The organism is Propionicimonas sp. (assembly GCF_049840635.1).
In the GTDB taxonomy this organism is placed as follows: Bacteria; Actinomycetota; Actinomycetes; order Propionibacteriales; family Propionibacteriaceae; genus Propionicimonas.
Window position 1 is genome coordinate 172,250 of sequence record NZ_JASGKL010000004.1, and the last position, 114,297, is coordinate 286,546.

The following is a 114,297-nucleotide window of genomic DNA, read 5'->3' on the forward strand; positions in this document are numbered from 1 at the left end:
GGTTCGGCGGCCACCGCGGCCGAGACCCGGTCCGCCAGCTGCCCGGAGCCGGCGAAGAGCACCTCCCGCTTGTCGGGGAAGTGCCGGTAGAAGGTGCGCTCGGTGACCCCCGCGCGCTCCGCGATCTCCGCGACCGTGGTCTGGTCGTAGCCGTGCTCCTCGAACAGCTCGAGCGCGGCAACGCTCAGCCGCTCCGTCGCGCCCGGCTGCCATCGAACCATGGGTCGTATCCTAGGTGATGACAGAACCTGACGTCGCGGGTATTCTGATGTCAGATTCTGACATCAGGAGGAACGATGGACGTCTTCATGACCGGGGCATCGGGCTGGATCGGCTCGGCGGTCGTCCCCGAACTCATCGCCGCAGGTCACGCCGTGCGGGGCATCGCCCGGTCCGACCGCTCTGCCGCGGCCCTGCGGGACGCGGGGGTCGAGCCGGTCGCCGGTGACCTCGACCAGCTGGACGTGCTGCGCGAACAGGCCCTCGCCGCGGACGCCGTCGTCCACCTCGCCAACAAGCACGACTGGTCCGACCAGGCCGGCACCAACCGCGCCGAGCGCGCGGCCGTGCAGACCTTCGTCACCGCCCTGGAGGGCACGGGCAAGCCGTTTCTGCTCGCCTCCGGCACCGCGATCCCGGTGGGGCGGACGCTCACCGAGCTCGACGCCAACCCCACCAGCGGCCCGGACGCCCCGCGCGGTGGCACCGAGGCCCTGGCCATGGACTACGCCGCCCGCGGGGTGCGCAGCATCGCGGCCCGGTTCGCCCCGACCGTGCACGGCCCGCACGACCACGGCTTCATGGCGATCCTCGTCCAGGCTGCCCGCGACCACGGCTTCTCCGGCTACCCGGGGGACGGGGCCAATCGCTGGACGGCGGTGAACCGGCTGGACGCCGGTCGCCTCGTCGCGCTCGCGCTGGACGCGGCGCCCGCGGGCACGGCCGTCCACGCCGTCGCGGAGGTCGTGACCACGCGCCAGATCGCCGAGGCCATCGGGGCAGCCCTCGACCTGCCGGTGGCCCCGGTCGAGCCCGATCACGTGCGGGAGCACTTCGGCTGGCTGGGTGCCTTCTTCGCGATGGACCTGCCGGCCTCGGCCGACCTCACCCGGCAGCGCTTCGGCTGGGAGCCCACCCACGCCACCCTGGCCGAGGACCTCGCCGCCGGCGCGTACACGTCCTGAACTGCGGATGTCCGTGGGCGCTGGCAGCATGAGCACTGATCATGTACAAGCTCAGACCTCCACGGATGCGGCGGACCCGCCACCGCCGTCTGCTGTACCTCGTCCTCGCGCTGGTGCTCGTGGTGCTCGGAGTGCTGGTCATGCGGGGGTGGCCGCCCGCAGCGGGTACCGGCGCCGGTGCGGACCAGAGCGCGCAGCCGGCGGGGAACACGCTGCTGACCAGCTCCGCCGCCGAGGTCACGACGGCACGGACGCAACTGGACGGGCTGGTCGTCGGGCCCCGTCCCGCGCTGTCGACGGACTACCGCAGGGCCGCCTTCGGCGACGCCTGGACCGACACCGACGGCAACGGCTGCAACCAGCGTGACGACGTGCTCCTGCGCGACCGCGTCGCGTCCGCGCCGTACCGGGTGGGGCAGCAGGGGAGCTGTGACCACGACGTGCTGGCCGGGACGTGGGTCGACCCCTACACCGGGGCGACGATCGTCCTCACCGACGCCAAGGACCAGAAGCAGGCGCAGTCGGTCCAGATCGACCACGTCGTCGCGCTCAGCGTCGCCTGGCGCTACGGCGCGTCCACCTGGACGGACGAGCGGCGGCTGGCGTTCGCCAACGACCTGCGCAACCTCGTCGCGGCCGGCGGGGCGGCCAACCAGGCCAAGGGCGGCTCGGACGCGTCGGAGTGGCAGCCGGTGCGTGGAGCCCGGTGCGGCTACGCCGTCCGGTACGTGACGGTGAAGGCGGCCTACTCGCTGCCGACGGACGCGACCGAGAAGGAGGCACTCGCAGCGATGCTGGACACCTGCGGCCCCTCGTGACGCGGTCGCTCGCCCCTCACGCCCGCTCCCCAGGGACCGTTGACGAGGCGAGGACCCGGGACGCGGCGTGGAGCAGGCCGGGGGAGTCGGCGAGGTGGAACCGCCCGCCGCGATAGGGGGAGGCATCGTCCTCCCTGGCGATCGACCACCACGCGGCGTCAAGGTCGTGCACGCGGTCCGGGGCCAGCGTGGCGGCGAGGGCCGCCGCGGCGGACACGCCGAGTTCGGACTCCATCATCGAACCGACCATCACGCCGAGACCGGCGGCCTGCGCCTCGCGCCCGATCGCGAGCCCGGCGACGGGGCCGCCGCACTTGGCCAGCTTGATGTTCACGATGTCGGCAGCCTGGGCGTCGATCGCCCTGCGCAGGTCGTGGATGGTGAACACCGACTCGTCGAGCACGATCGGGACGTCGAAGCGGCGGCGCAGTTCGGCGTGCCCCGCGACGTCCCACGCGGGCAGCGGCTGCTCGAGGAACTCCAGCGGGACGCCGGCGGCGCGCAGGCCCTCGACGACCTCCGAGGCCCGGTCGAGGTCCCAGGCCTGGTTGGCGTCCAGTCGCAGCGGAACGCCGGGGGCCGCCTCGTGGATCCGGACCACCCGCTCGACGTCGGCCGCCTCCACGCCCACCTTGATCTTCACCCGGTCGAAGCCCGCTGCAGCCAGGGTCTGCGGCGTCCACGCGCCACCGTCGGCGGCGATGGTGACGTCGGTCGCCACCGCGTCCGCCGCCCCGCCGAGGAGGCCGGCCAGCGTCCGTCCCTCACCCTGCGCGAGCAGGTCGAGGACGGCCATCTCGCAGGCGGCCCTGGCGCCGCCGTTGCCGACGACCGTGCGCTCGAGCAGCGCTCCCAGGCCGGCGAGGTCGGCAGAAGCCGGGTCGACACCGACCAGCGCGTCCGACAGCGGCCCCCGCACGCACGCCTCGATGCCCTCCAGCGACTCCCCGGTCACCCGCCAGACCTGCGGCGCCTCGCCGTGGCCGGCGCGTCCCTCCGCGTCGGTGACCCGGACCGCGACACTCACCACCTGCGTGGTGCGGCGCAGCGCGGTCACGAACGGGGTGTGCAGGTCTCTCACGAGTCGCGTGGTCGTGACTCCGGTCAGGCGTGCCATGTCATCCAGTGCTCCCAGGTGGTGCGGCTGAGCCGGGCGACCAGCGCCTGACCCTGCTCGTGGTCGAGGTGGTGGGTCGTGCAGACAGCGAGGACGTAGGGCGGCGCCGCGTCCGGCCGGACGAACGCCACGTCGTGGTTCACGCCAGGCACCCAGCCGCCCTTGCTCGCGCTGGCCGTGCTCTCCGGCAGGCCGGCGGGGATCATGCCCCGGTGCTGCTGCCGGCCCAGGATCGCCAGCGCGTGGTCGGCCTGCGGGCGGGGCAGGACGGACGCGTCCGCCAACCCGGCCATCAATGCCGCCAGTCCGGCGGCGGTGACGGTGTTGGTCGTCCGTGCCGCCTCGGCGGACGCGTCCCCGATCAGCCGGCGCAAGAGGATCGCGCGGCCGAGCCCGACCCGGTCGAGGAAGTCCCGCACCGCGGCGAGACCGATCCGCTCGACGAGCAGGTCCATCGCGATGTTGCTGGAAACGGTGATCATCCGCTCCGCGAGCTCGCCGACGGCGACCTCGGACCCCAGCCGCGCCCACGTCGCGTCGTCCTGGTCGTCGGACTGACGCAGCGTGAACGAGCCCCCCGCCGCGCTCTCGAAGGTGTCGTGGACGCGGAGCGTCGAGCCCTCGTCGACCCCTCGGGAGAGGAGCGCGCAGAGGACGGCGAGCTTCACCGTGCTGGCCGCGTAGTGGGGGGCGTCCGGACGCCGCTGCGCCACGACACCGGCGCCGTTGCGCAGCAGGAGCGAGGCCTCGGCGTCCACCCCGGCCAGTGCAGCGTCCCACGCGTTGAGGACTTCCGTGGTCAGGTCGGCGGACACGTCAGACAACGTACTCACCGTGGCCGTCCCGCTGCGGTAGCGTCCGGCGCAGGACCAGCGAGATGAGGCGGGGATGCCCGGATCCGGCCCGGCGATCGACCGGCGCAACCTGTGGACGTTCGGCGTCGGCACGACCGGCCGCGACATGGTCTACACGCTGGTCAGCATCTACCTGGTCTACTTCCTCAGCGACGTGCTGCGGCCACCCACCGCCGAGTTCCTGTGGGCGAGTTCGCTGATCCTGGCCGCGCGACTGTTCGATGCGGTCGCCGACATCGTGATGGGCGCGGTGGTCGACAACACCCGTTCGCGGTGGGGCCACTACAAGCCGTGGATCGCCGGCGGCGTGGTCGCGTCCGCACTGTTCACCGTCCTGCTGTTCGCCGACCTCGGCCTGAGCGGGGGCTGGTTTGTCGTCGGGTTCGCGCTGATCTACCTGTTCTGGAGCCTGTCGTGGACGGCGAACGACATCCCGTACTGGTCGCTGCTGCCCGCCCTCACGCTCGACCAGACGCAGCGCGAGCGGTTCGGGGCGGTGTCGAAGATCTTCGCCACGATCGGGCTGTTCGTCGTGGTGGTCGCCGTGATCCCCGTGACGGAAGCGCTGGCCGGTACCTTCGGTACGGTGCGGGCGTGGACCGTCTTCGCTGCCGCGCTGGTGGTGATCATGCTGGCCAGCCAGTCGGTGACGCTGTTCGGCGTGCGGGAGCCGGGGTTCGTGGTCGAGCAGGAGCGCACGAGCGTCCGTGAGCTCGCCAAGGTGGTGTTCGGCAACGACCAGCTGTTGTGGACGGCGATTGCGATGGTGCTGTTCATGACCGGCTACCTGACCACGACCACGTTCGGCACCTACTACTTCAAGTACGTGTACGGGGACGAGGGGATGTACTCGCCGTTCGCCGCGGTGCTGGTGGCCAGCCAGTTGCTGGGCTTCGCGGTCTTCCCCGCGCTCTCGAAGAGGTTCTCGCGGCGGTGGCTGTACACGATGGCGACGGTGCTGATCCTGGTCGGCTACGTCATCTTCTTTTTCGCCCCGACCCACATCGCCTTCATCGCGGTCTCGGGACTGCTGCTGTTCATCGGGGACGCATTCATCACGCTGCTGATGCTGGTGTTCCTCACCGACACGATCGAGTACGGCCAGTGGAAGCTGGGCCGCCGCAACGGGGCGGTCACGTTCGCGCTGCAGCCGTTCATCAACAAGGTCGGCGCCGCGCTGTCCACGCAGATCGTCGCGGTGGCGATCGTGATCGCGGGCGTGAACCCCGACCGGCCGGCGGACACGTCCGCGTCCGGGCTGCTCACGATCAAGGTCGGGATGTTGGTGGTGCCGCCGATCCTGGTGCTGGTCGGCTACCTGATCTACCGGGCGAAGTACCGCATCGACGAGGACTTCTACGCCCGGATCGTCGCCGACCTGAAGGCCCGCGGCCAGCTCCAGTAGCTCCCCCGTGGAACGACAGGAACCGTCCCCATCGTGCCGGGAACGGTTCCTTCGGGCGTCAGTCGCCCTTGTGGTCTTCCTTCTTGCGCTTCTTGCGCTTCTTGCGGTCCTTCGCCCAGGCGAGCACCTTCGTCTCGTCCCACAGCGGGGTGCGGCCGTCGGCCCACTCGTCGCGCGGGGCATGGAACTCCTTGCCGTTCTTGCGCTCCTTGGACATCGCCGAGCGGAACTGCTCTTTCGGGAGGCCGGCGGCGGCGGCGGCCTGCGACGTCGTCAAGTACACAGACCGCACCCTACTGTCTCCCGGTGAACGGGCTCGGGCTTATGGACGCCTCTGCTCGAGGACGTCGAGGACGGTGACGACGTGACTCGTCACATCCTCCTGAAGAACCCAGTCCGCGGTGAACAAGTGGAAGAACCCCTTGATCGCGCCGATTGCCATAGCCATGTCTGCCTCCCCTCTCATGCTGGAGTTGTCCTGACCTTGGCGAGCTTAGCATCGCTAGGGATGCCAATCAAGCATCCCTAGCGATGCTAAGCGTGTCGCGGGCCGGGCGCGGACGCGCAGAATGCCCCGAAAGCGTCGAGCGCGACGCCTTCGGAGCACTCTGCGAAGGGGCGGGCAGGTCAGGCGGTGACCACCACGGTGCCGACGCTGGAGTAGCCGGCGGACGCGTAACGCGCGTCACCGGTGTACTTCACGGCGGCCTTCCACGTGCCGACGGGGAGCTTGCGGACGGCGAGCACCGCCGCGCCGTCGACCAGCTTGCCGGTGACCGTGTACGACTTCGAGCCCTTGCTGACCCGCAGCGTGACCTTCCCCGTGGGGACGGTCGCGCCCTCGGCGCCGCTGAGGGTCACGGTGGCCTGACCGGCCGCGGCCGGGGTCGGCACCGTGTCGACCACGGCCGCGAGCTTGGCCGCGGCCTTCTTCACGGTCAGGGTCGCCTTGTCGGAGGAGCCGGTGTGGTTGGCGTCCGGGACGTAGGTCGCCTTCAGCGTCCGCTTGCCCGGCTTGAGGTCGGCCGGCAGCGTGACCGTGGCCAGGCCGTCGACGACGTCCGCGGTGATGGCGGCGCCGGCACCAGTGAGCTTCACCTGGCCCGACGCCGACTTGCTCACCTTCACCGTGACCACCGGCGCCGTGCCGTAGGCGGTCGTCCTCGTCTTCAGCGTGGTGGACGTGGACGCCTTCTTCACCGTCAGGGTGACGGTCTTCGACACGCTCGCCCGCACGTCGTCACCGGAGTAGGCGACGGTGAGCACGTTCTTGCCCGCGGGGAGCCCGGCCGGGACGGTGAACGTCGCCTTGCCCTTCTTCAGGGTGGCGGTGAGGTCGTCACCCGCACCGGACAGCACGACCGTGCCGGTGGCCGAGGACGGGCTGACGCCGACCGAGACCTTGGCGGTCCTGCCGAAGGTCACCGAGGGTGCGCTCAGCGACAGCTTGCTGACCGAGCGGTCGTAGAACGTGATCGGCGTGTAGTGCTCCCAGCCCGCCTTCACCGCGCCGCCGCCGGGGTAGGTGTAGACGCCGTAGTTCACGAGGCTCGGGTCGGTGGCGACGGCGTCGATCTCGGCCTTGCTCACGGTGAGCTCGGCGGTGAACGTCCCGTCCGCCTTCAGCTCGACGGCGCCGGCCGCCGGGCCGCCGATGGTGGCCATGTCGGCGGCCAGCACCGCCCACCTGACCGAGGAGTTCTTGCGGGTGGCCGACGTGGCGCCGGCAGAGGGCGCCCACGCGTCGGCGAACTTGCCGAAGGCGACGTACAAGCCGCTCGACTTCCCCGCCAGCGGCGGACGGGCCGCGATCGAGTCGCCCGGGAAGAAGCCCGAGCCGGTGACGGTGACGGTGGCGGTCTCGTCCGTGCCGACGCTGACCTTCGAGACCGTGATCGAGGTCTGGGCGACGGTGAGGGTGGCGTCGACGGCGTCGAGGACGGTGCCGGCGGCGTACATCGGGTGACCGCTGTAGGTGAACACTGCAGAGCCGGCCTCGGTGAGCGTGGCCGGGGCGTCGCTGATCGTGACGGTCGCGCCGCTCCTGGTCAGCGCGGACGTCAGGTCCAGCGTGGCGATAGCCAGGTCGGTGTAGGTGTTCCCATCGCTGTCCGTGGCGTCCACCACGAGTTCGGCGCCCTCGGCGTCGAGGGTGACCTCCGGATCCGAGATCGTCAGGTTCAGGACGCCGGCGTGGCCGGTGAAGGTGACGGCACCCTCACCGGTGGCGGAGCCGGTCGTCGTGCCCCAGCTGCCGCCGTCGACGGGGAAGGTTGTCTGGGTGCCGTCGTCGGTGGCCGGATCGGCCGCGGTGACCGAGCCTGCGGCGAAGCCGGTCAGGTAGCCGCGGAACGATGCCTTGAGCCCCCACGAGATGCTCCCCGAAAGGATCGTGGTCGTGGGCGTCGTGTCGTCTGCGGCCCGGGCTTCCGGTGCGGCGAGGACGAGCGAGCCGGCGGCGAGGGCCGCGGCGAGCCCCAGGCCGAGCAGGCGGCGTCCGCCCCTCGGTGTGGGTTCAGCGATGGACATGGGTTCCCCTCCAGGATGAGTGACCACGGGTCGGTCATTTTGGACAGTGTCGAATACCCTAAATCGGTTAGGTGAGGCTAACCTAAACCATCGTTCCGGTCTGTGGACGCGGCGTTCAGGGGGGGGTTTCTGGTGCAGGTGAAGCGGGGGCTGCGGCGTGCCCTGAGAGGGGCGGCGGCCGGGTTCGCGATGCTCCTGCTGGTGGCGGTCACGACGATGCCGGGAGCCACTGCCCGCGCGGCGGGGGAGGCCGCTGAGGTCACCGGTGGCACCCTCACCTGGGGGGTGAAGAGTTCCTTCTGGAGCTACATCACAGGGCCGATCGCGCACGGAACCGTCGAGGCGGGCGGCGCGGCCAGCCTGGACGGCAACCAGGCCCGGTTCGCCGACGGCAGCGGAACCTGGGCCGACGACGGCGGGACGCTGTCGACGCGCGGCTCCGTCCGGTTCACCGGCCACGACGGCGAGCTGGACCTCACGATCGCGAACCCGCGGCTCGTCGCGGACGGGGACGACGGCACCCTGGTCGTGGACGTGACCGACAGCGAGGGTGGGACGTCCGACGACCTCGCGATCGCCGACGTCGACCTGTCCGGCGCGGTCACCATCGACGGCGACACCGTGGTCGTCTCCGGGGCGAAGGCGACGCTGACGAAGGCCGGGACCGCCGTGTTCGCCTACCACGGCACCCCGATGTATGCCGCGGGCACCGCCTTGGCCGACCTGTCGGCCCGCTTCACGATCGCCGTCGCGGAGCCGACCGCCACACCGACGTCCACACCCACGGACGAACCCACCTCGACCGCGACGCCCACGGTGACTGCGACGCCTACCGCGACCACGACCAGCACCGGCACGCCCACCGCGACCAGCAGTCCGACCGCCACGTCGACCGCCACCGCGAGCGGCAAAGCCGGCTCGCTGACCTGGGGGGTGAAGAGCTCGTTCCGCAGCTACATCACCGGTCCGATCGCCCACGGCTCGATCTCGGTCGCCCGCGGCGCGAAGGCGGTCGGGGGCGGGTACCGCTTCGGGCAGTCCGCCACCTCCGCCGACCCTCCGGACGCCGCCGGCACCACCACCTACCGCGGCACCGTCCGGTTCACCGGCCACGACGGCGTGCTGGACCTCTCCTTCACCGACCCGGCGATCACGGTGACGTCGTCCGGCTCGGCGCGGCTGTCCGCGTCCGTCACCGGCCACGGGCGGGTCGTGCTGGCCAACCTCTCCCTGTCGTCGGGGTCGCGCGGGACCGCGTCCGGCTCGGTGACGTACACCGGCGTCGACGCCACGCTGACTGCCGCCGGCGCGAAGGTGTTCTCCTACCACGGCTCGGCCTTCTACCCCGCGGGGACGGCGCTGGACCCGGTCACCTTCGTCGTCGGCACGAAGGCCGCGGCCAGCAATTCCTCCGGCACCGTCGCGACCGCGTCCACGGCGTCCGCGTCCGCCACGGCCACCGCCACGGCGTCCGCCACGACCGGCACCGCCGCAGCGACCCTCGGCTGCCGGCTCAGCGACGCCGAGCTGGTCTGGGGCTTCAAGGAGTCCTTCCGCGCCTACATCTCCGGCACCATCGCCAACGGCGACTGGACGACCGGGGGCGGCGCGACCTACGCGACCCCGGTGTTCACGTGGCACGCCGGAGCCGGCTCGGGCGACGCGGAGGCGGGCACGGGGGAGATCGCCTTCTCCGGCACCGTGCGGTTCACCGGCCACGACGGAGCCCTCGACACCACGATCGCCGACCCGGTCGTCGCCTTCACCGGGCCCGGCGCCGCCGTACTCCGGCTCGACTACGCGGGCACCACGATGGACGCGGCGCTGGCCGGCAAGGACGCGAGGCAGGAGACCCCCGACGTCCCCTTCGTCCAGCTCGCGGTCGGCGAGGGGACGCTCACCCGCGCCGGCGACAGGGTGACGATCAGCGACATCCCCGCCTCGCTCACCGGCGAGGGCAGTGCCGCGTTCCCGAACTACCAGGCCGGCTCGGCTTTCGACCCGGTGACGCTCAGCTACACCGCCACCGACTGCGCGACAGCCGCCACGCCCTCCCCGGCCGGGCAGTCCTCGGCCGTCGCTCCCGGCGCCACCGGCTCCCCGGCCGCGGCCGGCACCGACGGCGGCGTCCCGGACTGGGTCGGCTGGGTCGCCAGCGGCACGGTCGGAGCCGTCCTGGGCTCCGCGCTGACCCTGCTGGTCGCCCGCCGCTGGCTGGTGCGCGCGTGAGGCGCCCTGTGGCCACGGGCCTGGCCCTGGCGTTGGCCGTCCTGCTCACCGCCTGCGGTTCGGCGGAGGCCGCGGGGCCGGCCGCGTCCGCGTCCTCGTCCGCCCCCGTCCCGCTGGCCAGCCTCAGCCCCGCCGCCGACCCCCGCTCCCTCACCGGCCCGGCGACCGCGGCCCTCACCGACCGCACGGTCGAGCCGGTGGGCGGCGACGAGCAGGCGTCCCTCCCGGCCACGGTCGTGTCGAAGTTCCGCGCCGGCGACCGCGAGGTGACGGTCAGCGACACGTCCCGGATCGTCGCGTTCGACCTGTCCGGTTCGATCGCCGCCACGCTGTGGGCGCTCGGGCTGGGCGACCGGCTGGTGGCCAGGGACGTCTCGACGACCTTCCCCGGCACGGAGTCGCTCCCCGTCATCACCAGGGAGGGCCACGCCGTGAACGCAGAGGCGGTGCTCAGCACCTCGCCGACCCTGATCATCACCGACGGCTCGATGGGGCCCAGGGACGTGGTCGAGCAGCTCGCCGACACCGGCGTCCCGGTCGTGTTCGTCGACAACGGCGCCAGCTACGACGGCGCGGCCACCCTCGCCCGCGAGGTCGCGGCGGCTGTCGGCCTGCCGGACACCGGCGAGCGGCTCGCCGAACGGATCACCGCAGAGGTGGACGCCGTCCGCGCGCAGATCGCCCGGCTGGCGCCCACGGACGCCGACGACCGGCTGCGGATCGTGTTCCTGTACGTCCGGGCGAACTCCGGCGTGTACTACCTGCTCGGCAAGGACTCCGGAGCGGGCGCGCTGATCGACGCGCTCGGGGGCACCGACGTCGGCGCGGAGCTCGGCTGGGCGGAGGCGCAGCCGCTCACCGACGAGGCGGTGGTCGCCGCGAAACCCGACGTGATCCTGATGATGACCGACGGCCTGGCCTCGGCCGGCGGGGTGGACGGGCTGCTGGCGGCCAAGCCCGCGCTCTCGCTCACGCCGGCGGGGGAGCGGCGGCGGTTCGTCGACATGGCCGACGGCGACATCCTGTCGTTCGGCCCGCGCTCGGCCGCCGTCCTCGCGGCGGTCGCACGCGCGGTCTACGGCGAGGCGGGCCGGTGACGTCAGCCCGTCGCCTCCTCGTCCCGCTGGGCTTCGCCGTCCTCCTGGTCGCCGGCATCGTCGTCTCGGCGCGGGTCGGCCAGCTCCCCGTCAGCGGCAGCGACGTGCTCGGGGCCGCCCTGCACGGGCTGGGCATCGCGAACCCGTGGACGCCGGCCGACCACGTGGTCGAGCAGACCCTGCTGCAGATCCGGTTCCCGCGGCTGGCGATGAGCATCCTGGTCGGCGCCCTGCTGGCCGTCGCCGGCACCGTGATGCAGGCGGTGTTCGGCAACCCGCTCGCCGAGCCCGGCGTGGTCGGTGTCTCGTCCGGGGCCGCGCTCGGCGCCGCCGCGGCGATCGCCTTCGCCGGTGGCCTGCTGGGCGGCTGGGGCGTCGCGGTGTTCGCCTTCGCGGGCGGCCTGGTCACCACGCTGCTGGTCTACACGACCGCCCGGTCCGGCGGACGCACGGAGGTCGTCACGCTGCTGCTCACCGGCATCGCCGTGAACGCGTTCGCCGGCGCGGGACTCGCCCTGGTCATGTTCCTGTCCGACACCGGCTCCCGCGAGCAGATCGTGTTCTGGCAGCTGGGGTCGATGAACGCCTCCCGCTGGTCGGAGGTCGCGGTCGTCGCCGGCTTCGGCGTCCCCGCCGCCGTGGTCGCGCTCGTGCTCGCCCGCCGCTACGACCTGCTCGCCCTCGGGGAACGGACGGCCGCGCACCTGGGCCTGCGGGTCGAGCGGCTGCGGGTCGGCTCGATCGTGCTGGTCGCGCTGCTCACCGGGGTCGCGGTCGCGTTCACCGGGATCATCCAGTTCGTCGGGCTCGTCGTGCCGCACCTGACCCGGATGCTGCTCGGGCCCGCGCACCGTCCGCTGCTGGGCGTCTCGCTGCTCGGCGGCGCCGCGCTGATGGTGTGGGCGGACCTGCTCGCCCGCACCCTCGTCGCCGGCGCCGACCTGCCGATCGGCATGCTGACCGCCCTCGTCGGCGGCCCCTTCTTTTTCTGGCTGGTCCGCTCGACCAGGGCGCGCGCCGGAGGCTGGGCATGAAGATCACCCCACCCGTGGCCCCCACCGCCCTGCGCGCGCTCGCGGTCAGCTGCCGGCTGGGCGGCGCCGACATCGTCCGCGAGGTCGACCTGGCGGTCGCGCACGGCGAGGTGGTGGCGCTGGTCGGCCCCAACGGCGCTGGCAAGTCCACCCTGCTGGCCGCGCTCGCCGGCGACCTGGCTCCGGTCTCCGGCGCCGTGGAGGTCGCGGGACGCCCGCTGGGGGAGTGGACGCCCCGGCAGCTCGCGCGGCGCAGGGCCGTCCTGCCCCAGGCCAACCGGGTCAGCTTCCCTTTCACCGTCCGCGAGGTCGTCGCGATGGGACGCGCGCCGTGGTCGCGGCGGGCGAGCGCGGAGGAGGACGAGGCGTCGGTCCTGGCGGCGATGCGGGCCACCGACGTGGTCGACCTGGCCGACCGGACGTTCCCGACGCTGTCGGGCGGCGAGCAGGCGCGGGTCTCGCTGGCCCGCGTCCTCGCCCAGGAGACGCCGGTGGTCCTGCTCGACGAGCCCACGGCCGCCCTCGACCTGCGCCACCAGGAGGACGTGATGGCGGTCGCCCGGGCGCTGGCGAGCGCCGGACGCGCCGTCGTCGTGGTCGTGCACGACCTCTCGCTCGCCGCGGCCTGGGCCGACCGGATCGCCATCCTGCACGCCGGACGCCTCGTCGCCGCGGGCACGCCGGACGAGGTGCTCACCCCCGGGCAGCTCGCCGACGTCTACGGCATCGGCGTGCACGTGCTCACAGACACCCCGGACGGGCACCGCATCGTCGTGCCCCGTCGCCACCCGGCCGGGGGTTCGCCCCGGACGGATCACGACCCACCGAGGAAGGGAACGACCGATGACCGTACTGGCCACCGCCACGCTCTCGACGCTGATGCGCGAGGGCTCCCAGGCCGAGCACCGCAGGGCGGAGAGCGCGGGGTTCGTCACCGCTCTACTCGACGCTCGCGTCACCGAGGCCGGCTACGCCACCTACCTGGCGCGGCTGCGTCCGGTGTACGCGGCGCTGGAGGCGGTGGGCGCCGACCTGGCCCGCCACCCCGTCGCCGGGCAGCTCGTCGACCCGGCGCTGGACCGGTTGGCCGCGATCGAGGCCGACCTCGCGCACTGGACCGCCGCGTCCGCCCCGACGGCGGTCGACGCGTCCCCGACCGCAGCGGTGACCGCCTACGTCGGGCGGATCGAGGCGACCCGGGCAGACCCCGTGCTGTACGTCGCGCACCACTACACCCGCTACCTCGGCGACCTGTCCGGCGGGCAGGCGATCGGCCGCGTCCTCGCCCGCGCCCACGGCGTCACCGACGGCGCGGGGCTGTCGTTCTACCGGTTCGACGCGATCGAGAAGGTGAAGCCGTACAAGGACGGCTACCGCGCGCGTCTCGACGCCCTGCCGCTGGCGGACGCCGACCGGCGGCGGGTCGCCGACGAGGTGCGGGTGGCGTTCGCGCTGAACGAGGACCTGTTCGCCGAGCTGACGGCGGGGCTGGACGCCTGGCTGCGCTGAGGGCGGTTCCGCGTCCGTCGGGCCGGGGTGGGACGATGGGCGCGCCATGCGACTCACCGAGCTGATCCCTGCCGATCCGACCGACGCCGACGCGCTGTACGACGCCTTCACGGGCTGGGCGGTGGCGGACGGGATCACGCTGTACCCGCACCAGGACGAGGCCGTCATCGACATCCTCACCGGGGCGAACGTGATCGTCACCACGCCGACCGGCTCGGGGAAGTCGCTGATCGCCACCGCCGCGCACTTCGCCGCCCTGGCCGCAGGTGGACGCAGCTACTACACGGCGCCGATCAAAGCGCTGGTGAGCGAGAAGTTCTTCGCGCTGTGCGCGGTGTTCGGGGCGGTCAACGTCGGCATGGTGACCGGCGACGCCGCGGTGAACGCCGAGGCGCCGATCGTGTGTTGCACGGCCGAGATCCTGGCCAACATCGCCCTGCGCGAGGGGCGGGCGGCGCGGGTCGACCAGGTGGTGATGGACGAGTTCCACTTCCTCGCCGACCGCGACCGCGGCTGGGCCTGGCAGGTGCCACTGGTCGAGTTGCCGCAGGCGCAGTTCGTGATCATGTCGGCCACGCTCGGCGACATGAGCGAGGTCGCCGCCGGCCTGGAGCGGCGGACGGGGCGGCCCGCCACGATCGTCGGCGGCGCCGTCCGTCCCGTCCCGCTCGTGTACTCGTGGGCGACCACGCCCGTGCACGAGACGATCCAGGGGCTGATCGACGACCGGCAGGCTCCGGTCTACATCGTCCACGCCACGCAGGGCGGCGCGGTCGACCGGGCGCAGGCGCTGCTCAGCTCCGGCATCGTCGACCGCAGCCACCGCTCCGCGCTGGTGGACGCGCTGCGCGGCTTCCGGTTCTCCGGAGGGTTCGGCAAGACCCTTTCGACGCTGCTGCACGCCGGGATCGCCGTCCACCACGCCGGCATGCTGCCGCGGTACCGGCGGCTGGTCGAGACGCTCGCCCAGCGCGGCCTGCTGACCGTGATCTGCGGCACCGACACCCTCGGCGTGGGCATCAACGTGCCGATCCGGACGGTGCTGTTCGCGGCGCTGACCAAGTTCGACGGGCGGCGCAGCCGCGTCCTGCGCAGCCGCGAGTTCCACCAGATCGCCGGACGCGCCGGGCGTCCCGGCTTCGACACCGTCGGCTACGTGGCGGCCCAGGCGCCCGAGCACGAGGTGGAGAACACCCGGATCCTGGCCAAGTTCGCCGGCGACGAGAAGAAGCTGCGCTCGGTGCGGCGCAAGAAGCCGCCCGAGGGCGTCGTGAACTACACCGAGGCCACGTTCACGAAGCTGATCGACTCCGAGCCGGAGCCGCTGCACGCCCGGATGCGGGTCACCCACGCCATGCTGCTGAACCTGCTGCAGCGCGACGAGGACACCGGCGCCGCGCTGGTGTCGCTGATCGACTCGTGCACGAGCGAGCGTCCGGTGCGGCAGAAGCTGCTGCGCAGGGCCGCGGCGATGGGCCGCTCGCTGCTGCGCGCGGGGGTGGTGGTGCGGCTGGACGAGCCGACGCCGGGCGGACGCCGCTACGCGCTGGCCGTCGACCTGCAGCACAACTTCGCGCTCAACCAGCCGCTGAGCGCCCTCGCGCTGGCGGCGATGGCGAGGCTGGACGTCGAGGTGCCCGGCTACGCGTTGGACGTGGTCAGCGTGATCGAGGCGACGCTGGAGGACCCGATGGTGATCCTGCTCGCCCAGCAGTTCCGCGAGCGCGGCGAGGCGGTCGCGGAGCTGAAGGCGGACGGCTACGACTACGAGGAGCGGATGGAGATCCTCGACGAGGTGACGTGGCCGCGTCCGCTGGCCGAACTGCTGGACGCCGTGTACACCGGGGAGCTGGCCGCGCACCCGTGGCTGTCGGAGAGCCCTGTGAAGCCGAAGTCGGTGGTGCGGGACCTGTTCGAGCGGGCGATGACGTTCGGCGAGTACGTGGGCTTCTACAAGCTGCAGCGCAGCGAGGGCCTGCTGCTGCGCTACCTGTCGGACGCCTACCGGGCGCTGCGCCAGACCGTCCCGGAGAGCCTGCGCACCGAGGACCTGGAGGACATCATCGAGTGGCTGGGCGAGGTCACCCGGCTCACCGACTCCTCGCTGCTGGACGAGTGGGAGGAGCTGGCCGGGTTGTCCGCTGCCGGCCCGGACGAGGTGGTCGAGGTGCGTCCGCCGCAGACGGTGACCAGCAACGTCCGGGCGTTCCGGGTGCTCGTCCGCAACGCGATGTTCCGGCGGGTGGAGCTGGCCGCGTCCGACGACGTGGAGGGCCTGGCCGCGCTCGAGCCCGGTGGCGCGATGACGCGGACGCGCTGGGACGAGGCGCTGGGGGAGTACTGGGACGAGCACGAGGTGCTGCCCACCGACGCGGACGCCCGCGGTCCCGCGCTGCTGGTGGTCACCGAGCGGGGCCGGACGTGGGACGTCCGCCAGGTCATCGACGACCCCGAGGGCAACCACGACTGGTCGATCACCGCCCGCATCGACCTCGACGAGTGCGACGCCGCCGGCGAGCTGGTCGTCCACACGCTCAACTTCGCCCGCCTCGACTAGCGTCCAGCCGCCCCCACTCCCACGCGGCCCTCGGCGCCACCCTCACGCCCGCACCACTCGCGTTTGCTCCCGAAAGGCGGCCTTGCTCCCCGAATTCGGGGAGCACGGCCGCCTTTCGGGAGCAAGAACGACGGGGCGTTCACGAGCATGGCTAGAGTGCTAGAATTCTAGCTATGGGTGCGGAGAACGGAGCGGCGAAGGTGCAGTTCAACGTGTACCTGCCGGCGGAACTGGTGCGCGAGGTCAAGCACTTCGCGATCGACGAGGGGCGCAGCCTGTCGGCGGTGGTCGAGACGGCGCTGCGGAGCTATCTGGAAGGGCGGGGATCGAGATGAGCGTGGACTGCCGGGTGCTGCCGATGCGGTTCACCACGAAGGTCGCGGCGATGGCCGACTTCCTCGCCGTCATCGGTCTGAGCCGGGTGCGGGAGAGTACGAACGGGGAGTACGCCGTGCTGGACGGTGCGGCAGGGAGCGTCGCCGTGCACGTCGCGGGGCCGGACGGCGCTGGCGCGGGCCTCACGACGTTGAACCTCCTTGTGGCCGACGTGCCGGACGGGGTGGCCGCGCTCGCCGACGCCGGGCTCGACGCCACCACCTGGGACGAGGCGTACGGCACGCAGGGTGCGGTGTGGCTGCCCGGCGTCGGCGCGGTCGGCCTCAACGAGGCGCACCCGGCCGACCTCTACGGCTACCACCCCCACCATCCGCGTTTGCTCCCGAAAGACGGCCGTGCTCCCCGAATTCCGGGAGCAAGGCCGCTTTTCGGGAGCAAGGACGACGGTGGCTGCCCGGAATCGCCGATCCGGGTCCTCGCCGTGCGGTACACCGACGACTTCAGCGGGGACGCGGCGCTGTTCGCGTGTCTCGGCTTCCGTCCGGTCGGCCCGCTCGACGATCCCTGGTGGTGCGCACTGCTGGCCGGCACGGAAGCGGGAGTCGTCGGCCTCCACGCCGGACGGCAGGAAGCTCTCGCGCCCGCGGAGCCGCCCGGCGGCGACTGGCTCGACCACCCCGCCCTGGTCGGGCTCGGGTTCGAGACCTCCGAGCCGCTGGACTCCCTCGTGGCACGCCTGCGGGCGAGAGGGCTCAACGCGCGCCTCGAGACCGACGAGGCCGGGCCGAAGTTGGTCGTGACAGACCCCGACGGTCAGGTCCTCGAGGTCCACCCGTCGGTCAGCGGGCCGTAGGTGTCCGGACGCCGGGTCGCGGGGAAGGGGAACAGGTCCAGCCAGTCCCGGCACTGGGCGAGGTCGAGGGACGCGACCAGTGCGGCGTCGCCCTCGCGGGGCGCCTGCACGAGGACGCGGCCGTACGGGTCGGAGATGAACGACGACCCGTAGAACCGGACCAGGCCCTCGTCGCCCCACCGGTTCGGCACGACCATGAACAGCCCGCCGGTGATGCCGTTGGCCACGATCACCTGGCGCCACAGCGGCTCGGTGTCGAACCCGGGGTGGTCGGGCTCCGACCCGATCGCCGTCGGGTAGGCCAGCACCTCCGCCCCGGCGAGGCTGTACGCGCGCGCGACCTCGGGGAACCACTCGTCCCAGCACGTCGGCAGGCCCACCCGGGCGCCGGAGGAGTGGGGGAGTGTCGTCACCGGGTACGGGTCCTCGGCCGGCCCGGGGCGGAAATAGCGGTCCTCGTAGTAGCCGGCGGTCACCGGGATGTGCAGCTTGCGGGTGCGGGCGAGCAGCGTCCCGTCGGGTGCGACCAGGACGGCGGTGTTGAAACCGCGTCCGTCCGGGCCGTCGGCGCGCTCGTACAGCGAGGCGTGCACCAGCACGCTGTGCGCGGCGGCCATCGCCCTGGCGAAGCTCGTGGTCGGCCCGGACGCCAGGTCCTCGGCCAGGTCGGCCGGCACCCCGTCCGGCCTGGTGTCGGCTGGGTAGCGCAGCAGGGTCAGCTCGGGGAGGAACAAGACCTGTGCCCCGGCCGACGCCGCGGACGCAATGCCGTCGGCGAGCACAGCCCTGTGCTCGTCCGCGTCCTCGTGCCAGCGGGTCTGGACGAGACCGACGACCAGCGGCGGCCGGCCCGTGTCGTGCACGCGGGCGGGGGAGTCGAGGACGGGTGCGACGACGGTCTTCATGGGCGGTTCCCCTGGTCGGTGGTGAGATCCCGGGTCAAGCCCGGGATGACAGTGGGGGCGGGGATGACGGTGGGGGTGGGGGTGCCGGTGGTGGTGGGGGCGGTTGCCGCCGGCTGCTGCTGGGTGATGCAGTGGACGCCGCCGCCGCGGCGGAACAGCGGCCGGGCGTCGACGGCCACGATCCGGCGTCCAGGGTAGGCGGCGGCGAGGATCTCAGCCGCCTCGGCGTCGGCAGGATCGTCGAACGTCCCCATCACCACGGCGCCGTTGAGCACGAAGTGGTTCACGTAGCTGTGGTCGACCCAGCCCTCGGCGTCGCGCGTCACGCGGGGAGCGGGCAGGCGCACCGTCGTGAGCGTCCGCCCGGCCGCGTCGGTCGACCCGCCGAGGGTCTCCACGAGTTCCCTGCTCACCGCGTGGTCGGGGTGCGCGGGGTCGCGCTGGTCGTGGACGAGCACGGTGCCGGGCGAGGCGAAGGTGGCGAGCAGGTCGACGTGCCCTCGGGTGCCGAAGGCCGCGGAGTCCCTGGCCAGCCCACGGTCCAGCCAGATCACCTTCCGGATGCCGAGGGTGCGGGCGAACTCCGCCTCGACGGCCGCCTCCGTCCAGCCCGGGTTGCGGCCGGGGTCGAGCTGGACGGTCCTGGTCACCAGCAGCGTCCCCTCGCCGTCGGTGTGGATCCCGCCGCCCTCGTTCACCAGCGCCGAGTCGATCCGCAGCGCGCCACTCGCCGACGTGGCCACCAGGCTCGCGTCCGCGTCGAGGCCCCAGCGCGCCCACGACTGGCCGCCCCAGCCGTTGAACACCCAGTTCACCGCGCCCAGCCGACCCTCGTCGTCGAGGACGAACGTCGGTCCGCTGTCCCGGTACCAGGCGTCGTCCAGCGACCGCTCGACCAGGTCGACCTCCGACGACAGCCACCGGCGGGCGTCCGCGACCGCGTCCGGAGGGACGAGCATCGTCAGCGGCTCGTGCTCGACGATCGCGTTCGCCACCCCAGCCCACGCCTGCCGGGCCGATTCCGCCTCCGCCGCCGTGTCGCCGAGGGTGTACCCGCCGGCGGGCCAGGCCATCCAGGCGCGATCGTGCGGCTCCGTCTCCGCCGGCATCCGCCAGGTCATCCGGGCCTCCCGAGTTCGCACATGGACCGCGGCCGGAGAATACCGGACGGCCACGACGCGGTTCGGGGCCGCTGTCTAGAGTGGTGGCTCCGCGAGCCACGAGGAGGGTCGATGCTCCGCCAGTTCGGTCCCAGCACCTGGGTCGCGCTGCTCGTGGGCGGCCTGCTCGCTGCCGTCGCATTCGTCCCGGTCGCGGTGCTGCTCTACCGCAGGGCCGGACGGCTTCGGGTGCTCGACCTGCTGATCCTGCTCGCTGTCGCGGTCTACGCGGTCGCGCTGTGGAGCTACACCCTGGTGCCGCTGCCGGAGTCGGAGTCGTTCACGTGCGTGCGCGCCAACCTGAGGCTGTTCCGGTTCATCGAGGACATCCGCGCCGACGGGCACCTGTTCCTGCACAACCGCGCGCTGCTGCAGGTGGTGTTCAACGTCGTCTTCTTCCTCCCGCTCGGCTTCCTCCTCCGAATCCTGCTCCGGCGCGGCGTGGTCGTGGCGACGCTGGCCGGCCTCATCCTCTCGCTCGCGATCGAGTTCACCCAGAAGACCGGCATCTGGGGGCTGTACCACTGCGCGTACCGCGTGTTCGACGTCGACGACCTGCTGCTGAACACCGTCGGGGCGCTGCTCGGCTCCCTGTTCGCGCTGCCGTTCGCCGCCCTGATCCAGCGGCGGCGCGCGGCGCCGGTAGCGGCAGGGGTCACCGTGGGACGCCGGCTCGTCGGCATCCTCGCCGACCTCGCGGTGGTCACCGTCGTCGGCTACTCGCTCGCGATCGGGTGGCGGGCGTTCGCACTCTACGTCCTGGAGTGGCCGCTGGACGCGCTCCCAGGGTGGGTCGACGGCGCGCTCGCCTCCGGCGTTCCCGCGCTCCTGGAGGGCTACTGGGTGTTGGCCAGGGGACGGACGCTGGGCGAGGCGGCCGTCCAGCTGGAGCCGTTGGCGAAACCGGGACACGAGGTGCGCAGCCGCGTGCTGAAGTTCGCCTTCGGCGTCGGCGGCTACCTGGCCCTGTCCAGTCCGCTGGTGGAACTCCCGGCGGCGGGACTCGCGTTCGCCGTCGCCACCCTCGTGGTGCTGGTCCGATCGCGGAACCACCGCGGGCTGAGCCACGTCGTCGCCGACATGGAGCTGGTCCTCGAGACCGGGCCCGCAGAGCCCGGGGCGCCGGCTCCGACCGGCGACGCCTGAGGCCTCAGCTCGCCCAGCTGGGGGCGACCTGCTGCAGCACGATGTCCACCCGCCGCCAGTGCGCCTCGACGGACGTGTAGGAGCCGGCCTCGTCCCCGTCGCGGTCGACCCAGACGTCGAACAAGTCGACGACCTCGCCGCCGGGGCGGGAGAGCTTGAGCACGTCGTGGGACGTCGCGACGGCGGTCGCGGTGGACGCCCCGGTCGGGCTGACCGACACGATCCGCCAGTTGGCGGGCGCGAGGTAGGCGGCGGCCCAGTCGCTGGTGCCGTTGACCTCGGTGTGGTCGGGGTCGCGCTCCCTGGCGTGCAGGGACACCCGTGAGGTGATCCGGTCCGGCTGCACGGACAGCTCGCCGCCCACCTGCACGTCCGTGGGCTCGTCGTCGTCGGTGTCGAAGTCGGCGTCACCCCCGACGCGGGGCGGGGTGTACCTCGTCGAGCCGAGGTCCTTCTGCAGGATCGTCTGCTGCGGGGGGTTCCACGGCACGACGACGGCCTCGGGGTAGCCCGCGGCGGACCCGTTCCATGCGACGGCGATCTTGGTGATGCCCTGCTGGTAGAGCTGCGGGGCGAGCGAACCGAGGTTCACGGTGACCTGGTAGTGGGTGGTCCGGCCGATCCGGCTCTCCGGCAGTGCCGTGCTCTGGCCGTTCGCGGTGACCAGGGACACCGTGAACAGGTTGCCGGACACGTCGGCGTGGTCGAGGTCGTAGCCGTAGAGCATCAGCGTCGACCACTTGCCCGGGTCGACGTTGAGGTCGATCGCGGCCGGATCGGCCTGGCAGAAGCCCGGCGGCAGGACCGCGGGGTTCTGGCCGAGGAGCTTCGCCTTCAGGGCCTCCAGGGACTGGATCGCCCGATGGCCGAGGAAGTCGACGTTGCACCGGAACTCCACCCCCGCGGTGGCGATGCTGCGGTTGACGAGGCTCTGGGCGTCCACCCGGATGGTCTCCGAGATGTCCTCGGGCAGGTCGTCGGCGACCTTCTGCAGGATGGCCCGCCAGGCGGAGGAGTTCGCGTTCAGGCTGCGGATGCCGTCGTCGATCACCTGCGTGGCCTGGTCGATCGAGCTGGAGATGTTCTCGAAACAGCCCGTGGTGAGGCTGAGCGCCAGCGCGGTGACCGTGGCGGACAACCCGCGGCGCCAGCGGGAGGGACGGGAACGGACGGGCATGGCTGCTCCTCGGGACGGCCGGATCGGGACGGGTCCGACACCGATGGGAGCGCGGCGGCACGGCCCTGATACGGGCGCGCGGCGCGTCCTGCCGGGACGGGCCGTGGGCAGGCGCGACGATGGGGACGTGGCAGACCATGTGCAGAAGGTGGGGCGGCGGCCCGCGGCGAGGCGGTGGGGGAGCGCGTGCGCCGTGGTCCTCGGGACCGGGCTGGCGGTGACCCTGGCGGCGTGCGCGACCCCGGCGAGTTCGAGCTTCACACCCAAGCCGATCGAGACGATCACCCCCTCCGCTCCACCGACCGTGTCGGCGACGCCGTCAGAGGCGCCGACGTCCGCGTCCGCGACCCCCACAGCGACGCAGGCCAAGGCGGTGAAGGCGACTGGCACCCTGGCCATCTACATGACGGTGACCAAGAAGCTGGCCGGCACCTGCAGGACAGTGTCCGGCGCCCCGACGATCACGCTCGCCGACCACGACAACGAGTGGTACGGGACCGTGGACCTCACCGTGGTGCTCGACTCCTCCCGGTCCTCGGTGGCATCGATCGACGGCGCCTTCGGGGAGGACTCCGAGGGCTTCACCTGGAAGCTCGGCTACTCCGCGTCCGACGCGGCCAAGGGGACATCGGCCGCCCTGACCACGTCGGGCTCCTCGTTCACCGTCTCGGGCAAGCTCACGGCCAAGGAGACCAGGGACGGCAAGACGACCACCGAACTCCTGCCCTACAAGATCACCGCGAAGTGTGCGGCCGGCGCCTGGTGAGTGCCCCGGTCAGGTCGTGACCTTGCGGGTCTGGGCGGACTTCTTGGCCACGGTCGAGTACCCGTCGAGGGTGCCGGTGACCACGACCGTCATCCGCTTGCCCTTGTCGGACTTGGTGAGCTTGTAGCTGGCCTTCGTCGCACCGCTGATCGCCTTGGCGTCCCGGTACCACTGGTAGGTCAGCGTGACGCCGGTCGGTCCCCAGGTCCCGGCCACGGCCTTGAGCGTCCTGCCCACGTCCCTGGTGCCGGAGATCGTCGGGGTATTCGCGGTGAGCGTCCCCTTGGCGACCGCGCCCGTGGCCGTCGAGGCCTTGGTGGTCGTGGTGTATCCGTCGCGGGTCGCCGTCACCGAGACGCTGAGCTTCGCGCCCGCGTCCTCAGCCCTGGCGGTGTAGGACGCCTTGGTCGCGCCGTCGATCGCCTTGCCGTCCCGGAGCCACTGGTAGGCCAGTGAGCCGGGCGTGGGCTTCCAGGTTCCCGCGGTCGCGGTGAGCGTCTTGCCGACCTTGGCCGTGCCGGTCACGGTCGGGACCGGGGAGGCGGAGAACGTGCCGTTGTCGACGGTGCTGGTGGCGGCCGAGCTGCGGGCCGTCAGCGTGTAGCCCGTCCGCAGGCCGGTCACGACGACGCTCAGGGTCGAGCCGGCGTCGTCACCCTGCACGGCGTACGTCGTGGCGGACGCCCCGCTGATCGCGCTCTTGCCGCGGTACCACTGGTAGGAGAGCGCCACCGTCCCCGGTCCCCACGAACCGGCGGTCGCGGTGAGCGTCTGGCCCACCCTGGCTGTGCCGGCGACCGTCGGCTGGGCGGAGTCGAGCGCCATGAACAGCGCAGCCCACGTGTTGTTGTCGGTGGTGCCGCTCGCGCTGCGTCCCGCCGTGCTCTGGAAGGACTTCAGGGACGCGAGGGTTGCGCTCCCGAAGCTGCTGCCGGAGGTGGTGCTGTAGCCCAGCCCGGAGAGCAGGGCGTTCAGCGCGCTCACCCTGGTGCCGGAGTCGCCGGAGGCCAGCGTGGCGAACAGCCCGTCGAGGGTGTACTGGCCGGCCTGGCCGTCGACCTCGAGCTTCTTCGCCTTCTGGAACTTCTTGACCGCCGAGGTGGTGCCGGCGTCGAACTTGCCGGTGACGGTGGTGCTGTACCCGGCAGCCGTGAGCAGGTACTGCAGCGCGGTCACCCGGAACCCGGCGTCGCCGGACTCCAGGACGATCTTGATCGGCACGACGTCGTAGTCGGTGAGGTTGTAGGTGTCGATCAGGCCGTCGATGGTCTTGGCGTAGCCGTTGGCGTCCTTGGGCCGGACGACCTTCGCCAGTTCGTCGACGAACTTCGGGATGCTGGCCATCACCGCGCGGGCGGCCTTGTAGGCGGAGTCGCTCGTGATCGCCTCGGCGTTCGCGTAGAACGAGTTTGTCATCGAGCTGAAGGTCGCGTACTTCGTGCCGTCGATCGTCGTGCAGTTGGCCTGGTAGAGCTTCGCCGCGGACGCGGTGACGCTGTCGCCGTCGGCGAGCACGAACGAGGAGTACCGGCGCAGGCCGGCGTAGTAGGAGCGCTGCTTCCAGTAGCTCAGGGTCGTCCGCACGACGCCGTAGGCGCGACCGCGGGCCTCAATGATCCGCCAGTCACCGTTGCTGAGCTTCTTGGTGAGGACGGCGACGTGGCCGATGCCGTTGGAGCGCGCCGGGTTGTTGCGCAGGAACACCAGGTCGCCGACCTTCGGGGAGCCGGACACCTTCTTGGTGACGTTGTACTGGGACGCGGCGAGGTCGGTGATCGGGTTGCCCGAGCGTCCGAACAGCCACTGGACCAGCTCGGAGCAGTCGAACTTCGCCGGATCGGGGTTGGTGATCGCCGCTTCGGCGCCGAGCACGTACGGCTTGCCCACCTGGTCGTCGGCGAGGGCCGCGAACTGCGCGGCGGTCATCGACGCGCTGCAGGGGGTGTCGAAGTAGTTCTTCGCCTTGGACACCTCGCTCGAGGTTCCCCAGTCCGACGCCTCGATGGCCTGCGCGATCGAGACCGACGCCGGGACGCCGAACTTGCGCTGGGTGTTCTGGGCCGCGGTCACCAGGCTGGAGATGAACTTCGTCTTGGCGCTGGTGGAGACCGCACTCGCGGGGGGCGTCTGGACAAGGGCACACCCGAGGCTCAGGGCAAGCCCAACGGCCACGGACAGCACTCTCGTCACAGTTTTCACAGGTGCTTTGGTACGGGGTTGTCCGGGGGGAGGCAAGGGTCCGCTTGAGGGTTGCCGTCGCCCCTTCGGGCGACAACGCCCTCCTGACTAGGGGTTTCATTCCTGAGAGGTCTCAAGTAACCGTTCAGGGTTCGGTTGAGGGTTGGTGCCCGCACCGTCCGGGCGCCCGACGCCGTAGGTTGGGGTCATGGCAGCGCACACGACCGGCTCGGCGACCCCGTCCCGCCGGACCGTCCTGCGCACCCTCGGCGGCGCCGGACTGGCCGCGTCCGGGCTCGTGGCCGGCTGTGCCCCTGAGGCTCCGGCGACCTCCGGCGTGGCCCCGACCGCGACGCCGTCGGCGACGCCCACCACCAGCGCCACCCCGGTGTCGCCCGCGGGGGCCGTGTTCCGGTTCGCGACCGCGAGCGACGGGCACCTGGGCCAACCCGGCACCGACTCCCGACGCGATCTCAGCGAACTGGTCGCAGCGGTGAACGACTTCGCGGCGACCGACCCGCTGGAGTTCCTCCTCCTCAACGGCGACATCGGTCACGGCGGCGTCGCGCTCCAGGAGGAGGCCAGGTCGGGCCTCGACGACCTCGCGGTGCCCTACTTCGTCACGCAGGGCAACCACGACAAGGTGAGTGCAGCGCAGTGGACGCGGGTGTGGGGCACCCCGGGCAACTTCGTCCAGCGCTTCGGGCACCGCTCGATCATCGGCACGAACACCTCCAACCTCGCCGGCGACTACCTGTGCGCGGACACGAGCTGGCTGCGGTCGGCGCTGGCGGAGGAGGCCGGGCAGAGCGACGTGTTCGTCTTCATGCACATCACCCCGAACACGTGGACGACCTACGGGATCGACTGCCAGGGCGTGCGCGACGTCCTCGCCGCCGCGCCGAACCTGCGGGCGGTGTTCAACGGCCACGACCACGACCAGACGGGGGTGAAGGTCGACCAGGGCGTCTCCTACGTGTTCGACGCGCGCTACGGCGGCAACTGGGGGACTCCGTACCGCGCGTTCCGGGTCGTGGAGGTCGAGGGGCGACAGCTGCGCACCCGCCTCGTGACGACGACCGGACGGGAACGGGAGACTCTGACCCTGGAGTGGTGAACGGCGTCCCGCCTCGGCGCGAGGTCAGCCGACGCGGCGGCGGAACCCGTCGGTGACGCTGATCCGCGTCTCGGGCAGCCGGGTGAGCACCCGGTGCACGAACTCCAGCTTGGCCACCACCGGCTCGCTGATCCGGAACGGGTACAGGTCGGCCGCCCCCATCGCGCGGTTCACACGGTTGAAGAACAGGCTCATCCAGCGCCAGTCGCGGATGAGGGCCTCGAAGTCGTCCGCGCCGTAGCTCGTCCGGGGTACGACGGGCTCGGTGAGCAGCGGCACCGTCTGGCGGGACGCGTCCAGCTCGACCCCCGCGGACGCCGCGGTGTTGAGCGTGTCGGTGATGTGCAGGTAGTGGGCGAACGACTCGGCGAAGTCCTCCCAGGGGTGCATGGTCGCGTACTCGGAGATGAACGCGTCCTGCCAGTCGTCGGGTGCGCCGGTGCGGTAGTGTCGGGCGATGGCGTCGGCGTAGGACGCGCGTTCGTCCCCGAACAGCTCCCTGCACTCGTCGATCCAGCCGGTCTGCTCGACGAGGATCCACTGGTAGTAGTGCCCGGCCTCGTGCCGCAGGTGGCCGAGCATCGTCCGGTACGGCTCGCGCAGGCGGACGCGCAGCTGCTCGCGGACCGCGTCCAGGCTCTCGACCACGTCGAGGGTGATGATGCCGTTGGCGTGGCCGATCACGACCTTCTCGTTGGACGAGCGGGACGAGAGCAGGTCGAAGCCGAGGCCGCCGTCGGCCTCGAAGTGGGGGTCGATGGGGACGCCGAGCTGCTGCAGCTGGACCAGCAGGCGGCGCAGGTGCGGCATCGTCAGGGCGACCTTCTCCAGCGAGATCGTGTCGTCGCTGGGAGGACGCCGCCGGACCAGCCGGCAGGCGAAGCAGCGGCCGGAGCCGGAGTCGTCCGCGGTGAGCCAGTTGCAGTTCCAGTCGCGGTTCGTGCACGGGTGCCACAGCCGGCCGTCCACCTCGACGTCGGGCGAGGACGCCTCGACCATCGTGCGGCTCGCCGCGTGGAGGGCGAGCGGCGTCCCGCAGGCGTCGCAGGCGAGGGACTCGAGGAACACCACGCCGCGGCAGGCGGGGTTCGGGCAGGTCAGCACCATCACGGCGGAGAACCTACCCCGTCCGCGGCTACGCTCGTCCCCTCGGGACCAGGAGTGGGAGCGGAGGACGCGGGACGTGGGTGACGAGTACGGGCTGTTGCAGGTGCCGGCCTGGATCGACCTGCTGGCGATCGCCGCGGGCGCGCTGTCGGGGGCTGCGGGGGCGGTGCGCCCGCGGTTCGACCTGATCGGGGTGCTGCTGGTCGCGATCCTGATGGGCCTGGGCGGCGGGATCATCCGGGACGTCCTGCTCGGCCTGCGTCCGGTCGCCGTGACCAACCAGTCCTACCTGATCACGGCGGTCGCCGCGGGCCTGGGCTCGATGCTGCTGCTCACTGTGATGACCCGGTGGGTGCAGTTGTTCAGCCTGTTCGATGCCCTCGCGCTGGCGCTGTTCACGATCGTCGGGGTCGAGAAGGCCGTGCTGTACGGCGCCCCGGTGGCAGGGGCGGTCTTCATCGGGGTGAGCGCTGCGGTCGGTGGCGGAGTGTTCCGCGACATCATCAGCGGCCAGCCCGTCGAGATCGTCCGCCGCGGGTCGTGGAACGCCGCGGCCGCGCTGGTCGGTGCCGTCCTGTTCGTCGCGCTGCGGACCCTGCCGCTGCCCGTGGCCGCCGCGGAGGCGACCGCCTTCGCCGTGATCGTCGGCGTCCGCTACTGCTCGCTGCACTTCGGCTGGCAGACCGCGGAGGCCGGCGACCTGCTGGCGAAGGTGACCAGGGGCCGGATCACCCCCTGAGGCTCACGGCTCGCTGAGCTGGTCGAGATCCTCGCCGTCGAGGGCGGGCAGGGCGTGGCCGGGGTAGGCGATCGGACGCGCGGGAACCCCGGCGACGGTCGTGTAGGGCGGGACGTCCTCCAGGACGACCGAACCGGCGCCGATCCGGGCGCCCTCCCCGACCCGGATGTTGCCGAGCACCTTGGCGCCGGCACCGATCATCACGCCCCTGCCGATCTTGGGGTGGCGGTCGCCGCCGACCTTGCCGGTGCCGCCAAGCGTGACCTCGTGCAGCATCGAGAAGTCGTCCTCGACGACCGCGGTCTCGCCGATCACCACCGACGTCGCGTGGTCGAACATGATGCCCTTGCCGATCCGGGCGCCCGGGTGGATGTCGACGGCGAACACCTCGGAGATCCGGCTCTGCAGGTACAGGGCGAGCGCGGGCCGCTCGTGCACCCAGTAGTAGTGGGCGACCCGGTAGGCCTGGAGGGCGTGGAAGCCCTTGAAGTAGAGCAGCGGCTGGGAGTAGCCGCGGGTGGCCGGGTCGCGACTGAGCACGGCGCGCAGGTCCTCGCGGACGGCGATGCCGATGCTGCGGTCGTCGTCGAACGCGCGCCCGATCAGCTCACGGAGGCTGAGCGAGGTGATGTTCTCGCTGCCCAGCTTGCTGGCCAGGATGAAGCTGAGCGCGTCCTCGAGCCGGGTGTGGGACAGGACGGTGGTGTGCAGGAAGCTGGCGAGGGCGGGCTCGGCCTGCACGTCGGTGGCGACCTCGGTGCGGATGCGGCTCCAGACGTCGTCGCGGGGAGTGGTCATGTCGGCTGCCGTTCGTTCAGTGGGAGGTGGTGGAGGGGGAGCGCCGGCCGGTGAGGAGCCGGGAGGCGGCGGAGAGGACGCGTCCGCCGAGGATGGCGGTGAGCAGCGAGCCCACCAGCGCGAGGCCGGTCGCGGCGAGGGACAGCACGGGCAGGGCGGACGTCGCACCGACCACACCGAGCAGGACGAGGCCGAAGCCGACGGCCTGTGCGACGCGGGGTGGACGCGCGTCCTCGAGGTCGGCGGGTGCCCCGAGGCGCGGGCGGACCACGCGACGGAACAGCCAGCCGTAGGGCTGGTGGTGCAGGCCGAGGACGGCGCCGGCGCCGTAGGCGAACGCCTGCGCGCCGAGCAGCATCGTGCCGACCCGCGGTCCGGCCAGGAGCGCGGCGGCGAGCACCACGGACGACAACGCGGCGCTGAAGCGGGGCGCGCGTGGGTCGATCAGTGGGACGGTCGTCGGTGGCGCCGTGGTGGCGGTGGACATGTCGGGATCCTCTGGTGGGTGCTGGGGGGTGACAGGCAGCGTCCTTCGGCCGGTGACCGGTGGGGGACGGGTGTCGCCGCGGGAGGCCGCAGCGGTCAGGCTGCTGCGCTCAGGCGAGGCTGCGACAACAACACAGGCACCAGCGCGCGCGGGAACGGCGCGGCGATCCGGCGAGCCGGTGGCTGGTGTGCATGCGTCGAGGGTAACACGCTGCCGCTAGCATGGGCGCGTGCAGCACCTGCGATCCCGCCTCCTGTGTCCGGGCCTCCGGACACGGCTGGCTGCCGCCGTGCTGACGATCCTCGGGCTGCTGCCGGTGCTGCAGCACCTGCCGAAGGTCAGCGTGGTCGCCTGTTTCGAGGCCGGCCACCCGCTCTACCAGCTTGTCGCGACCACCGAGTTCGTCGGCGGCTCCCACTGCGTGAGCGCACCCACCACCGTCGTCAGCTGGACGCTGATGGTCGGGGCGTCGCTGGTCGTCCAGCTGGCGCTGCTGCCCCTGCTGCTCACGGTCGGGACGCTCCTGCTCCGTGCGGCCGGGCGCCTGGCCGCGTCCGCCGACCGTGTGCTGGCCGCGGCCCTCGTGCGCCTCGCCGCACTCCTGGTGCCCGCGCAGCAGCCGCTGCCCGCGTACGTGCGGACGCCGTACCGTGGCTCCGGCCGGACGCGGGCGAACCCGCGTCGCGGCCCCCCGGCCTGCCTGTGATGTGACGCCGCGCCCGACGCGCGGCTCTGTGCTCCTGCACGCGACGGTTCCGTCCGTCGCCCCTTCCTCACACGCACTGCCAGGGCGTCCACGCCCGGAAACGAAGAACCATGTCATCCAGCAACAAGTCCACGCCCGCGTCCAGTCGGCGCGAAACACTCCGCAGACAGCAGGAGGCCCAGGCCAGGGCCGCCCGGCGCACCGGGATCGCGATCAAGGCCGCCTGGGCCACCGGGATCGCCGTCATCGCGGTCATGCTCGCCGTCACCATCTGGGCCGTCGTCAAGCCCGGCTCCGCCGGCGTCGCCGCCGGCTCGCTCGTCCCACCCGCCGGCGCCACCGACAGCGGAGCCGTCGTCGTCGGCAACGCGGACGCCAAGGTCACCGTCACCATCTACTCCGACTTCATGTGCCCCTACTGCGGCGAGTTCGAGCGGGCCAACGGCGACGACCTCACCACGGCGGTCGACGCGGGCACCGTGAAGCTCGAGATCCACCCGATGTCGTTCCTCGACGCGCAGTCCTCGGGCGCGGAGTACTCCACGCGCTCGGCCAACGCGTTCGTCACGATCGCCAACTCCGACCCCGCGCTGGCCTGGAAGTTCGACAGGCTGCTGTACGCCAACCAGCCGGCCGAGGGATCGAGCGGGCTCACCGACGCCCAGCTCATCGCCTACGCGAAGCAGGTCGGGGTGGCCGACGACGTCACGTCCACCTTCACCAGGAAGACCTTTGTCCCGTGGATCCAGAAGATCACCGACAAGGCCTGGGACGACGGTGTCACCGGCACCCCGACCGTCAAGATCAACGGCGAGACGTTCACCGGCGACCTCTACACCGCCGGTGCCCTGGCCGCCGCGATCGAACAGGCCGCCAGTGCCTGAGCCGGTCGGCGTCCTGGCCGGCGTCCGCCGGGTCCGGCAGTCCAACACCTGGATCTTCGCGACCATGCTGGTCTCGGCCTGCCTGAGCCTGACCGCGTCCTTCGTGCTCTCCGTGGACGCGATCATCCTGGCCGCCGACCCCCACGCCGCGCTGTCGTGCAACATCAACACCGTGATCAGCTGCGGAACGGTCGGTACGTCCTGGCAGGCCAGCCTGTTCGGCTTCCCGAACGCGTTCCTTGGCCTGGTCGCGGAGCCGGTCGTGATCACGATCGCCGTCGCGAGCCTGGGCGGGGTGCGGTTCCCGCGCTGGTTCATGCTCTCGGCGCAGGTCGTCTACACCATCGGCGTGGTGTTCGCGTACTGGCTGTTCTTCCAGGCTTACTTCGTGATCGGCGCGCTGTGCCCGTGGTGCCTGCTGGTGACGCTGTCGACGACCCTGGTGTTCACCTCGCTCACGCACGTCAACATCAGGGACGGCAACCTGTACCTGCCCCCACGGGCGAGCGCGGCCGCGCGGCGGTTCGTCGCCGCCGACCTGGACGTGCTCGTGGTGGCGGTCTGGCTGATGGCCGTGGTGATGATGGTGGTCACCAAGTACGTGCCGCTGATGGCCTGAGCGCTCCGCCCGCCGCGGACGTCAGGCGCCGGCCAGCAACTGCTCGGAGGCGTCCCAGAAGCGGCGGGCGAGGTCGTCGTCGCTCGCCTGGGCGGCCGAGCGGGCGGGCCGGCGCTTCTCGTAGTAGAGGCCGGACTGCCAGGTCGCGCCCGGCGTCCCCTCGGCGAGCCAGACCAGCTGGTCGGCGCCGCGCTCGGGCCGAATGGTGAACAGGCGCTTCAACGGGCTGTGGTAGACGAGCCGCATCGGGGTGCTGGTGGTCGCGGCGAAGTTCGTGGCGACCACGCCCGGGTGGAAGGCTGCGGTGGAGATGCCGTCGGCGTGATGTCGGCGGTGCAGTTCGCGGGTGAACAGGATGTTGGCCAGCTTGCCCGCACCGTACGCGGCTTGCGGGGAGTACCGACGCTCGTTCTGGAGGTCGTCGAGGTCGATCCGTCCGAACGCACGAGCCGCCACGCTGCTGGTCTGGATCACCGAGGCCTCGGAGGCGACCAGCTTGTCCCTCAGCAGCGAGGTGAGCAGGAACCCGGCGAGGTGGTTCACCTGGAAGGTGAGCTCGAAGCCGTCCCCGGTGACCGTCCGCGCCCCCATGATCCCGCCCGCGTTGTTGGCCAGCACGTCGATCCGCGGGTACGCGGCGTCCAGTTCCGCCGCGAGCCTGCGCACCTCGGCCAGGGACGCGTAGTCGGCCACGTGGTACGGGGCGCCCAGCGGCTCGGCCACGGCTGCCGTCTTCTCGGGCGAGCGGCCCACGACGACCACGTTCTCGCCGCGGCGGGCGAGTTCGCGCGCCGCGGCGGCGCCCACGCCGTCGCTCGCGCCCGTGATGACGATCGTCCGTCCGCTCATTCCCGTCCTCCGTGTCCCGACGTGCCAGACCCCCGCGAGGCTATAGCACCCCGACGTCCGCCGACCCCGTGGCGGACGGGGACGCCGCGGCGGCGCCGGCCTCGGCGAGGGCGGCCAGGACGACCCGGACGGCCGCCCGCTCCAGCCGGTCCGCGCGGCCGAGGGCGACGATCGAACGCACCGACCGGATGTCGGTGAGCGGGACGAGCGCCAGCCCCGGGCGGGTCCTGGTGGTGAACCGCGGAAGGAGCGCGCAGCCCGCGCCGGAGGCGACCAGCACCTCGACCACGCGGTTGTCCCGGATCCGCTGGACGACGTCGAGCGCGTGGCCGGACCGGTTCTCGATGGCGATGCGGACGGTGTCGAACGGGAAGCCGAGAGGCACCCCGATCCAGCGTTCGCCGGCCAGGTCGGCGGCGACGATGCCCCGCCGTCCCGCGAGGCGGTGGGACGCGGGAAGCGCCACGTCCAGCGGCTCCCGCGCCACCGTGCGCGCCACCAGCCGGTCAGAGCCCTCGGGGGCCTCGGCGAGGCTGTGTCCGATGACCAGGTCGTTGTCCGCCGCGTACGCGGCGAAGCCCGCCTCGGCGACGTCGGCGTCGGTCAGGACCACCTCGATACCGGTCCCGCCCAGCCGCGGGAGCAGGCCGGGCACGAGGAACTCCAGCGCGCTCGGCAGACCGGCGAGCGTGACCGTCCCCCGCGGCCTGCCCTGCAGGTCGTCGAGGTCGCGTTGGAGGCGGGCGAGGGTGGTCGCGACGTCGGTGGCGCCCTCGGCCAGCAGCCGGCCGGCGGCGGTGAGGCGCAGGCCGCGTCCGTCCGGCTCGACCAGCGCCGCGCCGAACGCCCGCTCGGCGTTGCGCAGTTGCTGGCTGACCGCCGAAGGGGTGCGGTACGTCGCGGCGGCCACGGCCGTGATCGTGCCGCGGTCGGCGAGTTCCCGAAGGAGTTCCAGATGCCGCAGTTCCATGTAGCCAGCCTAAAACATTGCTGTAGATAATCGGGGATGGTCCTTCACGGTTGGGTGCCCGATCATGGATTCGTGCCTGTTCGTCATCGCCTGCTCGCCATCGCCGTGGCCGCCATCTGGGGAGTCAACTTCCTGGCCATCCACGCCTCCCTCGACCAGTTCCCGCCGTTCTTCCTCGTCGCGCTGCGGTTCACGCTGATCGCGATCCCGACCGTGCTGTTCGTGCCGCGTCCGCAGGTGCCACTGCGCTGGCTGATCGGCTACGGCCTGGGCTTCGGGGTGGCGCAGTTCACCTTCCTCTACGCGGGCATGGCCGCGGGGCTTCCCACCGGCCTGGCCTCGCTCGTGCTGCAGGCGTCCGGGCCGTTCACCCTCGCGCTCGGTGCCGTGCTGCTCCGCGAGCGCGTCAGCGGACGCCAGTGGGTGGGCATCGCCGTCGCGATCGCCGGCATGGCGATCGTCGGGGTGGCGCGCGCCCAGGCCGCCGGCCTGGTGCCGTTCCTGCTCGTCCTCGCCGGCGGCCTCGGCTGGGCGTTCGGCAACCTGGCCAGCCGGATGGCCAAGGCGCCCAACCCGCTCCACTTCACGCTGTGGATGTCGGTCGTCGTCCCCGTCCCGATGCTCGCCCTCTCGCTGGTGTTCGCGGGCCCGCAACAGATCCTCGCCTCGCTGGCGACCGCGCTGGCCCCGTCCGCGGTGCCGGCCTGGATCGGCCTCGCCTACACCTGCCTGATCGGGACAGCGGTCGGCTCGGGCATCTGGACGTGGCTGCTCGCCCGGCACCCCGCCGGCGTCGTCGCACCGTTCTCCATGCTCGTGCCGGTGGCCGGGATCATCACGGCCGCGATCGTGCTGGGGGAGCGTCCGGGGTGGCTGGAACTCCTCGGCGGGGTCGTCGTCGTGGCGGGGGTGATGATCGGCGCGCTGCGGCAGGGGTCGCGGCGTCCAGCCCCTGCGGAGCCGGCGATCACCGAGGTGCCCGCGCCCCAGCCCGTCCCCGGCGGCTGAGCCGCCGACCGTTGCGTCGGGCGCTCAGCGCTGGTCGTCGGGGTTCGGGTCGGTGGGATCGCCCGCACCGTCCTGCTGTCGCAGCTCGTCCTCGCGGCGGCGCAGGTCGTCCTCCCACCGCTTGAGGAACCGTTCCTGGTCGGCGTTGTCCCGCTTCAGCTTGGCCAGGAACTCCGGGTCGTCGTCGGGTGCGCGCGGACGCACGTACGGCGGGCTCTCCCACTGCGGGGCCGACGTCGTCGGTCGAGGGGCCACCCGGGGCGGGCGTCCCGCCACCAGCCAGGCGATGCCCCCTACCAGCGGGATGATCACGATCAGCAGGACCCAGCCCCACTTGGGCAGGTTACGGACGCGCGTGTCATCGGCGAGGATGCAGTCGATGAGGCAGAAGACGAGCAGGATCGCCTCGAGCACGAACGGCAGCAGACGGATCATCGGACTCCTGGGCTAGCTGCCTCCAACGATAGCCGCAGGATTTCCACGACGCTGGTGCTCATGAGGGCGTGAGGTCAGGCGGCCATCGCGTGGGCGCGGAGTTGGCCGCAGAAGGCCTGGGCCAGCAGACGCCCGGTGCGGGACACCTCGGTGTCCTGGGCGTGCATCGAGCGGCGCATGTCGCGTCCGTCGTGGCCGTCGAGCTCTGCCCAGCGTCCCATCAGTTCGGGGGACGCCTCCGGGTGGAACTGGACGCCGACCGCCGAACCGACCCGGAATGCCTGGTTGGGGTAGCGCTCGCTGCTGGCGAGCTGCTCCGCTCCCTTCGGGAGCGCGGTGACCGCGTCGTGGTGGGACTCGGCGACCAGAGAGTGGCCGCCCTCGGCGAGCCGGCCGAGCAGGGGGTCTGCCGACGCGCCGGCGTGCCAAGTCACCCCGAACGCCCCGTGCTCGCCGCCGTCGGGATGGGCGACCGTGACCTCGCCGCCGAAGGCCTCGGCCAGCAGTTGGTGGCCCAGGCAGATGGCCAGGAGCGGGACGTCGGCATTCACCGCGTCGACCATCAGCTTCTTGAGTTGGTCCAGCCAGGCGTGGTCGGCCCCGTCGTGGGCGCTCATCGTGCCGCCCAGGACCAGGATGCCGTCACCGACGGCGTCGATGGACGGGACGTCGCGCTGCCACAGCGGCACCGCGCGCACCAGCACCCGGTTGCTCGCCAGCCACGGGCCGAACCGGTCGACGGGCACGTTCGGGTCCGGCTGGATGATCGTGGCGCGTACTGCCCTCGGCATGCGCCGGAGATTAGCCGAGAATTCTGACGGTCACGTTACAGGGGCGTGGGGACCCCGCGGCTCGGGTGGGGTCCTGCGTTCAGGCGACGGCGACCGGCTCGGCGTCCAGGGCGTCGCGCGGGTCGGCCACTCGACTGAGCGAGGGGCCGACGAAGCGGGACACCGCGAGGCTGGCCAGCAGGGCGACCAGCACGACGAGCAGCGCGTGGCGGGTGCCGCCGAGCGCGTCGGCCGCGAGGCCGATCATCGGGGACGCGGTCATCGCGGCCACCGATCCGAGCGACGCCATCACCGAGACCCGGGCGGGTGCCTTCCATGGATCGTCGGAGACGGCGGCGACGGCGAGGGGGAAGCACAGTGCGGCCCCCATTCCCCACAGCGCCACACCGACGAGCGCCACCTGTGGCCGCGACGTGAGCGCGAACAGGGCCAGCCCGGCGACGCCGAACAGCCCCGACAACTGGAGAGTGGCGACCCGTCCCAGCCGGTCGATGGCGCGCGTCCCGAAGGCCCGAACGACCGCCATCGAGCCGATGAACACGCCGAGGACGAGCCCGCCGAACGCCTCGGTGGCGCCGAAGCCGTCGACGAAGGCGAGCGAGAGCCAGTTGTTGGCCGCGCCCTCGCTGATCGCTGCGGCGAACGCCACGACGCCGACGAGCAGCGTGCGGGGCTCCGTCCACACCGAACGACCGCGAGCCGGAGCAGCACCCCGTGCCGCGGTGTCCGCGGTGGGCCGGGGCGCGCCCGGCATGACCAGGCCGCCGGCCAGCGCCACGAGCCGCAGGGCGCCGACGAGGACGCCCACGACGGCGAACTGCGCGACCACCGACACCCCGAGGGCTGCCGACAGGGCGCCCAGGACGGAGCCGCCGACGGCGCCGAGGGAGAACGCGGCGTGGAAATGGGGGATGACGGCGCGTCCGTAGGCCTGCTCGATGCGCGCCGACTCCACGTTCATCGGGACGTTGAGGAGTGCGCCGCCGATGCCGTTCAGGACGATCCCGAGCCCGAACGCCTCCAGCGACCCGAGCGCCGGACCCACGCCCATCAGCGTGAAGCCGCCGGTCATCACCACCGAGCCGGCGCCGAACATCCGGGCGCTGCCGATGCGGCCCAGGATCAGGGGAGCGCTGAACACCGTCACCAGTGCGCCGGTCGAGCCCACGAGGAGGACGACGCCCAGTTCGGCGGCACCGAGGTGCAGGTCGTCGCGCACGCCGGGGATGCGGGCGAGCCAGGAGAAGGAGATCAGACCGCTCAGGGCGAACGCCCCGAGCAGCATGAGGCGGGCGCGATGACGGGCGAGCGGGGCCGGGGCTGGCCGGAACACAACAGACTCCAACGGGAAGGTACGACGAGCAGGCATCCCGTCCGCGGGTGTCGGGCTCGCTGCGACAGCGGACATGCTTCGCGGCGGCCAGCAGGGCTGGACCGCGGCGTCGGGGATGCCCCTATCCCATCAAGCACGGGGGTGGTCCGTCAAACCGAACGGCGTTGGGATTTGGGGGATGTGAATCGTTGATATAGTTCAGGTATCAACTACTTGTGAGAGAAGCCTCCATGCCCACGCAGACCGTGCTCGAGCCGCTCGCAGCCCAGAGCATCTTCACCGACATGCACACCGCGTACCAGTTCACCGACGAGCCCGTCTCCGACTCCGAGCTCGCGCGCATCTATGACCTCGCCAAGTTCACCCCGACGGCCATGAACAGCCAGCCGCTGCGGATCACGTTCGTCCGCTCCGAGGCCGCCAAGGCGCGCCTCCTGCCGCTGCTCGCCGAGGGCAACCGGGCGAAGTCCGCGTCCGCCCCCGTGGTGGCGATCCTCGCCGCCGACACCGACTTCCACGAGCACCTGCCCGTCGTCAGCCCGCAGGCGCTCGGTGCGAAGGAGCGGTTCGACGCGAACGCCGACCAGCGCAGGGCGATGGCGGTCAACAACGCCTGGCTCCAGGCCGGCGGCTTCATCCTCGCCGTCCGGGCCGCGGGCCTGGACGCCGGACCCATGGGCGGCGTCAACGCTGGGGCGATCGACGAGGAGTTCCACCCCGGCACCGCGCTGCGCACCTTCATGGTCGTGAACATCGGCCACGTCGCGCAGGACGGCAACTTCCCGCGCAACCCGCGGCTCGGTTTCGACCAGGCGGTCACGCTCGCCTGAGCCGCCGGTTCACCCTGCCGGGTGGTCGACCGCGGCCAGGACCGCCGCGATCCCGGCCGGGTGGCCGACCGGGCGGAAGTGGCCGGTCAGCCGGAGCCGGACGTTGCGCGCCCCTTCGAGCTCGCTGCCCTCGGGGACGTGCTCGTCGAAGCGGCTCGCGATCGACGTGATCCGTGCATTCACCGGGTCCGGCCGGCCGAGCATGGCCAGCGTCGGGTGCCCGGGAGCCAGCGGACGCAGGCTGCGCAGCGGCAGCAGGTACGAGCGGCGGGAGCCGTGGAACGGCGTGCACACCGCCACCAGCCGGTCGAGCCGGTGGCCGTCGTCCGCCATCAGGGCGAGCTTTCCGACCAGTCCACCCTTGCTGTGGCCCACGACCACGACATCCTTCAGGTCACGTTCGACGACCAGGCGCAGCAGCGCGTGCGCGCCGGCAGCGATCGGCACGCGGTTGTGGCCGAGCGCAGGCACGACGTGCACGGCGTGGCCGGCCCGGTGCAGGGCGACGATCAGCGGACGCAGGAAGCGCCAGTCCTCGTAGACGCCCGGCACCACCACGATCGTGCGGCCGGCGGGGGTGTGGTCGGCGGTGCGGCCGTCGATGCGGAGGTGGCTGCCGTCCGCGGTACGGGCGCTGCCTGCCGTGGCGTAGCGGTCGGGGGTCGCGGGCGCACCCACGCAGCCGAGCCACAGCAGCCCCGCCCACAGGTAGTCCTGCACCCACCAGATCGCCCGCACCCCTCCATCCTGCCCTGTGGCCCGCGGCCGCCCGCCCCGTGACGCGATCCCGCCACTCGTCCCGTCCCACCCGTATCCACACGTCCCGCACAGCCCCCCGAGTGGCAAGATCGCGTCACCGTCGGATAGGAACATCCCCGTGGAGGTACTCAGCGAGCTCGTGCGCAGGGCCCTCACCGCGCACCCCGCGCCCGGCCTGCGGGTCTCGCTGACCGTCGGCGTGGTCGCCCTGGCCGCCGTCCTGGTGGCGTGGCCACTGGTGCGGCTGCTGGTGACGGTCTGCCACGAGGCGGGGCACGCCGTGGTCGCCGTCCTCGTCGGACGCAGGCTCAGCGGCATCCGCGTCCACTCCGACACGTCCGGGCTGACCGTGAGCAGGGGACGCCCGCGCGGTCCCGGGATGGTGGCCACGCTGCTGGCGGGCTACCCGGCCGCCTCGGTCGTCGGGCTCGGTGCGGCGTGGCTGGCGGGAGCCGGCTACGCGGTCGGCCTGCTCTGGCTGATCGTGGTGCTGCTCGCCCTGATGCTGCTGCAGCTGCGCAATCTCTATGGTGCGGCGGTCGTCCTCGCGACCGGCGTGGTGGTGGGATTCGTGACCTGGTACGCCACCCCGGAGTTCGCGGGCTGGCTGGCGAACGGGATCGCGTGGCTGCTGTTGCTCGCTGCGCCCCGTCCGGTGGTCGAACTGCTCCTGCGGCACTCGCCGGGCTCGGACGCCGCGCAACTCGCCGCGCTCACCCACGTCCCCCGGGTGGTGTGGACGCTGCTGTGGCTCGTCCTGACGCTCGGCGCGTTGGTGCTCGGCGCGTCCTGGCTCCTCCCCGGGATCTGGCCGCCCTCGTCCTGACCCGGAACCGTCCCCGCGTGCCGGGTACGAAGGAACCGTCCCCGAATGCCGCCGGTATTGTCCGGGGCGGCACGCCAGGAACCGTCCCCAGCGTGCCGCGATACCTGTGCGGGCGGCTCAGGATGCGCTTGTACTCTGGTCGCCATGACCGACCCGGTGGCCGACCTCGCGCGGCGGCGCAACGACCTCCCGGCGCCGGTGGACACCTCGGTGCCGCTGCCCCGGCGGATCCTCACCTCCTGGTGGACGTGGGCCGTCGTCGCCCTGACCGTCCTGTTCGTCGTCGCGCTGTTCGCGCAGTACCGGATGCTGACGGCCGACACCCCGGTCACCGGCGGCGTCGTGCAGGGGATCAACCCTTCCGCGATCAGGAGCGCCTTCTGGATGGCGCTCCCGACCCTCGCCTTCTGGACGGTCGTGTTCGTGTGGGCGGACCGCTACCGTCCCCAACGCCTGCTGGTGTGGTACCTCGCGCTGGGTTGGGGGATGGCGATCGCCACGTTCCTCTCCCTCAACGTGAACACCTGGGCGGCCCAGCAGCTCGCCGTCGCCGGTAACGGTGATCCCGCGACCAGCGCCCGCGCCGCGATCTTCGTCGCCCCGTTCGTCGAGGAGGCGGCCAAGGCGTCGGTGCTGTTCCTGATCGCGATCGTCGCGCGCTACCGGCTCACGTCCCAGGTCTCGATGGTGGTCCTGGCCGGGCTGTCCGCCGCCGGGTTCGCGTTCACCGAGAACATCATCTACTACGCGCGCGCCATCGTGTACGCCTCACAGACCATCAGCGTGGGGGACGCGGACGCCGCGGTCAGCCAGCTGGTCTGGCTCCGGGGCTTCTGGACGTGCTTCGGCCACCCGATGTTCACGATGATGACCGGTATCGGCGTCGCGATCGCCCTGCGCACCCGCAGCAAGGTCGTCCGCGTCCTCGCCCCGATCGCGGGCTACGGGGCGGCCGCGCTGCTGCACATGGTCTTCAACTCCCAGGCCAGCCTGAACAGCGAGGACGGCCAGCGGCTGCTGTACCTCCTCGTCGCGCTGCCGCTGCTGCTCACCCTTGTCCTGTACGTGGTCCGCCAGGTGCTCGCGCAGGGACGCGTTCTCGCCGCGCGGCTGGGCGACTACGCGCAGCTCGGCTGGCTGCCGGAGAGCGATCCGGTGGTCTTCGCCCGGCAGCGCTCGCGCTGGTGGGCGGTGCTGGTGGCGGCCACCCGCGGGTGGAAGGTCTTCGTCGCAACCGTCCGCCTGCAGCGCATCCTCACCGAGCTCGCCTACCTGCGGGACGGGCAGGTGCGCGGCATCTACGACGAGGCGGCGACCGTCCGGGCCCGGGCGCTCGTCGAGCAGGCCAAGGCGCTGCGCGGGATCGCCATCGACGACCCGCGCGGGCTCAAGCTGAGCCTGCCGCGGCTGCGCAGGCAGCGGCCGCTCGCCTATGTCCCGCCCTCCTATCCCGGACCGTCCGGGATCGGCGGCAACTGGCCAGCGCCGGTGGGCCAGCCGCCGATAGGATCACCTGGTTACTCGGCCGTCGACCCGACCTGGGGGCCGCCCAAGGGGTAGGAGGGACGCATGGGAGGAGAGCTCCTGACCGCGTCCCTGACCCGTCTGCGCGACGCCCTCGCCGGCGTCCGGCTCCCGCTCGAGCTGCCCGGCTCGGAGGCCACGCTCGCGCGTACGCGGGCCGATGTCGCCCAGCTCGACGACTACGTGCTGCCCCGGCTCGCCCGGCTGGACGCGCCACTGCTCGCCGTGATCGGGGGGTCCACGGGCGCCGGCAAGTCGACGCTGGTGAACTCGTTGCTGGGCCGCGTGGTCACCACCCCCGGCGTGATCCGTCCGACCACCCGCTCGCCGGTGCTCGTCCACCACCCCGACGACGCGGCCTGGTTCGGGTCGGACGCGATCCTGCCCGGCCTCGCCCGCAGTGCGGGGGCGGCGACCGACGCCCGAACGCTGCAGCTGGTGGCGGAGCCGACGCTGCCGCGCGGGTTGGCCGTCCTCGACGCGCCCGACGTCGATTCCGTGGTCGCGGAGAACCGGGCGCTGGCCACCCAGCTGCTCGGTGCGGCCGACCTGTGGCTGTTCGTGACGACCGCCGCCCGCTACGCCGACGCCGTGCCGTGGGACTACCTGCGCGCGGCCGCCGCCCGCCACGCCGTCGTCGCCGTCGTGCTCGACCGGGTTCCGCCGGCCGCCATGGACGAGGTGCCCGTCCACCTGGGCCAGATGATGGGCCAGCGCGGGCTCGGCCGCTCGCCGCTGTTCGCCGTGCCGGAGACGGAGATGGACGCCGACGGCCTGCTCCCGGACGCGGCGGTCGCCCCAATCCGCGACTGGCTGGGCAGCCTCGCCGCCGACGCGGTCAGCCGCAACGAGGTGGTCCAGCAGACCCTGGCCGGGGCGATCGGCTCGATCGTCGCCCAGGCGCCCGCCGTCGCCCAGGCCGTCACCGACCAGGTGGTCAGCCTCGAGACCCTCCGGTCGGACGCGGAATCCTCCTTCGCCGAGGCCGTCCGGTCGGTCGCCGTCCAGAGCGCCGACGGCACGTTGCTGCGCGGGGAGGTGCTGGCCCGCTGGCAGGACTTCGTGGGCACGGGGGAGTTCTTCCGTGCCGTCGAGCAGAAGATCGGCTGGCTGCGCGACCGTCTGGTCGCGATCGTGAAGGGCGAGCCGGCGCACGCAGAGGACGTCAAGCTGGCCGTGGAGTCGGGCATGGAGGTCCTGATCCGCGAGGAGGGGGAGGCGGCGGCGCGGCGGGTCGATTCGGCCTGGCAGGCGCATCCCGCGGGGCGCCAGGTGCTCGCGTCCGCCGGCGCCGACGACCTCTCCCGCTCGTCGAGCGACTACCCGGCCGCGGTGTCACGGGCCATCCGCGAGTGGCAGGGCGACGTCCTCGACCTCGTGGCGAGCGAGGGGGCGGCGAAGAAGTCGACCGCACGGTTCTGGGCCCTGGGCGTGAACGGTGTGGGGGTCGCGCTGATGATCTTCGTGTTCAGCCAGACCGGTGGCCTGGTCGGGGCCGAGATCGGCGTCGCGGGCGGCACGGCCGTCCTCGCCCAGCGGGTGCTGGAGGCGGTCTTCGGCGAGGACGCGGTCCGCCGCCTCGCCAAGCGCGCCAAGGCCGACCTGGACGCCCGCGTGGAGGCGTTGATGGCGGTCGAACTGAGCCGCTACCTCGACGTCCTGGACGCGGTCGACGTCCGTCCCGAGCAGGCCGGTGAGGTGCTCGCGGCCGCGCAGGAGGCCGGGGACGCACGGCTCGAGCCGCGGGAGCTCGAGTGAGCGCCGCCGACGACCGGCTGGCCGCGCGGGTCCGCGCGCTCGCCGCGGCGGTGGAGGCCGCCGAGGGACGCAGCGATGCGGCGGTCTCCGCGGACGCCCGCGCGGTGGTCGAGCGGGCGGGGGAGCGGGTCGCGTTCAGCGGCAGTTATACCGTCGTGGCGCTGGCCGGCGCCACGGGCTCGGGCAAGTCGAGCCTGTTCAACGCCGTCACCGGTACCGAACTGGCCAGGGTCGCGGTCCGGCGGCCGACCACGGCGAAGCCGATGGCGGTCAGTTGGGGGAGCGAGTTGCCCCACGCACTGCTGGACTGGCTGGACGTGACCGGCAGGCACCTCGTCCCCTCTGGCCCGCACGAGCTGTCCGACCTCGTCCTGCTGGACCTGCCCGACCACGACTCGACCGAGGTGTCGCACCGGCTGACCGTCGACCGGCTCGTCGAACTCGTCGACGCCCTGATCTGGGTCGTGGACCCCCAGAAGTACGCGGACGCCGCGCTGCACGAGGGCTACCTGAAACGGCTGGCCCCCTATGCCGACGTGATGATGGTCGTGCTCAACCAGGCCGACCGGCTCACTCCCGAGGAGCTGGACCGGTGCCTGGGCGACCTGCGGCGGCTGCTCGACGCCGAGGGACTGCGGGCCACTCCGATCATGGCGGTCTCCGCGCTGCGCGGCACCGGGATCAAGGAACTGCGCGAGGCGCTCGCCCGCACTGTGGCCAACAAGCAGGCGATGACGCGCCGACTGTCGGCGGACGTGACGGTGGCGGCCACGGCGCTCGCCGCGGACCTCGGCACGGCGAACGTCCCCCGGGTGGACGAGCGGCTGCAGCGACAGGTCGTGGCCGGGCTCGGCGCCGCGGCGGGCGTCCCGATCGCCGTGGACGGCGTCCGCAGGGCCTGGCGTAAGCGGGGCACGGTGGCCACGGGCTGGCCGTTCGTGACCTGGCTGGCACGGCTGCGTCCCGACCCGTTGAAGCGGCTGCGGCTCGACCTCACTCCCGGCGACCACAGCCCCACCGAGGTGAACCGGACATCGCTGCCGAAGGCGTCCGCCGTCCAGAGGGCTCGCGCCGACCAGGGCCTGCGTGAGCTGACCGACGCAGCGACGTCCGGCCTGCCCCGTGGGTGGGCGTCGGCGGTGCGGAACGCCGCGGGCGATCGGAGGGCCGTGCTGCTGGACCGGCTGGACGTCGCGATCGCCGGCACGGACCTCGAGGTCAGGCGGGGGACCTGGTGGTGGGGGTTGTTCGGCGTGCTCCAGTGGCTGCTGATCGCCGCCGTCGTGGTCGGTGCGGTGTGGCTGCTCGCCAACCCGCTGCTGCTCGGCCTCGGGCTGCCGCAGCTCCCGCCGGTGCTCTGGTACGGCGTCCCCGCCGGCACCTGGCTGCTGGTCGGGGGCGTGCTGGCCGGTTTGCTGCTGGGCGTGCTGGGCCGCGCGCTGGTCGAGATCGGGGCCAACGCCCACGCCAGGGATGCTCGGCGCAGCCTCGAGGACGCGGTCCGCGCTGTGGTCACCGAGGAGGTCTTCGAGCCCGTCGAGGCCGAGCTCGCCCGCTACCGGCTGGCGAGGCAGCAGGTCGCGGAGGCCGCACGCACGTAGCACATTGAACTACGCGGGCCGGGAGGTACCCGCGAGGCTGGAGCCCGGCTGCCGATTGGCTGGAGGTCTCCTGGAAGGGTCTCCGCCGGCTGGATCCCCTGCCTATCCTCGGCTCGTGTCCCTCCGGGTGCTGATCCTTCTCCTGGCCCTCATCGTGAGCGGTTGCGGGCCTGCTCGCGCGTCCACATCGCCAGCGCCGGAGCAGGCTGTCCTCCCCGCGGGCAGGACCTTGTTCACGCTCTCCTCCGGCGGGCTGGACCGCACGTTCTCCGTCCACCGTCCGGCCGCGGCGGTGCCCGGGTCGGGCTATCCGCTGGTGGTGGTCCTGCACGGCGGCTTCGGGAGCGGCGCGCAGGCTGAGACGGCGTACGGGTGGGACGCCGAGGCGGACGCAGCTGGCTTCCTCGTCGCCTACCCCGACGGCGTCGGCAGGGCGTGGAACGCCGGCGGTGGGTGCTGCGGCCGCCCTGGCCGCGAGGGCGTCGACGATGTCGCCTGGCTCTCGGCGATGGTCGCCCGGGTCGAGCAGCTCGTCGCGGTGGACCGGCGGCGGGTGTACGTCACCGGGATGTCGAACGGCGCGATCATGGCCTACCGGCTCGCCTGCGAGACCGACATCTTCGCGGCCGTCGCGCCGGTGGCCGGCACGATGTTGGTCGACTGCGCGGGGGCGGCCCGGACCTCGGTGCTGCACATCCACGGCGCAGCGGACGACCGCGTCCGGTTGGATGGAGGCCGAGGCAGTGGCGTCGCGCACCTCAGCGGACCGCCGGTGCGTGCGGTCGTGGACGAGTGGAGGGAACGGGACGGCTGCGGCGCGTTCACCACGTCGGTGGACGGTGCCGTCGCCCGCTCGTCCGCGACCTGCCCGGACGGGCGTCAGGTCGAACTGGTGGTGATCGCCGGGGCCGGGCACCAGTGGCCCGGGTCCTCGTCCGGCGGCTTCCCCGGGGCCGACCCGCCCTCGGACGCGCTGTCGGCGACCACGGAGATCTGGGACTTCTTCCTCCACCACCCGGCTGCGTGAGTTGTCCACAGGCCCGAAGTTGTCCACAGGTCGCGAAACTCGCTGAGCGCTCCGCGCCCGTGCTGCCGAAGATGAACGGTGAGAACGAGTGGAAGGAGTCCATCGATGGACGCGGAAGTCTGGATCACCGGCAACATCGGCAGCGAGGTGAACGTGCGGGAGTTCTCCGACGGAGGGGTGGCCGCCACGTTCCGCCTGGCCTGCACCCCCCGGCTGTGGCGCAACGGGGAGTGGGGCGACGACAGGACGACCTGGTTGCAGGTCGCCTGCAGCAGGGCTTTGGCGCAGAACGTGAAGTCCAGCCTCGGCAAGGGCGACCCCGTGATCGTGGTCGGCCGGCTGCGCACCGACCGCTGGACCGACGACCAGGGCGTCGCGCACGAGCGGATCAAGCTCCAGGCGCAGGCGGTCGGGCACGACCTGTCCCGTGGCACGGCGGTTTTCCGCCGGTCGGCGCGGCCGGCGGCCGACGAGGACAACGAGGTGACCGTCACCGAGTTGGTCGCCGACCCGGCGGAGGAGGAGCCCGGTGACGACGGGGTGACCTCCGCGGCATGACGGCGAGCTTGCGTCGGCCGCCTCAGCCGCGGGTGAGCTTGCGGTGCGCGGTCCGGTGCGGGCGGGCGGCGTCGACGCCGAGGCGGGCGACCTTGTTCTCCTCGTAGTCGGCGAAGTTGCCCTCGTACCAGAACCAGACCGCGTCGTCCTCGTCCGTGCCCTCCCAGGCCAGGATGTGGGTGGCGACCCGGTCGAGGAACCAGCGGTCGTGGGAGATCACCACGGCGCAGCCCGGGAACTCGAGCAGCGCGTCCTCCAGGGACTGGAGCGTCTCGACGTCCAGGTCGTTGGTGGGCTCGTCGAGCAGCAGCACGTTGCCGCCCATCTTCAGCGTGAGCGCCAGGTTGAGCCGGTTTCGCTCGCCGCCGGACAGGACGCCGGCCAGCTTCTGCTGGTCCGGGCCCTTGAACCCGAAGGACGCGACGTAGGCCCGCGACGGCATCTCGAAGTTGGCCACCTTGATGTGGTCGAGGCCGTCGGAGACGACCTCCCAGACGTTCTTGTCCGGGGCGATGCCCGAGCGGCCCTGGTCGACGTAGGAGAACTTCACCGTGCCGCCGACCTTGAGCTCGCCGGAGTCGGGCTGCTCCTCGCCGACGATCATCTTGAACAGCGTGGTCTTGCCGACGCCGTTCGGGCCGATGATGCCGACGATGCCGGCGCGCGGCAGGGTGAAGCTCAGGTCCTCGATCAGGATCCGGTCGCCGAAACCCTTGGTGAGCTTCTTCGCCTCGAGCACGTCCGAGCCGAGGCGCGGGCCCGGCGGGATGTTGATCTCGGCGAGGTCGACCTGGCGATTGCGCTCGGCCTCGGCGGCGAGCTCCTCGTAGCGGGCGAGGCGGGCCTTGTTCTTGGCCTGGCGCGCCTTGGGGTTGGCGCGCACCCACTCCAGCTCCTTCTCCAGGATCTTGGCGCGCTTGGCGTCCTTCTTGCCCTCGATGGCGAGGCGGGAGCGCTTGGTCTCCAGGTAGGTGGAGTAGTTGCCCTCGTAAGGGTGCAGCTGGCCGCGGTCGATCTCGCAGATCCACTCCGCGACGTTGTCGAGGAAGTACCGGTCGTGGGTCACGGCGAGGACGGCGCCGGGGTAGGTCTTGAGGTGGCCCTCCAGCCAGCTCACGCTCTCCGCGTCCAGGTGGTTGGTCGGCTCGTCGAGCAGGAGCAGGTCGGGCTGCTGCAGCAGGAGCTTGCACAGGGCGACGCGGCGCCGCTCGCCGCCGGAGAGCACGTCGACGATCGCGTCGCCGGGCGGGCACTGCAGGGCGTCCATCGCCTGGTCGAGCTGGGAGTCCAGGTCCCACGCCTCGCGGTGGTCGAGCTCGGTCTGGAGCTCGCCCATCTCGGCCAGCAGCGCGTCGAAGTCCGCGTCCGGCTCGGCCATCGCCATGGAGATTCTCGTTGAACCGGTCGAGCTTGGCCTTGGTGTCGGCCACAGCCTCGTGCACGTTCTCGAGGACCGTCTTCCCCTCGGTCAGCGGGGGCTCCTGCAGCAGGATGCCGACGGTCTTGCCCTTGGCGAGCATCGCGTCCCCGTTGTCCGGCGTGAGCATGCCGGCCATCAGCTTGAGCATGGTCGACTTGCCGGCGCCGTTCGGGCCGACGACGCCGATCTTCGCGCCCTCGAAGAAGGACAGCGTGACGTTGTCGAGGACCAGCTTCTCGCCCAGCTTCTTGCGGACGTTGTGCATCGTGAACACGAACTCGGGCATGGCGATCTTCCTGGCGCAGGTGTGGAGCGGCGGCCCAGTCTATGCCAGCGCGCCCGCGCGCCCCACACCGCTCGCCGCCAGCGCCAGGTGGCCCCCGAGATCCCGGGTCACGCCCGGGATGACCCAGGCGGGGATGTCATGCCGGGCTTGACCCGGCATCCCGCGCCAGCAGAGTGGACGCTGGTGGTCGACCGTGGAGATCCCGGGTCACGCTCGGGACGACCGACCAGCCGGGCGCGTCAGGAGTTCGGCGAGCGTCAGGGACGGGCGTCCGGCGAGGTCGGCGAGCTGGAGGCGGCACGAGAAGCCGTCGGCGAGCAGGACGGCGTCCGGGCCGGCGGCCCGCACGGCAGGCAGGAGGTGGTTCTCCGCCACGGCGACGGACGTCTCGTAGTGGCCGCGTTCGACGCCGAAGTTGCCGGCCAGGCCGCAGCAGCCCGCCACCGTGACAACGGACGCGCCGGTGCGCCCGAGCAGACGGGCGTCCGCGTCCCAGCCGAGGACGGAGGAGTGGTGGCAGTGCGGCTGGGCGACGACCGTCAGCCCGGTGAGGTCGGGCGGCGCCCACCCGGAGTTGTCCAGCAGTTCGGCGAGCGTCCGGATCCCGGCGGCGACCTCCGCAACCCGGGGATCGTCGACCAGGTCGGCGGCGTCGTCCCGCCACACCGCCGTGCAGGACGGTTCCAGCCCTACGACGGGCGTTCCTGCGGCGACCAGCGGGTGTAGCACGTCCAGGGCGTGGCGCAGCAGCCGAGCGGCGTGCTCGCGCTGGCCGGTGGTGATCCACGGCAACCCGCAGCAGGCCGTCCGGCGCACGACCTGCGGGCCGAAGCCTGCAGCGCGCAAGACCGCGAGCACAGCGGCCAGCCGGCCGGCGTCGAGGGTGTCGGTGAACGAGTCGACCCAGACGGCGACCGGCGCGGGACCGCTCACGTGAGCCTCCTCGGGCGTCGGGGTGCGCCGCGCGGGCCGGGACGCGAACCGCGGCAGCGAGCGCCGGGCGTCGACCCCCGCGAGCCGGCGAGCCGCGCCGCCCAGCACCGGTGCAGTGAGCGCGGCGTTCACCAGGCCCGGCAGGCCGGGGACCGCGGTGACCAGGCGTCCCCACGTCGGCAGCCAACCCAGCGCGTAGTGGCTGCGGGGACGCAGCCGTCCGCGGTACGCCTCCTCGAGCACCCGCGACTTCATGGCCGCCACGTCCGTGCCGGTCGGGCACTCGGTCGCGCACGCCTTGCACGCCAGGCACAGGTCCAGCGCCTCGTGCACCTCGTCCGCGCGCCACCCGCCGTCGACAAGGCGTCCGTCCACCATCTCCTGCAGGACGCGGGCGCGACCGCGGGTGGAGTCCTGTTCTCGACCGGTCGCGCGGTAGGACGGGCACATCACGCCGCCGGTGTCGGCCAGGCACTTGCCCACCCCCGTGCAGCGGTGCACCTCGGCGGCGAAGCGGGCGTCGAGCCGGGGGAGGACGGATCCAGCGGCGGCCGGCAGTCGCAGGTCGGCGTCCAGCGGACGCGGGTCGACCAGCACGCCGGGGTTGAGCAGGTTGTCGGGATCGAAGAGGTGCTTGACCGCGGCGAACAGCGCCAGCGCCTCCGGGGCGTACAGGCGGCCCAGCAGCTCGGAGCGGGCCCTGCCGTCGCCGTGCTCGCCCGAGCACGACCCGCCGTACCCGGCGGCCAGGTCGGCCGCGTCCTCGACGAACCGGCGGTACCCGGCCACCCCCGCGGGCGATGACAGCTCGAAGTCGATCCTCACGTGTACACAGCCCTCGCCGAAGTGCCCGTAGGGCAGGCCGTGCAGCCCGTGCGCGGCGAGCAGGGCGTCGAAGTCGCGAAGGTAGGCGCCCAGCACCTCGGGGGGAACCGCCGCGTCCTCCCAGCCGGCGTGGGCCGGCCTGTCCAGTCCGACGGCGGCCAGGCCGGCACCGTCCGCCCGGATCCGCCACAACCGCGCGGCGCGCACCGGGTCGGTGACCACGATCGCGTCCCGCCCACCCGCCGCGGACACGACCCCTGTGGCCCGGGCAGAGAGCGCACCGGGATCGGTGTCGGTGAGCTCGACGAACAGCCAGCCCTCACCACGCGGCAGGTCGGGCACCGCCGACGCGCCGAGGCGGCGTCGCACCACGTCCACGATGCGTCGGTCCAGCCCCTCCACGGCGGTCGGACGCGATGGCAGGACGGCCGGTGTCGCGTCGGCCGCGGCCGCCATGTCCGGGTACCCGACGACCACCACCGCACGGTGGGGCAGGTCCGCCACCAGCCGCACCCTCGCACCGGTGACCACGGCCAGGGTGCCCTCCGACCCGACCAGGAAGCGGGCGACGTCGAAGCCGTTCTCGGGCAGCAGGTGCTCGAGGCTGTAGCCGGACACCTGGCGGGGGAACCGGCCGAACCTGGTGCGGATCAGACCGAGGTTCGCCATCACCAGGTCGTGCAGGGCGGAGAGCGTGGGGGAGCCGGCGTGGCTCGTCCCCGGCCCGAGCGACAGGTGCTCGCCGGCCCCCGTGACCACGTCCAGGGCGAGGACGTTGTCGGCGGTGCGGCCGTAGCCGAGGGCGCGGGGGCCGCAGGCGTTGTTGCCGATCATGCCGCCGATCGTGCAGCGGTCGGCCGTGGACGGGTCCGGACCGAACCGCAGGCCGTGCGGTGCCGCGGCCGCCGTCAGCCGGGCCGGGATGACGCCCGGCTCGACGATCGCGGCTCGACCGGCGGCGTCGAGGTGGGCGATCGCGTCCAGCCGTGTGCAGTCGACGACCAGGCCGGGACCGATGGCGTTGCCGGCGACCGAGGTGCCAGCCCCGCGGGAGGTCAGCGGAAGCCGGGCCGCGCGCGCGGCGTCCACGAGCTCACGCAGTTCGGCGACGCTGCGCGGACGGGCGACAGCGGCGGGTGGGACGCGGTAGAGCGACGCGTCGCTGCTGTGGAGGGCGCGGGTGAGTGTGGAGGTGTCGAGGGCGAATCCGGCCGTGGCCAGCGCAGCGACCTGATCGGTGAACGCTGCGGCGGCCGGCACGACCTCAGTCTGTCACGCGGGTGACGGCCTCCATCGCCCTGCCGAGCGCCTCGAAGTCGTCCGCGGCGATGGGGTCGACCAGGACCCGGCGCACCGAGGCGACATGGGAAGGGGCCGCGTCGACGAGCAGCTGGTAGCCGTGGGTGGTCATCACGGCGATCACGCCGCGCCGGTCCGAGGGGCAGGCGGTCCGTGCGACCAGGCCCTTGGACTCCATCCGGGAGATCGTGTGGGTGAGCCGGGAGCGCGACTGCCGGACCCGTTCGGCGAGGTCGGACATGCGCAGGGCGCGGTCGGGCGACTCGGAGAGGTGGACCAGGATCTCGTACTCGCCGAGGTCGAGTCCGAAGGGTCGCAGGTCGGCGTCCAACTGCTCGTTCACGAGTGCGACGCCGTTCAGGTAGGCGCGCCAGATACGCTGCTGCTCTGCGGTCAGCCAACGGGGTTCGAGCTGGGTGGTCACGCTGCCGATGGTACCAAAGAAGTTTACAGTTCAACAAACGCCACGCCGAGCGGGAGGGTCCGCGGACGGCGCGTAGGCTGGCCCGGCACCCCCTGCACGACACCGATGAGGAGTACCCGTGATCGAAGTGATGGGGGAGCGTGGCCTGGCGGCCGGGCGGAGGGCCGGGCGTTTCGTCGGCCGGACGCTGGACGCGCTGAGGGCGCGCGCCGTCCCCGGCACCAACCTGCTGGAGATCGACGAGTGGACGCGGCAACTGATCGAGGAGGCCGGAGCCGTGTCGTGCTACGTCGACTACGCGCCGTCCTTCGGACGGGGGCCGTTCGGCAAGGTCATCTGCACGTCGGTCAACGACGCGGTGCTGCACGGCCTGCCGCACGACTACGTCCTCGCTGACGGCGACCTGCTCAGCCTGGACCTCGCCGTGTCGATCGACGGCTGCGTGGCCGATGCTGCCACCAGTTTCGTGGTGGGCGGACCCGCGGATCCCGAGGACGAGCGGATGATCGAGGTGACCAGGCAGGCGCTCGCCGCCGGGATCGCGTCCGCGGGAGCCGGTCGGCGGATCGGCGACATCTCACACGCGATCGGGTCGGTGCTGCGGGCCGCCGGCTACCGCGTGAACACCGACTTCGGCGGCCACGGCGTGGGCAGCACCATGCACCAGGACCCGCACATCGCCAACGACGGACGTCCCGGCCGCGGACTCACCATGGTTCCCGGCATGCTGCTGGCGATCGAGCCGTGGGTGATGCGGGACACCGCGGAACTCACCGTGGACGCGGACGGCTGGACGCTGCGCAGCGCGACCGGCTGCCGCACGGCGCACGTCGAGCACACGGTGGCGATCACCGACGCCGGCGTGGAGATCCTCACCCCGCACGAATAGGGCACGCCAGGAACCGTCCCCGTCGTGCCGGGTTCGCCGGGGACGGTTCGTTCGTGCCGGGTCCGCCGGGACGGTTCCTTCGTGCCGGGTACGAAAGAACCGTCCCCTCGTGCCGCGGCGGTGGATGGGGGAGGGACGCCGGGGACCGGCACCCCCTAGACTGCGGAGACAGTCCAACGGGGGATGTGAGGGTTTCATGGGAGCTTCCACGATCGACGCCGACGCACTCGTCGCGAGCGCACCACCCTCCGCGGGGGCGCTGTTCCGGTGGCGGGTCGAGCAGACGCCGAAGAAGGAGGCGTTCCGCTACCCCGACGCCACGGAGACCTGGGTCTCGATCGACTGGACGGAGACCCGCCGTCGCGTGGACGAGTACGCCGCGGGCCTGCTCGCGATCGGGCTGAAGCCCGAGGAGCGGGTCGCGATCTCCTCCAACACCCGGATCGAGTGGATCCTGACCGACTACGCGATCAACTGCGCGGGCGGGGCGACCACCACGATCTACCCGAACACGCAGGGCAAGGACTTCGCGCACATCGTCACCGACTCCGGCTCGGTCGTGTTGATCGCGGAGAACGCCGAGCAGGTCGCCAAGCTCGACGAGTCCGCCGAGGCGTCCGCACAGGTGCACCACGTCGTCCTGTTCGACGGGGAAGGGGACGGCGAGCGCGTGCTCAGCCTCGCCCAGCTCGCCGAGCGCGGCCGCGCCCTGCTCGCGTCCGACCCCGGGGCCGTCGACAGGGCGATCGCAGCGATCGGGATCGACCACCTCGCCACCCTGATCTACACCTCCGGCACCACCGGCCTGCCCAAGGGCGTCGAACTCACCCACCGCTGCTGGGTGTACCAGGCGGTCGTGCTGCGGGAGATGGAGCTGATCAGCCCCTCCGCCCTGCAGTACCTGTGGCTGCCCCTGTCCCACGTGTTCGGCAAGGACCTGCTCACGATCCAGCTGGGCATCGGCTTCTCCACCGCTGTCGACGGCCGGATCGACCACATCGTGTCGGGCCTCGGCGAGGTCCACCCCAACTTCATGTGCGGGGCGCCGCGCATCTTCGAGAAGGTGCGTGCCGCGGTGCTGCTGTCGTCCCCGCAGGACGGCCTGAAGGGGCGCATCGCCCGCTGGGCGTTCGCCGTCGGGCGGGCGTCCCGGGAGTACCGGCTCGCCGACAAGCCGCTCCCGGTGGCGATGCGGCTGGCCTACTCGATCGCCGACCGCCTCGTGTTCAGCAAGCTGAAGGACCGGGTCGGCGGCAACGTGGACTTCTTCGTCTCCGGCTCGGCGAAGCTGAGCTCGCAGGTGCAGGCGTGGTTCTACTCCGCCGGCCTGATGGTCGTCGAGGGCTACGGCCTCACCGAGACCGGCGCGGTCACCTGCGTGAACCTGCCGCTGCCGATCCGGTTCGGGACGGTCGGGCCCGCACTGGTCGGCACCGAGGTGAAGATCGCCGAGGACGGGGAGATCCTGATCAAGGGCCCCGCCGTCATGCGCGGCTACCACAACGACCCCGAGCGCACCGCGGAGGTGCTGGTCGACGGCTGGTTCCACTCCGGCGACATCGGCAAGCTGGACGCGGACGGGTTCCTCACGATCACCGATCGCAAGAAGGACCTGATGAAGACCTCCGGTGGCAAGTACGTGGCCCCGGCCAAGGTGGAGGGTGTGATCGCCGCGTCCGTCCCCTACGTGTCGCAGGTGGTCGCGGTCGGCGACGGTCGCAAGTACATCTCCGCGCTGCTGACCATGGACCGCGACAACCTCGCCAAGTGGGCGGCCCGGCACGACATGGCCGACCGGGACTACGCCGAGATCACGCAGTCCCCGGAGCTCCGCAAGACCATCGAGCGGTTCATGGGGGCGGCCAACGGCAAGCTCGAGCGCTGGGAGACCGTCAAGCGGTTCGCGATCCTGCCCGCGGAGTTGAGCGTGGACGACGGCGGGGTCACCCCGAACATGAAGATCCGCCGCAAGGTCGTCACCGAGCAGTACGCCGAGGTCGTCGAGTCGCTCTACGACGAGGAGCCGGTGGACTCCGAGTGAGCGGGTTCGTCAGCCGCGTCCCGCTGCGATGGGTCGACCTGGACGCCCAGGGCCACGTCAACAACGCCGTCGTCGCCGACTACCTGCAGGAGGCCAGGGTCGACTGGCTGCTGTCCGGGTCGAACGCACACCTGCTCGGCTCCTCGACGATGGTGGTCTCCCACCAGGTCGAGTACCTCGGGCCGGTGGCGTTCGGGGTCGACCCGGTCGAGGTGGAACTCCGGGTGGGGACGGTCGGCGCGGCCCGGTTCACGCTCGGCTACTCGGTGGTGCAGGACGGACGCGAGCTCGCCAGGGCCCGATCGGTGCTGTGCCTCTACGACTACGTCGCCGGACGGCCGCGGCGGATGACCAGCGCGGAGCGTTCGTGGTTCGTCGACCAGTCCGGACCGCTCGAGCCGTTCGGTGGTCTCGGTGACCAGCGGGTCGGTGAGCGGGCGCACGCCTACGACTTCGTCGTCCGCTGGTCCGACCTCGACCCGTACGGGCACGTGAACAACGTGCGGGTGTTCGACTTCGTCGCGGAGGCCCGGATCCGGATGAACCCCGACGGCGACGACACCACCCGGATGCACACCGCGGCGGCGGACGGGCTGCTGTGGATGGTCGCCCGCCAGGACGTGGACTACGTGGGCCAGATCGCGCACCGCAGCGAGCCGTACCGGGTGCGTTCGGCGATCGGGCGGGTGGGCCGGACGTCGGTCACGATCGTCGCCCAGGTCGAGGACCCGCTGGACGGTTCCGTCCTCACCCGCACCCGGACGGTGCTGGTCTGCGGGGACGCCACGGGCCGTCCCGTGCCGCTCCCGGAGAGCATGCGCGCTGCGGCCGCGCGCTGGCCCGCCCTCTAGACTGACGCTCCACGACGAGGAGGTCCCCGTGCAGGGTGGAACCGGCACCGAGAGGGCGCGGCGGTCCTTGGCGTACCTGCGCAGCCGGATCGCTTCGGGTGAGTGGGCGGTCAACGAGCAGATCCCCACCGAGCCGGAGCTGATGGAACTCTTGGGCGTGGGCAAGACCACCGTCCGCGAGGCCGTGCGGACGCTGGCGAACCTCGGCATGCTGGAGGCCCTGCCCGGGCGCGGCACGTTCGTCCGCTCCCGGGTGCCGGTGAGTTCGGTGCTGGCCGACTACATCGCCGACTTCGACGTGGCCGAGATCCTCGGCTACCGCCGGGCCCTCGAACTGGAGGCCGCCCAGCAGGCCGCCCGCAACCGCACCGCCACACAGCTGGACGGGCTGCGCGCCGCGCTCGCGCACGACCGTCCGTCCGATCCCGACCTGCCGGTGCGCTGGGAGCGGGGACGCACGCCCGGCCAGTTCCACTTCCTCGTCCTCGAGGCGACCGGGAGCCAGCTGCTCACCGGCCTGTACGCGGGGGTGATGGCCGCGCTGCGCCGCGCGGTGGACGCCGGCGTGGTCGTCTACGGCGCGAGCCACGACATCCGCGCGGCCGACCACGAGGGGATCCTCGCCGCTATCGAGGCCGGCGACCCGGTCGCCGCCGCCCACGCGATGGCGACGCACCTGGACCACGACCTGGTCCCCGAGAAGCCCGCCGACGCCTGACGCAGAGATCGCGCGCGCCCTGACGCGGAGATCCCGGGTCAAGCCCGGGATGACGGGGGTGGGGTGGACGCGGGACGCGGAGATCCCGGGTCAGGCCCGGGGTGACGGGGGTGGGGATGCCAGTACGGACACCAGGCCGTCGGTGATGCCGCCGCGCCAGCAGGCGTAGTCGTGGCCGCCGTTGAACTCCCGGTACTCCGGATGGACGCCACGCGCGGCGAGGCGGTCGACCAGCTCGCGGTGCGGGCCGAGCAGCACCCACTCCTGGCGACCCACCTCGAGGTAGCCGCGCACTCCCGCCCCCAGCCCGGAGGCGACCCGCCCCAGCACCCCCGGCTGCCACAGCGACGCCGACTGGCTGACGAACCCGCCGACCGCGTCGGGCCGCAGCGCGGCGGCCAGCAGGGCCACCGCGCCGCCGAGGCTCTGGCCCACGACGACCCGGTCGGCCAGGTCCGGGCTGAGGTCGAAGTGGTCGGTGAGCCACGGCAGCAGGGCGTCCGCGATCCAGTCCACGAGCGGCGCGTCTCCGCCGAGGTCCGCCCACCGGGCGTCCCGCCCGGCTGAGGGCACCAGCACGAGCAGTAGGGGACGGAGCAGCCCGGCTCCGACGAGGGCGTCGACGCTTGCCGGCAGGTGGTGGGTGTCCAGCCACACCTCGCCATCCAGGCAGACCACGACCGGCAGCGGCCCGCGGGCGCCCGGCGGCAGGTAGGTCCAGCACGCGCGTCCGTCGGGGAGCACGTGCGCGCGCAGGTCGCCGGCCGCCGCGGCGTCCCTCAGCCACGGCTGGGCGGGCGCCAGCGGCAGTTCCGCCACCGAGAGTTCGCGCCCGGCACGGTTGCGGCAGCGCACCGGGTTGCGTGGGTCGGGGAGTCCGCGGTCGAGGGCCGCCCGGATCGCGACCTGGTCGGCGTCGTCCAGCCAGGCCGGCCGCGTCCCCGGCGCGTGCGGCAGGAACGCGTACGACGCCCGCCAGTCCGACTCCATGCGGTACGTGAGGTGCCACAACGCGGTCCCGGGGACGCGCCGCATCAGGCTGTCATCGAGCCGGCGCTCGTCGGTGAGCCGGTTCACGAACAGGAGCACCTGCTCCGCGTCCGGGTCGAGCCACGTGAAGGTGACCAGGCACTGGCCGGCCTCGTCCGGCTCCATGAGGGGCGCGTCCGTCCCCGCCCAGAAGTCGGCAACCAGGCGGTCGGCGCGGGAAGGGTCCGCCGCGACGGCAGCGGTGAGCGCGGCGATCCGGGGGCTCGACGCCAGCGGCGCCGGCTCGGGCCGCGGCACCTTCGGTGGCGTGGTCGGACGGGTCACCGGTCCCGCTCCTCGAGCCGCGGGATCACCAGCGGACGCCCGCTCTCCGGGTCGGCGATCACGCGGCAGGCCAGGCCGTACACGTCCTCGATCAGCTCGGCCGTGACGACGTCGCGGGGGTCGCCCTGCGCGACGATGACGCCGTCCCGCATCACGATCAGGTGGGACGCGTAACGGAACGCGAGCTGGAGCTCGTGCAGCACCACGACGAGGGTGTACCCGTCGCGCTGCAGGCCGCGGGCCAGGCGCAGCACCTCCACCTGGTGGGCGATGTCGAGGTAGGTGGTCGGCTCGTCGAGGAGCAGGATCGACGTCTCCTGCGCGAGCGCCATCGCGATCCAGACCCGCTGCCGCTGGCCGCCGGACAGCTCCGCGACCAGTCGGTCGGCGAGGTCGGCCACGCCGGCCCGCGCGAGCGCCCGCTCGACAGCCTCCGCGTCGGCGTCCGACCACTGCCGGAAGATCCCCTGGTGGGGGTAGCGGCCGCGGGCGACGAGGTCGGCCACCGTGATCCCCTCCGGCGCGACCGGCGACTGCGGCAGCAGCCCGAGCCGGCGGGCGACCTCTTTCGGCGGGTAGTCGCCGATCGGGCGCCCGTCGAGCTCGACCACGCCCCCACGGGCGGGGAGCATCCGGGCCAGCGCCCGCAGCAGCGTGGACTTGCCGCATGCGTTCGGGCCCACGATCACGGTCAGGCCGCCGTCGGGGATCGCCACGTCGAGGCCGTCCAGCACCAGCCGGTCGCCGTAGCCGACCTGCAGGCCACGGCCGACCAGCCGGGCCGCGGCCGGGGGTTCGGCGATACCAACGGGAACAGTGTCGTGCGCGGTCATCCGGCCGCCCTCCTCGCGTGCGTGGCCAGTAACCAGATCAGGTAGAGCCCGCCGAGGCTGCCGGTGACCACGCCGACGGCCAGCTGGGTGGGGGCGAACAGGCGTTGGGCGACCAGGTCGCTGGCCAGCACCATGGCCGCACCGGTGATCGCCGCGGTGCCCATGCCGATCCCGCTGGTGCGGGTGAGCCGGCGGGCGACCTGCGGCGCGGCGAGGGCGACGAACGCGATCGGGCCCGCGGTCGCGGTGGCGATCGCGACCAGCGCGATCCCGACGGCGACCAGCGCGCCCCGCGTCCGTTCGACCCGGACGCCGAGCCCCGCGGCCAGCTCGTCGCCGAGCACCATGGTGCCCAGCGGACGCGACAACGCCAGGGCCGGTGGCAGCAGGAGCAGGAGCAGCGCGAGCAGCGGGCCGCTGCGCGCCCAGGACGTCCCGTTGAACGACCCGGCCAGCCACAGGGACGCGGTCTGCGCGGCGGTCAGGGACGCCCGCACGATCAGCAGGTTGTTCACGCCCTGCAGGACCGCGGAGGTGCCGATGCCGACCAGGACGAGTCGGCTGCCGCTGAGCCCGTGTCGCCAGGACAGCGCGTAGACCACGGCAGCGGTGGCGAATCCTCCGAGCAGCGCGCCCGCGGCGATCCCCCCGGGGCCCGCGTCGAACAGCACGATCTGGACGAGGGCGCCGGTGGCGGAGCCGGTGGTGAACCCGATCACGTCGGGACTGCCCAGCGGGTTGGCCGACAGCGAGGTGAAGATGCTCCCGGACGCGGCCAGGGCAGCGCCGACGACGAGCGCGGCGACCACGCGCGGGGCGCGTTGCTGCTGCACGAAGTAGCGGGCGAGCGGGTCGTCGCCGAGCCCGAGCAGGGCGCGGACGGCCCCGGCGGCGTCCAGCGGGTAGTCGCCGATCAGCAGCCCGGCGACGGTGAGCACGACGATCACTCCGAGCAGCACGAGGCCGACCCGGACGCTGCGACGCTCGAGCAGCAGCGTCCACGGGCCCGCGGTCAGCCGGCGGTGGCGGGCCCGGACACGGCCGGTCGTGGCGGTGCTCACAGCGCCTCGAGCCGGGGCCGGCGCACGATCGCGATGAAGACCGGCCCGCCGAGGATCGCGGCCACCACGCCGACCGGCACCTCGGACGGCGCGGCGACCACCCGCGCGACGACGTCGGCGACCAGCAGCACGGCGGGCGCCGCGACCAGGGTGCCGGGCAGCACCCAACGCTGGTCGGGCCCGAACGCCGCGCGGGCGAGGTAGGGGACGCCGAGCCCGATGAACATGATCGGCCCGGCGGCGGCCGTGGCCGCCCCGGCCAGCAGGGTGACGGCGGCGACGGCCAGGCCCCTGGTCAGCCCGATCCGGACGCCGAGCGCCCTGGCGGTCTCCTCGCCGAGCGCGAGGGTGTTCAGCGCGGGGGCCAGCAGGATCGCGAGGACCGCCCCGGCCACGATGAAGCCCGCCACGGCGGCCAGGACCGGGTAGCCGCGTCCCTCGACCGACCCGGACGCCCAGAACCGGAACTCGTTGTAGGCCTGCTGGTCGGCCAGGATCACGGTCTGGACCAGCGAGCTGACGGTCATGGTGATGGCGACCCCGGCCAGGGCGAGCCGGGACGGGGTCGCGCCGGCGAACCCGGCCAGCCCGAGCAGGTAGACGGCGACGGACGCGAGCGCCGCGCCGGCGAACGCGAACCACAGGTAGAACCAGACCCCCGACACCCCGGCGACGGCGACGGCCAGCACGACGGCCAGGGAGGCGCCCGCGTTCACGCCGAGCAGGCCGGGCTCGGCCAGCGGGTTGCGCGTGATCGACTGCATGAGGGCGCCGGCCAGGCCGAGTCCCGCGCCGACGACGAGCAGGAGCAGTGTGCGGGGCACCCGCTGCTCGGCGAGCACGATCGCCTCGAGGCTGCCGTCGGGGGAGAGCAGCAGCTGCCAGACCCGCCCCAGCGGGATCGGGTTGGAGCCGACCGACAGCGACAGCAGGCAGCCGAGCGCGACCGCGGCGACCGCCACGGCCATCGCGAGGACGCGGCGGCGCAGGAGCCGTGCCGGACCGGTGATGCGCGGCGGGCCGGTGGGGGGTGCGGCCGGCAGTGCCGCGCTCACTCCGAGGCGTTCCGGCTGCGGCGCCACAGGCCGAACGCGATCGCGGCGCCCCCGACGAGGACGGCGCCAACGATCGCCACCAGACCGACCGACGGCGCGGTGGCCGCGGCTGCCACGGGGACCGCCGACGGTGTCGCCGTCTCCGTGGGCGCGGCGGTGGCGGACGGGCTCGCCGCGGCGGCGACCTCGGCCTGCGCCCAGCCGACCACCTTGCTGTCGACGTCCAGCACGGCGAACCGGTGCTCGCCCGCGGCCAGGTCGTCGGTCGGCACGGTGACCGTCCCTTCGACCGACACCTGCTGCCAACCCAGGCCGGTCGGGCTGGAGTAGGCGAACACGTAGGCCCACTCGCTCGCCCGGTCGGTGCCGACGTCGAGGACGACCTGCCCTTCCCCGGCGGTGGCGCGCACGTCGCCCGTCGCGGACGCCTTCAGCTCGGCGCCGTCGGCGACCGGCGAGGCGGGCGTCTTCGACGGTTCCTTCGCCGCTGCCCCGGCCTTGGCCTTGGCGACCCCGCCGGAGGAGGTCTTGGTCTCGCCCTGCGTCACCGTGACGGTCTCGCCCCGCCCTGCGGTCTTCGAGGTCGCGGCCGTCGTGATCGTGAACTTCGGGCTGGCGTTCGTGAACCCCTTCGTGCCCTTGCTGTGGTCGTCGGCGTCCACCCAGGTGGAGGCGAGGAAGCGCAGCCAGTGTTTCCCCTTGCCCAGGCTGGACGGGACGGTGAACGAGCCGTTCACGACGCCCGAGGACGGGATCTTCTGGGTGTGGTAGACGCAGGCGCCGTGCGAGGTGTCCGCGCAGGACGTGCCGTCGTCGATCTTGATGTAGAGGGTCTCCCCGGCGGGGAACCCGCCGACGGTGAAGTGCAGGACGCTGCCGCCGGCCAGCTTCTTCGGGCTCACCCGCGACCAGGTGCCCGGAGTGTTCGGCGAGGCGCCGCCGTCCGGAATGGCGAGGGCCGTCGGCGCGGCGAGTCCGAGGCCGAACAGGCAGGCCAGCGCGGTCGCAGCGAGCCGGCGCCAGCGCCTGCGCGCGCTCATGCCTTCGCCCCCTTCGGTGCCCGGACGGCCAGCCGGTAGCCGACCACGCCGCCGCCGAGCACGACGGCCGCGGCCAGCCCGATCAGCAGCCCGTCCGACGACCCGCCCTGGGCCGGCGGGGTGGCGGCCGCCTCGGGGACGGGCGCGGTGGTCTGGTCCTGCGTCGCGTCCTCGACCGGCTCGGTCTGCGTGGCCTCCTGCGGCTCCAGATCGCCGATCACGGTGTCCACCCAACCGAGCAGGGTGGCGTCCGCGGCGACGGCGACCACGCGGTGGCGTCCCTCGCCGACGGCGGACAGGTCGACGGTGAACCGGCGGTCCGCGTCCAGTTGCACCCAGCCGGCCTTCGCCACCGACGCGCCGGTGTAGACGTACACGTAGACCCACTCGGCGACCATCCCCTTGGGGACGGTCATCGTGACCTTCGTGCCCTTCAGGGTGGCGGTGGCGCCGCCGTCGCTGCGGTCGCTGAGCTGGCTGGCCCGCTCGACAGGGGCGGCCGGCACCTTCGTCGGGGCGGTCGCCGTGCCCACGTAGCGGACGATCGTGCTGGTGGTGGTCGTGGTGGTGTCGTCGTCCTCGTCGGTGACGGCGACCTTCAGCGGCGCCCAGCCGAGCAGCGTGCCGAGCGCGCCGTTGTTGCCCGACTGCACGGACAGCTTGCTCGTCCCCTCGGGCAGGGTGATGCCGGACAGGCTCGCGGTGACCGTGCCGGTCGCGTCCGCCCGGAACCAGGTGCCGGCCCACGGGAAGCTCGGCGACCCGTCGTGGAAGACGTTCAGGTAGATCCAGTCGCCCTCGACCGCGCCGGGGACCGAGACCGTGAGGGTGCTCGTGCCGAGGGCGAGGCTCACGCCGCCGCGGGTGGCCGTCGTGAGGTCCTCGGTGGCCTCCGGCGGGTCGGGCACCTCGCTGGGGCTGTAGTCGCCGACCACGAACGTGGCCGACTCCAGCGTGCGCGAGGTGTCGCCGGTCTTCAGGGAGCCGCTGAGCAGCCGCAGGGTGTGCGCGCCGGTCGGGAACGCGGGGGTCGAGCCGTTCGCCCCGGTCGTGGTGCCGTCGGGGAGCGTGAGCTGGACGTCGAACGTGCCGTCCGTGTCGCTGGCGTGGATGATCGCCCAGATCGTCTTGTTCGCGTGGACGGAGGTGTCGAGGCGGCTGTACGCGCCCTCGTCGAGCTTGATCGCGATCACCGAGCCGCCGTCGGTGGGGTGGCACCAACCGGTGCCCGTGACGTGCAGGGCGTCGCCGGTCGAGAGGGCGGGGTTCTCGACCGTCACGGTCGGCGCGCTGCTGGTCGGGACGCAGGTGGTCTGTTCCTCGTCGTCGTCGCCCGTCCACGCCACGCCGCCGACGACCAGCGGGTCGGTGACGACGCTGCGCACGGTGTCGGCGGAGTCGAACCGTCCGGACTGGAACCGGACCGTGAGGTACTGACCGGCCACCAGACCGGAGGGTGTGTCGATGCCGATCGAGAAGTCGCCGTCGTCGTCAAGGGTGAAGACGTGCGCGTTCCCGCTCGGGTTGGACGGGGCGAGCAGCGCCCAGATCGTGTCGTCGCCGGACGCCGAGGGGTGGCTGACCACGTCGGAGCCAGAGCGCGCGTACTGCGCTCCGTCGCCGTAGGCGAGCTTGATCGCCACGGTCGACGCGCCGGTGCCGGCCTGGTTCACCCAGCCGGTGCCCACGATCCGGATCGTGCTGCCGGCCGCCGTCGAGACCTGGGACTCCACCCAGGCGGTCGCCGTGCGTCCGTGGGTGGTGTCGGCCGCCGTGACCGTCTCGTGCGCCCAGGTCGGCTCGGTCGGCGTGCTGTCCGTCGGCTCGGGCTCGGCCGTGGCCGCGGTGGCGATCGTCAGCGAGCCCGCGCCGGAGCGCACCACGTCCCCGGCCAGCAGGGAGCCGCTCAGCAGGGTGAGGGAGTGGCTCTCACCGGCCGCCCACGCCTGGGTGCCGTTGGTGAGGGCGGGGAAGGGGAGGTCGAGTTCCCAGTCGCCGGCGTCGTCGGCCCGCACGATCGCCCAGATGGTCTTGTTGCCCACCACCAGGCCGGTCGCGGGGTTGGTGACGGTGCCGGTCGTCGACACCGCCCCGGCGTCGAGCTTGACGGCGATCACCGACCCGGCGGTGCCGGCGGTGTTGAGCCAGCCGCTGCCGCTGATCCGCAGTGCCTCGCCCTCCTTCCAGGTTGCCGGCACCCAGTAGGACGCGCCGTCCGTGGTCGTGTGCTGGACGCCGCTGTGCGTGATCGCCGCGACGGCCGCCTTCGCGCGGGCCCGTGTGCTGGCGGATGCCGGCGCCACGGCAGTGGCGGTGGTGGACGCGGAGGGCGTGGCGGACGCCTCGTCCGACACCGAGGGCTCCGGGGTCGCGTCCGTGGTCTGCCGGGGCTCCGCGGACTCCGCGCCCTGCGCGGGCTCGGCCGTCTTCTCCGCAGTCGCACTGGGCGTCGGCTCGGCGCTGTCGTCGGCCACGGCGCGCGGTGCCGCGGCGAGTGTGAGGCCGAGCAGGGTCGCAGCGAGCGCGGCGCCGGTGAGCCGGCGGAGCGCCGTGAGGTGCGGGTTCGGCATGGTTCTCATCTCCCCTTGTGTGCAGGTCCGGTTCAGCCCAGGGCGGCCAGGACGTCGTCGACGAGCCGGTTCATCAGCAGCGGACCGCCCGTGGAGGTCCAGGCCGAGCCGTCGACGAGGATGATGTGGTTCTCGGTGTAGGCGGTGAGGGTGGTGAAGCCGGGCACCTTCTCCGCCGCAGCGAGCGCCGTCCTGGCCCCGGTCAGGTCTGCGGTGCCGCCGGCGTTCGGGTTGTCGACGCTGGACCCGCCGAGGGTGCCGAAGAAGAGGTAGTCGGCGTCGATCCGGTCGATGTTCTCCAGTGAGACCGGCTCGGAGTGGCCGCGTCCCTCGGTGTCCTGGCCGGCCGGACGCCGCAGGCCCAGGTCGGCCAGCGCCTGGCCGGGCGGGAGTTCCTTGAGGATCAGGGACGGGGCCGTCCCCTGCCAGCGCACGATCGAGAAAGTCTCGTTGGCGTGCGGGGCGAGGGTCTGGCGGGCGGCGGCGACCTTGGCCTCGTAGTCGGCGATCACCTGTTCGCCCTCCGCGGTCCTGTTGAGGGCGCCCGCGACCTGCCGGAAGTTGTCCCGCCACGCGCCGCCCGCGTAGCCGGTGACGACGACGGGGGCGATCTGGCGCAGCGCCTCGATCACCGGCGGGTTGTTGTTCACGCTCGTGCCGTCGACGAGGATCAGGTCGGGGTCGGCCGCGCCGATCGCCTCGTAGTTGGGCTGGCCGATGCCGCCCAGCAGGGGGATGTCGCCGGCCCGGTCCAACAGGTAGTTCGGGACGGTCGACTGGCCGCGTCCGGTCACCGTGCCGATCGGGGTGACGCCCACCGCGAGGGCGCCGTCGAGGGTCGGCTCGCTGAGCACGACCACGCGGGTGGGGCTCGCCGGCACCGTGACGAGGGTGCCCTCGGCGTCGGTCACCGTCCGGGTCGTGGTGGGGGAGTCGCTCGTGGCGGCCGGCGTGGCTGCGCACCCTGCGGCCGCCAGAACCAGGGCCACGACGAGGGCTGCGCCCGGCCACCGGAGCCCTCGGTGCGCCCCCCTCGCGGCGTGGGTGCGGGGCGGGTGGTTCAGCGCGTCGATTCTCAGGGCAATCATCAGATGTTCCGTAGGTAAGGCTCACCTAAGCTAGCGCATCCAGTTCGGAGTGGACGCATCCGTCCAAATTCGCAACACTCTTGTTGGCAAACTTCAGCAGATGAAGGTTAGTCTAGCCTAAGCAACCAATCCGGATTGTTGGAGCATGAAGAGGAGAGACATGACAGACAGCGCAGTCAGACCGGTGCTTCCGGCCGGGACGAGGCGCCTGCGAGGGGTGGTGGCGCTGGCTGCGGTCACCGCGCTCGCCGCCGGCCTCGTCGCCAACGCGCCGACCGCCGTCGCAGCCCCGAAGGGCACGATCGGCAACGGCGTCTTCGCCGTGACCACGAGCCCGGTCGCCCCGGGCGGCACCATCACGGTGACCGGCTCGGGCTTCGACCAGCGGCCGGCCGACACGGGCTTCCTCGCGTTCAAGATCAACGACGGCGACATCGCCTTCGGTGCTGACCAGCCCGACGGTGAGACCTCCGGGGGAGCCGTCTACGTCACGGACGCGGCCAAGCTGCCCGACGCCGACGGCGCCTTCTCGGTCCAGCTGAAGCTCCCCGCCGACCTCGCCGAGAGCACCAGCGACGAGACGTACTGGATCCGGGTGCTCTCGGGCACCGACGGTGGCTCGGCGATCTCCAAGTTCGACTACTTCACCGTGGACGCGCCGAGCACCAGCGGCGCCGCGTCGGTCAGCAAGGTGAGCGTGGCGGCGACCGGTGCGGTGACGCTCTCCATCTCGGGGTCCGGCTACACCGCGGCGAGCACCGTCGCCCTGACCTACGCCGATGCGGCCGTGCAGTGGACGGGCAGCAAGGACACGCTGACCGTCGCCGACGACGGCACGTTCTCCGGCACCACCACGCTGGCGGCCGGAACGGCACTCGCCGGTGACCACACGATCACCCTCACCGGTAGCGACGACGCGGCGAAGCAGCTCAGCTTCACGACCACGCCGGTGACGGCCTTCAGCGCGAACCCCGGTGTCAACGCCACCATCACGGTGACAGCGGTCAACCTGCCGGCGAACGGCACGGTGACCAGCCTCGGCACCTCGGGCAAGAACTGGCTCGCGGCGAACGGCACGTCCGACGCCAGCGGCAACGCCACCCTGGCCGACGTGAAGGTTCCCGCGGACGCTCCCGTCGGTGCGTCGATCTCCTTGGGCTACAACGACGGCTCCGCGCGCAGCTACGACACCGGCAAGGTGGTCACCCCCGACGACACCCTGCGCAACGCCGACGACTTCACCGTCAGCGAGAAGGTGCTGGCGGGCGGCCTCTACCAGTCGGCGACCAACCCGACCACGGGCAAGACCTTCACCACCGCGGCGGTCGGGCGTCCCCCGATCCTGGACTCGACGCTGACCAAGCTGGACGCGACCACGCTCGAGATCGAGAAGACGGTCCTGCCGGCGGCGGTGGACTCCGCCGACGCCACCAAGGGCGTCTACGGCGTCTACGGCATCGCCCTGTACAACGCCGGCAACCAGGTGTGGGTGTCCAACACCCGCCAGAACACGGTCGCCGTCTACTCGCAGGACGACCTGTCGCTGGTCAAGCAGTTCCCGGACTCGCTGACCGGCCACAGCCGCGACTTGGCGGTCGACGAGACCACCGGCCTGGTGTACGTGTCCTCGGCGGACCGCAGCGCGAGCGGGAACGGCTACATCGACGTCTACAACGCGAACACGCTGGCCAACCCGCAGCGCATCGAGCTGGGCACGGACGCCGAGCCCTTCCAGGTGACGATGAGCCTCGACCTCGACCAGGCGACCGGCAAGCTGTACACGGTCAGCCTGACCAACGAGCGTGCGGCGATCGTCGACACCCGCAACGGGAACGCCGTCACCTACTACTCGCTGGGTGACAACGCGAGCTCGCCGTCCGGCGTGGCGTTCGACCCGGGCACCAAGCGTCTGTTCGTGGCCAACCAGGCCACCAACAACGTGGTCGTGCTCGACACCACCAACGGCAACATCCTGGCCGACATCCCGACCGGCGTGGGTGCGCTGAACACCGCCTTCGACCCGACCTTCGGCTACGTGTACGTCGCCAACCGGTCGAGCGCGACGATCACTGTCATCGACGCGACCACGCTGACCACGGTCGCCAACCTCGCGGGTGGCACCAACGTCAACCACGTCGAGGTCGGTGCGGACGGTGCGGTCTACGCGGTGAACAAGAAGGCCAACGACACCAACGGCAACGCGACGAACTCGATCCTGCGGATCGTCCCGAACGTCGAGGTGCCGGCGGCGGAGAACCTGACCCGGCCCACGCTGAGCGGGACCGTCAAGGTGGGCAAGACCCTGAGGGCCAGCAACGGCACCTGGGGCTACGCCGCCGACGCGACGTTCAGCTACGAGTGGCTGCGCAACGGCGCCGTCATCGCCGGTGCCACCGCGTCCTCGTACACGCTGACCGCGGACGACGCGGGCCGGGGTGTGCAGGTCCGGGTGATGGCGACGGTGGCCGACAAGGCGACGGTTGTCACCTCCAAGGAGGTCCAGGTTGGTCGGCTGTCCTCGACCACCTCCGCGAAGTACAGCGCGGACGTGAAGAAGAAGGGCAGCCAGGGCACGGTCGCGGTCACCGTCAAGGTGGCCGGGGTGGCCTCGCCGACCGGCACCGTGAAGGTGTACGACGGCAGCAAGGTGATCGCCACCGCCGTGCTCGGCAGCTCCGACTCCGGCAAGGTGACCATCACCCTGCCGGCGCTGAAGAAGGGGTCGCACACGCTGAAGGTGACCTACGCCGGCAACGTGGGCATCACCGCCGACTCGTCGAGCAAGTACAAGGTCACGGTCAAGTAGTCCGCCGCTGATCGACGAGGGGCTCCCGGCTTCGGCCGGGAGCCCCTCGTGCGCGTGTGCGAGGGCCGCTGAGCCGCGCGCTCCGACGAGGGCAGGGCGAGTCAGACGCCGGTGACGCGATCCCGCCACTCTCTGCGTCCCACCCGTCCCCGGCGTCACGATTCGGGCCTTCCGTGGCAGGAACGCGTCAGGCCTTCGGGGATCCTGAGGAGCGGCCGGTCGCCAGTGTGACCGGGATGGTCGCGCGACCGTGACCGCCAGCGCGACCGGTGACCGCCGCGCCATGGTGCTGGCGTGACGCGATCCTGCCGCGGAAGCCCGCGGATGGGACGACACGAGCCTTGGCGGACGCGTCGAGCGGCGGGATCGCGTCAGGCCCGCGGCGTCCCGGTCAGGGCAGCGCGAGCCAGACGGCGGTGTCGGTGGGCAGGCGGCCGTCAACCAGGTCCGCGGACGCGACCAGCACCTCGGCCCCGGCGGGGAGGTCGACCGGGTCGGGGGAGAGGTTCACCACGCAGCCGAAACCGGGGTCACGGGTGAAGGCGAGCACCGAGCCCGGGTACTCGTCGCTCCAGGCCAGGGTGCCGTCGCCCAGAGCCGGGTGGTTCGCGCGGACGGAGAGCGCGCGCCGGTACAGCGCGAGCGTGGACGCGGGGTCGCCGTCCTGGGCGGCGGCGCTGAGGTCGGCCCACGCCGCCGGCTGGGGCAGCCAAGGAGTGGCGTCCACCCCGAACCCGTAGGGCGCAGCGGTCCCGGACCAGGGCAGCGGGACGCGGCAGCCGTCGCGACCCCGGACCCGGCCGCCGGTGCGGAAGTAGCTGGGGTCGTCCAGCACGTCGGCGGGCAGGTCCTCGACCTCGGGCAGCCCCAGCTCCTCACCCTGGTAGATGTAGGCGGGGCCGGGCAGCGCGAACTCCAGCAGTGCCGCAGCCCGCGCGCGGCGCCGGCCCAGCTCCACGTCGGTCGGCATCGGGTAGAAGTACTCGGCGAGGCGGTCCAGCCACTCCGGGTCCGCCCCGGCGAGGGTGAACGGACGCCCGGTCTCCGGCTTGCCGTAGCGGGTGACCACCCGGGTGGAGTCGTGGTTGCCGAGCACCCAGGTCGTTGGCGCCCCGACGCTGGCGTGGGCGATCAGGTTGCGGTCGATCATCGCCCGCAGCGAGCCGGCCCCCCACTCGCACCAGAGCATGTCGAAGTTGAAGGTGGTGTGCATGCGCCCGGGGTCGACGAACCGGATCAGCGCGTCCAGCGGCTTCACGTTCGCCTCGCAGACGAAGATCCGCTCGCCGAGGCCCTGCCCGGAGTAGCTGTCGGCGATCTCCCGCCAGTGCCGCTGGATCGCCTCCAGTTCGGGCTGGTTCCACCACGGGTGGCCGGGGAAGAACCCGGGCCTGCCGAACCCGGTCACCGGGTCGACCGGGGTGTCGGGGAAGGACATGTCCTTGGCCAGGCTGTCGGCGACGTCGACCCGCAGGCCGTCCACTCCGCGGTCGAACCAGAACCGGATCACGTCGTCGAACATCTCCGCAACGGCCGGGTTCGCCCAGTTCCAGTCGGGCTGCTCGGACGCGAACATGTGCAGGTACCACTGCTCGGGGCCGTCCGGTCCGACCACGCGCTCCCACGCGGGCCCGCCGAACAGCGATCCCCAGTTGGTGGGCGGCTGGTCGCCGTCCGGGCCGAGCCCGTCGCGGAAGTGGAACAGTGCGCGCTCGGGGGAGCCCGGCCCCGCGGCCAGCGCAGCCCGGAAGGCGGGGTGGGCGACCGAGCAGTGGTTGGGCACGAGGTCGATCAGGACGCGGATGCCGCGCGCGTGTGCCCCGGCGAGAAACTCGTCGGCGTCGGCGAGCGTGCCGAAGCGGGGGTCGATGTCGCAGTAGTCGGACACGTCGTAGCCGCCGTCCGCCATCGGCGAGGGGTACCACGGGCTCACCCAGACCGCGTTCACCCCGAGCGACGCGAGGTGGTCGAGCTTGCTGATCATCCCCTGCACGTCGCCGGTCCCGTCGTTGTTCGCGTCCGCGAACGAGCGGGGGTAGATCTGGTACACGACGGCGTCACGCCACCACGGGCTGGTCATGGGGACGAGCCTATTGGGGAACGGCGGCTTCAGCTCAGCTCCTGGGTGCGTCCGAGGACGCCCGCACGATCAGTTCGGGCTCGAAGAGGTCGTGCCGGTTGTCGGTGAGCAGCAGGTCGGCCGCGGCCCAGCCGAGCTGGCGCATCGGCTGGCGCACAGAGCTCAGCGGCGTCATCAGCTCGGCGGCGAAGTAGAGGTCGTCGTAGCCGACGACGGCCACGTCGCGCGGCACGGAGAGGCGCCGGACGCGGAGCTCGCGCATCGCCCCGAGCGCCACGATGTCGTTCATCGCGAACACCGCGGTCGGGGCGGGGCCGGGGCCGTCGAGCGCCTCGATCATGCCGCGCTGCCCCTCGTTCGCCGTCAGGCTGGGCAGGTTCACGACGTGCAGCACCTCGACCGGGTCGAGCCCGGCGGCCTGGACGGCCTCGACCGCGCCCCGCAGGCGGTGCCGGGTCTGCTGGAGGTCGGGGGTGCCGGCCAGGAACAGGATCCGCCGGTGCCCCTGGGACAGCAGGTGCGCGATCGCCTGGCGTCCGCCCGAGACGTGGTCGACACCGACGGACGTGTGCTGGGTGCTCGCGGAGTCCATCAGCACCGAGGGGATGCCGAGCCGGCGCAGGTCGCCGAGCCGCTGCATGGTGGAGGGCATCGGGGTGACCAGGACGCCGCGCACGCCCTGCTCGCCGAGCAGGCGCAGGAACTGCGCCTCCCGCCGAGGGTCGTCGTCGGACGAGCACAGGATCAGCGTGTGGTCGTCGGCGGCCAGCCGGTCCTCGATGCCGCGGGCGAGCTCGGTGTAGTACGGGTTGCCGACGTCCATCACGATCGCGCCGACGGTCCGGGAGACGCCCGCGCGCAGCTGCCGGGCGGACGCGTTTCGGTGGAAGTTCAGCTCGGCCATGGCCTGCTCGACCCGGGCCCTGGTCTTCTCCGTGACCGAGTCCGGACGGTTCAGCACGTTGGAGACGGTCCCGACGGAGACGCCGGCCAGCGCGGCCACGTCCTTCACGCTCGCCCTCTGCGGAGTCATCCCTCCCCCTCCCGGTCTGCGCCCGAGCATAACCACGGACGCCACACCGGGGCGGCAGAATCGCCCCAGACGCTGAATCGGTTCAGCGGCGGTAGGTGGGGACGCCGCGGTGGAAGGTGGCGACGACGGGGTCGGGGAGGTCCCTGCCGTCGTAGGGGTTGTTGCGTGAGCGCGAGCGCGAGGCGGACGCGTCCACGGTGCTCCGCGCGGACGGGTCGGCGAGCACGAGATTGGCCGGCTCACCGACCGCGAGGGGACGCCCCTGGCCCGGCACCCTGCCGATCCGCGCGGGGGCCGCCGACATCCGCTCGACGAGCGTCGGCCAGTCCATCCGGCCGCTGTTCACCATCACCTCGAGCACGACGGCGAGGGCCTGTTCGAGCCCGAGCATGCCCGGCAGCGCGATGTCGAAGGGGTGGTCCTTGTCCTGGCGGGCGTGCGGGGCGTGGTCGGTGGCGACCGCGTCGATCGTGCCGTCGGCGAGCGCGTCCCGGACGGCTTCGAGGTGCTCGGAGGTCCGCAGCGGCGGGTTCACCTTGAAGGTGGTGTCGTAGCCGGCGACCAGCGGAGTGTCCAGCAGCAGGTGGTGCGGCGTGACCTCCGCGGTCACGCGGATGCCGCGGGCCTTCGCCCAGCGGATCACGTCCACGCTCTCCGCCGTCGACACGTGGCACACGTGGACGCGCGAGTCGGTCAGCTCGGCCAGTTGCACGTCCCGGGCGACGATCACGCTCTCCGCCTGCGACGGCCACCCGGGCAGCCCGAGCCGCCCGGACCACTCCGACTCGTGGCAGCAGGCGCCGGGACCGGCCAGCCGCGGGTCCTGGGAGTGCTGGGCGACGACGCCGTCGAAGCTCTTCACGTAGCTGAGCGCGCGCCGCATCAGCTGGGAGTCGCCGACACAGCGGCCGTCGTCGGAGAACACGCGGACGCCGGCGGCCGAGTGCGCCATCAGGCCCAGCTCTGCGAGCTCGGCCCCGTCGAGCCCCTTCGTGATCGCGCCGACGACCCGCACCTCGCAGTGCGCCTCCCGCTCGGCGAGTTCGGCCACGTACTCGGCCGCCTCCGCGGTGTCGGTGACCGGGCTGGTGTTGGCCATGGCGTGGACGCAGGTGAACCCGCCGCGCGCGGCCGCAGCCGTTCCGGACGCGATGGTCTCGGCGTCCTCACGCCCGGGCTGGCGCAGGTGGGTGTGCAGGTCGACCAGCCCCGGCAGCGCGCGCAGCCCGTCCGCGTCGAACCGCTCGACGTCGGCCGGCGCGGACGCGGGGTCGGCCAGCACGCCGTCGGCCAGGTACAGGTCGCTGCGGGTGCCGTCGGCCAGCGTCGCGCCGGTGATCAGCAGGCTGGTGCTCAATGCATCGCTCCTTCGTCCGAGCCGAGCAGGTGGTACAGGACGCTCATCCGGACGGCCACGCCGGCCGACACCTGGTCGAGCACCAGGGAGTTCGCCGCGTCGGCCGCCGCCGAGGAGATCTCCACGCCGCGGTTCATCGGTCCCGGGTGGCAGATCGCGGCCTCGGGCTTGAGCAGCGCGAGCCGCTCCTCGGTCAGCCCGAACCGCTCGGTGTACTCGCGTTCGGTGGGGAAGAAGCCGCCGGTCATCCGCTCGCGCTGGACGCGCAGCATCATCACGATGTCGGCGTCGGCCAGCGCGGCGTCGAAGTCGTCGGTGACCTCGCAGCCCCAGGTGTCGACGCCGGTCGGCAGCAGGGTCGGGGGAGCGACGAGCACCACCTCGCCGCCGAGCGTGCGCTGCAGCAGGACGTTGCTGCGCACGACCCGCGAGTGCAGCAGGTCGCCCACGATCGCGATCCGCCGGCCCGCGAACGCGTCCGAGCCGAACCGCCGGAAGTGCTGGCGCATCGCGAAGGCGTCGAGCAGCGCCTGGGTGGGGTGCTCGTGCTGGCCGTCGCCGGCGTTCACCACCTGCGCGCGCACCCAGCCCGCCACCTGCGCGGCCGCACCGGAGGAGGAGTGCCGGATCACGAAGCAGTCCACGCCCATCGCGTCGAGGGTCATCATCGTGTCGCGCAGGGACTCGCCCTTGCTGACGCTGGACCCCTTCGCGGACACATTGATCGTGTCGGCGCTGAGCCACTTGCCCGCGATCTCGAACGACGTCCGGGTGCGGGTGGAGTCCTCGAAGAAGATGTTCACGATCGTGCGTCCGCGCAGGGCCGGCAGCTTCTTCACGGGACGCGACTGCACCTGGTGCATCTCCTCGGCGAGGTCGAGGACGGCCGTCGCCTCGGCCAGGCTGAGGTCGGCCGCGCTGAGCAGGTGCCTCATCGGTCGTCCCCCGTCCGCGAGATGGTGACCGCGTCGCGCCCGTCCAGTTCGGCCAGTTGCACCTGGACGCGCTCGTCGGACGCGGTCTGGATGGTGCGGCCGACGTGGTCGGCCGCGATCGGCAGCTCCCTGTGGCCGCGGTCGACGAGGACGGCGAGCCGCACGGCGCGCGGCCTGCCGAGGTCACGCAGTGCGTCGAACGCCGCGGCGATCGTGCGGCCGGAGTAGAGGACGTCGTCGACCAGGACGACGACCGCGTCGTCGATGCGGCCGGGGATGGACGTGGGCGACGGGTTCCGGGTGGGGTTCGCGCGCAGGTCGTCGCGGTACATGGTGATGTCGAGGGCGCCGAGCCGGACGGGCCGTCCCTCGATGCCCTCGATGGTGTCGGCCAGCCGGCGGGCGAGGTGGACGCCCCGGGTCGGGATGCCGAGGAGGACGAGGTCGGCGGCGCCGCGGTTGGCCTCGAGCAGTTCGTGGGCGATGCGGGTCAGCGAGCGGGCGATCTCCGACTCGTCGGCGACGACGCGGGAACTCTGTTCGCTATCGGGCGCCGGACCAGCCACGCAGCTCTCCTCGGTGTCGAAGATCGGCGGCCTGGTTCGCCGCACGATTCCCGAGCCGCCACCATAGCGGAGTCTCGACCGCGGCCCTCCGGTCTCCCGCTGGGCGGGCCGGGTCGGCTACGGTGGGCGCCATGCTTCCCGCGATCGGCTTCCTTCCCCTGGAGACCCTGCCCAGCTGGCCCCAGGTGACCGACCCGACGGTGCTCGAGATGCTCGTCCTGACGATCTTTATCCCGTTCGGGATCGCCGCCGTCGTCACCGCGCTCGTGCTCGGGCCGGGCTGGGGCGCGAAGGGCGAGTAGCCCGCTCAGCGCTGCCCGGCCTCCTGGCAGCGCAGCGCGCGTCCGGCGTCGTCGCGACGCTCGCTGACCTGGCGCAGCACGTAGGTGCTCAGCGGTGCCCCGAGCAGCCACTCGTCGACCGCGGCCAGCGTCGCGCGGTCGGCCAGGGGGCTCGGGAACAGCCGGTTGAGCACGTGCTGGCGAATCGCGGAACTCCGCTCGTCCCAGCCGTCGCTCCCGTCCGAGATCGCGCGCGCGACCTCGAGGTAGCGCGCGACGTAGGGACGCAGCACCTCCTCCTGCCCGAACTGCCAGAAGTGCGTGCACACCTGGAAGTGGGTCTCGTTGGGGGTGTCGGACGCTTCGCAGGCCAGCCGCCACGCCTCGGCCTTGGCGGCCTCGGTGGGCCGGGCCGCGCGTGCTCCCGCGGCCTGCTCTGCGCCGCGCGCGGTGGCGTCCCTGACCAGCTCTGCGTCGATCTCCGCGTCCCCGATCGCCCCGGCCCGGGCGAGCTGGGTGAGGACGTACCAGCGCAGGTCGGTGTCGACGGCGAGGCCCGCGGGGGCCTCCTCGCCGGACAGCCACGCCGTGAGCACCCGGACGACGGCGTCGGTGTCCGCAGCGGCGGCCAGCGCGCGGGCGAACGCCAGCTGGTGGTCCGAGCCGGGCTGGGCGTCCTTGAGCAGTCGGGCGACGCCGGTCACGAACCGGTCGTTGAGCTCACCCCTCGCGGTGCGGGGCGTGTAGTAGTCGATGGCCGTCCGGCACTGCGCGAGGATGCCCTGGACGGCGGTGATGTCGGTCTCGACGCCTGCCCCCGACAGGGCGAGGGTGACGAAGTCGGACGCCGGCAACTCCGCGTCCCTGCACATGTCCCAGCTGGCGCCCCAGCACACGGCGCGGGTCAGGTCGGACTCCAGGGTGCCGATCCCGTGGACGACCGCGGCCATCGAGACCGGGTCGAGCCGGATCTTGGTGTAGGTGAGGTCGTCGTCGTTGAGGAGGATGAGCGCGGGGCGCCGCTGCCCGACCAGTTCGGGCAGCTCGGTGAGCTCACCCTCGATGTCGACCTCCGCGCGGTGGACGCGGACGAGCTTCCCCTCCTGCTCCTCGTACAGGCCCACGGCGAGCCGGTGGTGGCGCAGGGTGGGCCACGCGGTCGGGGCGACCTGGCGGATGGCGAACCGGGAGAACGCGCCGGCGTCGTCGACGTCGAACTCGGCCCAGATCGTGTTCACGCCGGCGGCCTGCAGCCACTCGGCGGCGAAGTGGGACAGGTCGCGTCCGGACGCCTCGGTGAGGGCTGAGAGCAGGTCGGGCAGCTGGGTGTTGCCCCAGGCATGCTGGGCGAAGTAGGCCCGCACGCCGGCGAGGAACGCGTCCTGCCCGACGAAGGCGACGAGCTGGCGCAGCACGGACGCGCCCTTGGCGTAGGTGATGCCGTCGAAGTTCAGCTCGACGGCGGCCAGGTCGACCATGTCCGCCGCGACCGGGTGGGTGGAGGGCAGCTGGTCCTGCCGGTACGCCCAGTTCTTGCGGCTGTTGGCGAAGATCGCCCACGGGTCGTCGCGCTCTGCGCCGGCGGCACGGATCTCGGCCTGGCAGAAGTGGGACGCCCACTCGGCGAAGGACTCGTTGAGCCACAGGTCGTCCCACCATGTCATGGTGACCAGGTCGCCGAACCACATGTGGGCGAGTTCGTGCAGGATCGTGTTGTCGCGGACCTCATAGGCGGCGTTGGTGACCCGGGAGCGGTACAGGTACTCGTCGCGGATCGTCACACAGCCGGCGTTCTCCATTGCGCCGGCGTTGAACTCGGGCACGAACACCTGCGCGTAGTCCTCGAACGGGTAGGGCAGGCCGAAGTGCTCCTGGAACACGGCGAAGCCCGCCTTGGTGGTGGCGAGGATCCGCTCGGTGTCGAGGTAAGGGGCGACGGACGCCCGGCAGACCAGCGAGAGCGGGATCTCGGCCGCCGCGCCGGTGTAGCTGTCGCGGACGACGTGGAAGCTGCCGGCGACGAGGGCGGTGATGTAGGTGGAGATCGGCGGGGTTGGGGCGAAGTGCCAGCGGGCCAGGTCGTCCTCGAGGAGCACGGGATCGACCTCGGGGGAGTTGGACAGGACCGTCCACTCCTTCGGAGCGACGACCGTGAGGGCGAAGGTGGCCTTCAGGTCGGGCTGCTCGAAGCAGGGGTACATGCGGCGCGCGTCCGCGGTCTCGAACTGGGTGTAGCAGTAGACGAGGCCGTCGACGGGGTCGACGAAGCGGTGCAGGCCCTCGCCGGTGCGGCTGTACGCGCACAGGGCGGAGACGGTCAGCTCGTGCTCGCCGGGTTCGGTGGTGAAGTGGAGCTTGTGGTCGGCGAGCGCGTCCTCGGGGAGGGGGACGCCGTTGAGGGTGGCGGCCAGCAGTCGTTCGGCGATCAGGTTGATCCAGCTGTCGCCGCCGCGACTGGTGAAGCGGACGGTGGAGGTGGACACGAAGGTGGCGGTGGGGTCGTAGGCCTGGGCATCGGGGACGCGTCCGGACAGGTCGACGATGACGTCGTAGCTGTGGACGGCGATCTGTGCCGAGCGCGCGGAGGCCTCCGCGCGCGTGATGTTGGCGGCGTACATGAGACCTCACTGGCTAGGGGTGACAGGGCCGCAGCCCTGAGCGGGGGAGCGGTAGGCACGCCCGCGCGGAGAAAACATACCCCTCGGGGCCGGGCTTCAGCGTCGTGACCGGTCGAGGCGCGCGACGGCGGCGTCCGCTGCCTGCCCTGCGGCGGCGAGGTCGGCGGGGGTCGGACGCGACACCTCGCGGGCGCGCCGGGCCCGATCGGCGTCGACGAGACCGGAGATTCCGTCGCGGCCGAAGGGCCGATCCGGCGCGGGAGGACGCCGCTGGCTGCTCATGGTGGCAGCGTAGACTCCCTCAACCGTCGTCGTGGGAGAGGACCGCATGCCCGAGGGCCACGTGATCCACCGGCTGGCCGCCGAGCTGGACGCCGCGTTCGCGGGCAGGCCCGTCAACGTGACCAGTCCCCAGGGCCGTTTCGCCGACGCGGCGGCGCTCCTGGACGGGACTGTGCTGCACGGCGCGGAGGCGTACGGCAAGCACCTGCTGCTGGACTTCCCGGCGGGCCAGTCCGTCCACATCCACCTCGGGCTGATCGGCAAGCTGCGCTGGGTGCGTCCGGGCCCGGTGGAGGGCGCCGACACGTTGCGCCTGCGGATCGAGTCCGAGGAGCACGCCGCCGAGCTGCGCGGCCCGCAGACCTGCGCGCTGGTGGGGCCCGGCGAGGTGGCCGCGCTGGTCGCGGGCCTGGGCCCGGACCCGCTGCGTCCGGACGCGGACCCGGAGCGCGGCTGGCAGCGGGTGCACCGGTCGGGGCGGACGATCGCGTCCCTGCTGATGGACCAGCGGGTGACCGCGGGAGTGGGGAACATCTACCGCGCCGAGGTGCTGTACCGGCAGCGGATCAACCCGGACACGCCGGGCACCGAGCTGTCGCGGGTGAAGTGGAACCGGCTCTGGGCCGACCTGGTGGACCTGATGCCGCAGGGGGTGCGGCACGGACGGATCGACACGGTGCGGCCCGAGCACACGCCCGAGGCGATGGGACGGGACCCGCGGGTCGACGCCCACGGGGGCGAGGTGTACGTGTACCGGAGGGCCGGCCAGCCGTGCCTGGTCTGTGGCGGCGAGGTGAGGGTCCGCGAGTTCGAGGGACGCAATCTGTACTGGTGCCCACGATGCCAGCGCCGGCGGTGATGGCCTGGGGCGACGCGGAGGTGCGCGTCGCGGAGGACGGCACGACGACGCGGCTGCTGCGGGGCCCCGACCTGGTGGTGGAGCTGGGCTGGGTGGGCGCGGCGGGGGCGCCGGCGGAGTTCGAGGCGGACGACGAGGTCGAGCACACGCTGGTGACGCCGGAGGGGCGGGTGTTCCAGCGGCACTCGGTGTTGGAGGGGTGGCGGATCCGGTGGGTGCTGACGCGCGAGGGGGCGCGTCCGTCGGCGATCGAGGACCGGCTGCGGGTGCGGCCGGGGGCGGAGTTCTCGCTGTGGAGCTGGGGGAGCGGGGCGACGGCGCTGCTGGCGGTGGTGCCGGCGCACGCGGCGGGGCCGGTGCTGGGGCTGCGGCTCGAGCAGGGGTACCTGGAGGAGTTCGGGAGCCCGTCGGCGAGCAGCGCGTCCGTGGACTACCTGGTGGCGCCGACGGAGGCGGAGCTGGCGCCGGGGCAGCGGTGGGTCACGTCGGTGGTGGCGGACTGGTACCCGGCACTGGACGACCTGGTGGCGCGGCTGCCGCCGTGGCTCAGCGACACGCAGCTGGACGCGGAGGAGCCGTGGTCGGGCGACGTGGCCGACTTCGGCGTCCACGCGCCGGACGACGTGGTGGTCGACTACTCCGACGGGGTGGTCTCGGTGGTGGCGGAGGCGGGCCGGAGGATCCTCGACGTGCAGACGCCGCGGGGGCTGAGCCGGGTGCCGCTGGAGTGGGTGCCGCCGATGGAGGCGGTGCTGCACACGGTGGCGACGGACGCGGTCGGGAGCGGTCAGCCGCTCGATGTGGCGCAGGCGCTCTGCGTCCAGTTCGCCGCCGACCGGAAGGCGGTGTGGCTGGACCCGGCGGCGGAGGAGCTGCTGGACCGGGTGGAGTGGGAGTCGGCGGAGTCGGTGCTGGGGGCGGCGTTCGGGCTGGCGCGCGGGCGGAGCCTGGGCGAGGCGGTGCTGGTGTCGGACGCGCTGCGCGTGCTGGGCGGGCTGCCGGCCGGGGAGGGGTACGGCCGGGTGGCGATGGCGGGCTGGATCGCGTCCCTCTCGGTCGGGCTGGACGTGCGGGAACGCTGCCACGAGCTGATGGGACGGGCGGCCGTCGGGCGGACGGCGGCGCTGGAGAGCTCCCTGCTGCACTACCGCAGCGCGGACGTCGGGGAGGCGGAGCTGGCCGGGGTGGCGAACCGGCTGGGTGGCTTGCTGCCCGGAAGGGCGCCGCTGCTGTCGTGGACGGAACGTGCGCGGCTGGCCGGACTGCTGGAGCTGTGCCCGCCGGAGTGGGAGCGCGCCCACCAGGTCGCGCAGGTGGCCGAGAAGGTCAGGGGTCAGCTCCTGTGCGCGTATACCGACGGACGCATCCCCGACGCCGAGCCGCTGGCGTGGCTCCTGTTGAACCCCGGCCTGGGCGCGCTGGGCTGAAGTTGTTCCCGGTCCCTGAGGAGCAGCCCGGCGTGGAGTTGGTGGCTGTGTGCATGGCCCCTGAGGAGCCGTCCGGCGTGGAGTTGGTGGCTGTGTGCACGGTCCCTGAGGAGCCGTTCGGCGAGGTACGAGCCGGACGGCGTCAGCGAAGGGCCGCCGCCACGGTCACCCGCAGTCCGACTTGGAGCCCGTCTCCGCAGAGCCGTAGGCTGGCCGCCGTCCACCGGGGCGTAGCGTAGTGGCTAGCGCGCCTGCTTTGGGAGCAGGAGACCGCAGGTTCGAGTCCTGTCGCCCCGACCGTTTGTGGTGGTCCGCGGCGGCGATTCGGTGGCCGGCATGGTGATGAAGGTGTTCCCCCAGTAGTGGTGCGACGCACAGCCCGCCGGAAGCCCGGGTGCCATCACGACCTGTTGGCCGGTTCGAGGGTCAAGGTGCGTCTGTTGTGGGTGCGGTGGCCGCGGTGATTCGCTCGGCGAGGCCGGCTGCGGCTTCGGCGAAGGCCTCGGGGCCGACGATGGTGAACGGGGCGTCGAACCGGAGCACCCACGCCATCAACCCGGCCCAGGACCAGGAGCCGACCCGGACCCTCGAGGTGGTGTCGGTCAGCGGTTCCAGTTCGCCGTCGCCGAGCCAGGGTGCGATCTCGCGCGCGGGCAGGTCGAGAAGGACCTCCGCATAGTGGGGCCACACGTCGTCCCGCTCCGCACCCTTGAAGTGCGCCGAAAGGAACGTGCGGGCATCGCCGGTCGGGATCGGACGCGGCGTGAACGGGCCACCGGGCATCTTCGGGCTCAGCTTGTCCAGCCGGAAGATCCGCCACTGCGACCGATCGAGGTCCCACGCGACGAGGTACCAGCGGCCGTCCCGCGCCACGACGCCGTGCGGCTCGACCCGGCGAGGCGGACGGGTCTCGTCGCCGCCGTAGTCGAAGCGGAGGACGACCCGTTTCCCGAGGGCCGTGCTCACCGCCTCCAGCACCGCCGGACCGATCCGCGTCCGTGAACCGGCGTCCGTGAACCTCACCGCGTCGATCCGGTGCCGCAACCGCGAGGGCATCACCTGACGCACGGTCGCCAGCGCTCTCGCTGCCGCATCCTCGAGGTCGACCCCGACCGACGACACCGTCTGCAGTGCCACAGCGATCGCCACGGCCTGCTCGTCGTCGAACAACAGCGGCGGCAGGTCGGCTCCCGCGGCCAGACGGTACCCACCGTCCGGACCTTTGACGGCGGTGATCCGGTAGCCCAGTTCGCGCAGCCGGTCCACGTCCCGGCGCACCGTCCGGACCGTCACGCCGAGCCGGCCCGCCAGCACCGGTCCCGGCCAGTCGCTGCGGCCCTGCAGCAACGACAGCAGTGCGAGCATTCGAGAGGAGGGTCCCGGCATGTTCCGAGTATGGCTCCCCGAGCGGACATTTTCTGTCCGCTATGGGTCGCAGGGTGGTGCCACGGCACATCGCCGTGACCATTCCCGATCGGAGGCACCCATGAGCATCACCACCACCACGCACCTCAACTTCCGTGGCACCGCCCGGCAGGCACTCGAGTTCTACCGTTCCGTCTTCGGCGGCACAGTGAGCATCGCCACCTACGGCGACTTCGGCATGCCGGCCGACGTCCCCGGCGCCGACAAGGTCGTCTTCGGCCTCCTGCACACCGGCGACGGGCTGCGGCTCATGTCCTACGACATCCCCGGGCACGACACGACCGACACGGCGGCGATCGCGGGCGCCACCCGACGCGAGAACGGCATGACGATCACCGACCGGACGTTCTTCCAGTCCCTGCAGGGCTCGTCCCTGGCCGAGGTCCGAGTGCTCTGGGACGCACTGGCCGACGGCGCCGCGATCATCGAACCCCTCGCCGCTTCCGCGTGGAGTGCCGGCTTCGGCATGCTCACCGATCGCTACGGCGTGACCTGGGTCGTGGACGTCGCGGGCCCCGGCAACCGCTGAAGCCCGACTCGGCACCCTCCCGGAGATGGCGGCTCCGCCGTTCGCGTTCAGGCGCGCGGGACGACCCGGCTGACGACAGCGTCCACGAACGACGCGTCGAGCGGCTCCCGCGAGAACCAGCGTCGGTAGAAGACCGGGCCGAGCAGCGCGGCCGCCAGCTCCGCCGGGTCGGTCCCGCGCGGCAGTTCGCCGCGCGCGATCGCCCGGTCCACGATCAGGCGGACGGGCGCGGCGTGGCCCCGCTGGATCCGGCTGTGCATCACGGCGAACTCGCTGCTGCGTTCGGCCGCGTCGACGATCGAGGGCAGGACCGAAGCCCAGCCGGCCTGGGTCACCATGCGGGCGATGTCGGCGACGAAGGCGCTCAGATCGCCGCGGAGGCTGCCCGTGTCGGGCACGTCGTAGCGCGCGTCCAGTCCTTCGCAGGCCTCGAGAATCAGGGCCTCGCGGGTCGGCCAATGGCGGTAGATCGTCGTCTTCGCCACCCCCGATCGCCGGGCGACCGCGTCGACGCTGAAGCCGCCGACGCCCCCCGCCTCCAACAACTCGGTGGCGGCCGTCAGAACCGTCCGTCGAGAACGTTGCGAGCGTCCGTCTGGGACGCGCTCCGCGGGTCGCCTCTCCTCCCGGTCGGAGTGAACTGCTCCCGTCGCCACGTCGTCCATGAGCGCTACGCTACTGTAGCGTAGCGTTTGATTTCCACCTCATGGAGAAGGAGTCCCCATGGAGCTCGCGTCCGTCCGCATCATCACCGACGACCTCGACCGCATGGTCGACTTCTATGAACACGTCACCGGCGTTGCGGCCAGGCGACCGGCTCCCGTCTTCGCCGAGCTGGTGACGCCTCTGGCCACGATCGCCCTCGGTGACTCCCGGACCGTCCGCCTCTTCGGCGAAGGTGCGGCCGAGGCGGCGTCGAACCGGTCCGTGATCATCGAACTCCGCGTGTCCGACGTGGACGCCGAGTTCCAGCGGCTGGGAGACCTCGAACCCTGGGTGCTCGAACCCACCGACATGCCGTGGGGCAACCGGTCGGCGCTCCTGCGCGACCCCGACGGCAACCTGGTCAACCTGTTCGCGCCCGTCTCGGACGAGGCGCGGCGCCGTTTCGCCGGCCGCCCTACGAGCGAGGGGTAGGGCCGGCCCCCACCTGACGTCCGAACGCTGGGCCGAGCGTGCCGCGCCGGTGCGCCACCACGAGCGTGACGGCCGCGACGACCACTCCGATCACCATCGGCACGACGGAGGCCTCGATGCCGAAGTCGCCACCGGTGAGCAGGTCCGGACCGCTCACCTCGGCGTGGAGGAGGGACGGTGCCCGCTGGCCGGACACGGGGATGCCGAGCAGCGCCTCGGTGAGGTTCCACGCGGCGTGCAGCCCGATCACCCACCACAGGCTGCGGGTGGCCAGGAAGACCGCTCCCAGCAGCAGGCCCGCCTCGATGGCGATCGCCAGCGCGCCGAACCAGGTGGCGCCGGGGTTGACGAGGTGTGCAGCTCCGAAGAAGGCGGCCGTGATGAGCAGGGCCGGCGCCCAGCCCAGACCCCGTTCGATGGCCTGCAGGGCGACGCCGCGAAAGGTCAGCTCCTCCAGGACGCTGGACGAGAGCACCAGCCCGGCCAGTTCGAACCACTGTGCGGGGCTCAGGCCTCCCGCGAGGCTGAAGCTGTATCCGCCGAGGCCGCTGACGATGGTCGCGCTGACGCCCATGAAGGCCACGCCGCCGGCGGCCCCGAGCAGCACCGGACGCCACCACGGCCAGGCCGGCAGTTCGACCGGCTCGCGACGCGCGATCCTTCGCATGATCACCCGGCGGTAGAGCCAGATCGCCAGCACCACCGCGACAACCACGCCGACGAAGCCCGCACCCGCGACCAACGGGGAGTCGCCCGAGGCCCCTCCGAGCGCGTTGAGCACGCCCGCCGCGCCGATCAGTGCGAACAGCATGCCCACTCCGGCCGGCCCCCACGCCCACGGGGTTCGTTCGCGCGCCTCCATGGAATTCACGGCACACACCCTAGGGCCGGGCGTCGACGGCGAGGATGGCGTCCGCCGCAGCCAGGAGACGCGATCCGTCGCTACGGGCCGGACGCCATAGTCTGGCGCCATGAGGAACCGGGGCGTCCAGGCCGGCCTGCTCTCGGCCCTACTGTTCGGCGCCGGAACCCCGATCGCCAAGCTCCTGCTCGGCGCCACGAACCCCTGGCTCCTGGCCGGACTGCTGTACCTGGGCTCCGGCGTCGGCCTGAGCCTGTGGCAACTCGCCCGCCGCGCTCCACGGCCACACCTCGCGCGGGCGGAATGGGCGCACCTGGCCGGGGCCGTGGGGTTTGGCGGGATCGCCGGTCCCGTCCTGCTCATGATCGGGCTGAACACCCTCCCGGCCTCCAGCGCGTCGCTACTGCTCAACGCCGAGGCCGTCCTCACCGCGGTCATCGCATGGGTGGTGTTCCGTGAACCCTTCGATCGCAGGGTCGGGCTCGGCATGCTCTCCATCGTCGCCGGCGCCATCGTCCTGACCATGCAGGGAGGCGTCAGCCTGGGCAGTCCCTGGCCGTCGCTCGCCATCGTCGGCGCGTGCCTGTGCTGGGCCATCGACAACAACCTCACCCGGAAGGTCTCGCTCCACGACGCCACCTGGCTCGCGGCGATCAAGGGCGGGGTGGCCGGGCCGGTGAACCTGGTGCTCGCGCTGGTCCTCGGAGCGATGTTGCCTTCGCCGGGCAATGTCGCGGTAGCGATGGCAGTCGGACTGCTGGCCTACGGTGTCTCGCTCGTGCTTTTCATCGTCGCCATGCGGTACGTCGGCACCGCCCGGGCCGGCGCCTACTACTCGGTCGCGCCCTTCTTCGGTGCCCTCCTCGCCGTGGCAATGGGCGAACCGGTCACGGCGACCCTTGCCGCGGCCTCGCTGCTCATGGGCATCGGCGTGTGGCTGCACGTCACCGAACGACACGAGCACTCACACACCCACCAGCCGACCACGCACGAGCACTGGCACACCCACGGCGACGGCCACCACAACCACGAGCACGACGACCCGCTGCCGGCCGGCACCCGGCACAGCCATCCCCACGCGCATGCAGCGGTGACGCACACCCACTCCCACTTCCCGGACGCCCACCACCGTCACACCCACAACCGTCACAGCCACCGGTGAACTGACTGCCTCAGGCGGCGTCCGCCCACTCGAGGATGTCGATGCGGATCCGCGGACCGGGGTGCGGCAGGGTCGGGGCTCGGCTGGTGTAGGTGTGGCCGGTGGCTGTGGTGGTGCGGATCTCGCCGTCCGGGGACGCGACGGCGTGCCAGCCCGGAGTCTCCTTGAGCTGGTTGCAGCGTTCGCACAGGCCCTGGCCGTTCGCCACGCTGGTCAGGCCCCCTTGTCTCGCCGGCACCACGTGGTCGGCGTGCCTGATCGGAGCTCCGCACCAGGGTGTTCGACACGCCTGGTCGCGCGTCGCGAGGAATCGCCGCAGTGACCTCGGGAATGTTCTCCGTTTCGAGTCCAGCGACACCAACTCGCCGCTGCCCGGTGCCGTGTAGAGCCGCCGCACCCACGCCTGCGCCTTCGGGTCGAGCCCCGCGACGAGGCCCCGCGCCACCTCGGCCGGCACCGGGCCGTACCCGGAAATGTCGGCGGCGACCCTGCTGCCTCCCCAGAGCGAGCGATCCGTCATCACGAGCTGGATCTCCACCGGCACCTGGTCGGCTGCGGTCTGGCCGGTCACCCGGCAGACCAGCGTGTCAGCCATTACCTGGTTGCGGGCCCTCTGGTCGCCCTGCACCCGCGCCACATCCGCCGCCTTGCGCAGCGCCGCGTACAGCGCGACCCCCTGCGCCACCGGCAGCACGGCGGACACGATCGCCATCGTGTCCGGCGCAGGGCGGATCGTCACCCGCCGGTCCTCCGCGGCCCGGGCGCTCCGCTCGACGACAGAGTGCGGGTCGAGTTCGTACCCCAGCCGGCGCGCCGTCGCCGCCACCTGCCGGTCGGACAGCGACGGCAACTCCGCCGCCAGCCCCTCGTCCACCTTTCGCCGATCAGCCAGAGTCAGGCAGGCCGTCTCCCGGCACACCAGCGTCGCCCGCCACTCGCTGATCGCGCCCCGTGTGAGCGCCGCCATTGTGTGGGGCAACTCGTCGACGAGCGCCCGCGCCAGACCCATCAGCCGGTCACCCCTCGTGGGCGACTCCCGGCGCGCCAGCGCGACCTCTGCCGCCACCCCTCGACCCCGAGCCCGCGCAGGGATGCCACGCGCCGCCTCCGCCTCGACCACCGACCGCCTCAGCGCGACCGCCTCACGCGCCTGGGCGGCCGCGATCGCCCCCTTCAGTTCCTCCAGCGCGCGGATCCGGTCAATGCGCTCGGCGTCGGGCACGTCCTCGCTCAGTGTGGGCAGCGCCTCGCGCCAGGCGACGATGTCGCCGGTCTCGAGTGAGCGCTGCTCCATCCCCTCATCATAGACGAACACCTGTTCGAATACAAGAGTCAAAAATCACTTTCTCAAGGCAATAAGACAGGGGCCTGGTTCCAGGAATCGACTCCGGTAGACAGGGTGTCCGGACCTCACCAACTCCCTCCTCACCCCCGGGTGGCAAACCTGCACCTTGCGCGCCCGTCCCCGGCGAAGGAGCATCAACCCAGGCGACCACCCGTGGGGGCAGAGTGTCCAGGCGTCCCTCCCCGCCGGACGTGGTGTTGTCCCTCGTCGGCGGCTTCGAGCTCACGGTCCACGGCGTGACCGTGGACCTGGCCCCCGCGTCCCGTCGCCTCCTGGCCTACGTCGCGCTCCAGCACCGGCCGGCCGCCCGCGGCAGGATCAGCGAGGCACTGTGGGCGGACGTCGACCCGCGCCACGCCGCGGCCAGCCTGCGGTCCTGCCTGTGGCGGCTGGCGCCGCTGCGCATCGTGACATCCTCTGCCACGCACATCCACCTCGATCCGCGGGTCGAGGTGGACGTCGACCAGTTGGCCCTGCTGGCCTCGTCGCCGCCGGTGGCACCGCGCGCCACCGAGGACCTCGTCGCGCTCTCCCTGCGCCTCGTCCGCGCGGGGGACGACCTGCTCCCCGGCTGGGACGACGACTGGGTGGTCCTCGAGCGCGAGCGCTGCCGTCAGGCCTGCCTCCGGGCCATGGACCTCGTCGGCGACGAACTGGTCGACTCCGGACGCAGCGACGACGCCTTGCGGATCGCCCTCGCCGCGACCGCGGCCGAGCCGCTGCGGGAGAGCGCCCACCGGGTCCTGGTGCGGGCCCACCTCAGCCAGGGCAACGTCGCCGAGGCCGTCCGCGAGTACCTCAGGTTCGCCGAACTCCTCGAGGACGAACTCGGTGCCCGGCCGTCCGCGACCATGCGGGAACTGCTCTCGCCCCTCGTGCGTCCCGCTGTCCTCGCCCACGCCTCCTGCTGACGCGCTCAGCCGTGCGCGGACTCCTCCCAGACCGCGAACGACAGCAGGAACTGCTCGGTGATCGCCAGCGCGTCCCGGACGGACGCCACCGTCCGCGGCCGCGACACGAAGGTGCGCTGCGCACTCGACTCCAGCGCCCGGCTCGTGGTGATCGTGATCAGGAGGTGCTCGGGCTGCACCTCGGCGCGCAGCGTGCAGACGCCGAACATGGTGGGGCCGGTCATGGTCTCCCCACGATCGGGACGGGTCGGGCGTGATGGAGCCAGCTCATCGCCGGGCTCAGTTCAGCACGATCGGCACGACGACAACGATCGCCTCGACCGGTTGGTCCGGCCAGGCCCGGACCGGCAGGGACGCCCCCGAGTCGAGCGACGTCCCGAACAGGCCGGCCCTCAGCGCGACGAGCGGGGTGTCGTCGCCCCTGGTCAGCCCGACCATCATCACCGGACTGCTGCCCACAATGCTGTCGAGGACCTTGCGGGCCACCTCACCGCCCGGGTACGCCCAGGAGCCCTGCGGGAAGGTGAGCGTGCCCACGGCCTGCGCGCTCTGCAGGTCCTTCCTCGTGAACACCCTGTCGAGCCGTGCCACGGCATCCGCATCGACGGTGTACACGTACACGTCGACGTCCTCGGTCGCTGGTGGTGCTGCCTCGGCAACCTCCTCGGGGCCCCTGCGGACGAACGCCACCCAGCCGTAGGACGCCGCCACGAGCTCCGGCCTGTCCGCCGGCTCGGCGGGGATGAGCACGTCGACCTTCGGCCGGTCGGCAGTCACCGGGTCGAGCGGGATCCGGTCGCGGGACTGCGCGGCCAGGACCTCGTCGGCCACCTGGTCGGCGCGCAGCCTGCGGAACCGCACGTCCACGTGGTCGCCGAAGAACGCCGTGACGACCCCCTCGAGGTCCTTGCGGTGCTCGTCGACCTGCAGGTAGCCGGCCGGCGGCAGCTCGCCGAGGTCGGCGCGGGCGGCCGACGACGCGCCGGACGGATCGGCCGGCTCCTCCGCCACCTTGTCCACCACCTCCTCGAGCCGCTGGAAGACCTTGCGGCCGCGCATAGGGTCCTTCTCGCTGAGGCCGCTGATGAAGCGCTGCGTCTCCTCGAGGAGCTCCTTCGCGGACGCCTGCGCGTGCACGGCGCCGACGCCGGTCAGTCCGCTCTGCACCCCGGTGGTGGCCAGCTCGGCCTGGAACTGCAGCACCTGGGCGAGGAACACTGCCCACGGCCGCATCGCGAGCCGGTTCCGCCAGGCGGCGCCGGCCAGCGGCCCGTCGACGAGCCGTCGGGCCGCCCACACGTCCAGCCGATAGCTGCCGGCAACACTCTGGACGAGGGCGAGCGGGACGCCGGCCTCCCCGGGCAGTGGCGTGGCGTCCTCCCAGTCGTGGGAGCGCACCGGTGCGATCGTGCCCGCCGCGGCGGCGGGGGTGAGCCACGGGCCGCCCGTGGCGCGCTCGCGTTCGAAGTAGGCCGACGCCAGCCAGTTCACCCGCCGGTCGGTGCCGACGCCGTCCAGGCCGGCGAGGCTGTCGGGGGTGAGGCGCAGCTCGACGCCCTCCTCCCGCCACGGCTGGATGGTCGACCCGTCGCCGTCCCCGCACCCGTCGTTGCAGAGGCTCCCGTAGACCGGTGCCGACCCGGAGGTGCCACGTGCTCCGAACAGTTCGACCCGCCAGAAACCGTTCACCGGACGGTCCGGGACGTGGCTGTCGTCGAGGGTCACCCGTACCGTGGACGTGAGCAGCAGCAGGCGTCCGTGCGGGGTCACCGCCAGGCCGGGGGAGACCTCGAGGTCCTCTCCGTCGAGGGTCACCCCGAGCCCGTACACCACCCCGGTCCCGCCGGCGGTGGCGAGCGCGGTGGTGAGGGCGAGCGCGTAGTCCTGGATCGCGTCGAGGTGCTCGGCTCGAAGGAACAGCCCGTCGACAGGGTTCAGGGCGCGGAAGCCGTCGAGCACGATCGTGCCCCCGCCCGACGCGGTCACGGTCGGGACGGCTGCGGTCGAGGCGGACGGGGCGCTCGCCCGCGCGGCCGACCGGACGACGGCAGCCCTGGTTGCGTTCGACGTCCGCGCCGCGGTGGTCCCGCCGCCTGCGCAGCCGCAGTCACTCTTCGTGGTGGTCACCGGAATCAGCTCCCTCGTACAGCGGGTTCGGGCCGCTCAGGACCGCGTCGCGGCCCTGGGCGGTATGGCCGGGGTCGTCGCCGACGACGCCGGCGAGAGGCACGGGCGGGTCGGCCCCGTACACCGGGGTGGGACCGGTGCCCTGCAGGACGACCCGGATCAGCGGGTGGATCGGCCGGTCGGCCAGCCGGACGACAACGCGTCCGGTCTCCTTGTCGTAGCGCGGCCTCCGCTCGAGGTCCTCGACGACCCAGCCCCGCGTCGACAGCGACGTCACCGAGATCGCGTCCCTGGTCAGCGTGGACGGGAGCAGGTCGGCCGTGACCGCGAACGAGAACTCCCTGGCGTGCGGGCCCCACTCGATGCTGCCAGGGACCGCCTGCGGCCCGACCCCCGCCTCCGCTTCGCCGAGCAGGCCGGGCGCGAACCCGCAGACGAGGTCCTGGATCACGGTCGTGGGGAGCACGGTCTCGCGGCAGCACTGGTCGAGGGTGACCTCCACGATGTCCGGGCAGCCCGACTCGTCCCTGACCGTGAGGTGCAGGCAGCCGAGCACCACGCCCGCGTCCGCCTCGGCCACAGGGAACAGGCCGGGCTCGCACGCCCCGCCCGCCGGCCGCCGGTCGGCCGCGTCGAGGGCGGCCAGGCAGCGGAAGTGCCACAGCAGCTCGCGGGCGCGGGACGCGGCGGGAGCTGCGAGCACCTCGTTCAGGCTGACCAGCGCCTGCTTGCCCGGTTCGTCGTCCTCGCCCACGACGTCGAGGCCCAGCAGCACCCGCACCCGGTGGTAGGCCGGCGGTGCGGCGGGGGGACACCCGCGGACGACGGTGAGCCGGACCCGCTCGACCACGCGGGAGTACTCCTCGCTGTCGCGGGTGACGTCACACGGGTCGGCGAGCGCGGGGACGGGGGCGTCCAGGCAGGCGTCGAAGGACGCGACCACGCACAGCACGACCTCCCGGTTGCCGCACGTCGGGTCGTGGTCGTCCTCGAGGAGTTGCCGGAAGGACAGGCAGGTCCCCGCGTCGAGGTGGAGCTCCCGGCCCCAGCCGTCGATCGCGAGCCCGCGGGAGACCTCGAGCTCCCACTCGCCGTGCTCGCGCAGCCTCAGCCCCCAGACCACCCCGCGTCCGTGCAGCCACGCGTTGTGGAGTTGGTGCTTCGCGCGCGGGTTGCCCATCAGCACGTCGAAGTCGTCCGCGCCGAGCAGCATGCCCGTGGACGCCCGCAGGTCGTTCCAGGGCCACAGCGGCAGGGCCGCCAGCGCGTCGGTGGCGTCGGCGCTCGTGCCCGAGTATGTGTGCTCGTCAGTCGTGGTCATCGCGTCTCCTTGGTGGCTCACCCGGGAACGGGGTGGAGGCTTTGAGGTACTCCCTGCGGACGGCGTCGACGAGGCGCCGCCCCGTGATCGGCTCCCCGGACCCGGCCGCGTCGAACGCCGCGGCGACGGCGGCGTTGCGGATCCAGCCGCCGGGGACGGGGTACAGGCGGGCCAGGCCGTCCAGGTCGAGGTCCGGCGCGAGCACAGCGCCGAGGGACGGCGCGGGCAGGCAGCGCCGCCACAGCGCGACCCGGGCCGCGAGGTCGGGCAGCGGGAAGTCGACCACGAAGTCGAGCCGGCGCGTGAACGCGGGGTCGATGTTCTGGCGCAGGTTGCTGGTCAGGACGACCAGGCCGTCGAACTGCTCGATCCGCTGCAGCAGGTACGCGGTCTCGAGGTTGGCGTACCGGTCGTGCGCGTCGGAGATCTCGGTGCGGGTGCCGAACAGGGCGTCCGCCTCGTCCAGGAGCAGCACCGAGCGGGTGCGCTCGGCCGCCTCGAACGTGGCGGCGAGGTTCTTCTCGGTCTCGCCCAGCCATTTCGACACCAGCCGGGAGACGTCGACGACCATCAGGTCGGTCCGGGCTGCCGTGGCGAGGACGGCGGCCGCCAGCGACTTGCCCGTGCCGGGCGGACCGGAGAACAGCAGCCGCACGCCGCGGGTGGCCTGCGCGTGCTCGGCCAGGCCCCAGTCCTCGAGCACGGTGGCCTGCTGCTCGAGCCGGGCGACCGCGGCGTGGAGCTGGGCGAGGGCGTCCGGGGGCAGCACGAGGTCGGACCAGTGCACGTGCGGGGTGAGCAGGCGCGCGCCGGCCGGCAGGTTCACCCCGGTGCGGGTGCGCACGACCTCCGCCACGTGCGCGGGGTCGGGATCGCGCCCTGCCACCGCCAGGTCGAGGCTGAGCTGGGCGGTCACGGTGGGGTCGAGCGGGTGTCGGGCGGCAAGGTCGCGCAGGCGTCCGTCGATGCCCGGCAGTGCGGCGTGCCAGCCGGCACGGACGGCGGCCGTGGGGACGGGGCCGGCGTCGACGGCGAGCACGGCCCGGTCGGCCGGCGGCACCACCGCACCCGGGGCGGCGCTGACCATCACGGGACCCGGGTAGTCGCCGAGCGCCAGCGACGCGGCGGGGCGGTCGGCGTCCCCGGGCTCGATGAAGGGGACGGCGCCGCGCGCGGCGGCGTGCGCGAGCAGCAGGGCGATGCCCTCGGTGTCGGCCGGGCCGAGGGACGCGCCGACGATCGGCACCCCGGCGGCGGCGGCGATGGCCGCGCAGCGCGCCCGTCCGATCGCGCGGTTCTCGTGCGGCACCACCAGGAGCGCCCTGACCCCGCGCCGGACGGCGGCCACGCACGCCTGCACGTCCGGACGTTCGAGCCAGGGTCCCATCCCCGGCGGCGGCGGGGCGAGCACGGTCCGCGGGAGGGTCTCCGGCCACGCGTCGGACCCGTGCAGGGCGGCCCAGAGGGCGTCGGCAGTCAGCAGCGAGCGCTCGAAGAACGGCACCCCCCCGCCCAGTCGCAGCAGGCCGGCGCGCACGGCTGCCCCCGCGGACAGCAGGTCGCGCAGGGCTGCCCGCTCGGCGGGAGTGCCGCCGCGCAGGAGGGCGGCGAGGCCGACCGTCGGCCGGGGCTCGGCCAGGGGGTGCAGGGAGCGGAAGGTGCTCGCCAGGCCCTCGTGCTCCTCGGGCAGCCCGGCGAGGACGAGCAGGTCGAGTTCCGCCTCGCTCAGCCCGAAGCGGGTGGCCAGCCGGTCCAGCGGCTCGCCCGAGCGGACCGGGGCCGGCGCCGCGGCGTCCGCCCAGTCGCGGAGGAAGGCCACCGCCTGCGGGGCTCCCGACTCCGGGGAACAGGTGCGCGCGACCACGTCAGCCACCTGCCGGGCCACCCGGACGGTGCGCGCGGTGAGGTCGTCGCCGACCACGCCGGCGACGGGAAGGACGGCGAGGTCACTCATAGCGGATCCTGACCACCTGGCCCAGCCACCACACCCACCCCGGGTCGAGGTCGAGGCCCGCGCGCCGCACGTCGAGGTCGACGTCGGCCAACGCCAGGCACACCTCGACCCAGCCGGGCTCCCACCGGACCGTCGCCTCCCGGCGGGCGAGTCCGCGGACGATGTCGGTGTCCGGGACCTGCGCGAGGCCGTCCCTGCCCGCCCGCAGCCGGGCCGCGGTGGCGGAGGCCCAGCGCGCGGCACACGTCCGGATCGCCGCGCGTTCGTCGTCGGCGGGGGCGGGCTGGCCGGTGACCGCCTCCGCGCCGGAGAGGACGAGGAGGGCGGGGTCGTCCTCGGCGGCACCGACCAGCTCGCTGCCGAGCAGCCGCAGCACCCAGGCGGCGGGCCGGGCCAGGAAGGGCGGCTCGTCGAGGATCGTCGGCAACCCGGCATCGGCGGCCGTGTGGAGCAGGAAGGCCAGCCCTCCCCATGCCGTGTGGGCGGGCTCGGGTTCGTCGGCGACCGGGTCGAGTGCCTCGACCGACGGCCGTGGCCGCACGGGCACATCCGTCGCCGGCGCGGGCTCATCCGTCGCCGGCGCGGGCCGACTGTCGATCGACGCCCGGGCGTCCGTGGGGTCACCCGCGGGGTCAGCCCCGGTCGGCCGGGACGACGGCCCGGCCGCGCTCTGCGCGGTCGCCGCCGCCGCGTCGGTGCCGCGCCGCTCGCCCAACGTGCGCGCGGGCCCCGGGGTGAGGAGCGCCGCCACGTCCCGGACGAGCGCACCGAGCTGCGCCGTGGGTCGCCGCAGGAGCGACGGGTCGGAGGCGGCCACCGTGAGCAGTGCCCACGAGCGCGCGGTCGCGACGTCGGCCCTGATCCCGGTCGAGCGGATCGCGGCGGGGAGCGTGCCCCCCTCGATGATCGTTCTGGCCAGGCGCGCCCTGTCCGACGCAGCCGCGGCCCGGCGCTTCGGGTGGCGCGACGGGACGACGTCGGCCGGGTCGCCGAGCAGGACCGCGAGGTCGAGACCCGGAGCGACGAGGCCTGTGACCCGCGTCCAGCCCTCGCTGCCGAGCAGCCGGTGGACGGGCGCGAAGCCGACGCGGCGGACCAGCCGGTCGAGCGCGGCGGACGGGCCCTGCGGAAGCCGGGCGAGGACAGCGAGGAACAGACCGCGGGGATCGGAGCGTGGGTCCGGGTCGCCGGGGTGCCACAGGCCGACCTGACCCCACGCCCACGCCCGCTCCGCCCGCCCGGTGGCCAGGCCGCGGAGCAGGTCGTCCACGGCCTGCTCGGGACGCAAGTAGCGCACGACGTCGCGGGACCCGTCGCGCAGCGACTGGCGCAGCGCGGTGACGATGCGGTCGGCCCAGTCGGTCTCCAGCGCGCTGAGCGGACGCTCCGGATCGAGGTCGACGTCCACGTCGATGCGCCGCACGCACCACTCGCCCTCGGGGAGTGGTTGCGCGGCCAGCGCGGGTCCCAGCCGGTCGGCGGCGATCCGGCGCAGCATCCCGTCGACCTCGCCGGGTGCCGGCCAGTCGGCCGCGGCGGTCGCGCTCAACCGCTCGATGCTCAGCCCGGTCATCCGACCCTCACCGCCCCGAGCCTGCCGCTGCCCACCCTGGAGGCGACCACGGGAGTGCCGAGCGTGCCGTCCGCGCCGAGCCGGGCCCGTCCGAGCACCCCGGTGCGACGACCCGCGCGCGGGGCCACGTACGCGGTCAGGCCCAGCCGCAACCGACCGACCGGGAGGCCGTCGCCCAGTTCGCACACGTCGGCGAGCGTGTGGGACGGCTTGTGGGCCGCGATGATGTCGCCGACCACCTCGCGCTGTTCGCTGGTGAGGCAGCCGGGCACGAGCACGGTGAACCGGTGGGCGAGCCGGCGGTAGGAGTCGGTGGACGGCAGCGCGCCGCCGATCGTGAAGTGCCCCAGCATGCCCGCCCTGCGGGTCGTCCCGGACACGGTGGGGGAGTCGAGCCCTTCGGGGTCGAACCCCAGGACGGCACCGCCCAGCCCGCGCAGCCGCCACCGCTCGATGATCCGGGCGTCCCGGCCGAGGTAGAGCCGCAGCAGGCGCTCGAGCGCCGCCTGTGTGCCGCGGAAGGCGTAGAGCCGGTACACCTCGGCGAGCAGTGCGCGGCGGGCAGCCTCCGGCCAGCGCAGGTCCAGCACGATGCCGGCCAGGGACGCCAGCCACGGCAGGAAGTCCGCCGGAGCGCTCGTGGGCGAGACGAGGACGCGACGCTCGGCTGCGGCGGTGTCCAGGTCGTGCAGCAGGCCCTCGGCCGGGGTGAGGTAGCCGTGCAGGAAGTCGGCCTGCTCGTCGACGGAGGAGTACATCCGGGGGAGGGCGGACAGCAGCGCGTGGCCCGGCCGCTCGACCCGCAGCGCCCGCAGCTTCGGGGACGTCCGCCCGGTGCCGCTCAGCTCCAGCCGCAGCCACAGGTAGCGGCCGGGCGGCGCGGCGATGCCGGTCTCGTAGGTGGTCCACTCGGTGCCGGTGACGAAGGGGTCGACCGCGCCCAGGCCGGGTCCGTTCCCGCGCCGCACCACCGGGACGGGCGCGACGGCGTCCATGGCCCCGACCGCCGGCAGCGGCGGGGTCTGCTCGGGGAACGGCACGGCGACGCCGCCGCGCGCGGGCAGCCCCGGCACCAGCGGGTCGTCCACCTCGTCCTCGTCGCTGGTGAGCGCCCTGACCACGAGCCCGGTGCCGGTCGGAAGGCAGGCGTCCAGGAACAGCCGCCCCCAGCGCGTCCGGTAGGCGCCGCTGTCGAGCCGGTAGGTGGTGACGACACCCTGGCGGACGTGGCGGGCGAGCGGTCCCTGGGTCGTCCGGGACCCGCCCGCCGTCGTGTAGACCACCCGGCCGGTGGGGTCGATGCCGACCGCGCCGCCGTCGTAGTCGGCGGCGGCGAGCGGCTCGTCCTCGACCAGCGTGCCGTCCAGCTGCCCGTACCGCCGGAACGCCCGGCCCGGCTGCAGCGCGACGACGAGGAGCCCGTCGGTGGTGGCGGCGATGTCGGTCGCCCCGGGGCACTCGACCAGTTCGGTGCCGTCCAGGTCGGCGACCACCGCGGTGTCGCGTCCCCGCCAGAGCACGACGACGCGCCCGGACAGGACGGCCAGCCGCGCAGGGGACAGTCCCGGGCGGCCGCAGGGGCGGCGCACCGGGCCCGGCCCCGGGCACGGCCCGCGGCGTCCGTCCAGCCGCACGACGCGTCGCGGGGACGCGGTCAGCACGAGGACGCCGCCGGGGCCCCACGCGACCACGTCGAGGGGACGCCCGGCGACCGGCACGCGGTGCAGCACGCGCTCTGCGACGAGGTCCACCACCACGATCGCCCGTCCGGCAGCCTCGACGACGTACAGGCGGTCCTCCCCGTCGACGGCGAGACCGGTGGGGTGGCGGAGGCCGCCCGGAACCCCGGAACGGGCCGCCTGCCCACGGGGGTGGAGGTCGAGCGTCCCGAGCTCCGGCCGCGACCGCCACGTGCGGCACCAGCGGTTCGAGGCGATTCCGCCGGGGCACACCGGCGGCACGGCGGGCGGGGTCGGGACGCAGGCGCCGTCGGCGTCGTCCCAGCGCGCGGGTGGGGGCACGTCCGTCCAGTCGAGCCCCACGCCGCCGGCACGCAGCAGCACGGTGCCGTCGTGGGAGCAGCGCGCCCACTGGTCGGTGTCGGCGAGCAGGGCCACGCTCCGGTCGGCGTACATCAGCACACCTCCGGGGGCAGCGGGACGGGCACCTTGCCGGTCGGCGGAGGCTCCGGGGCCGCCGGCTCGGGCGGGTCGCCGCGGACCACGTCGAGGGTGACGACCTCCGGCAGCTGCCAGCTCGCCAGCTCGATCAGGTCGCGCTCCTCGACAACGGGGGTGACCCCGTCGGCGGCGGTGCGGACGAGCGCCAGCCGCGTGCCGACCGCGTATTCGACGCCCTCGACCTGGACGGCGACCGCCTCCAGCTCTGCGGCACGGACGGCGCGGCCCAGCGGCCAGCCGGCGCCGTCGGGACCGTGGGGCGGCACGGCGGACAGGTACTGCCGCACGATCTGCTCCACCCATCGGCGCACGGCGTCCACCTGGTAGCCCTGACGCACCTGGACGCCGACCGAGATCGCGACCTCCACGTACTCGGGCGGGATGACGTACAGCTCGGCCGTGACGAGCCGCCGCGGCTGCAGGTAGGTGGCGACCCGGCGCAGCAGCCCGATGTCGGGCAGCGGGGCGTCGGGGTTGCGGGTGTCCTCGTCGGGCAGGACGACCACCGTCGTGACACCGGCCGCCTCGACGGTGGGGGTGTCGGGGTGGAAGGTCGGCAGCACCTCGGCCCGCGCCACCCCGCTGACCTCCCGCGTCAGCGCCCGGTAGTCCTCCGGGGTGACGGCGCGGTCGCGCCGGTGCACCTGGCCCGGGATCGCAGCCAGGGCGTCCTGCAGGGGGACGGGGTCCGCGCCGCCGACCGCGGGGAACGGGTTCGTGACCGTGATGCCGGGATGCGCGGTGAACGAGGTGATCGAGGCCGCGGGCAGGTTGCCCTTCGCGCCGTCGCTGTACCGGTAGGACTGGACGCGGATGCGCTCGCCGAGCTGCGGCACTCGGGCGCGTCCGAACACGACCGCGCCGAGCTCGTGGTCGACGGTGAAGTGCCGGTCGTCGAGCGTGCTGGCGGAGAAGTTCTCGACCTCGGTCCAGTCCACCCAGCCGGTGGGCTCCTCGACCTGGAGCACGACGGTCGCGGGCAGGACGGGGGAGTGGTTGAGGCTGTACCGCTGGTCGGCGTCGCCGGTGCCGCTGCCGAGCAGTTCGGGCGGCGGGGTGCGGGACTGCTCGGCGCCCACGCAGTTCGCCCCCACCCAGCGGACGCGGTGGATGGCGTCGCCGATGTCGTTGCGCAGCGGGCGTCGGACGCGCAGCCAGGCGACGATCCGGGCCCGGACGTCCTCGTCGTCAATGATCGGGGGGTTGTCGGCGAGACCGTCCCCGAGGCCGCGCAGGCGCGGCAGTTCGTCGGGCAGCTCCAGCTTCACCACGCCGGTGGTGACCATGCCGCGGGTGGTGTCGCCGAGCACGCTGAGCGGCAGGAGGACGGGCGTCCCCGACGAATCGGTGCCTGCCCACAGCTGCCATTCGGTGGGCGGCGGGTCGTCGGTGAGGACGTCGGAGCCCAGCGTCGCGAGCGTGCCGTCGTCGTGCAGGCCCTGAAGGCTCACCGGGACGGGGAAGGTCTCGTCGAAGGCCACCCCGACGAACAGGGTGCGCCGGGCCAGCGGCGCCGGGTCGAAGGTGGGTCGGGCGAGGAGCGCGACCCACAGCGAGGCGTCGAGCTGTTCGCTGACGTCGATGGTCGCGGCGTCCGGGTCGGCCGGGTCGGCGGAGGTGACGACCGTGCGGTAGAAGGCGGAGTCGTCCGTGTCCACCCCGGCGCGCTCGCGGGCGTCGGCCTTCGCGTCGGCGGCGCCGTCGTCCGTCTCCGTCTTGCCGGCGCCCAGGGCCTCCAGCGGCCACACGTACACCTCGTCGGTGGTCTGGAAGGTGACCGCGCCGGCGGCCTCGGACCCCTTCAGCACCTGCAGCCCGGCCGCCTCGTCGGTGACGGCGGACAGCAGGGCGGACGCGGCCTGCGCGGGGCGGGGCTGCACGCCGAGGAGCCGGAGGAACTCGATCCGGGTGGTGTCGGGGATCTGGTTGAAGCGGTACAGCAGGGACTCGCCGAGGTAGGCGAACAGCTCCAGCAGGACGATCCCGGGATCGGTCTCGTTGTGGTCTGTCCACGTCGGGTTGTACGCCGGGATCCGGCGCACGAGTTCGTCCCGCAGTTGCTGCTGGGTGCGGTTGTCGAGGATCGGTCCGATCAGTGCCATCGTCGGCTCACCGCAGGTAGAACGGGTAGACGAGATTGTCGGCGCGCAGGTCGGCGCGCCGCACATAGGCGATGTCGGCCCAGACCAGGTAGGGGTCGTCGCCGGGGGTGACCGACACGTCCAGCACCCGGATGCGGGGCTCCCACGTCTCCAGGGCCGAGCGGATGTCGTCGGCCATGCCGGTGCGGGTGGTGACGGTGTTGGGCGCCATCAGGTAGCGGCGCAGCCCGCAGCCGAAGCCGGGCAGCATGATCCGCTCGCCGGGCTCGGTGTCGAGGATCGTCGTGACCGACTGCCGGATCAGGTCCAGCCCGCCCAGCCAGTCGAGGCCGCCGTCGCCCTCGGCCGGCAGGAAAGGCAGGCGGATCCCCGTCCCCGTCCAGACCTCCACCACGTCCACCATGGCTCGATCGTGGTCCGGCGGGCGTCACGGAGGCGTCGCCGGCGTCAGTCGCCGGTGGCGCTCTTGAGCCGGTCCCAGATGCTCGGGTCCTTGATCGGCCGGCCCTTGTCGTCGGTCGGATAGGTGAAACCGCCCAGTCGACGAGTGCCCCAGCCCACGGAGGGGGCGGCGCTGGTGTAGGTGACCTTGACCGGGATGTCCTTGCGGTAGCCCACCAGCAGCTTCAGGAGCGAGTCGATGCCGTCGTTGTCGATGTCGATGCACCCCGAGGAACCCGGGAGGGATCCACCGTGGAGGTAGAACCCGCTCCGCTTCGCCGTGTTTCCGCAGCCTGGCGGTGCGGGAACGACCTTCACCGGCGTGAGCGGCGCGCGTCCCGATCCCCAGTCCCCACCGTGGAGCGACGTCCCGAAGGGATCGGTGAACGTCCCGCCGGAGATCATCGTGAGCTGCTCGGCGGCGGAGAACGTCGCGAAGGCGCTGAGGGTGAACCGGTAGTCGCCCTCCGGGATGGGGCCGAAGTCCTGGATGCCGACGTAGAGCGGGTTGTTCAGGTACGAGTCCGACGTGGACCCCTTGCAGGCGGTTGCGTCGGCAGAGCGGACGCTGACCGGCCGACCGGACTGGGCGGCGTGCGAGAGGATCGGGGTCGTCCCGTCGAGCAGGGTGAAGGTCGCGCCGTCGAAGGTCGCGTGGACCTTCGACAGACGGCTCGTGGCGCCCTTGGGGTGTGTGAATGCCGTACCGATCCTGGTGGGTGCCCGTGAGATGGCCGATCTGGCCGGGGTCAGGGCCGTCGCGGCGCCGTCCGACACCCCCTGCGCCTCGATCTCTGCATGCGGTTCGTCCACCACCGAGGTCGGTGCGGACGTGGCCCGCTGCTGCTGGACCACGTGGGCCAGCTCGTGGGCCAGGAGCCGGTCGTGCTCCGGGCCGGGTGCAGGGAACGCCCCGAGGACCACATGTTCGCCCGAGGTGTAGGCGAGCGCATCCATCGCGTGGGCGCTGGCCGCGGCTTCCGTGCCGTCGTGCACGCGCACGTTCTGGAGCCCGGCGCCGAGCTGGTGCTCCATGGCCGAGCGGGTTCCGGGTTCGAGCGACTCGCCGGGCTCGGCGATGACGCGGCGAACATGCCCGGGGACCGCGTCATCCCGGCCCTCGTCGCGCGGTCGGGCCTTGGTGATCCTCATCGGCCTCCTGTCGCAATGCCTGTGCTGTCCGGACGTCACCGGGAAGTCACTTGATGGTGACCAGCCCGTCCTTGGTCAGGACCATGACCTTGTCGTAGGTGATCCTGTACTCGACCAGGAGGGCGTTGATGCTCTTCGCAGCGCTCGGGACATCCGTGAGCCCCTGACCACGCACGTCCAGCACCAGCCACTGCTGCGCCGGCGCGACCCCCTGGTCATTGCCGGGAAGGTTCCAGCGCCTGCTGCCCAGCTGATTGGCCGCCCGCTGCAGCTGCTCGACAGAACCGGCCGACGGTGTGGTCCGGGTTCCCGGGCTCTGCGGGTCGATCCCGAGTTCGGCCAGGTTCCAGCGCTTGACCTCGACAGCGGTGTTCGAGCTCTTCCGGTAGAACTCGGGCACGGTGCTGAGCTGGGTCTCACCCTTCTCCGTGCCCGGTGCCTGGAACCTTCGCCCCGGCACCCACTCCCCGCCGAACTGCGCGGCGAGCGCGACGCCCGTGTGGATCTCCGCGAGCCGCCACAGCGGCGGCGCCCCGCCCGAACCCGTGCTGCGCGGCTTGCGCACATTGCTGTCGAGGACGGTCAACCCGGAGTTCGCTGCGTGCTGCGCGTCGATCTCCGTGCCGGGCCCCGGTCCGGTGGTGTCGCTGGAGAGCCGATCGGCGGCGGCGTGTCCCTCGAGGAAGTCCTGCATCCTTCCGGCCTGGACGTGCTCGAGGATCTGCTTCGTCATTCGCTCGCTGAGCACCGCGCCGGAGTCGAACAACGCGCGGGCGAGGGCGCGCAGGTCGGCGAGGGTGAGCTTCTCGAGCAGGCGGGCGACGCGGCGCGCGTTGTGGGCGCGCAACGATTTCGCATCCTCGTCGCCGAGCCCCACGATCTCCCACTCCTCGAACCCGTTCCGGCGGAGGAACTCACTGAGCTCCTTGGCCTGGCGGGGGGCCTTGCCCGGCTCGGCCGCCGCGTCGGGGATGGCCGCCACATCCGGGACGAAGCGGGCGACGAGTTCGCCGCGCCCGGGTGTGAAGACGCTGATCTCGCCGGACGCGGCGTCGGTCTCGACCTCGTAGCGGGCCTCGCGGAAGGCAGCGAGTGCGGTGTCGAGGCCGCTCGGAGCTCGAGTGGAGGTGCCCCTGCCCCGCCCCGCCTTGCGGGTCGGGTAGCGGTAGGTGATCCCGTCGCCGGCCGGACGCAGGTCCGGCAGGCGGTCGAGGACAACGATGCGGGCGCGTTCGGCGGTGAGCACCGCGTCGGTCATCGCCTTCTCGGTCCCGGAGAGGGCGTCCCGCAGCAGATCGGCGTCGGTCGCCTTGATCTGGCCGGCGGTCCTGAGGAAGTCGATCAGGCGCCCGTAGTCTCCGATGAGGTCCTTGATCTGCCTGCGCAGCGCCTCGGCCTCCGCCTTGGTGGCTCCCGCCTCGGCGGCATCCGTCCCCGTGATCTCCTGGAGCCGCTTCCCGAGGGCGGCCTGCCGGGCGTCGAGCGTCTCCATTCGCGCGGACAGTGCAGGGCCGAGCGTCTTCGCGTCAACGCGGGCCCGGATCGGGCCGAGGGACGCACCAAGGGCAGAGAGCATCACGTACGACGCCACGGACTGGAAGAGGAAACGTTTCCAGTCCGAGGGGAACTGACCCTGGAACACGCGCTGGCTGAGCGCCCCGATCCCGGCGAAGAGGGCGATGTTGGCGCCTTGGCGTGCGCTGAAACCCAGAACCGCGCCGAGGGTGGAGGTCGCGCCCTTCCCGATCCCCGCAGTGAGTCGCGACGCCCCACCGAAGACGGCGAACATGACGGCGTTCTCGGCGAGTTTGGCCGGAAGCCCGGCCACATCGAACTTCGTTCCGAAGGCGGCAGAGTTCAACGCCTCGTTGGACAGCGTGAACGCGGTCACGTTGCCGACGAACTCGGCGCCCGCGATCACGCGGGCGCCGATGGTGCCCGCTTCGATGGCCTCGGCGCCGAAGGCGAGGGCCGCGCCACTCCTGGCGAGGAGTCCGACTCCGAATCCAGCGAGGAAGCTGAGTGCCAGCACGCCGATCTCCAGCGCCAGCTGCTGGTCCTGGATGGTTTCGGCCCGGGACTTCGCGAAGTCGAAGATCAGCCGGAACTCGACGTTGTCGGTCAGTGAGACGTACGGCGCGAGGTTTCCGCCGGTGACGGCGTGCTGGATCGTCGACGCGAACGAGAGTGCGTTCGTCTTGAGGTCCTCGAAGTCCATCACGACGTGCCTGCTCACCCCCTTGGGTTCGATCCGGCACATCTCCTCATAGAGCAGGAACATGCTCAGGAAGTCGTTCACGGCGGCCCGTTCGATCTGCAGGGTGAGCAGGTCGCGCTGGACCTCGGCCACGTCGGTGAGCGGAAGCCGCTCGCCCGCTTCGTGGCGGGTCAGGAGCGATTCGATGCGAGGCTTGAGGTTGGCCTGGTGGTTCTCCCAGAGCGCGTAGAGGGTCTGGGCGCTCGCGCGTAGCCCGCTCGTGTTCTTCGTCGGCCACTGCGAGTCCGGCGGTTTAAGCGCCGTCCAGATCTCGCGGAATTTCTTGACCTTCGTGGCCTGGTAGAGCGAGGCCTGGTTGCGGTACGCCGAGTCCGCCACCGCGACGGCGGAGGTCATGGCGCTGAAATCGGAGCCCTTGGCGAGCACGTCGTCGTACGGCTTCACCAATTCCTCGTCGATGAACCTGACCTCGTCCGAATCGAACGGGACGTGTTCGTCGACGATCAGGGAGACCTTGCGGTGGATGAGTTCGTCGACGCGTCGCTCCACCCTGGTGACCAGGGGGTCGGCGGTCAGGACGGCGGCGTTCAAGCCGGCGATGTCGCTCTCCGGCCGCGTTGGCAGACCGGCCAGCAGCACGTCTGCCGCCGCGACGAAGGCCGCACCACCGGGCAGCTTGTCCGTGGTGATCCAGAACGAGTGGGCGATCGTCCGGCGCAGTCGTTGCACGGTGGTCTCGATCTGCCGACGCTGCAGCACGCGGGTGAGGGCGCCACCCTCTCTCCGGTCCTTCGCCACGATCCAGTCGTCGAGCTTGCGAAACGCGACGTCCACGGCGGGACCGCGGGCATTGCCACGAGAGGCCAGGAGCCCGTTGAGGGTGGTGATGGAGGCGCCGGCGCCGCTGGTCGCCGACTCGAGGCGCGAGAGCGCGACGTCCGGCTGGAACACGAAGAAGATCACGGCGGCCTCCAGGGCATGGCCGGCGTCCCACTTGTCCTCGACGCGCGTCAGGATCAGGTCGAAGGCGCGCGCGGAAGCGATGGTCGCGAGTTCCTCCAGCGCCTTCCAGTGGAGGACCAGGTTGGAGTCGCGCAAGGCGGCCTCCTGGGGAGCCAGGTCGGGCTCGGGCGGCGGCGGCTGTCGGGGTTGTCGGTGCACGTGGCCGCGGCCGTCGGACGTCGACGGCTGCACGACGTGGGCCAGTTCGTGGGCGATCAGCCGCTGGCCGGTGCTGGTGCCAGGGGCGAAGCGACCGGCACCGAACGTGACGTGCTCACCCACGGTGAACGCCTCCGCGGAGACGCGGTCTGCCGCGGTCGCAGCGGAGTGGTCGGCGTGCACCCGAACAGCTGACAGGTTCGTGCCCAGTCCCGGCTCCGCCCAGGAGCGCACCGCGTCCGGAAGCGGCACTCCCGGATCGTCGGGCGTGGGGTCCTGCGCGACCCCGGCCGGTGCCGTTCCGCTCGCCGCCCGCTGAACGGCCAGGGACGGGCTGCCGGCGCGGGACCGGTAGGGGGGCTCTCCACGGAGTACACGCTCGGCGGTGCGATCGGCCTCGCGCTCGAGCGGGTCACTCGGCGAGCTCACCGCCATGCGGGAGGAGAGTGTTCCCGCACGCACTGTGGGTGGGGAGGCCACCGGCGTCGGCGCGGAACCGTGGCCGGTTCGCTGTACCGGGGGCACCGGGGTCGCGGTGGCTTCCGGCGGCGCGACGCTCATGGTCCGGGAACCGGGCACAGCGGGTCGGCGGGGCTCTCCTCGCGCGGCGGAGGGGTGTCCGGGACGGCGTCCCTGGGGTCGGTGGCGACCAGGACGGCGTGGGTGAGGCTCGAGTCGTTGGCGAGGACGGGGGTGCCGCCCGGGTCCTTCGCGGAGTCCAGCGACTCGACCCAGTCCGGTGTCCGGTCGCCCGGCGCGAACGCGGTGAAGTCGTTGCCCAGCGAGATGTTGAACGCCGCCCGCATGTCGACGTCCGCGCCCACGTCGGCCAGCAGCTTGCCGGTCGCGATGAAGTCGGCGGTGGCCTGGAAGCCGATGCTGGGCGGGATGCAGAACCGCAGCGCCAGCAGCCACCACAGCTGGAACGCCAGCACCACGATCGGCAGGAACAGCAGGAACAGGAAGAACGCGACCAGGAAGAACAGCTCGATCGCGAACGTGCAGATCGCCGCTCCCGCGCCCACCCGGCCGGCCCCCGACCCGGGGATGCCCTTGAACGGGTTCACCATCAGCTGCGAGTCCGGGGGCGTCACGATCCGCACCCCTCCCGGGCCCTGCGGCTCCCCGGCTCGCGCGGCCAGCCGGCGCAGGTCCGGCAGCGTGATCGTCACGTTCCGGTTCTTCGTGCCCGCCGGGTCCATCGGGTCGGCCAGCCGGAACGGCTCGGTCGGCGTGCTGACCCACCTCAGCGGCGGACACCCCGGACGTGGCTGGGACGCGATGCACTCGATCTCGTAGATGGCGTGGTCGTCCAGCTTCGGCTCCGGCAGCGGCGGCCTGCCGCCCGGCTGCGGCGCGAGCCAGTGCTCGTCGGAGAACGTCGGCACGACGCCGAACCACAGCGACCGCGTCCCCGCCGCCTCGCAGTCCGCGTCCCGCTCGCGGACGGGCAGCCGCCACATCGGGAGCGTCTCCTCCTCCTCTTCCTCGAGGACCGGGTCGTCGGCGTCGTCGACGGTCCGCCAGCGGCCGCGTCCCGGCCGGCCCACCAGCCACTCCTGGACGTCGGTGTGCGCGCCGATCCCGGCCAGGTCGTCGGCGAACTCGGCCTCGAACCGGCGCCGCCACGCCACGTCCGCCCACCACACGTCCCTGACGTCGGGCGCGGTGCCGGAGGTCTCGATCCCCTGCGACGTCGCCAGCGCGTGCACCAACTGTGTGGCGACCCGCCGCGCCGGACGCCCCTTCGCCGTCAGTGACGTGTTCAGCCGCCGCATCCGGAACCTCATGGTCAGTTCGGTGTGCGACCCGGCCCTCGGCAGGCCGGGGACGTCGCAGAACAGCTCGACCACCACCACGTAGAAGCGCTGGTGGCTGGGCTGGTACAGCTTGCGAAGGTTCGTCCTGACCAGCTTCGACGTCGCCAGCCGGAGCCGCGTGCTGTCGGTCACCGACGGCGTCGCGGGGACGGGGTACGTCCAGACGTCGTCGGCGCCGAACCGGACGCTGTCCGCCGGGTCCCGCAGGAGCTGCTTGACGAACTGCGCGCTGTCGTACATCTGGAGGCGCGGACGCAACGCCTGCGGCGCGCGCAGGTCGATGCCCTCCCGCACCCGGTCGTACCAGGGGGAGCGGAACACGAAGCCGGCGCTCACCAGATGTTCCCCACTCCCGGGCTGTACAGCGGCGATGTGATCCCGACGCTCGCGTTGAGCGTCGTGCAGTTCACGACCCCGCTGAAGTTCGACGTGGCGGCGTTCACGTTCAGTTCCGGTGCCGTGATGCTCACCTCGGTGTTGGCGGTGATCTCGACCGCGGTCGCGGTCAGTGTGATCGTGCAGCCGCCCTTGTGGGCGATCGTGATCTCCTGCGTGCCCTCGTCGAGCACCACCTTGTGGCCTGCCTTCATCGTGATGCCGACCTTGGGAGCTGCCGCCGTGTCGTCGAACTCCAGCCGGCTGTCGGCCCGCGTCCGCAGCACCCGGATGTTGTTGGCCGCCTTCGGCTCGTCCGGCAACGGGGTGGTGCCGTTCCACGCCGCGCCCACGATATAGGGACGCCGGAAGTCGCCCGCCTCGAACGCGACCACGACCTGGCTGTCCTTCTCGGGTCGCACCTGGAAGCCCTGGTCGGCGTCGGCGTACGGGCTGCACAGCGTCGCCCACGCCCGGACGTCGTTGTCACCGTCCGTGCCGAGGCTCGGGAACCGCACCTGGACGCGGCCCAGCTTGTCGGGGTCGCCGTACAGCTGCGTGACCAGCGCGGGGTAGACCCCGAAGAATCGGGGTCCCTGGCCGTCGACCGGCTCCGGAAGGCCCATCAGGACACCTCGTTGATGGTCGGCCGTTCCGCCTCGAAAGTGGTGCGGAACCCGTTCACGTTGTCGTAGGTGTGCCGCACGCGCGTGACGTAGTAGCCGTCGCCGTCGAACGGTGCCCCCACGTCCTCCAGCCGGAGCTGGGTGCCCACGGTGAGCTCGGCGTTCCCCCGGGCGAGTCCCGTGGCGACGACGAACCGGCGCGCCCTGCGCAGCATCTGGGTGCGGGCCCAGGCGGACGCCTCGGCCGTGGTCAGCGGCACCTCCCGCACCCGGAACGCGGGTCGGCTGCGGAGGGCGCCATCCAGGACCTCGGGCCCGGTGCGCCCGGACGAGGCCTCGGCACGGATGGCGTCGCCGTCGGCGTGCTGGTCGATCACGGCCTTCGTCCGGGCGTCGTAGCCACCCACCGTGACGCGCGAGCGCTGGTGGGCGAGGTCCGCGGTGATCCGGCAGCTCAGCAGGCTGCCCCGATTGACGAGCGTGACCTTCGGGCCCTTGCGGGACGGCCGGTCGCTGAGGTGCAGGGTCGTGCCCTCGCACCAGAGGTCGGCCTGGAGCAGTCGCGCGCGTTCACGCAGGAACGCCAGATCGCTCTGGTTGACCTGCTGCAGCACGTCGTGGCGGGGACCGTCGACCGCGACGTCCGCGTCCAGGCTGTGGAAGGAGGCGATCTGCTGCGCCACCTGGGCGTCGGTGACACCGGTGTAGGTGCGCATCCGGGTGGTCATCCGCAACCGCATGAGCCGGTCCTCCGCCAGCATCACGACCACCGGCTGGCCGCTGTCGCCGTACACCACCTCGATGCCCGAGACCGTGCCGTCGAACACCGTCCGCTGGTTCGTGTCGGTCCCCATGGCCACCGTGAGGTCCGTGCCGAAGTCGAAGATGCTGCCGTCCAGGTGTCGTTGCACGCCCGGCGCCCCCGGGGCGCCGATGCCGGTACCCGCCAGGTGCAGTTCCAGGGTGCGCAACCCCTCCACGCCCTCCTCGACCGCCAGCAGGAGGCAGTCGGTGGCCAGCGCCGGCACCACATCGCCGGAGATCGTGAACACCGGGGACGCGACGCCGAGGAACGGGTCAGTCATCGGAGTCCTCCGCGCGCACCCGGCGCCCCAGCTGCCTCACCCGGGCCTGGGACAGGCGCCACTGGTCGTCTCTGGCTCCGGGCCGGCGTTCCCCCTCGGGCGCGTCCGGGCCGGCCGGGCGTTCGGCGGCAGCGCCGCCCGCCGTCAGTTCGGTGTGGATCTCGCCGACGTGCACCGACATCGCGCCACCTCCCTCCGGTGCTCCGCCAGCAGTGTCACCGTCCCTGCGTTGCGGCAGCGTCACCGCCGGCCCGCGCCCGCAGCGGGATGCCGCGGCCGTAGCTGAGCGCGCGCGGATCCGCCGACGCCATCGCCGCGGCCGACGCCCCGCCGGACGCCCCCGCGCCCACGGCGGGCACGGCGAAGGACGCCCTGGCCCCGGCCTGCGCGGACGCGACCGCGTCCACGTCCACCCGGGCGGAGGCCGTCCCCACGCCGCCCGCCTCGGCGAGGACGAAGCCCGCCCCGGCCTCGGCCGCTGCGCCCCGGCCCAGCGAGCCGATCCCGCTGAGCCCGAGGGCCGCGCGGGCCTGCGCGAGATCGTTCACGGCTGCGCTGGCGGTGAAGCCGCCGTCCGCGCCGATGCCGGCCGATGCCGACACGGAGGCACCCAGCTGCACCTGCGTGCCCGCGGCCAGCGACAGCGGGCTGTCGAGGCCGGCCATTGCCGAGCGCCAGGTGGCCGGGTCGGCGTCGAGGCGCGTGAGGAGCTGCTGGACGCTCTCGCCGGCGTGGGCGAGGGCGGTGAGGGCGGGGTTGGACGTGGGGTTCGTGCCGGGACCGTGCCCCGGGACCGGCGAGGGTGCCGCGGCGCCACCCGCCGACGTCGAACTCCGGCCCCCGGACGGCGGGGTCGTGGTGCGCGAGCCGGGGACGAGCTTCGACGCCTCCCACTTGGGGTTCTGCTCGGTGATGGTCACCGACACCTTGGCCCGCAGCGGCAGCCCTTCGGGAGAGAAGTAGTCCAGCTCCTCGGTGAGCTGCGTGACGATGCCCTTGAACCGGAACGTGCCCCAGACGAACTCGACCGCGGGAGGCGGCTCCTTCGGCTTGTCCTCGGTCGGCTCGGCGAACTGCCGCACAATCCTGGTCAGGACGCGGACGTCCTTCGGGTTCCCGTCCTCGTCGCCCTCCGCGGTGTCGAACTCGAGGTCGAAGGAGAGGGTGGCCGACTGGACCGACGGCATCACGCGCTTCTGGGTGTTGGTCGTCGCCCCGCCCTTGTCGATGTTGTTCGACCGGCTGATCTTCAGGGTGGTGGGGTTGAACTGCACCTTGAAGACGCCCTCGGGGTCGGGCTCGAGTGACGGTTTGCCGTCCTTGCCCTTCGCCGCGACCTGCTTGAGCCGGGTCAGCGTCGCGGTGGCGACGTCGCTCATCCCCGCACCTCCATCCGGAGCCCTTCATGGACGATGTGCAACTCCTCGATCGCGATCTCGCCGGTCTTCGCGTTCAGGGTCGGCCCGGTCACCTTCTGCGGCAGGCCGCGATCGAAGGTCCAGGTGGCGAGCGGCGTGCGCAGATGGGGACCGTAGACCTGGATCCGGCCGTCGTAGCGCGTCACGGGGAGCCGGCCGCTGACCATGTGGGTGAGCCACGTCCAGAGGGCGGCGTCGGCGGTGGAGCGGGCGTCCGCGGAGAACATCCCGCGCTTCAGCACGATCGGCACCAGCTTCACCCGGCCCACCCGGCGGACGACCCGGTCGTTGCGGCCGCCCTCGAGGTACTCCTTCACGTCGGCCTCCAGGTCGAGGCCGCTGCACTCGGCGAACTGGCCCTCGTGATCGAGGACGCCGGGGTCCAGGGGCGCGGCCGCCTTGCTGTTGGTCCCGCCGCCGACCACCCGGGTCAGGGTGACCCGGAAGCGGAACGCGGGCAGCAGGAAGACGTCACTCATCGCCGGTCACCGAGAGGCTGCCGTCGGGGTCGCGGGCGATCCGGACGAGGATGTACTCCAGCGGCTGGGCCGGGGCGACGCCGATCTCGGTGACCAGCCGACCGAGCGCCTGGGACGACGGCGGGTTCAGGTCGTCCCCGCACCGGACGAAGAACGACTCGGCCTCGGTGCGCCCTGCGAACGCCCCGCGCGCGGCGAGCCCCCGCAGGAAGCCGGTCACCGTGCGCAGCAGCCGTTCCCGCAGTTCGGCGGTGTTCGGCTCGAACGCCAGCCACTGGGTCTCTCGCTCGAGGCTCAGCCGCAGCATGGTCATCAGGCGCCGGACGCTGAGTTGCCGGTAGTCCGGATCGGTGGACAGGGTCCGCGCGGCGGTGAGCCGGAACCCGTCCCGTTCGGCCCGGTAGACGTTGATGCCCATCCCGTGCAGGCGGTCGTGGAGGGCGTCGGTGACGACGGCCTCCGCCCTGACCGCGTCCCTGGCCAGTTCGTTGGCCGGCCCCCACGGCAGGCCGAGCCGCAGCTCCCGTTCGGCGATGATGCCCGCCGCGAAGGAGGACGGCGGCACGGCGACGGCGGTCCCGTCCGCCCCCGCCACGGCCAGCCACGGGTGGTAGGCGGCCGCGTAGCCGGAGTCGAAGCGGGCGCGCCAGGCGGTGACCTGGCCGAGTGAGAGCCCGTCGGGCACGTCGAGCAGTGCGACGAACCGCTGCCGCCGCGACGCGATGTCGACGACCTGCGCCTGGCGGCGGGTGAGCTCGGCGAGGTCGGCCGGCGCACGTGGGTCGAGACCGCGGGGCGCGGCCTGCACGGGGGTCGGCTCCGGCTCGGGGCGGGCGGGGTCGCACGCGCTGCAGCAGCACGTCCGCGGCGCCGTGGGGTGCGATGCCGGCGGGGGCGGCGAGGGCTCGTAGGGCCGCCACGCCAGGTCGGGGACGCAGAGCAGCCCGATCTCGTCCACGCGCGCGACCCGGTCCACACCGACGTGCCGCGCGAGCCGGTCCGGGGTCTCGTCCTCGTCGAGGTCGTCGCCGTCGTCGGAGTCGGGGTCGAAGAAGGAGTCTGCGTCGATCAGGTGCGACCGGTCGACGCCGGGAACGTCGAGGTCGACGCGCAGCGGACCCAGCGACACGTCCGGCTCCAGTGTCGTGGGCCAGTCGTCCGTGGCGACGACCAGGTGGGGTTCGCCGGCGAGCACCGAGGGGAGCCAGCGGGGATGGCCCGCGTGCAGCCCGAGGCCGGTGATCCGTTCGCCGGGGCGCCCGGGTTCGTCAATCTGCAGCGTGCCGGTGACGACCTCGCCGGTGACCGTCTCGCCGGGGCCTACCGCCAGCGGGGCGTCCAGCCAGACCCGCGGGCGGTCGCCGCGCGCCAGCCGCTCGTCGATCCGGTCCACCCAGCGCAGTGCCGTCGCCTCGGGGTGGCCGGGGACCGACAGCCGCAGCAGCGTCCCCGGAGTCACGACGGTTCCCGGCGGCAGCCGCAGGGCGTCCTGCGCCTCCCGGACGGCGTCGCCCCGCTGCCCCACCTGGAAGGTCAGGACGAGGCGGAGCAGGTTACCCCAGGCGCCCTCGCTCGACGCCCGCAGCACCGGCGCGGGCCCGCTGTCTCCCGGCGTGCCGATCCGGAACAGGGCCGTCGCCCGCGTCGTGGGCGCCGCGTCCGGAGCGTGGGGCGCGAGCCGGACCACCCACGCGCGTTCCCCGCCCTGGCGGAAGAAGGTGGCCACCGCGTACGGCAGCAGCCGGACGGGCCCGCCCGGGGCCGGGTCGAGCCCGCCGAACGCCTGCACGAACTCCGACCAGCGGGTGACCAGCACCGGCTCGTCCACCGGTCCCCGCGGCGCGACACCCACGAAGCCGGCGATGTCCAGCCGCACCCTGCCGAGCCCGTCCGGCGTCCGTGGGGGCGCGAGGAAGACGCCGGGGTGACCCGGCGTCCGGAGCCCGGCGGTGAGCGTCACGACTTGAAGTCGATCTGCTCCGCGACCAGGTGCAGTTCCTCCATCGCCACCTCGCCGCCGCCCTTGCCCGCCAGCGTCGGCCCGACCCACTTCTTGGGCTGGGCGTTGCGCAGCACCCACGAGCACACGTCCTGGCGGGACTCGTCCATCAGCGTGATCGTGACCGTGCGCGGGTCGAGGTCGCCCTCCCGCTGGGCCTTGAGCCAGCTGAACAGCCGCAGGTCGCCGATCACGCCGCGCTTGAGGGTCACGTCGTCCGTGCTGTTGATGTTGGGCACCTTGCGGACGTGGTTGTCCGTGTCGTTGCCGTTGCGGTACTCGGAGTACTTGATCTCGTTGCCGAGGCCGCTCACGTCGGAGAAGCCGCCGACGATCTGCGCCTCACCGCCCTCGTCGCCCAGCTTCACCAGGAAGTTGAACGCGCCGTACGGGTTGTCTCTGGTTGCCATGGTTCACCTGCCTCGTGGTGGTCAGCTCTGCTGCGCGTCGGCGGTCCACTGGCCGATGCGGAAGATCACGAACTCGGCCGGGTAGGTCGGGGCGACGCCGATGAGGCAGATCATCCGGCCGTTGTCGAGGTCGTTCTGGGTCATGGTGGTGCGGTCGCAGCGGACGAAGAACGCCTCCTCGGGCTTGGTGCCCATCAGGGCGCCCGTCCGCCAGACCGTGATCAGGAAGTCCTCGATGCTCTGCCGGATGGACGCCCACAGGCGCTCGTTGTTCGGCTCGAACACCGCCCACTGGGTGGAGCGGTCGATCGAGTGCTCCAGGTACAGGAAGAGCCGTCGTACGTTGACGTACTTCCACTCGGGGTCCGAGCTCATCGTCCGGGCGCCCCAGACCCGGTTCGCCCTGCCCTCGAAGAAGCGCAGGGCGTTGATGCCCTCGGGGTTCAGGACGGACTGCCGGTCGAACGTGACGTTCTGCCGGAACCCGGTGATCCCGAGCACGACCTCGTTCGCGGGCGCCTTGTGGACGCCCCTGGCGATGTCGCTGCGGGCGTAGATGCCGGCGGTGAACCCGCTCGGCGGCAGCTGCAGGGACGCGGGCGCTGCGCCCGGGTCGGGCCGGGCGGTGGGGTCGAGGATGTCCATCCACGGGTAGTAGAGCGCGGCGTAGCGGGTGTCGAACTGTGCGCGGAAGGCGCGCACCTGCGAGATCGAGCTGTCCCTGGGTGGGTCGACGATGCCGATCCGGTAGGACTTCGGGGCCTCGCAGTGTCCGATCAGGTTGTTGGTGGCCGTGATCTGCTCGTCCAGCGTGAACCGGACCGCGTCCGGAGTGGCGACGATGGCGATGTCCTCGACCTCCGCGAGGGCGGCCAGCCCCGTGGCCGCCTTCTTCTCGTCGTCGGGGTCGGCGACGTCGCCGGCGATGTCGGCGGCGGTGACCGCCGTGCCCTCGGTGGCTCCCGAGAGGTACGCCTCGGCGGCTAGGGGGAGCAGGGCCGTGACGAGGGCGCTCGCGTCCAGCGATGCGGGCGGGACGCTCCCGGTGTCGAACCACACCAGCGACAGCTCGTCGACGGGGTCCTCGGCCTGCAGCACGTTGGCCAGCGCCCGCGGGTGCACGGCGTCCAGTTCGAGGCCGGGGTAGGAGTCGAGCCGCTGGTTGCCCCAGCGGACGTTGACGGTGACCGTCAGGTGGGCCACGGCGCCGACCCCTGCCGGCACGGCGGTGACCGCGCCGCCCGCGCCGCGGAAGCCGAGCGTGCCGTCCGCGCCCCTGGCGACGACCTGCACGTTGCCCGCGACCGGGGCGACCGCAGGGACGTCCCTGGGGATGTCCGCCACCGCTGCGAACGTCTCCACCGCAGCCCCGGGCAGGACGCCCTTCAGCACCGGGTTCGCGCCGTTGGCGCCGGGGATGAGGATGTTCTTGCTGCGCTGGAAGGTCACCGACACCGCGAACTCGTTGCCCGCGCCACCCGGCCAGCGGGACCGGAAGGTGCCGACGGCGGGGTTGCCGACCGGCAGGGCGGCGAAGTTCCCTGCGAGGGTGATCGCGCCGGTGTTGGCGTCGGTGGTGAACGGGAAGACCCGGGACACGTACAGCCGGCGGCCGCCGTTGGCGAAGAACGCCCGGGCAGCGTAGGCGAGGTAGTTCTGCCGGTCGGCCAGGCCGGCGTCGCCCACGTCGCCGAGGTCGCCGAACGCACGCTCGAACTCGGTGAAACTGGTCACCAGCGTGGGGCCGGGCACCATCACGAGCGGACGCGGCCAGTTGGGCGGCGTCAGGAAGTACGGGACGGGACCGTAGCGGGTGAGTCCGGCCATCCCGAAGGTCGAGGTCGCGACGCCCTCGATCGAACGGGACCGGAAGCTCGTCTCTTCGACGTAGACGCCGGGAGTGAGGTACTCGGGCATGGTGGCTCTCCTCAGGGAAGGAACGGGACGTCGTCGGTGAGGACGTGTTCCTCACCGACGCTGACGGTGACCTGCAGGGTCGGGGCGGTGTTGGGGACGTGGTCGGCGCTCGGGGTGAGCCCGCGCAGCAGCGGGTTGTCGAGGTCGCCGGCGGCGGGCGGATTGGCCGGCCGGGTCACCGGCTCGACCGGCGGCCAGGCCAGCACGGACGCGGGCGCCTGCACGCGGAGGCGGACGTCGACCGTGCTCTGGACGGGGTTCTGGTTGGTGTCGGTGAGGAGCAGGAGGAACTCGCCCCTGTCGTCGCCGTGGGCGTGGCCGAGGACGGTGCCGCCGAGGTCGGTGGCGTCCACCCGCGCCCACGGCAGGGGGCCCGCCGCGTCGGTGACCCGGCCGCGGATCGCGGTGGTGCCGCGGGGGACGGGGTGGGCGGCGCCGGGGAACAGCCACACCGGCAGTGTCCGCGCGGCGACGGCGACGAGGTGGGCGGGCAGCGGGTCGACCAGGTCCGCCCACGGCCACGGCGTCACGCCCAGGCGGCGAGCGACGTAGCGGCGGGTCGGGTCGAACAGGCGGATGGTGAGGACGGCCGGACGCGCGGGTGTCGCGCGGAGCCGGAACCGTCCGCCCCCCGCCGGTTCGAGGTCGACGCACGGCCACCAGGCCGGGGCCCCGGGCGGCAGGAGGTGGCCGGACGCCTCCCACCCCACCCGCAGCGGCGCGGTGGCTCCGCGGTCGGTGACGGCGTCCCTGGCGACCAGGCCGAGCGCGAGCCGGTGCAGCACCGGCACGGCGCCGACGCTGGTGTCGATGGTGTCGGCGGTCATGGCGTCAGCGCGTCCTCGAGCCGGTCCACGCGCGCCGCGACCGTGCCCACCGGCGTCCCCACGGCCTGCGGGACGGAGTCCAGGCAGATCACCCGCGCGAGGTAGGGGAGCTGGAGCCGGTAGTCGGTGCTGAGGGCCTGGAAGGCCTCGCTCATCGAGTCCATGGCGAGGTCGTCGGTGACCACCTGCACCATGTCCCCGGGCCGCCACGGGTTGACGGTGGCGCCCCCGGCCCAGGTCACCGGCAGCAGCAGCGGGCCGGTGAGGATCCCCTCGCCCTCGAGGACGGACGCGGCCAGGCCGAGCCACAGCAGTTCCTCCTCGACCGTCGCCGCGAACGCCCCGAGCAGGAAATGCAGCCGCAGCGGGATCCGCGGGATCCCGTCCGCGCCGGCCACGGCGGACCAGCCGGCCCTGGTCTGGGTGTCGACGCTGACCCGGTAGCAGAACACCGAGATCGACGGCTGCTGGATCAGCTGGCCGTTGTTCTGGGCCATGGTCTTGAGCTGGCGGGTGTTCGCGAGCATGGCGGCCAGCCCCGCGCCGCCGTCGCGTTCGGCGAAGCGGCGGTTGAGCAGGGCGACGATGCTGACGCCCGCCGCCTTCAGTGCCTGGAAGCCCGCCATGGCAGCCATCGTCGGGGCGGCGCGTCACCGGTCCGTCGCCCACCCCGGTCCGCGCGACGCGTCCGTGACAGTGGGCTGGCCAGAGTCGGTCTGCCGTCACCGAAGGGAGCAACGATGAGCACGGACCAGCCCGGCAAGCACGACGAGGAGGAGTGGCACGACTGTCGGCCACCGGCGACGGACTGCGGGTGCGACCCGACGTCCTCGATCGACGAACGGAAGTGCCGCGACCAGGGCCTCACCGCGCAACTGGACTACACCAAGCAGCACAGTGACGCGCTGGAGAAGGCCCGCGGCGACTACGACACCGCCCGGACGGCCTACCGCGAGGCCCGGCACGATGCCGCGCTGAAGGTGCAGGACATGAAGCACCAGGTGAAGCACCTGATCGAGCGGATCAAGTGCCTCATCGAGCAGGAGCGGGTCGTGCGCTGCCTGGACGAGGCGTTCGCGCAGGTGTGCACGGAGCTGGACTGCTGCGAGGGCCCGCTGGGTTGCTGCGTGGAGGAGGTCGAGTTCGACGCCGAGCCGCCCGAGCGCTACCGCAAGCTCGTCCACCGGATCGACCGCTACACGCAGGTGGTCACGAAGGCCCAGACGTGCTTCACGACGCTGGTCGGGGAGCCGGCAGCACTCTCCGCGCG

General features: G+C 72.6%; 98 protein-coding genes, 1 tRNA gene and 2 pseudogenes (2 of these 101 only partly in view). 40 read left to right on the forward strand and 61 right to left on the reverse strand.

All coding sequences use genetic code 11. The features are described from left to right. A protein-coding gene (locus QM779_RS01030) for a TetR/AcrR family transcriptional regulator (protein ID WP_428530352.1) crosses the window boundary here: on the reverse strand, positions 1 to 221 show its 5' end (the start). 373 nt of this gene lie to the left of the window's left edge; only the first 221 of its 594 coding nucleotides appear in the window; it begins with the start codon at positions 219 to 221; the stop codon falls past the left edge of the window. Positions 222 to 296: 75 nt separating this feature from the next. On the opposite strand from QM779_RS01030, the gene QM779_RS01035 reads away from it, so the two are divergent. Together QM779_RS01035 and QM779_RS01040 are read left to right on the forward strand one after the other, a co-directional pair. Beyond that, positions 297 to 1,184 carry an SDR family oxidoreductase gene (locus QM779_RS01035; protein ID WP_428530354.1) on the forward strand — a complete coding sequence of 296 codons (888 nt, stop codon included), beginning with the start codon at positions 297 to 299 and terminating at the stop codon, positions 1,182 to 1,184. Between the two features lie 65 nt (positions 1,185 to 1,249). Beyond that, positions 1,250 to 2,002: an HNH endonuclease family protein gene (locus tag QM779_RS01040; protein WP_428530356.1), complete on the forward strand. Its 753-nt coding sequence runs from the start codon at positions 1,250 to 1,252 to the stop codon at positions 2,000 to 2,002. Between the two features lie 16 nt (positions 2,003 to 2,018). Here the strand turns inward: QM779_RS01040 and QM779_RS01045 are convergent, their stop codons facing one another. Together QM779_RS01045 and QM779_RS01050 are read right to left on the reverse strand one after the other, a co-directional pair. Further along, on the reverse strand, positions 2,019 to 3,119 hold the full coding sequence (locus QM779_RS01045; protein ID WP_428530358.1) for a dipeptide epimerase: 1,101 nt from the start codon (positions 3,117 to 3,119) through the stop codon (positions 2,019 to 2,021). After that, the gene (locus QM779_RS01050; RefSeq protein ID WP_428530360.1) at positions 3,107 to 3,934 is read right to left on the reverse strand and encodes a serine hydrolase; all 828 of its coding nucleotides are present in this window, start codon (positions 3,932 to 3,934) and stop codon (positions 3,107 to 3,109) included. The genes QM779_RS01045 and QM779_RS01050 overlap by 13 nt, the downstream gene beginning before the upstream one ends. 73 nt (positions 3,935 to 4,007) lie before the next feature. On the opposite strand from QM779_RS01050, the gene QM779_RS01055 reads away from it, so the two are divergent. Next, on the forward strand, positions 4,008 to 5,378 hold the full coding sequence (locus QM779_RS01055) for a glycoside-pentoside-hexuronide (GPH):cation symporter (RefSeq protein WP_428530362.1): 1,371 nt from the start codon (positions 4,008 to 4,010) through the stop codon (positions 5,376 to 5,378). A 58-nt stretch (positions 5,379 to 5,436) separates the two neighbouring features. Here the strand turns inward: QM779_RS01055 and QM779_RS01060 are convergent, their stop codons facing one another. The 3 genes from QM779_RS01060 to QM779_RS01070 all read right to left on the reverse strand — a co-directional run bounded on the left by QM779_RS01060 (position 5,437) and on the right by QM779_RS01070 (position 7,907). After that, positions 5,437 to 5,661, reverse strand: coding sequence for a hypothetical protein (locus QM779_RS01060; protein WP_428530364.1), 225 nt, complete (start codon positions 5,659 to 5,661; stop codon positions 5,437 to 5,439). A 39-nt stretch (positions 5,662 to 5,700) separates the two neighbouring features. Then, on the reverse strand, positions 5,701 to 5,826 hold the full coding sequence (locus tag QM779_RS01065; RefSeq protein ID WP_428530366.1) for a hypothetical protein: 126 nt from the start codon (positions 5,824 to 5,826) through the stop codon (positions 5,701 to 5,703). A 179-nt stretch (positions 5,827 to 6,005) separates the two neighbouring features. After that, positions 6,006 to 7,907: an HtaA domain-containing protein gene (locus QM779_RS01070; protein ID WP_428530368.1), complete on the reverse strand. Its 1,902-nt coding sequence runs from the start codon at positions 7,905 to 7,907 to the stop codon at positions 6,006 to 6,008. Positions 7,908 to 8,039: 132 nt separating this feature from the next. On the opposite strand from QM779_RS01070, the gene QM779_RS01075 reads away from it, so the two are divergent. From QM779_RS01075 to QM779_RS01110, 8 genes and pseudogenes are all read left to right on the forward strand, one after another. Beyond that, the gene (locus tag QM779_RS01075; RefSeq protein WP_428530370.1) at positions 8,040 to 10,136 is read left to right on the forward strand and encodes an HtaA domain-containing protein; all 2,097 of its coding nucleotides are present in this window, start codon (positions 8,040 to 8,042) and stop codon (positions 10,134 to 10,136) included. Next, complete coding sequence (locus QM779_RS01080) at positions 10,133 to 11,233, forward strand: heme/hemin ABC transporter substrate-binding protein (protein WP_428530372.1); 1,101 nt, start codon at positions 10,133 to 10,135, stop codon at positions 11,231 to 11,233. Before QM779_RS01075 ends, QM779_RS01080 begins: the two co-directional genes overlap by 4 nt. Beyond that, positions 11,230 to 12,267: a FecCD family ABC transporter permease gene (locus QM779_RS01085; protein WP_428530374.1), complete on the forward strand. Its 1,038-nt coding sequence runs from the start codon at positions 11,230 to 11,232 to the stop codon at positions 12,265 to 12,267. Before QM779_RS01080 ends, QM779_RS01085 begins: the two co-directional genes overlap by 4 nt. Next, a pseudogene (locus QM779_RS01090) lies at positions 12,264 to 13,037 on the forward strand (heme ABC transporter ATP-binding protein); the annotation flags it as partial. The gene QM779_RS01085 and the pseudogene QM779_RS01090, both read left to right, overlap by 4 nt. Positions 13,038 to 13,110: 73 nt before the next feature. Next, on the forward strand, positions 13,111 to 13,776 hold the full coding sequence (locus tag QM779_RS01095; RefSeq protein ID WP_428530376.1) for a heme oxygenase (biliverdin-producing): 666 nt from the start codon (positions 13,111 to 13,113) through the stop codon (positions 13,774 to 13,776). Between the two features lie 46 nt (positions 13,777 to 13,822). Then, on the forward strand, positions 13,823 to 16,333 hold the full coding sequence (locus QM779_RS01100) for a DEAD/DEAH box helicase (RefSeq protein WP_428530378.1): 2,511 nt from the start codon (positions 13,823 to 13,825) through the stop codon (positions 16,331 to 16,333). 173 nt (positions 16,334 to 16,506) lie between these two features. Further along, positions 16,507 to 16,668 carry a CopG family transcriptional regulator gene (locus tag QM779_RS01105; RefSeq protein ID WP_428530380.1) on the forward strand — a complete coding sequence of 54 codons (162 nt, stop codon included), beginning with the start codon at positions 16,507 to 16,509 and terminating at the stop codon, positions 16,666 to 16,668. After that, a complete protein-coding gene (locus tag QM779_RS01110) occupies positions 16,665 to 17,522 on the forward strand; it encodes a hypothetical protein (protein ID WP_428530382.1) in 858 nt (285 codons plus the stop codon). The genes QM779_RS01105 and QM779_RS01110 overlap by 4 nt, the downstream gene beginning before the upstream one ends. Here the strand turns inward: QM779_RS01110 and QM779_RS01115 are convergent. Both QM779_RS01115 and QM779_RS01120 read right to left on the reverse strand, forming a co-directional pair. After that, the gene (locus QM779_RS01115) at positions 17,483 to 18,427 is read right to left on the reverse strand and encodes a nitrilase-related carbon-nitrogen hydrolase (protein ID WP_428530384.1); all 945 of its coding nucleotides are present in this window, start codon (positions 18,425 to 18,427) and stop codon (positions 17,483 to 17,485) included. The genes QM779_RS01110 and QM779_RS01115 overlap by 40 nt on opposite strands. After that, positions 18,424 to 19,548, reverse strand: a complete 1,125-nt coding sequence (locus QM779_RS01120; protein WP_428530386.1) for an agmatine deiminase family protein — start codon at positions 19,546 to 19,548, stop codon at positions 18,424 to 18,426. The genes QM779_RS01115 and QM779_RS01120 overlap by 4 nt, the downstream gene beginning before the upstream one ends. A 111-nt stretch (positions 19,549 to 19,659) precedes the next feature. Between QM779_RS01120 and QM779_RS01125 the strand changes: the two genes are divergently transcribed. After that, positions 19,660 to 20,733 carry a VanZ family protein gene (locus QM779_RS01125; protein WP_428530388.1) on the forward strand — a complete coding sequence of 358 codons (1,074 nt, stop codon included), beginning with the start codon at positions 19,660 to 19,662 and terminating at the stop codon, positions 20,731 to 20,733. A gap of 4 nt (positions 20,734 to 20,737) precedes the next feature. Here QM779_RS01125 and QM779_RS01130 read toward each other — a convergent pair whose 3' ends face one another. After that, positions 20,738 to 21,910 (reverse strand): hypothetical protein, encoded by a 1,173-nt coding sequence (locus tag QM779_RS01130; protein WP_428530390.1) that lies wholly within the window; start codon positions 21,908 to 21,910, stop codon positions 20,738 to 20,740. Between the two features lie 127 nt (positions 21,911 to 22,037). On the opposite strand from QM779_RS01130, the gene QM779_RS01135 reads away from it, so the two are divergent. Then, positions 22,038 to 22,676, forward strand: coding sequence for a lipoprotein LpqH (locus tag QM779_RS01135; protein ID WP_428530392.1), 639 nt, complete (start codon positions 22,038 to 22,040; stop codon positions 22,674 to 22,676). Between the two features lie 9 nt (positions 22,677 to 22,685). Here QM779_RS01135 and QM779_RS01140 read toward each other — a convergent pair whose 3' ends face one another. Continuing rightward, entirely contained in the window at positions 22,686 to 24,848 is a 2,163-nt protein-coding gene (locus QM779_RS01140; protein ID WP_428530394.1) for a peptidoglycan-binding protein, read from the reverse strand. Between the two features lie 214 nt (positions 24,849 to 25,062). On the opposite strand from QM779_RS01140, the gene QM779_RS01145 reads away from it, so the two are divergent. Further along, positions 25,063 to 25,971 carry a metallophosphoesterase family protein gene (locus QM779_RS01145; RefSeq protein WP_428530396.1) on the forward strand — a complete coding sequence of 303 codons (909 nt, stop codon included), beginning with the start codon at positions 25,063 to 25,065 and terminating at the stop codon, positions 25,969 to 25,971. 24 nt (positions 25,972 to 25,995) lie between these two features. Here the strand turns inward: QM779_RS01145 and QM779_RS01150 are convergent, their stop codons facing one another. Beyond that, positions 25,996 to 27,078, reverse strand: coding sequence for a zinc-binding metallopeptidase family protein (locus QM779_RS01150; RefSeq protein WP_428533018.1), 1,083 nt, complete (start codon positions 27,076 to 27,078; stop codon positions 25,996 to 25,998). Between the two features lie 76 nt (positions 27,079 to 27,154). Between QM779_RS01150 and QM779_RS01155 the strand changes: the two genes are divergently transcribed. After that, a complete protein-coding gene (locus tag QM779_RS01155) occupies positions 27,155 to 27,817 on the forward strand; it encodes a trimeric intracellular cation channel family protein (RefSeq protein ID WP_428530398.1) in 663 nt (220 codons plus the stop codon). Between the two features lie 3 nt (positions 27,818 to 27,820). Here the strand turns inward: QM779_RS01155 and cysE are convergent, their stop codons facing one another. Continuing rightward, positions 27,821 to 28,615 (reverse strand): serine O-acetyltransferase, encoded by a 795-nt coding sequence (cysE, locus tag QM779_RS01160; protein ID WP_428530400.1) that lies wholly within the window; start codon positions 28,613 to 28,615, stop codon positions 27,821 to 27,823. 16 nt (positions 28,616 to 28,631) lie between these two features. Continuing rightward, positions 28,632 to 29,102: a DUF4395 domain-containing protein gene (locus QM779_RS01165; protein WP_428530402.1), complete on the reverse strand. Its 471-nt coding sequence runs from the start codon at positions 29,100 to 29,102 to the stop codon at positions 28,632 to 28,634. 229 nt (positions 29,103 to 29,331) lie between these two features. Here QM779_RS01165 and QM779_RS01170 point away from each other — a divergent pair, with 229 nt between their 5' ends. From QM779_RS01170 to QM779_RS01180, 3 genes are all read left to right on the forward strand, one after another. Continuing rightward, the gene (locus QM779_RS01170) at positions 29,332 to 29,808 is read left to right on the forward strand and encodes a hypothetical protein (protein ID WP_428530404.1); all 477 of its coding nucleotides are present in this window, start codon (positions 29,332 to 29,334) and stop codon (positions 29,806 to 29,808) included. Between the two features lie 110 nt (positions 29,809 to 29,918). Further along, positions 29,919 to 30,692 carry a DsbA family protein gene (locus QM779_RS01175; RefSeq protein WP_428530406.1) on the forward strand — a complete coding sequence of 258 codons (774 nt, stop codon included), beginning with the start codon at positions 29,919 to 29,921 and terminating at the stop codon, positions 30,690 to 30,692. Beyond that, a complete protein-coding gene (locus QM779_RS01180; protein WP_428530408.1) occupies positions 30,685 to 31,311 on the forward strand; it encodes a vitamin K epoxide reductase family protein in 627 nt (208 codons plus the stop codon). The genes QM779_RS01175 and QM779_RS01180 overlap by 8 nt, the downstream gene beginning before the upstream one ends. A 21-nt stretch (positions 31,312 to 31,332) precedes the next feature. Here QM779_RS01180 and QM779_RS01185 read toward each other — a convergent pair whose 3' ends face one another. Together QM779_RS01185 and QM779_RS01190 are read right to left on the reverse strand one after the other, a co-directional pair. Further along, positions 31,333 to 32,160 carry an SDR family NAD(P)-dependent oxidoreductase gene (locus tag QM779_RS01185; protein WP_428530410.1) on the reverse strand — a complete coding sequence of 276 codons (828 nt, stop codon included), beginning with the start codon at positions 32,158 to 32,160 and terminating at the stop codon, positions 31,333 to 31,335. A gap of 40 nt (positions 32,161 to 32,200) precedes the next feature. Continuing rightward, the gene (locus QM779_RS01190) at positions 32,201 to 33,130 is read right to left on the reverse strand and encodes a LysR family transcriptional regulator (RefSeq protein ID WP_428530413.1); all 930 of its coding nucleotides are present in this window, start codon (positions 33,128 to 33,130) and stop codon (positions 32,201 to 32,203) included. A 72-nt stretch (positions 33,131 to 33,202) separates the two neighbouring features. Here QM779_RS01190 and QM779_RS01195 point away from each other — a divergent pair, with 72 nt between their 5' ends. Continuing rightward, positions 33,203 to 34,138 carry an EamA family transporter gene (locus tag QM779_RS01195; RefSeq protein ID WP_428530415.1) on the forward strand — a complete coding sequence of 312 codons (936 nt, stop codon included), beginning with the start codon at positions 33,203 to 33,205 and terminating at the stop codon, positions 34,136 to 34,138. Positions 34,139 to 34,162: 24 nt separating this feature from the next. On the opposite strand, the gene QM779_RS01200 is transcribed toward QM779_RS01195, so the two are convergent. From QM779_RS01200 to QM779_RS01210, 3 genes are all read right to left on the reverse strand, one after another. Then, positions 34,163 to 34,573 carry a PLD nuclease N-terminal domain-containing protein gene (locus tag QM779_RS01200; protein ID WP_428530417.1) on the reverse strand — a complete coding sequence of 137 codons (411 nt, stop codon included), beginning with the start codon at positions 34,571 to 34,573 and terminating at the stop codon, positions 34,163 to 34,165. 74 nt (positions 34,574 to 34,647) lie between these two features. Then, positions 34,648 to 35,364 carry a type 1 glutamine amidotransferase gene (locus QM779_RS01205; RefSeq protein WP_428530419.1) on the reverse strand — a complete coding sequence of 239 codons (717 nt, stop codon included), beginning with the start codon at positions 35,362 to 35,364 and terminating at the stop codon, positions 34,648 to 34,650. A 79-nt stretch (positions 35,365 to 35,443) separates the two neighbouring features. Beyond that, positions 35,444 to 36,697, reverse strand: a complete 1,254-nt coding sequence (locus QM779_RS01210; protein ID WP_428530421.1) for an MFS transporter — start codon at positions 36,695 to 36,697, stop codon at positions 35,444 to 35,446. Between the two features lie 230 nt (positions 36,698 to 36,927). Between QM779_RS01210 and QM779_RS01215 the strand changes: the two genes are divergently transcribed. After that, entirely contained in the window at positions 36,928 to 37,527 is a 600-nt protein-coding gene (locus QM779_RS01215; RefSeq protein ID WP_428530423.1) for a malonic semialdehyde reductase, read from the forward strand. A 9-nt stretch (positions 37,528 to 37,536) separates the two neighbouring features. Here the strand turns inward: QM779_RS01215 and QM779_RS01220 are convergent, their stop codons facing one another. Further along, a complete protein-coding gene (locus tag QM779_RS01220; RefSeq protein WP_428530425.1) occupies positions 37,537 to 38,265 on the reverse strand; it encodes an esterase/lipase family protein in 729 nt (242 codons plus the stop codon). A gap of 139 nt (positions 38,266 to 38,404) precedes the next feature. Between QM779_RS01220 and QM779_RS01225 the strand changes: the two genes are divergently transcribed. From QM779_RS01225 to QM779_RS01250, 6 genes are all read left to right on the forward strand, one after another. Then, a complete protein-coding gene (locus QM779_RS01225; protein WP_428530427.1) occupies positions 38,405 to 39,112 on the forward strand; it encodes a M50 family metallopeptidase in 708 nt (235 codons plus the stop codon). Positions 39,113 to 39,256: 144 nt separating this feature from the next. Continuing rightward, positions 39,257 to 40,672, forward strand: a complete 1,416-nt coding sequence (locus QM779_RS01230) for a PrsW family intramembrane metalloprotease (protein ID WP_428530429.1) — start codon at positions 39,257 to 39,259, stop codon at positions 40,670 to 40,672. A gap of 9 nt (positions 40,673 to 40,681) precedes the next feature. Further along, on the forward strand, positions 40,682 to 42,394 hold the full coding sequence (locus QM779_RS01235) for an ABC transporter (RefSeq protein WP_428530431.1): 1,713 nt from the start codon (positions 40,682 to 40,684) through the stop codon (positions 42,392 to 42,394). Beyond that, positions 42,391 to 43,995, forward strand: coding sequence for a GTPase (locus QM779_RS01240; protein WP_428530433.1), 1,605 nt, complete (start codon positions 42,391 to 42,393; stop codon positions 43,993 to 43,995). Before QM779_RS01235 ends, QM779_RS01240 begins: the two co-directional genes overlap by 4 nt. Before the next feature lie 115 nt (positions 43,996 to 44,110). Next, on the forward strand, positions 44,111 to 45,022 hold the full coding sequence (locus QM779_RS01245) for an extracellular catalytic domain type 1 short-chain-length polyhydroxyalkanoate depolymerase (RefSeq protein WP_428530435.1): 912 nt from the start codon (positions 44,111 to 44,113) through the stop codon (positions 45,020 to 45,022). A 105-nt stretch (positions 45,023 to 45,127) separates the two neighbouring features. Beyond that, positions 45,128 to 45,580 (forward strand): single-stranded DNA-binding protein, encoded by a 453-nt coding sequence (locus tag QM779_RS01250; protein ID WP_428530437.1) that lies wholly within the window; start codon positions 45,128 to 45,130, stop codon positions 45,578 to 45,580. Positions 45,581 to 45,602: 22 nt separating this feature from the next. Here the strand turns inward: QM779_RS01250 and ettA are convergent. From ettA to QM779_RS01265, 3 genes and pseudogenes are all read right to left on the reverse strand, one after another. After that, positions 45,603 to 47,286 (reverse strand): annotated as a pseudogene (ettA, locus tag QM779_RS01255) (energy-dependent translational throttle protein EttA). A gap of 207 nt (positions 47,287 to 47,493) precedes the next feature. Next, on the reverse strand, positions 47,494 to 50,304 hold the full coding sequence (locus tag QM779_RS01260; RefSeq protein ID WP_428530439.1) for an FAD-binding and (Fe-S)-binding domain-containing protein: 2,811 nt from the start codon (positions 50,302 to 50,304) through the stop codon (positions 47,494 to 47,496). A gap of 4 nt (positions 50,305 to 50,308) precedes the next feature. Beyond that, complete coding sequence (locus tag QM779_RS01265) at positions 50,309 to 50,767, reverse strand: MarR family winged helix-turn-helix transcriptional regulator (RefSeq protein ID WP_428530441.1); 459 nt, start codon at positions 50,765 to 50,767, stop codon at positions 50,309 to 50,311. Positions 50,768 to 50,885: 118 nt separating this feature from the next. On the opposite strand from QM779_RS01265, the gene map reads away from it, so the two are divergent. The 4 genes from map to QM779_RS01285 all read left to right on the forward strand — a co-directional run bounded on the left by map (position 50,886) and on the right by QM779_RS01285 (position 55,266). After that, positions 50,886 to 51,656: a type I methionyl aminopeptidase gene (gene map, locus QM779_RS01270; protein ID WP_428530443.1), complete on the forward strand. Its 771-nt coding sequence runs from the start codon at positions 50,886 to 50,888 to the stop codon at positions 51,654 to 51,656. A gap of 196 nt (positions 51,657 to 51,852) precedes the next feature. Then, a complete protein-coding gene (locus tag QM779_RS01275; protein ID WP_428530445.1) occupies positions 51,853 to 53,697 on the forward strand; it encodes an AMP-dependent synthetase/ligase in 1,845 nt (614 codons plus the stop codon). Next, positions 53,694 to 54,548: an acyl-CoA thioesterase gene (locus QM779_RS01280; protein ID WP_428530447.1), complete on the forward strand. Its 855-nt coding sequence runs from the start codon at positions 53,694 to 53,696 to the stop codon at positions 54,546 to 54,548. The genes QM779_RS01275 and QM779_RS01280 overlap by 4 nt, the downstream gene beginning before the upstream one ends. 28 nt (positions 54,549 to 54,576) lie before the next feature. Further along, positions 54,577 to 55,266 (forward strand): FadR/GntR family transcriptional regulator, encoded by a 690-nt coding sequence (locus QM779_RS01285; protein ID WP_428530449.1) that lies wholly within the window; start codon positions 54,577 to 54,579, stop codon positions 55,264 to 55,266. 90 nt (positions 55,267 to 55,356) lie between these two features. Here QM779_RS01285 and QM779_RS01290 read toward each other — a convergent pair whose 3' ends face one another. The 7 genes from QM779_RS01290 to QM779_RS01320 are packed head-to-tail and all read right to left on the reverse strand — an operon-like array spanning position 55,357 to position 64,227. Further along, positions 55,357 to 56,580: an enterochelin esterase domain-containing protein gene (locus QM779_RS01290; protein ID WP_428530451.1), complete on the reverse strand. Its 1,224-nt coding sequence runs from the start codon at positions 56,578 to 56,580 to the stop codon at positions 55,357 to 55,359. Continuing rightward, on the reverse strand, positions 56,577 to 57,413 hold the full coding sequence (locus tag QM779_RS01295; RefSeq protein ID WP_428530453.1) for an ABC transporter ATP-binding protein: 837 nt from the start codon (positions 57,411 to 57,413) through the stop codon (positions 56,577 to 56,579). The genes QM779_RS01290 and QM779_RS01295 overlap by 4 nt, the downstream gene beginning before the upstream one ends. After that, positions 57,410 to 58,474 carry a FecCD family ABC transporter permease gene (locus QM779_RS01300; RefSeq protein ID WP_428530455.1) on the reverse strand — a complete coding sequence of 355 codons (1,065 nt, stop codon included), beginning with the start codon at positions 58,472 to 58,474 and terminating at the stop codon, positions 57,410 to 57,412. Before QM779_RS01300 ends, QM779_RS01295 begins: the two co-directional genes overlap by 4 nt. Beyond that, entirely contained in the window at positions 58,471 to 59,529 is a 1,059-nt protein-coding gene (locus QM779_RS01305) for a FecCD family ABC transporter permease (protein ID WP_428530457.1), read from the reverse strand. Before QM779_RS01305 ends, QM779_RS01300 begins: the two co-directional genes overlap by 4 nt. Beyond that, complete coding sequence (locus QM779_RS01310) at positions 59,526 to 60,569, reverse strand: hypothetical protein (RefSeq protein ID WP_428530459.1); 1,044 nt, start codon at positions 60,567 to 60,569, stop codon at positions 59,526 to 59,528. Before QM779_RS01310 ends, QM779_RS01305 begins: the two co-directional genes overlap by 4 nt. Then, positions 60,566 to 63,139 (reverse strand): hypothetical protein, encoded by a 2,574-nt coding sequence (locus QM779_RS01315; RefSeq protein WP_428530461.1) that lies wholly within the window; start codon positions 63,137 to 63,139, stop codon positions 60,566 to 60,568. Before QM779_RS01315 ends, QM779_RS01310 begins: the two co-directional genes overlap by 4 nt. A 32-nt stretch (positions 63,140 to 63,171) precedes the next feature. Next, a complete protein-coding gene (locus QM779_RS01320; RefSeq protein ID WP_428530463.1) occupies positions 63,172 to 64,227 on the reverse strand; it encodes an ABC transporter substrate-binding protein in 1,056 nt (351 codons plus the stop codon). A 160-nt stretch (positions 64,228 to 64,387) separates the two neighbouring features. Between QM779_RS01320 and QM779_RS01325 the strand changes: the two genes are divergently transcribed. Then, positions 64,388 to 67,033, forward strand: a complete 2,646-nt coding sequence (locus QM779_RS01325) for an Ig-like domain repeat protein (RefSeq protein ID WP_428530465.1) — start codon at positions 64,388 to 64,390, stop codon at positions 67,031 to 67,033. A 391-nt stretch (positions 67,034 to 67,424) separates the two neighbouring features. Here QM779_RS01325 and QM779_RS01330 read toward each other — a convergent pair whose 3' ends face one another. From QM779_RS01330 to pyrR, 5 genes are all read right to left on the reverse strand, one after another. Continuing rightward, entirely contained in the window at positions 67,425 to 69,113 is a 1,689-nt protein-coding gene (locus QM779_RS01330) for a glycoside hydrolase family 13 protein (protein WP_428530467.1), read from the reverse strand. Positions 69,114 to 69,147: 34 nt separating this feature from the next. Further along, positions 69,148 to 70,146: a LacI family DNA-binding transcriptional regulator gene (locus QM779_RS01335; protein WP_428530469.1), complete on the reverse strand. Its 999-nt coding sequence runs from the start codon at positions 70,144 to 70,146 to the stop codon at positions 69,148 to 69,150. A gap of 82 nt (positions 70,147 to 70,228) precedes the next feature. Further along, positions 70,229 to 71,503 carry a dihydroorotase gene (locus tag QM779_RS01340; RefSeq protein ID WP_428530471.1) on the reverse strand — a complete coding sequence of 425 codons (1,275 nt, stop codon included), beginning with the start codon at positions 71,501 to 71,503 and terminating at the stop codon, positions 70,229 to 70,231. Then, a complete protein-coding gene (locus tag QM779_RS01345) occupies positions 71,500 to 72,438 on the reverse strand; it encodes an aspartate carbamoyltransferase catalytic subunit (RefSeq protein ID WP_428530472.1) in 939 nt (312 codons plus the stop codon). The genes QM779_RS01340 and QM779_RS01345 overlap by 4 nt, the downstream gene beginning before the upstream one ends. After that, positions 72,435 to 73,004: a bifunctional pyr operon transcriptional regulator/uracil phosphoribosyltransferase PyrR gene (pyrR, locus tag QM779_RS01350; RefSeq protein WP_428530474.1), complete on the reverse strand. Its 570-nt coding sequence runs from the start codon at positions 73,002 to 73,004 to the stop codon at positions 72,435 to 72,437. Before pyrR ends, QM779_RS01345 begins: the two co-directional genes overlap by 4 nt. 131 nt (positions 73,005 to 73,135) lie before the next feature. Here pyrR and QM779_RS01355 point away from each other — a divergent pair, with 131 nt between their 5' ends. Beyond that, entirely contained in the window at positions 73,136 to 73,306 is a 171-nt protein-coding gene (locus QM779_RS01355) for a hypothetical protein (RefSeq protein WP_428530476.1), read from the forward strand. A 5-nt stretch (positions 73,307 to 73,311) separates the two neighbouring features. On the opposite strand, the gene pepN is transcribed toward QM779_RS01355, so the two are convergent. Both pepN and QM779_RS01365 read right to left on the reverse strand, forming a co-directional pair. Further along, positions 73,312 to 75,903: an aminopeptidase N gene (pepN, locus tag QM779_RS01360; RefSeq protein ID WP_428530478.1), complete on the reverse strand. Its 2,592-nt coding sequence runs from the start codon at positions 75,901 to 75,903 to the stop codon at positions 73,312 to 73,314. A gap of 96 nt (positions 75,904 to 75,999) precedes the next feature. After that, positions 76,000 to 76,185 carry a hypothetical protein gene (locus QM779_RS01365; RefSeq protein ID WP_428530480.1) on the reverse strand — a complete coding sequence of 62 codons (186 nt, stop codon included), beginning with the start codon at positions 76,183 to 76,185 and terminating at the stop codon, positions 76,000 to 76,002. A 46-nt stretch (positions 76,186 to 76,231) separates the two neighbouring features. Between QM779_RS01365 and QM779_RS01370 the strand changes: the two genes are divergently transcribed. The 3 genes from QM779_RS01370 to QM779_RS01380 all read left to right on the forward strand — a co-directional run bounded on the left by QM779_RS01370 (position 76,232) and on the right by QM779_RS01380 (position 78,768). After that, a complete protein-coding gene (locus QM779_RS01370; protein ID WP_428530482.1) occupies positions 76,232 to 77,044 on the forward strand; it encodes an Fpg/Nei family DNA glycosylase in 813 nt (270 codons plus the stop codon). Then, complete coding sequence (locus QM779_RS01375) at positions 77,017 to 78,471, forward strand: hypothetical protein (RefSeq protein ID WP_428530484.1); 1,455 nt, start codon at positions 77,017 to 77,019, stop codon at positions 78,469 to 78,471. Before QM779_RS01370 ends, QM779_RS01375 begins: the two co-directional genes overlap by 28 nt. 224 nt (positions 78,472 to 78,695) lie before the next feature. Beyond that, positions 78,696 to 78,768, forward strand: a tRNA-Pro gene (locus tag QM779_RS01380). A gap of 129 nt (positions 78,769 to 78,897) precedes the next feature. Here QM779_RS01380 and QM779_RS01385 read toward each other — a convergent pair. Continuing rightward, entirely contained in the window at positions 78,898 to 79,836 is a 939-nt protein-coding gene (locus QM779_RS01385) for a helix-turn-helix transcriptional regulator (RefSeq protein WP_428530486.1), read from the reverse strand. 121 nt (positions 79,837 to 79,957) lie between these two features. On the opposite strand from QM779_RS01385, the gene QM779_RS01390 reads away from it, so the two are divergent. Next, positions 79,958 to 80,425, forward strand: a complete 468-nt coding sequence (locus tag QM779_RS01390) for a VOC family protein (RefSeq protein WP_428530488.1) — start codon at positions 79,958 to 79,960, stop codon at positions 80,423 to 80,425. Between the two features lie 47 nt (positions 80,426 to 80,472). Here the strand turns inward: QM779_RS01390 and QM779_RS01395 are convergent, their stop codons facing one another. Then, positions 80,473 to 81,090: a TetR/AcrR family transcriptional regulator gene (locus QM779_RS01395; RefSeq protein ID WP_428530490.1), complete on the reverse strand. Its 618-nt coding sequence runs from the start codon at positions 81,088 to 81,090 to the stop codon at positions 80,473 to 80,475. Between the two features lie 58 nt (positions 81,091 to 81,148). Between QM779_RS01395 and QM779_RS01400 the strand changes: the two genes are divergently transcribed. Then, on the forward strand, positions 81,149 to 81,562 hold the full coding sequence (locus QM779_RS01400; RefSeq protein ID WP_428530492.1) for a VOC family protein: 414 nt from the start codon (positions 81,149 to 81,151) through the stop codon (positions 81,560 to 81,562). Here the strand turns inward: QM779_RS01400 and QM779_RS01405 are convergent. After that, positions 81,546 to 82,424: a lysostaphin resistance A-like protein gene (locus tag QM779_RS01405; protein WP_428533021.1), complete on the reverse strand. Its 879-nt coding sequence runs from the start codon at positions 82,422 to 82,424 to the stop codon at positions 81,546 to 81,548. The two genes, QM779_RS01400 and QM779_RS01405, sit on opposite strands and share 17 nt — an antisense overlap. A gap of 109 nt (positions 82,425 to 82,533) precedes the next feature. Here QM779_RS01405 and QM779_RS01410 point away from each other — a divergent pair, with 109 nt between their 5' ends. Further along, positions 82,534 to 83,586: an EamA family transporter gene (locus tag QM779_RS01410; protein ID WP_428530494.1), complete on the forward strand. Its 1,053-nt coding sequence runs from the start codon at positions 82,534 to 82,536 to the stop codon at positions 83,584 to 83,586. 10 nt (positions 83,587 to 83,596) lie between these two features. Here QM779_RS01410 and QM779_RS01415 read toward each other — a convergent pair whose 3' ends face one another. Next, positions 83,597 to 84,880: a DUF222 domain-containing protein gene (locus QM779_RS01415; protein ID WP_428530496.1), complete on the reverse strand. Its 1,284-nt coding sequence runs from the start codon at positions 84,878 to 84,880 to the stop codon at positions 83,597 to 83,599. Between the two features lie 215 nt (positions 84,881 to 85,095). Between QM779_RS01415 and QM779_RS01420 the strand changes: the two genes are divergently transcribed. Then, a complete protein-coding gene (locus QM779_RS01420) occupies positions 85,096 to 85,842 on the forward strand; it encodes an AfsR/SARP family transcriptional regulator (RefSeq protein ID WP_428530498.1) in 747 nt (248 codons plus the stop codon). Positions 85,843 to 85,847: 5 nt separating this feature from the next. Here QM779_RS01420 and QM779_RS01425 read toward each other — a convergent pair whose 3' ends face one another. From QM779_RS01425 to QM779_RS01525, 21 genes are all read right to left on the reverse strand, one after another. Further along, entirely contained in the window at positions 85,848 to 86,066 is a 219-nt protein-coding gene (locus QM779_RS01425) for a hypothetical protein (protein WP_428530500.1), read from the reverse strand. A gap of 55 nt (positions 86,067 to 86,121) precedes the next feature. Beyond that, positions 86,122 to 87,969 carry a hypothetical protein gene (locus QM779_RS01430; RefSeq protein WP_428530502.1) on the reverse strand — a complete coding sequence of 616 codons (1,848 nt, stop codon included), beginning with the start codon at positions 87,967 to 87,969 and terminating at the stop codon, positions 86,122 to 86,124. Next, complete coding sequence (locus QM779_RS01435) at positions 87,950 to 89,290, reverse strand: hypothetical protein (RefSeq protein WP_428530504.1); 1,341 nt, start codon at positions 89,288 to 89,290, stop codon at positions 87,950 to 87,952. The genes QM779_RS01430 and QM779_RS01435 overlap by 20 nt, the downstream gene beginning before the upstream one ends. Then, on the reverse strand, positions 89,277 to 91,244 hold the full coding sequence (locus tag QM779_RS01440) for an ATP-binding protein (RefSeq protein ID WP_428530506.1): 1,968 nt from the start codon (positions 91,242 to 91,244) through the stop codon (positions 89,277 to 89,279). The genes QM779_RS01435 and QM779_RS01440 overlap by 14 nt, the downstream gene beginning before the upstream one ends. Next, complete coding sequence (locus QM779_RS01445; RefSeq protein ID WP_428530508.1) at positions 91,237 to 92,817, reverse strand: hypothetical protein; 1,581 nt, start codon at positions 92,815 to 92,817, stop codon at positions 91,237 to 91,239. The genes QM779_RS01440 and QM779_RS01445 overlap by 8 nt, the downstream gene beginning before the upstream one ends. Further along, positions 92,814 to 94,952, reverse strand: coding sequence for a phage tail protein (locus tag QM779_RS01450; protein WP_428530510.1), 2,139 nt, complete (start codon positions 94,950 to 94,952; stop codon positions 92,814 to 92,816). The genes QM779_RS01445 and QM779_RS01450 overlap by 4 nt, the downstream gene beginning before the upstream one ends. Then, a complete protein-coding gene (locus QM779_RS01455; RefSeq protein WP_428530513.1) occupies positions 94,952 to 97,099 on the reverse strand; it encodes a putative baseplate assembly protein in 2,148 nt (715 codons plus the stop codon). The genes QM779_RS01450 and QM779_RS01455 overlap by 1 nt, the downstream gene beginning before the upstream one ends. A gap of 7 nt (positions 97,100 to 97,106) precedes the next feature. Continuing rightward, a complete protein-coding gene (locus QM779_RS01460) occupies positions 97,107 to 97,502 on the reverse strand; it encodes a GPW/gp25 family protein (RefSeq protein WP_428530516.1) in 396 nt (131 codons plus the stop codon). A gap of 44 nt (positions 97,503 to 97,546) precedes the next feature. Then, positions 97,547 to 98,692 (reverse strand): eCIS core domain-containing protein, encoded by a 1,146-nt coding sequence (locus tag QM779_RS01465; RefSeq protein ID WP_428530519.1) that lies wholly within the window; start codon positions 98,690 to 98,692, stop codon positions 97,547 to 97,549. A 46-nt stretch (positions 98,693 to 98,738) separates the two neighbouring features. Beyond that, positions 98,739 to 102,506, reverse strand: coding sequence for an eCIS core domain-containing protein (locus QM779_RS01470; protein WP_428530522.1), 3,768 nt, complete (start codon positions 102,504 to 102,506; stop codon positions 98,739 to 98,741). Between the two features lie 122 nt (positions 102,507 to 102,628). Next, positions 102,629 to 104,227 (reverse strand): hypothetical protein, encoded by a 1,599-nt coding sequence (locus QM779_RS01475; protein ID WP_428530525.1) that lies wholly within the window; start codon positions 104,225 to 104,227, stop codon positions 102,629 to 102,631. Continuing rightward, positions 104,224 to 104,892, reverse strand: a complete 669-nt coding sequence (locus tag QM779_RS01480; protein WP_428530528.1) for a phage baseplate assembly protein V — start codon at positions 104,890 to 104,892, stop codon at positions 104,224 to 104,226. The genes QM779_RS01475 and QM779_RS01480 overlap by 4 nt, the downstream gene beginning before the upstream one ends. Beyond that, positions 104,892 to 105,977, reverse strand: a complete 1,086-nt coding sequence (locus tag QM779_RS01485) for a phage late control D family protein (protein WP_428530531.1) — start codon at positions 105,975 to 105,977, stop codon at positions 104,892 to 104,894. Before QM779_RS01485 ends, QM779_RS01480 begins: the two co-directional genes overlap by 1 nt. Continuing rightward, positions 105,970 to 106,158 carry a hypothetical protein gene (locus QM779_RS01490; RefSeq protein ID WP_428530534.1) on the reverse strand — a complete coding sequence of 63 codons (189 nt, stop codon included), beginning with the start codon at positions 106,156 to 106,158 and terminating at the stop codon, positions 105,970 to 105,972. Before QM779_RS01490 ends, QM779_RS01485 begins: the two co-directional genes overlap by 8 nt. Positions 106,159 to 106,192: 34 nt before the next feature. Continuing rightward, entirely contained in the window at positions 106,193 to 107,356 is a 1,164-nt protein-coding gene (locus QM779_RS01495; protein WP_428530537.1) for a hypothetical protein, read from the reverse strand. Next, a complete protein-coding gene (locus tag QM779_RS01500; protein WP_428530540.1) occupies positions 107,353 to 107,874 on the reverse strand; it encodes a phage tail protein in 522 nt (173 codons plus the stop codon). The genes QM779_RS01495 and QM779_RS01500 overlap by 4 nt, the downstream gene beginning before the upstream one ends. Further along, entirely contained in the window at positions 107,867 to 109,834 is a 1,968-nt protein-coding gene (locus tag QM779_RS01505; RefSeq protein ID WP_428530543.1) for a phage tail sheath family protein, read from the reverse strand. Before QM779_RS01505 ends, QM779_RS01500 begins: the two co-directional genes overlap by 8 nt. Continuing rightward, positions 109,831 to 110,283, reverse strand: coding sequence for a phage tail protein (locus QM779_RS01510; protein WP_428530546.1), 453 nt, complete (start codon positions 110,281 to 110,283; stop codon positions 109,831 to 109,833). The genes QM779_RS01505 and QM779_RS01510 overlap by 4 nt, the downstream gene beginning before the upstream one ends. A 21-nt stretch (positions 110,284 to 110,304) precedes the next feature. Beyond that, positions 110,305 to 112,200 carry a phage tail sheath family protein gene (locus QM779_RS01515; protein ID WP_428530549.1) on the reverse strand — a complete coding sequence of 632 codons (1,896 nt, stop codon included), beginning with the start codon at positions 112,198 to 112,200 and terminating at the stop codon, positions 110,305 to 110,307. Between the two features lie 11 nt (positions 112,201 to 112,211). Beyond that, on the reverse strand, positions 112,212 to 113,027 hold the full coding sequence (locus QM779_RS01520; RefSeq protein WP_428530552.1) for a hypothetical protein: 816 nt from the start codon (positions 113,025 to 113,027) through the stop codon (positions 112,212 to 112,214). Then, positions 113,024 to 113,653, reverse strand: a complete 630-nt coding sequence (locus QM779_RS01525; RefSeq protein WP_428530555.1) for a Pvc16 family protein — start codon at positions 113,651 to 113,653, stop codon at positions 113,024 to 113,026. Before QM779_RS01525 ends, QM779_RS01520 begins: the two co-directional genes overlap by 4 nt. Before the next feature lie 114 nt (positions 113,654 to 113,767). On the opposite strand from QM779_RS01525, the gene QM779_RS01530 reads away from it, so the two are divergent. After that, on the forward strand, positions 113,768 to 114,297 hold the 5' portion of the coding sequence (locus QM779_RS01530) for a hypothetical protein (protein WP_428530558.1). Its footprint extends 466 nt past the window's final position; only the first 530 of its 996 coding nucleotides appear in the window; its start codon is at positions 113,768 to 113,770; its stop codon lies beyond the right edge, outside the window.

Coding starts and splice junctions, on each gene's coding strand:
- QM779_RS01035 (WP_428530354.1), top strand. CDS start 297: ATGGACGTCTTCATGACCGGGGCATCGGGCTGGATCGGCTCGGCGGTC.
- QM779_RS01040 (WP_428530356.1), top strand. CDS start 1,250: ATGCGGCGGACCCGCCACCGCCGTCTGCTGTACCTCGTCCTCGCGCTG.
- QM779_RS01045 (WP_428530358.1), bottom strand. CDS start 3,119: ATGGCACGCCTGACCGGAGTCACGACCACGCGACTCGTGAGAGACCTG.
- QM779_RS01055 (WP_428530362.1), top strand. CDS start 4,008: ATGCCCGGATCCGGCCCGGCGATCGACCGGCGCAACCTGTGGACGTTC.
- QM779_RS01065 (WP_428530366.1), bottom strand. CDS start 5,826: ATGGCTATGGCAATCGGCGCGATCAAGGGGTTCTTCCACTTGTTCACC.
- QM779_RS01070 (WP_428530368.1), bottom strand. CDS start 7,907: ATGTCCATCGCTGAACCCACACCGAGGGGCGGACGCCGCCTGCTCGGC.
- QM779_RS01095 (WP_428530376.1), top strand. CDS start 13,111: ATGACCGTACTGGCCACCGCCACGCTCTCGACGCTGATGCGCGAGGGC.
- QM779_RS01100 (WP_428530378.1), top strand. CDS start 13,823: ATGCGACTCACCGAGCTGATCCCTGCCGATCCGACCGACGCCGACGCG.
- QM779_RS01105 (WP_428530380.1), top strand. CDS start 16,507: ATGGGTGCGGAGAACGGAGCGGCGAAGGTGCAGTTCAACGTGTACCTG.
- QM779_RS01110 (WP_428530382.1), top strand. CDS start 16,665: ATGAGCGTGGACTGCCGGGTGCTGCCGATGCGGTTCACCACGAAGGTC.
- QM779_RS01115 (WP_428530384.1), bottom strand. CDS start 18,427: ATGAAGACCGTCGTCGCACCCGTCCTCGACTCCCCCGCCCGCGTGCAC.
- QM779_RS01120 (WP_428530386.1), bottom strand. CDS start 19,548: ATGACCTGGCGGATGCCGGCGGAGACGGAGCCGCACGATCGCGCCTGG.
- QM779_RS01125 (WP_428530388.1), top strand. CDS start 19,660: ATGCTCCGCCAGTTCGGTCCCAGCACCTGGGTCGCGCTGCTCGTGGGC.
- QM779_RS01130 (WP_428530390.1), bottom strand. CDS start 21,910: ATGCCCGTCCGTTCCCGTCCCTCCCGCTGGCGCCGCGGGTTGTCCGCC.
- QM779_RS01145 (WP_428530396.1), top strand. CDS start 25,063: ATGGCAGCGCACACGACCGGCTCGGCGACCCCGTCCCGCCGGACCGTC.
- QM779_RS01150 (WP_428533018.1), bottom strand. CDS start 27,078: ATGGTGCTGACCTGCCCGAACCCCGCCTGCCGCGGCGTGGTGTTCCTC.
- cysE (WP_428530400.1), bottom strand. CDS start 28,615: ATGACCACTCCCCGCGACGACGTCTGGAGCCGCATCCGCACCGAGGTC.
- QM779_RS01165 (WP_428530402.1), bottom strand. CDS start 29,102: ATGTCCACCGCCACCACGGCGCCACCGACGACCGTCCCACTGATCGAC.
- QM779_RS01175 (WP_428530406.1), top strand. CDS start 29,919: ATGTCATCCAGCAACAAGTCCACGCCCGCGTCCAGTCGGCGCGAAACA.
- QM779_RS01185 (WP_428530410.1), bottom strand. CDS start 32,160: ATGAGCGGACGGACGATCGTCATCACGGGCGCGAGCGACGGCGTGGGC.
- QM779_RS01190 (WP_428530413.1), bottom strand. CDS start 33,130: ATGGAACTGCGGCATCTGGAACTCCTTCGGGAACTCGCCGACCGCGGC.
- QM779_RS01200 (WP_428530417.1), bottom strand. CDS start 34,573: ATGATCCGTCTGCTGCCGTTCGTGCTCGAGGCGATCCTGCTCGTCTTC.
- QM779_RS01205 (WP_428530419.1), bottom strand. CDS start 35,364: ATGCCGAGGGCAGTACGCGCCACGATCATCCAGCCGGACCCGAACGTG.
- QM779_RS01215 (WP_428530423.1), top strand. CDS start 36,928: ATGCCCACGCAGACCGTGCTCGAGCCGCTCGCAGCCCAGAGCATCTTC.
- QM779_RS01230 (WP_428530429.1), top strand. CDS start 39,257: ATGACCGACCCGGTGGCCGACCTCGCGCGGCGGCGCAACGACCTCCCG.
- QM779_RS01235 (WP_428530431.1), top strand. CDS start 40,682: ATGGGAGGAGAGCTCCTGACCGCGTCCCTGACCCGTCTGCGCGACGCC.
- QM779_RS01250 (WP_428530437.1), top strand. CDS start 45,128: ATGGACGCGGAAGTCTGGATCACCGGCAACATCGGCAGCGAGGTGAAC.
- QM779_RS01275 (WP_428530445.1), top strand. CDS start 51,853: ATGGGAGCTTCCACGATCGACGCCGACGCACTCGTCGCGAGCGCACCA.
- QM779_RS01295 (WP_428530453.1), bottom strand. CDS start 57,413: ATGACCGCGCACGACACTGTTCCCGTTGGTATCGCCGAACCCCCGGCC.
- QM779_RS01310 (WP_428530459.1), bottom strand. CDS start 60,569: ATGAGCGCGCGCAGGCGCTGGCGCCGGCTCGCTGCGACCGCGCTGGCC.
- QM779_RS01315 (WP_428530461.1), bottom strand. CDS start 63,139: ATGCCGAACCCGCACCTCACGGCGCTCCGCCGGCTCACCGGCGCCGCG.
- QM779_RS01320 (WP_428530463.1), bottom strand. CDS start 64,227: ATGATTGCCCTGAGAATCGACGCGCTGAACCACCCGCCCCGCACCCAC.
- QM779_RS01325 (WP_428530465.1), top strand. CDS start 64,388: ATGACAGACAGCGCAGTCAGACCGGTGCTTCCGGCCGGGACGAGGCGC.
- QM779_RS01330 (WP_428530467.1), bottom strand. CDS start 69,113: ATGACCAGCCCGTGGTGGCGTGACGCCGTCGTGTACCAGATCTACCCC.
- QM779_RS01335 (WP_428530469.1), bottom strand. CDS start 70,146: ATGACTCCGCAGAGGGCGAGCGTGAAGGACGTGGCCGCGCTGGCCGGC.
- QM779_RS01345 (WP_428530472.1), bottom strand. CDS start 72,438: ATGAGGCACCTGCTCAGCGCGGCCGACCTCAGCCTGGCCGAGGCGACG.
- QM779_RS01355 (WP_428530476.1), top strand. CDS start 73,136: ATGCTTCCCGCGATCGGCTTCCTTCCCCTGGAGACCCTGCCCAGCTGG.
- pepN (WP_428530478.1), bottom strand. CDS start 75,903: ATGTACGCCGCCAACATCACGCGCGCGGAGGCCTCCGCGCGCTCGGCA.
- QM779_RS01365 (WP_428530480.1), bottom strand. CDS start 76,185: ATGAGCAGCCAGCGGCGTCCTCCCGCGCCGGATCGGCCCTTCGGCCGC.
- QM779_RS01370 (WP_428530482.1), top strand. CDS start 76,232: ATGCCCGAGGGCCACGTGATCCACCGGCTGGCCGCCGAGCTGGACGCC.
- QM779_RS01385 (WP_428530486.1), bottom strand. CDS start 79,836: ATGCTCGCACTGCTGTCGTTGCTGCAGGGCCGCAGCGACTGGCCGGGA.
- QM779_RS01390 (WP_428530488.1), top strand. CDS start 79,958: ATGAGCATCACCACCACCACGCACCTCAACTTCCGTGGCACCGCCCGG.
- QM779_RS01395 (WP_428530490.1), bottom strand. CDS start 81,090: ATGGACGACGTGGCGACGGGAGCAGTTCACTCCGACCGGGAGGAGAGG.
- QM779_RS01400 (WP_428530492.1), top strand. CDS start 81,149: ATGGAGCTCGCGTCCGTCCGCATCATCACCGACGACCTCGACCGCATG.
- QM779_RS01405 (WP_428533021.1), bottom strand. CDS start 82,424: ATGGAGGCGCGCGAACGAACCCCGTGGGCGTGGGGGCCGGCCGGAGTG.
- QM779_RS01410 (WP_428530494.1), top strand. CDS start 82,534: ATGAGGAACCGGGGCGTCCAGGCCGGCCTGCTCTCGGCCCTACTGTTC.
- QM779_RS01415 (WP_428530496.1), bottom strand. CDS start 84,880: ATGGAGCAGCGCTCACTCGAGACCGGCGACATCGTCGCCTGGCGCGAG.
- QM779_RS01425 (WP_428530500.1), bottom strand. CDS start 86,066: ATGACCGGCCCCACCATGTTCGGCGTCTGCACGCTGCGCGCCGAGGTG.
- QM779_RS01435 (WP_428530504.1), bottom strand. CDS start 89,290: ATGACCACGACTGACGAGCACACATACTCGGGCACGAGCGCCGACGCC.
- QM779_RS01440 (WP_428530506.1), bottom strand. CDS start 91,244: ATGAGTGACCTCGCCGTCCTTCCCGTCGCCGGCGTGGTCGGCGACGAC.
- QM779_RS01445 (WP_428530508.1), bottom strand. CDS start 92,817: ATGACCGGGCTGAGCATCGAGCGGTTGAGCGCGACCGCCGCGGCCGAC.
- QM779_RS01450 (WP_428530510.1), bottom strand. CDS start 94,952: ATGTACGCCGACCGGAGCGTGGCCCTGCTCGCCGACACCGACCAGTGG.
- QM779_RS01455 (WP_428530513.1), bottom strand. CDS start 97,099: ATGGCACTGATCGGACCGATCCTCGACAACCGCACCCAGCAGCAACTG.
- QM779_RS01460 (WP_428530516.1), bottom strand. CDS start 97,502: ATGGTGGACGTGGTGGAGGTCTGGACGGGGACGGGGATCCGCCTGCCT.
- QM779_RS01465 (WP_428530519.1), bottom strand. CDS start 98,692: ATGAGGATCACCAAGGCCCGACCGCGCGACGAGGGCCGGGATGACGCG.
- QM779_RS01470 (WP_428530522.1), bottom strand. CDS start 102,506: ATGGCGGTGAGCTCGCCGAGTGACCCGCTCGAGCGCGAGGCCGATCGC.
- QM779_RS01480 (WP_428530528.1), bottom strand. CDS start 104,892: ATGGGCCTTCCGGAGCCGGTCGACGGCCAGGGACCCCGATTCTTCGGG.
- QM779_RS01485 (WP_428530531.1), bottom strand. CDS start 105,977: ATGACTGACCCGTTCCTCGGCGTCGCGTCCCCGGTGTTCACGATCTCC.
- QM779_RS01490 (WP_428530534.1), bottom strand. CDS start 106,158: ATGTCGGTGCACGTCGGCGAGATCCACACCGAACTGACGGCGGGCGGC.
- QM779_RS01495 (WP_428530537.1), bottom strand. CDS start 107,356: ATGAGCGACGTCGCCACCGCGACGCTGACCCGGCTCAAGCAGGTCGCG.
- QM779_RS01500 (WP_428530540.1), bottom strand. CDS start 107,874: ATGAGTGACGTCTTCCTGCTGCCCGCGTTCCGCTTCCGGGTCACCCTG.
- QM779_RS01510 (WP_428530546.1), bottom strand. CDS start 110,283: ATGGCAACCAGAGACAACCCGTACGGCGCGTTCAACTTCCTGGTGAAG.
- QM779_RS01515 (WP_428530549.1), bottom strand. CDS start 112,200: ATGCCCGAGTACCTCACTCCCGGCGTCTACGTCGAAGAGACGAGCTTC.
- QM779_RS01520 (WP_428530552.1), bottom strand. CDS start 113,027: ATGACCGCCGACACCATCGACACCAGCGTCGGCGCCGTGCCGGTGCTG.
- QM779_RS01525 (WP_428530555.1), bottom strand. CDS start 113,653: ATGGCGGGCTTCCAGGCACTGAAGGCGGCGGGCGTCAGCATCGTCGCC.